Below are 115,343 nucleotides of genomic sequence, written 5' to 3'. Positions count from 1 at the left end.
CACGGTCGTTGACGAAGACGGCGCTTCGGTATATTCGGCAAGCGATACCGCCCGAGAAGAGTTCCCCGACTTGGATTTAACGATCCGCGGCGCCATTTCGATCGGGCGGCGGCTGCAGGATCCGCTTGCGGAACTCGTAAAAATCGACCCGAAATCGATCGGCGTCGGCTTGTACCAGCACGATTTAAATCAAAAGAAATTATCGGACATGCTCGATGAGGTCGTCGGTTCGGTCGTAAACAACGTCGGCGTCAATTTGAATACGGCGTCGGCTTCTCTTTTAAAATACGTGTCGGGCATAAGCGCATCGGTTGCAAAGCGCATTGTCGCCTACCGCGACGAAAAGGGAAAAATCACCAGCCGAAGCGAACTGCAAAACGTATCGGGCTTGGGACCGAAAGCCTACGAGCAGTGCGCGGGCTTTTTGAAAATCCCCGAAAGCGCGGAACCCTTGGACAACACGTGGGTGCATCCGGAAAACTACGAAGGTGCCCGCGTTATCTTCGATTTAATCCGGCGAAACGAAAACGTAACTGCCGACGTAAAAAAGAATTTACAGGATACCTACGGATTGGGCGAGCAAACGGTGCAGGATATTGTTGATGAATTGAAAAAGCCGAACCGCGATCCGCGCGACGGATACCCGAAACCCATTATGCAAAAGGGCGTCGTCTGCTTTGAAGATTTAAAAGAAGGCATGAAGGTTACGGGCAAGATAAAAAACGTCGTAGACTTCGGCGCCTTTGTAGACCTCGGCATTAAAGAAACGGCGCTTTTGCATATTTCCGAATTAAGCGATTCGTATGTATCCGACCCGATGGAAGTTGTGCGTGTCGGCGACATAAAAGAATGCACGATTATCGGCCTCGACACGGACCGGCGCCGCATCAGCCTGTCTTTAAAAAGCTCGCCCGTGCTGCATTCGGCGGCGCAAAATGCCAAAGGTTCCCCTGCCGGCGAAAATGCCGCCGCAGGCGCGAGCTCTTCCGGCTCGTCTTTTTCTTCCGGTACAAAACGGGCGGCCGTCAGAGTTGTGCGGAACGCAAACGGACATACGGCACCGCGCGAGCCTTCACGCCGCGAAAACTCGTATTCGGGACGCGGCAATGACGACGGCATGACCTACAGTCCCTTTGCGGCATTGTTAAAAAAATAAAACCTCAAAAGTTTTTAAATAGGAGGAACTATGATTTTTGATACGCTGGAAAATCTTCCGAAATATGTTGATTCGATTCCCGGACTTGAAGAAGTTATACGCTGCTTAAAAGAGGAGAATCTTGCGTCGAAGCCCGTCGGTTCATATGCAACAAACGACGCGCGCTGCCGCTACAATATTACCGAATACGAAACGAAGGAAAGTCAACCCTACGAAAAACACCGTTTCGCCACGGACGTGCAGGTTATGCTTAAAGGAAGCGAAAAAATGGGCTTTTCGACCGACGCCGAATGCGACCCCTTCGGCGAATACGACGCCCAAAAAGATATTTCTTTTTCCGCCGGAAAAGACCTCGTAACCTTAACCGCATCGGAAACGTTTTTTGTCGTATTTTTTGCCGGAGAAGCGCACCGGCCGGGCTTGCCGTTCTCGCGCCCCGAAAAAGTAAAAAAGGTGATTTTCAAACTGCACGCGGAGTAAGATCCCGCAAAAGTCCGATATTCGATTGCTCTTGACTTTGTTTGAGTGCGGGGGTATGCTCTTTGCATGAATAATACTTCGGAACTCCTCAACGCGCAAAAAGCGTACTTTAACGGCGGAGAAACGCTCGGCATTGCGTTTCGCAAAGCCCAATTAAAAAAGCTGTACCAAGCCGTAACCGACAATCAGCAGGCGATTTTCGATGCCCTGCACGCGGACTTGAATAAATCACCGTTCGAAACCTACGAAACGGAAATCGGTATTGTGCTTGAAGAAATACGCTACTTGATTGCACACCTTTCAAAGTGGGCAAAGCCCAAGCGCATGTCGATGCCTCTTACGCTTTTTCCCGCAAGGGGAACCGTACATGCCGAACCGTACGGCTGTGTGCTTATCATGTCGCCGTGGAATTACCCCTTCCAGCTTGCCCTCGATCCGCTTGCGGGCGCCCTTGCAGCCGGAAACTGCGTTGTTTTAAAGCCTTCAAACTATTCTCCCGAAACGTCCAAAGTCATACGAAAAATCATCCGTTCGATATATCCGGAAAAATATGTTGCGGTTATTGAAGGCGGGCGCGATGCCAACGCCGACTTGCTCGAAAAACGTTTCGATTATATCTTTTTCACCGGCGGAACGACGGTCGGCCGGCTCGTCATGGAAAGCGCGGCAAAGCATTTAACGCCGGTAAGCCTTGAACTGGGCGGCAAAAGTCCCTGCATTGTCGACGAAAGTGCCGATATCGATTTTGCGGCACGCCGCATCGTATGGGGAAAATACTTGAACGCGGGGCAAACCTGCGTATGTCCCGATTACGTCCTCGCGCACAAAAATATAAAGCAAAAACTCATCGAGCGCATGCAATACTGGATTACCCGCCACTACGGCGAAAATCCGCTCGCCAGTCCCGATTATGCGAAAATCATCACCGAACGCCACTACGAGCGTTTGAACGCGCTGTCGGACGGGAAAAATCCCGCAAACGGAACGCTTGTGTGCGGCAAGGAACGGGACGCGCGTTTGTGTAAAATAGCGCCGGTCATTTTGGATTCTCCGCAAGCCGATTCTCCCGTTATGAGCGAAGAGATTTTCGGCCCGATTATGCCCGTGCTTGAATTTACCGATTTGGGAAAAGCGCGCGACTTTGTCATCGAAAGGCCGCGTCCGCTTGCGCTCTATTTTTTCTCGTCGTCAAAAAAGAATATCGACTTTATCGTCAAGCGCATTTCTTACGGCGGCGGCTGCATAAACGACACGATTATTCACTTGGCGACTTCGAAAATGCCCTTCGGCGGCGTCGGCAACAGCGGCATGGGGCGCTACCACGGCAAATACAGCTTCGACACCTTCAGTCACTTAAAGTCCGTACTGACGCGCGGTATCCGGCCGGATGTGAGCGTGCGCTACCCGCCCTACGGCGAAAAGCTCGGCTTGCTGAAAAAACTGTTGAAATAACGCGGGCGCGTTAAGCGAAGCAAAAAGTCAGCGCAAATACACCATCAAAAGCATAAGGTCGGAATTGCGGATGCCGGAAATGCGGGCGGCTTGCCCCAGCGTGCGCGGGCGTACTTTTTCAAGCTTTTGGCGCGTTTCCGCCGACAGGGCGGGAATCGAAGCGTAATCGAAATCGTCCGGAATGAGCGCGCCTTCCATGCGGTGCATTTTTTCGACGCGCCTATCCTGTTTTTCTATATAGTACTTGTACTTGTAATCGATGCATGCGTTTTGCCACGCGCTTTGTTCAAAACCGTTTTCGGCAAGCGGAAGTGCCGCCGACGAGGGATGTTTTTCCAAATACGCAAGAATCTCGTTGCGCATGCGTATTTTTTCGTTTACTTTTTCCATTTGCGCATCGGTTTTAAGGCCGGCTTTAAAACCCTTTTCGGTCAAACGCTCGTCGGCCGTATCATGGCGCAGTTTTAAGCGGTATTCGGCACGCGCGGTAAACATGCGGTAGGGCTCTTTTGTTCCTAAAGTTACCAAATCGTCGATTAAAACGCCGATATACGCTTCGTCGCGGCGGAGCACAAGGCTTTCGTAGGGCGGAATATCGCCGATGCGATCGGGATGTCCCTCGACGCTTTCGCCGCACACTTTTTTGTGAGAAGCCGCATAGTTTCCCGCATTGATTCCGGCGACGAGTCCCTGCCCCGCCGCTTCTTCATAGCCGGACGTTCCGTTTATTTGGCCTGCGGTAAAAAGGCCGGCAACGAGTTTTGTTTCGAGTGCGGCGGTCAACTGCGTCGGATCGATAAAGTCGTATTCGACCGCATAGCCGGGGCGCGTCATTACCGCATGGGCAAAGCCGTCTATCGTGCGCAAATAGGTGTCCTGCACCGATTCGGGAAGCGAAGACGAAAGTCCGTTCAAATACATTTCGTCCGTTTCCAAGCCTTCCGGCTCGACAAAAAGCTGGTGGCGCTCACGGTCGGCAAACCGCATTACCTTATCTTCTATGGACGGGCAATAGCGCGGCCCGATCCCGTTGATTTTTCCGCTGTACAGCGGCGAAAGCCCGATGTTTTCGCGGATAATGCGGTGCGTTTCGGCATTCGTGTAGGCAAGATAACAGGGCACCATGGGACGCTCTATTTTTTCCGTATCGAACGAAAAGGGTAGAACTTCATCGTCGCCGTATTGAATTTCCAAGCGCGAAAAATCGATGGAAGAACGCAAAAGGCGCGGCGGCGTTCCGGTTTTTAAGCGGCCGACGCTAAAGCCCGAACTTTTAAGCGAATCGGTTAAACCGAAGGCGCCCGTTTCGCCCAAGCGGCCGCAGGGTTCGTCGTAATCGCCGATAAAGATTTTTCCGCCCAAAAAGGTACCCGTCGTAAGGACGGCGGTACGCACGGGAATGCGCCTTCCGCGTTGCGTAACAAGGGCGCGCAGCTTTCGGCGTTTGTGCGGCGTTTCAACCGTTTCCAGTTTTACAACGGTATCCTGCAATAAATACAGGTTCGGCTCGCGCTCCAACACGCGGCGCGCGAGGGAGGAATACAGCTGTTTGTCCGCCTGCGTGCGGGGCGCTTGAACCGCCGGTCCCTTACTGCGGTTGAGCAGACGGAACTGAATCATGGTTCGGTCGGCCAAGCGTGCCATTTCGCCGCCGAGCGCGTCTATTTCGCGGACGATATTGCCTTTGGAAATGCCGCCGATTGACGGGTTGCACGAAAGACGGCAAATCGCGTCGATCGATTGGGTTATGACGAGCGTTTGAAAACCGCGGCGCGCCAAGGCGAGCGCCGCTTCAAGTCCCGCATGCCCCGCTCCGACCACGGCCGCGTCAAAAGAAAAATTGTATCCGGAATAAGCTGTGGGTATCGCGTTCATAAAAGGAAATACTACCGATATTTTTACGGTAAATCAAGATCTTATGATAGTTCGTATGACAGTTCGGTGCCGCTTTTTATTCTTTAATAGCGCCGGCTGTCATCCCTTCTATAAAATATTTTTGCATAAACATGAACAAAATAATGAGCGGTAATGCGGTAAGCGTCGTGCCGGCCAAGATTTCTCCGTGATTGATTGTCGATTTCATCTGTATTTGCGAAAGTCCGACGGGAAGTACAAACAGCGCTTCGGTATTCGTTACAATCCGAGGCCATAAAAAACTGTTCCATGAATTCATAACGGAAAAAATAATAAGCGTTGTTGTCCCCGCCAGTGACAAAGGCAACGCGATCTTAAAAAAAATAAAAAATTCGGGACAGCCGTCTATTCTTGCCGCCTCGAATAAATCGTTCGGTAAAGACAGCATATACTGACGCATCAAAAAAACGTTAAAAATGGATACCGCATTGGGAACAATCAGCGCCCAATAGGTATCGAGCCAATGGAAAAAGTCCATAATTTTATACAGCGGAATAAGGTTCACCTGAAGGGGAATCATCATTCCGAGCAACATGATAAAGAAAATAACGTCTCGCCCCGGGAACTTCAGTTTTGCAAAAGCATACCCGGCTAAAGTCGATAAAAAAACCTGGCTCAAAGTAATCGTCAAAGTTACGATGATGCTGTTAAGAAAATACAAAGCGAAATTCGGTATGTGCAAAAATAATTTGGTGTAATTTGCAAATGTAATCGGGTTCGGCCACCACTGGGGAGGAGAAGCGAGTATGCCGCTTTCGAGCTTTAACGAAGAAGAAATCGTCCAATAGAACGGAAAAACCATAAGAACGGAAGTTGTTACAAGAAAAATAAAGGCGGCTCGAGAGGAATTTCTATTAGTCATTTTTTTTCTCCCCTTTGTTCAACATACCACTGGATAAATGATATTAAAACAAGAATGCAAAAAAGCACGTAAGCGATCGCGGACGCGTACCCGAGTTCCAGCCGTCTGAACTTTGAAAACAACATGTACACCAGTGTTATATAAGACAAGCCCGGGTTCGGAGTCGACTGCATAAGCGCATACGGAAGATCGAAAACCTGAAAGCTGCCGATAAGTCCTACGCAATAGACGAAGAAAAAAACGGGATGCAATGCCGGAAACGTGATTACGCGGAATTGGGTAAAAGCGGATGCTCCGTCAATAGTAGCGGCTTCATAATGTTCGCGGGGAATATTTTGCAGCGCGGCTAAAAAAACGACGGTTTCAAAACCGAATCCTTGCCAAATACTGGCAGATGTTATCGAATAAAGAACGATTTTAGGATTCGAAAGCCAGCCGACGGGTTGACCGTCCAAGCAGGTAATAATAAAATTGAAGACACCGTTTTCATTGTACAAAAGTCGCCAAATCATTGCGACAACGATTGTCGATGTCATAACAGGCAAAAAATAAGCCGTACGGAACAGCGTTTGCCCGCGTATCTTTGTATTCAAAAATAAAGCCGTAATAAGCCCGCACAGCGGCCCGATAAGCATTCCGAAAAAAACGTAAACCGTTGTATTCCGGAGCGCCCACAAAAACGCTGTGTCCGAAAACAAGGCCACATAATTTTTTAAGCCGACGAATGCAGGCTTTGAAACTCCGTTAAAATCGGTAAAACTCCAATAAAGAGAAATAATCATGGGAACAAATAAAAAGATAATGCTGGACAAAAGCAGCGGTGCGATAAAAATATAGCCCAATATATACATTCTGTATTTTGTGTGTTTTAATAATGCCAATCGCATCGCTGCCGCTCCCGTTTTTCTTTTTATTCTTTTTGTAAAATAGCGTTCACTTTTTCCGCAGCGGTATTTAAGGCTTCGTCGACCGTCTTGTAACCGCCGAGTATTTGCAGCGTCGCATCCGAGATTTCAAAATCCACGGAATCCCAATCCCGAATTCGCGGGAAAGGAATCGCATGTATGAGCGCATCTTTAAAAAGCGGCAAAGGCGCTTCGTTGCTGAAGTACGGATCCGGAACTAAAAAATCGGGATCATCCAAACTCGACAATACGGCCGGCCCCGCACTTGCTTGCTTGTATACCAAAGCCGCGTTTTTCGGTTTCAAAAGAAATTCAATAAATTTCCATGCGGCTTCTTTATTTTTTGAACCTTCCGGAATCACAAGAGCTGTCCCGCCCAAATATGAGCCTGCTTTTTTCGAAATCGGGTGCGGCGCAACAGCCCACTTACCGGACTGTTCCGGTGCGATTTCCTTCATTTGTGCCATTCTGTACGGCCCGTCGGCAAACATGGCGATCCGCTCATCTTTAAGTCCCTGCAAAAGATCACCGTGCCCGTCAGTCCAGTGCATTGCTACCTTTTCTTTGTTTACAAGATCGCTGTAAAATTGAAAAGCTTCTTTCGCTTCCGGTGCGGTAAAAGCCGCTGCCGTATTATCTTTATTAAGGATTTGCCCGTCGTTTTCATAGATAAGCTGTGCAATATGGTAGGCATTCGATTGCGCGGCATATTTATATTTATCTCCTTGTACAATAGCTTTTCCGACCGCAACCAAATCATCCCATGTTTTCGGCGCTTTAAGACCTTTTGCATCAAGCAAATCTTTCCGGTAGTAAAGACAATACGCATCAAAATCATACAGCGCGCCGATCAGTTTACCGCCGTATGTTAGAGCATCCAAATTCGAAGGCGCCCACGTATTCTCAAAGGTTTCGCCGTTAACCGAATTACCGGAAATTTGCCTGAGATCGGCAAAAACATTGAGAGAGCCGTAAACAGGCATCCATGTTAAATCGGCGGTAACCACGTCGGGAACATTGCTGCTCGATAAAATAACATTCAGCTTTGTATTCATGGTATCCCAATCAAGGTCCTGCCGCATAACTTTAATATCGGGATTCTCTTTTTCGAACTCTTCAACAAGAACCGCCAAGGGGGATACTTCTTTACCGTAATAATCCCAAACGGTTAGTGTCTTTTTGCCGTCCGCTTTTTTGTTTCCTCCCGAACAGCCGGCAACACACAGCAACAGCGATACCGTCAGTGCCGCTGCAAAAAACTTTTTCATACTACGACCTCCTTTTAACCAATCAGGTATTCCATTCAAGAACAATCCCGTCCCACCCTTTTATCGATAAAGACCATTTGCCGTCTTTATGCGTCAACGTGCCTTGTTCCGAAGCGGATCCGACAACCGACAGGTTTTTTATTCCGAATCCGATATCAAGCGTTGCGTTTTTTTCATTAAAAGATCTGTTCACGGCGATGAGATATCCGCGTTTTCCGCTTCCGAGAACGCCGATTTCCACAGACGGACATGAAGAACGCGCGCTTAAGGTTATGCCGGCTTCCTTTGCCAGCGCTTCATAAATAAGGTGCGAAATTTCGACATTTTCGGGATTTTCAAATGCAGCCGGCGTTTGTGCCAAATAGCTTTCAATCGGGTATGTACACATCAGCGTCATTCCCTTGCCGAGTCTGTTTAAAATCAATGCGGGGCGTCCTTTTTCGTCTTCGGCAATAACGGTACCGCCTTCAAGGCAAACCGTTACCGGCCAATGTTCCGGTTTTTCCGCAATTTTATACGCAAGCGTTTGCCCTTTTTTCAAACCGCCGAAGTCGCGTAAAAACGTAATTTTTACGCTTTCAACAGGCTCGTGATCCGCAAGCCGCGCGCCGAACAATTTTTCCATTTCGGGAATGGCCGCATCCGCACAAAACGAAGCGTATAAAACACCGCCGTTTTTTACATACGATTCGGCTCGTTCCCAAAAATCCGTATGAAGGTGGGTAAGATTTCTGTCCGTAGCCGTTAAGGGCGAGGGTAATACAACCACAGGATAGGACATCCAATCGTTTTGCTCCCTGGGCATATCGACTTGCATGCCTGCGCGTTTTGCCAGTATATAGGCCGACAGCAGCGAACCGGTAAGCCAAAGGTTTTCTTCGTAGTCGCTCTCAGGCGTGCGGTGAACATCCTGCACTGAAGTATACGGTATCGAATTGGATTCATTTAATCCGAGGGCGCCCAAATCACCGTGAACCTTTGCCCATTCGAACGGAACGATAAGCGCCGCATCGCCTTTTTTCGGTTCGACCGATTCCAAATCGAGAGCGGCAAGAACTTTCGCAAAATTCCGTACCTCCCGTCCGGCGGGGCGGTCTTTACGATCCCATGCGGTAATACCGAATTGCGTTTCGTGAGGCGCCCGCAAATACGGGAGCCTTTTGCATGTTTCGGGGGACGCATCCGTAAAACACCACGGCATAAAACCCATAACGCCGTTTGCCAAGCCTGAATACATAAGAACGCGGTCGTACAAACCGATTCGTTCGGGATCATATTGGGCGGAAGATGCACCGTACTCGTGAATCATAAGCGGGCGCCCCGCACCGCGTGAAAGAGCGGCTTGAAAACTGCCGCAATAGCTGCTCCGTTCCGACAGCAGCGGATCGGCAAATCTGTCTAATGTATAAATGGGATACGGGTGGGATGACAAAAAGTCCGCCTCTTCGGCAACAGTGTCGGGGCGAAAGGGGCCGTGATCCAAATCTTCCATACTGGTTCCCACGCACAGCAATGAGTCCGGATCCTGACGACGAATCGCCCAGCTTAAAAGCCGTGTCCAATTTACGGCCATAGCGTCGGTTGTTTTTCCCCACACAATCCAAAACGGAGGTTCATCGGTTAAATCCCACGCCAAAATCGCCGTTTCGCCGCGGTATTTTTTTGTAAAATAAGAAACATGATTCGTTTGGAGCCGCAGCATCTCTGGGTCTTCGTGCGGGTGCCGTCCTTGTCGCCACGGAACATCCCAAAAAGCTTCCCCCACTTCACCGCCGATAAAAAAGGTCGGATGAAGATAAATTTCGTACATGTGAGCAAGTTCTATTAAATAATCAAGCTGAGCGCAAGCTTGCGGATTATAACAGCCCGGGTGTGGTTCGAACCACGCCCAAAAAAGATCGAAGCGGACGACATTAAAACCGAGATCCTTCATTTTTATAAAATCTTTTTTTATATCTTCCGGATCCCAATCCTTCGTCCATTGCAAAGCCGCTTTTGCCGGAACCCAGTGCGCGCCTATAGGAATAAACCGCTTTCCGTTTTTCGCAAGATAATTTCCGTTAAGAGTTATACGTCCCAGCTTCATTATGCTATCCTTTTGTTGCGTTTGATAAATACTTACAAGGATATTATATCCGTCTTTTTTGCGCTGTCAAGTATAAAATATCCATATTTTATAAATTTTGGATATATAATCCTTTACAAAATACTTTTTTGGATATATAATCCATTTTATGATGAAGACGAAAAACGGCGCCGTCATCGGATTCGACCTCGGCGGAACGCAGATGCGTTGCGCCCTCGTTGAAGGATGTGCCGTTAAAAGCAGAATCTTCCGTTGCTCCACGCAGCGCGATCGTCCTCCCGCGGATATAATCGGCGACATGATATCTTTGATTCGGACCGCGGAAAAAGAAACGGGACAAGAAAAAGTTTCCATCGGTGTGGGCGTCCCCACATCGATTACCGACGGCTGCCTCGATCCGTGCGAAAATTTGCCGACGATGCCGAATTATCCGTTGGCAAAAGAGCTTTCGCAGCGCTTGGACAGACCCGTTTTTTTGGAAAACGATGCGGCCTGCTTTGCCTTGGGAGAATACGCACTGCTGGACGATTCGGCACAAAGTACGCTGCTCGGCTTTACGCTCGGAACAAGCATCGGACTGGGAATTATCATAAACGGAAAACTTTTCAAAGGCGCGCGAGGCCAAGCGGGTGAAATTTGGCGTTCACCGGTATCGATAGTCGACTGCGAAAACGGTGATTTTACGCAAAACGGCCGCAGCGTCGATGCCTGTCTTGCCGGCCGTTTTTTGGGAACCTTGTATGAAAAATTTTCCGGCCGGGAGATTTCCGGTGCACAGCTGCACGAAAAAGCGATACAAAACGATCCCGCCGCCCTTCAATGTTTTACCGAATACGGGCGCAGGCTCGGAGCTCTTTTATGCCAAAGCGTCAATATGCTCGATCCGCATGCAATTGTTTTAGGCGGCTCGGTTTCATCCGATTACGCTTTTTTTGCGCCGGAGTTTTCGAAGTTCCCCGTCTTAAGCGGAATTCACATATATAAAACGAAAGCACCGGATACGTCCGCTCTTTTGGGAGCCGCATGGTCGGTAAAAAATTAAACAGACGGCCGAAACGGCACGTTCTGCGGCAATAGTTATATAGAGGTAGATTTTATGAGCAAATTTTATGAGGAAATTTTACAAATACCGGAAGCGCTTCATCACGCCGTCGATTATTATCGCTCGGAAGGCCTCCAAACGCTTAAAGATTGGCAAAAACTTGCCCGTGAACATTCGGTTCTGGCTTTTTTGGGAATGGGCACTTCCGAATTTTCAATTTACAGTGCGCTGCCGAAATTCGAACAAAGCGGGTTCGCGGTTTCCGTCCGCGATGCCGGCGAATACCTGTATTACGGCCCGGAAAAACGGCACGAAAAAACGTTACCGATTTTAACCAGTCAGTCGGGCGAAAGCGTCGAAATACGCAAATTGCTCGAAGCAGGGCGCATCGCATCGCCTATGGTCGGAATCACAAACGACGCCGGCAGCATTTTGGGTAAAAGCGCCCGCCTCGTGTTTCCTCTGCTCGGCGGCGAAGAAGCGAGCATCTCGGCTAAAACATATACGAATACGCTTGCCGTATTAAACCTTATGGGCGAAACCCTCGTAAAAAAAGAAGTACCGCCGGCAAGCTTTTTCGACATGCTCGATAAAGCGGCCGATTCTCTGCTTTCGGTTCCGGACGAAGAAATTCAAAAAGCGGTAACCCATTTATTGCCGGGAGATGCGATCGCCTTTGTGGGACGCGGCCCGGCATACACTTGCGCAAGACAGTCCGCGCTGACTTTTATGGAAGGAACCCATTGTTTAAGTTCTCCCTTTACGGGAGGCGCTTTCCGCCACGGCCCGTTCGAATCGGTCGGAAAACTGTTTTCCGTCGTGATTTATTGCGCAAAAGGAAAAACGAGCGAATTTTCATGGAAACTTGCCTTCGATTCGGCATCTCACGGTGCAAAAGTTTTGGTTATAACCGATGATACGCCGCCTGCAGCGCATAAGTCCGTTCACGTGTTGAAAGTAAAGTCTCCGCTTTCCGCAGACGAAACCTTTTTCCCCTTGGCCGTTTCGGGCATTCACCCCCGAATCATTCACTTTTTGGCCGCCAAGCGCGGATTCGAAGCGGGTATTTTCAATTACGGCGGAAAAATCACCGTTACGGAATAAATCGGAACAAATATGAAAGAACCTTCGATTTTGAACGATATCCGCTCAATGCTTTCCGGCTTCAGTGAAACGGAACGAAAATTTGCCGAATACGTTTTGCGGGAAAAAGATCTTATTTATAAGTCAATAACGATGGCAACCGAAGAAAGCGAAGTGGGATACGGAACGATTATCCGCTTTTGCCAAAAACTTAAATGTAAAGGGTTTCAGGACTTTAAAATAAAACTTGCCCTTGAGCAATCGCAAAAAGAACCGGAAATACCGCGGGGCGAAGATACGTTCCTTTTAACCGTTTGCAAAGATATCCGGACGGTCAATGCGGCGATAGATCCGGCCTTATTCGACAAAGCGGCAAAGCTTTTGGTACCTGCCAAAAAAATACTTGTCATCGGAAGCGGCGGGTCCTATGCCCAAGCATGGGATTTGTGTTACCGGCTGACGCGCATCGGTTTCGACGCCGCAGCCGAAGCCGACGCCCATATGCAAGCCATACGCGCCGCGACGCTCGGAAGCGGCGACATTTTAATTGCGGTTTCTTTTTCCGGAAGCACAAAGAATATTTTACATGCCGTTAAGCAGGGAAAAAGAGTTAAAGCTGCCGTTATTGCGATTACGAATTACGAACCCTCGCCGTTGAGCGCGGCGGCCGATTTGACTTTTTGTCTGAAGCTGCGTTCCCAAGTTCTCGATGCGGAAATCGGAAGTAAAATTCCGGTATCGTTTCTAATAGAACTATTGTGCAACAAATTATTTAAAAGCGCGCCGAACGCCGTAGACGCATTAAGCTTGACCGCACACAGCGTGTCGGACGAATTATTTTAAGTTTTACGCAAATTCGTAGGGCGTTTCCTGGTACACGTAATAATTCAGCCAGTTCGAATAAAAGAGGTGCGCGTGGCTCCTCCATGTCGAAAGCGGCGGATTTTCGGGTTTGCCGCCGGGGAAATAATTAACCGGAAGGTCTATGTTTTCGCCCTTGTTTTTATCGCGCAGATATTCGGCGGCAAGAGTGTCCGTGTCGTATTCCAAATGACCGGTCATAAAAATCTGGCGGTTGTTTTTCGATTTCACGAGCAAAACGCCCGCCTCCTCCGATGCGGCCAAAACGGTCAGTTTTTTGCACAAAGCGATATCCTCGGCACGCACTTCCGTGTGCCTCGACTGCGGAGCGGGAAACACATCGTCAAAGCCCCGCAGCAAGGGTTCGCCCGCAGTAAGCCGCTTGTTGTAAAATACACCGAACAGTTTTTTGTCCAAATCGTATTTTTGAATGCCGTAATGATAATACAAGCCGGCTTGTGCGCCCCAGCAAATATACAAAGTACAAAAAACGTTTTGCGCAGCATAATCCATAATCTTTTTTAAATCGGCCCAATAATCGACCTGTTCAAACGGTAGCTGCTCCACCGGCGCACCGGTTATAATCATGCCGTCGAATTTGCGGCTGAGCGCTTCCCGCGATGTAATATAAAAGCGTTCCAAATGATCGGCGCGCGTATGTTTCGTTTTGTGATTTTCCATATGCACAAGGGAAATTTCCACCTGCAAAGGCGTGTTTCCCAAAAGCCGCAGTATCTGCGTTTCGGTTGCAATCTTCGTAGGCATAAGATTTACAAGCGCAATTTTGAGCGGACGGATGTCCTGCGTCTTTGCGCGCTGTTCGGTCATCACAAAGATGTTTTCTTTTTCCAGCACGCTCCGCGCCGGTAAATCGGACTGAATCTTAATCGGCATAGGGTCGGAGTATAGCAAATTTCCGTATTTTTTGCTATGCTTTGTTGTTATGATGCGCGCGGATATCAAAAAAGCAGTTAAAAAAATTCAGTGTCTGATTTTTCAGCCCTCCGACGACGTGGAAAAATTCCGGCAAAGATTAAACGCCGAATTTACCGTTCCGATTTTGCCGAACCGCGTTGAACGGGAAAAGCGCACTGTCGAAGGCGTGGAATGCGACGTTTTTACGCCCGAAGTTTATTCGGCAAACCGCGCGATCCTGTACGTGCACGGCGGCTCCTTTGTCGGCGGTTCGTGCGCCGCGTGGGGAAGTTTTTGCGCTTCGCTTGCGAACACCTCGTGCACAAAACTCATTTTGCCCGAAATTCACCTTGCGCCGCAATATCCGTTTCCCGCCGCCTTGGAAGACTTAAAACCCGTTATAAAAAAGCTGTATGCCGAAACCGATCACATCATCGTTGCAGGCGACGGTTCCGGTGCGGCGATCGCGGTCGCACTGGTGCTGTCAATTAAAGAAAAATTCCGCGGAAAAATCGACGAGCTTGTGTTGTTTTCGCCCTGGTTCGACATATCGGCGGACTCCGAAGCGATAAAAACACCGAGTAAGCGCAACACCGATAAGATTCTTTCTCCGGCGGCGCTGCACGCTGCGGCGGAATTGTACACGTATTCGTCAAACCGAACAAATCCGCTTGTGTCTCCGATGTTCGCAAGTCCCGAAATGCTTGCGGGCCTGCCCGACGTGTTCATTCAAATGGCCGAAGGCGAATTGCTTTATAAAGATGTTTTGTGTTTTCAGGATAAACTGCGCAAAGCCGACGTTCCCTGCGTTCTCGACTTATGGAAAGAACAAATCCACCTTTTTCAAATGGCGGACGAATTCCTTCCGCAAGCGCATTTGGCGGTCGAAAAAGCGGGCAGGCACATACGGGACAGGCAGGCTCAATAGTGGAACTCGTGTCTCCGGCAGGCAATCTTGAAAAGCTGCGCTACGCATACGCGTACGGAGCCGATGCCGCATACATCGGATTAAAGCGTTTTTCGCTGCGCGTAAAAGCCGATAATTTTTACGAAAACGAATACGAAACCGTACGCACACTCAAAGCGCGCTATCCGCATAAAAAGCTCTTTTGCGCGCTGAACATCAGCTTTCACAACGACGACATTGACCGCTTTTTGCAGGATATCGATTATTTTAAAGCCTATCCCTTCGACGCCTTTATCATTCAGGATATGGGCATGGTGCGTATTCTTCAAAAATACTTTCCGAACGCGGCCCTGCATTTAAGTACGCAGGCGAACTGCATTAACCGCGAAGCCGTTAAAATGTACCGCGATTCGGGTTTCCGCAGAGTGGTACTCGGGCGGGAAGCTTCTTTAGCGGAAATTGCCGAAATAAAGGACGCGGTGCCCGATATGGAACTGGAAGTATTCGTGCACGGGGCCATGTGTATCGCCTATTCGGGACGCTGCCTTATGAGCGCTTATATGAACGGACGGAGCGCGAACGCGGGCTTTTGTTCCCACTCGTGCCGCTGGGAATACCGCCTTTTGCAAGCCGGCGGCGCACAAGAAACCGCACAAAGCGGACTTTTCGCTTTGGAAGAAAAAAAACGGCCGGGCGAATATTTTCCGGTTTTCGAAGGCGATGATTTTACGGCCGTTCTTTCGTCAAAAGATTTATGCATGATCGACCGCTTGGACGATTTAAAAAAAGCGGGAGCCGACAGCTTAAAGATTGAAGGACGCATGAAAAGCTTGTACTATACCGCCGTCGTAACCCGCGCGTACCGAAAAGCCGTAGATCTTGCCGAAGGGCGCATTACCCGAGAAGAAGCGCAGCCCTTTATCGACGACCTATACAAAACCAGCCACCGCGCGTTCGGTACCGGCTTTTTTTACGGAAAAGACGATGCAAACGAAACCGTAAGCGGCGAAAGCGCCGGCGAATACGATATGGCAGGTATAATCGAAGACATTGTTCCCGACGAACAAGCCGAACGTATCTTTACCGCGGCATTAAACACGGGCGCGGCCTTTGAGCGCTCGCTCGAAAACCTGCACCCCAAAGCGCGCGAAGCACGGCAAAATGATTTTGCGCTGCACCCCGAAAAAGTTCCGCAGGTTTTGATTGAGCGCGCGCACTGCAAACTGTACGCGTTCCGCCCCTTAAATCAAATCGATTCGCAAACCGAACTTGAAGCCGTTTCTCCCGACTGCGCGCACCTGCATATCGCGCCGGCCGACTATTGTTTCGTCGATCCCGAAACGGGAAAACGCTTGCGCTCCGTGAGCCACAACACAAGCTGCCTTTTATACACGTCGGCCGCACTCGCCACCGATTGGATTCTGCGGCAAAAGTGCGCACGAAGTTCCGAAAACACGGATGGATTATACGGGTGAAAACACACAAGAAGAATGAAGAAACAAATGCTGAACGGAATTGTAATTAATAGTATACTTGCTTTTTGTTGTTTTGCTGTAGTTCTTTTATTATGTTTTAAAACAATCATGAAAAATATCAAAAACGATTTGTCTATAAAGTGGGAAAGCGTACAAATTGTCGACATACGGGAACAAATATTTACCGAGCATTTCCCGTCAAAAAACCAAGGTTATACAACTCAAATAAAATATGTGTATAACATAAAATATGTTATCGATGATAAGCTGCAAAACATGACGCTTGTCTTGTTCAATACAAAGTTGAATCCGATTGATTTAAGAATTGAACCGCACACCCGTAAAATATATGTAAGACGAAATCTGGAAACATGGGATTATACAGTCAGACTGTTTGCTTTATTCATTGCATCTTTGTTTGGTTTGATTTTTATTCAGGAAATAATTAAAAAATAAAAGAACCCGACAGATAAAAAAGCCGAACCGGCAACGAGACTCGCACAAAAAAATACTATACTTGTTGTGCGGTATGTTAACAATCGGGTTCCTTATCTTTCCTCGTTTTTGGGGACGGTCTTTTGGGGAGATTTTACAACACTTGAAGTTTGCAAGGGAATATCTTTCCACATAACCTGAACGGTGCGTTCGGCTATGTTCGCAATACGACTGAAGTTTTTGCAGTCGGCGCGGTGGACAATGATGCCGCGTCCGCGCGATACGTAGCCGACAATCGGGTCGCCGTATTTCGGCCGGCAGCACTTTGCCGTCGACGCCAAAAAGTTTGCCGTATCCCCGATGCGGATTTTAACGGGGACGCCGCCTTCGGTGTCCTGCAGGGGAACTTCTCCCGCGGCGGGAGCGCCGCTTTTTGTACCGATCTTTACGGCGGGGTCGGTGCCGCTTTTAGCGGCAGCCGATTCAAGTTTGGGTTCCGGCTCTGCAAGCGGTTTCGCTGCGGACTTTGCGGACGGCTTTACCGCCTCTTTTACGGACGCATCGGGTGCATTATTTTGGGCAAGCCATGCGCGTATTTTGGAGCGCGCACGAGCGGTTTTTACCATCCTCAGCTGATTTTCCGTCGGGTGCGCCTGCGGGTTCGTCAAAATTTCGATAATCTGCGTATTCTTTAAAGGCTTTGAAAGCGGAATGATATGACCGTCCGCCTTTGCGCCGACGAGGGTTTCTCCGATGCGGCTGTGGATCGCGTAGGCAAAATCGATTGCGGTGGAACCTATCGGTAATTTTTTTACTTCGCCTTTGGGCGTAAACACGAAAATCGAATCGCCCAAAAGTTCGCTTTTGATTTCGTTAAAAAATTCGCCGTCATTCAAATGGTCTTTTCGCAGTTCTTTTAATTGATTGATAATCGCAAGACTGTCGATGTCGACCAAATCCTTGCTCATGCCTTTTTTGTACAGCCAGTGGCTTGCGACTCCGTGTTCGGCGACCGCATGCATTTCGTGCGTCCGTATTTGAATTTCCAAAGGACGAGTGCCGCACAAAACGGTCGTGTGTATGCTCCGGTACCCGTTTGCCTTGGGCATCGCGATATAATCTTTAAATCTTCCTTCGAGCGGCTTCCACAGGTTATGCACGAGCCCGACCATGATGTAACAATCGGCGGTCGTTTTGCATAAAATTCGTATGGCGAGCAAATCCAAAAGTTCTTCGGCGGTGCGGTTCTTTTTGCGCATTTTTTGATAAATCGAATAAAAATGTTTCGCCCTGCCGTACACGGAAACTTCAATACCCGCTTTTACCGCGGCTTTGTAAATTTCTTTTTGCGCTTTTTCGATATATTCGGTGCGCTCGCTTTTTTTCAGCGAAACGATTTTTTTCAGCTGTGCGAATACGTCGGGATTGGAAAATTTCAAGCTTAAATCTTCCATTTCGATTTTTACCGCGGCCATACCTAAGCGGTTTGCAAGCGGCGCCCAAATTTCGATAATTTCGGACGGAAGACTTTTTTGTTCTTCGCTTTCAAGAAATGAGATACTGCGGATGCGGTCGAGCCGGTCGGCCATTTTTACCAAAATAACGCGGATGTCGTCGGTCATCGCAAACAGCATTTTGCGGAAGGAATCGGCCTGTTCGAGCGTTTTGCTTTTCATATTGAGGCCCGTAATGCGCTGCGAACAGCGGATAATATTTATGACGGCCGGCCCGAACTGCCGTTCGATTTTTTCGGGATCGACGTCTTCAAATTTCAAAATATTGTGCAAAAAGCCGGCAACGATACATTCGCCGTCCAACTTGTTTTCCGCCAAAATACAGGCGACGCGCATAGGGTGCAGAATGTACGGCTCGCCGCCGGGACGCTGTTTGTCTCCCGCTTGAGCGCACAGGAATTTCCAGCCGGATTGTATAAAATCTTTGTCTTTTCCGGCATAATCGGGATATTCGCGGAAAAAAGTTTCCATAAGAAGCTGAGGATCGGTTATTGTTCTGTTTAACTGAAAGTCGCTCATTTGGCCTTTACTCCGCGCGTTACACGGGGAAGTCCTCCAAAATCGTTATACGTTACTATATCGATAAAGCCGGACTTTGTCATGAGGCTCCGCGTTTCGCCCGCGTTGTATTCTCCCGTTTCGACTAAAAAGACACCGCCTTTTTTTAAAGCCGTGAACGCTTGCGGCACAAGCCGACGGATTATGTCCAAGCCGTCTTTGCCGCCGTCCAAGGCTAAAAGCGGTTCGCTTCTTCCGTCCTCCAAAAGTTCGGCGGCGGTCTTTGACGGTACATAGGGCGGGTTGCTCACAATTATATCATAGCGGTTTTCGCTTACACTGCCTGCCGGAGGGCTGAAGCCGAGTAAGTCCGCACAAAAAAAACGCGGTTTTTCGATTGCCGAAGAATTCAATAAACGGTCGGCGTTTTTTCGCGCAACCCTCAGCGCTTTTTCGGAAATGTCCGATGCATGGCAAACGAGCCGGATGTTTTTACAGAGTTCCGAATGCTTTTGCTCAAGCGTTTTGAGAGTCGATAAAATAACGCAGCCCGAGCCCGTACACACATCGGCAATATAAAGCTGCGCTTTACCGCCGTGCGCGCTTTCTTTTAATGCGACTGCGCGTTTTTCAAATTCGCCAAGGGCAAGTTCTACCAGCAATTCCGTGTCGCTTTTGGGAATCAAAACCGCAGGCGATACGCAAAAATCAAAACCGAAAAATTCTTTGTGTCCGACGATGTAGGCGACGGGAAGTCCCGTTTGCCGCTTTTCAACGGCTTTACAAAACGCTTTATACTGCGAGGGGCTAAGGCTTTGTTCGTCGTGCGCCAAAAGAGCACTGCGGTTTGTGTGCAAAACGGCGCACAAAAGACAGTCGACATCCAAAGCGGACGTCGGAGATACCTGTTTTGAAAGAGCGCTCGATTCGAGCAATCCGATTGCCGAACGGCGCGCTTCACGGATAGTCATAACGTAAGTATAACGATATCATAAAAAAGCGCAAGGTGAATAAGAAACTCCTTGGCAAGACGATTGCAGCCTGTTCGCCGTTTTTAAGATAACGGATTGCTCTGCGTAATATGCGATTGTCGAATATATATTTATCGTTTTTCTGTTTTATATCCCATTATCTTATAATACTCTTCTTTCCAGATTTTTTTATTGCATCCTTTTTTATCGCTCGTATAATTTGTACAAGCCAAAAAATAATTATTTGACTTGCCTGATTTTGCGATTAGATAACCGTCACAATCAGGGCATTTCATGATGGCCAATTTCCCGGCATCCAACTTATTTGTCATAAAATCGCAGATTTCCGGTTCATTCGTACAAATCCATAAGCGTAAACCGTAGGCTGTTTTATATTTATATTGAAGCGGGTAACCGCATATAGGACAGGATTTTTTAAATTTGTTTTGATTGGAGGCGGCTTCATTCCATTCACCCTTAAGAACTACATTTTTATAATCGTGTTTTATTTCCAATAGAAATTCCGAAGGATTTTCTATCGGCGCAATAAAGTAAACTCTGTCTTTCGTTCTTGTCATTGCAACATAAAAAAGTCGGCGTTCTTCAGCTGCATCAATTGAAGTGTCCTGTTTTATTACATAATTAAGGACAGGATCGGTTTCTATCTTTGATGGGAATCCGTAGGTTTCATTTTTGCCGTTTATGACAATTACATTATCATATCCAAGACCTTTTGAAGCATGCGCTGTCATAAAAGTGATATTTAATTTTGGATGTTTTATACATTTAATTTTATTTCCAAAATCTTTGTATTCAAACAATCCGGAACGCTCCAGATTTTTTCCATCGAAACCAAATCGGCCAAGTAATAAAATTGAAGAGGATTTCTTCCCGGATTGTTTGTCATATGCAAGGATCTGTTCTATTGCCGTTTCTACGGCTTTTGCTAAATTATACGTAGTTCCGTTTCTAGCCAGAGCTCCGCGTTCTTTCGGTTTCGAATTATACGTATAAATGATAACCGGATCTGTAATGGTTTTCGGTGATTTTAATGTCTTACGAATTTGAAAGGTGTTTCTTTGGATAAAATTCCCCGCTATGTCAATGATTTCTTGAGAATTTCGATAGGTTTGTGTAATGGATAGTAGCTCTGCATACCCCATAATTTGAGAAAACTTAGTGAACAAGGTAATATCCGAACCACTGAACGCATAAATAGATTGCCAGTCATCCCCGACTGCAATAATTTTTGCTTGCGAATTTGTGTGTAATGCTTCAACTAGATTAAATCTCTGCCTTGAAATATCCTGATATTCGTCAACAATTATATATTTAAATGTAATCTGACTTCTTACCGCTTCAGAGTCCTTTAGTAAAATCGCCGACTTATTAATCATATCGGAAAAATCTATTGCATTGTGTTTATTTAAGTAACGTTCATACTCCAAATAACATTCTTTACAAATTTTAAGGAAAAGTTTTGTTCTGACGTTATTTGCCGTCAATTGCCATTCATCGAATTGTCGAACTGAATATCCGTTTGTTTTAAAATTCTCAATAAACCGATCTACAAGATTAATAAGCTTTCTCACATAGCGACTCCCTTTTTGATCGGAAATCTTTCTCATAATTTCTTTGTTATCTTTGGGATTTAAAATAAAACCGAATTCTTTCAACTTTTCTTTAAGGTGTTCTATCAGTTCTCGGTCATCATTGTATTTTGAACATGTACAGATCAGGGATGTACCGTGTTTCTGGTGAATTGCAATCTTGTCTCGCATTGCTTTGTTATATTTCTCCAATTCACCATGGGTATATCTGTTGTTATAACCTTTTTCGGTGATACCGAAATGTTCGATGTAAGCTTCTTTATCATTCTGTCGAATTATAAAATCCGGCGTATACGGTTTTTTTGACCCGGGGATATTGAATTTATATTTCGGTTCGTATTCATAATCGATGTTGTTGAGGTATAGAAAATTTGCAATTTGAACTTCTTCATTCGAACGAAGCTGTTCATTTTGAATTGTTACATATTTTTTATCTCCGGAAGGAATGATTCTTTTTTCATATTCTCCTAATTCACTTTTCAAAGTAGTAAATGAAGATACAGCGATCTTATTGAATAAAATCGTCTTATCAACTATCTCGCCCGCAGGAGCATCACAATAAGAAGCAAAGAAGGTAATTAAATCATCAACCACCCCTTCGTTCATCAGTACAGATTCATTAAAATAATCTTCGAGTATAAAATAAAGCTTTTCATTTTGTATTATGTTGGGTTTTTCATTATTTTGTTTGTGAAGAATTGCATTTCCGGATGCATGAAATGTTGTTATAGGACAATCTATATGAAGCTTTTTTTGAATTTTATCTTTAAGTTCGTCAACTGCTTTATTTGTAAAAGAAACAACAAGAATTTCTTCAGGTTTTATATTTCGTTTTTCAACAAGATATTTTACTTTAGCGGCTATAGTTGTCGTTTTTCCCGCTCCGGCTCCTGCAATGACAAGACAATAATCTTCATCGGTAAGAACGACTCTCCTTTGGTCGGCATCAAGTCGGATCGCGGGATCAACTTTGTTAAGAATATTATCTAAATAATCTTTTTCAGATACCATTTTGCCATTTATAAAGTCTCTGTTATGTTGCGCAACTAAATCTTTTATAGCACCGATATCGTTTATTAATTTCTTTACGGTGAAAACTTTTAATCCGTTTTGCTTGCAATAACTTTCAAGTAAATTATCGTTTTGTAAATTCCTCAGATATTCGATGTCCTTTGATTTCTGGTCGATAAGTTTATTATAATTGCTTCGTGCTATGTATGAATCCGAGGATAATAAATTCGCTATAAAATTTTCAAGGTTGTCGACAAAATTTCTTTGAGGAGAATCGTTTGGCTGAGAATTATGATTTTTTTTCGTATCGAATAATTTTTCGAAAACAAACATAAGCCTGAACTCTTACTTTATTATAGCATATGTGCATAATTAATGTGAGCCCTTACGCGATGATTTTTTATTTGATGTCGTATAAATAGAATAAGGCTCGGCCATGAGCACACCTTTTTTTGTCTTGTTGAACCGTCTCTGACAGTTACAACTGACAAGTTTAAGATATCTCACGCCAAGCCTTACTTGATTAGGATTGGCAGTGCCGTAAACCTTTGTAACACAAGGGTTTACAATTTAGCAGGAGTAGGACTTGAACCTACGACCTCCGGGTTATGAGCCCGACGAGCTGCCAGCTGCTCTATCCTGCGTCGTGTCCAAACACTATAACAGTATACTAAACCTTTGTCAAGTGTTTTATTGACAGTTGTATCGCACAAGGCAGCTTTGCAATTTTAAAAAATTGCGTTATATTTAAATACTGAAAAGTAAAAAGTAAGCAACAGATAATTGCGCGTATCGATTTCTGCCGTAAACTTGCTGAAAAACGTAACGGAGGTATGCCATGGCTGATGAGCACGGCGTCCAATCCATTGAACGGGCATTGGATATCATCGAAGCGGTAGCGGCAAATAAAAATTCCGCCGTACTGACGAAAATCGCCGAAAAAGTAGGTCTGCATAAAAGTACGGCATACCGCATTATTTCGACGCTGCTCAAGCGCGGTTATTTAAAAAAGGATGAAGACGGTACATATAAAATCGGATTGAAGCTTATTGAAGCGGTGAGCTATTATATCGACAGTTTGGAGCTGCAAACGGAAGTGCGTCCGTACATCGCACAGATTACGGCAAAGTTCGGGCTTACGTCGCATTTGGGCATTTTGGAAGGCGATAAAGTAGTTTATATCGAAAAGATGGATATATTTTCGAATATCAAATTGTATTCGCAAATCGGACTGCGTATGCATGCATACTGTTCTTCGCTCGGCAAGTGCCTTTTGGCAAATTATTCCAACACACAGCTCCGATCGATTATGGGAAGAACCGAATTCACGCGTTTTACTCCGAATACGATTACGACGATTGAAGCGCTGCAAAAAGAAATCGATTCGGTCAGGCAGCGGGGCTGGGCGATCGATGACGAAGAATTCGAAATCGGACACCGCTGTATCGGCGCGCCGGTATACGATTACAGGGGCGATATAATCGCGGCAATAAGCGCAAGCGGCAGCACGACCATACTCACCGACGAGCGGATTCCCGAAATAGTCGAATACCTAAAACAAACCGCCGCGGAGATTTCTCAAAATATGGGCTACGTGCCGTAAGACGGCGTTCATAAAAAAGGCGCTCGCGGATTTTATCCGAAAGCGCCTTTCAGAATTTTTATAAGCTGTTTTATTTTACGCTTCAATAATATTTTTCAGCACGACGGTTTTTATCTTCGTCATTTCGTTGAACGTGGACATGACGCCTTCAGTGCCGATGCCGCTGTGCTTCCACCCGCCGAAGGGCATTTCAAACGAGCGATAAAAACTCGCTCCGTTGATAACCGCTTCGCCCGCTTCCATCGCGTTCGCGATTTTAAACGCACGTTTTTGATCGCGTGAAAATACACAGCTTGATAAACCGAACACGGAATTGTTCGCGATTTCGATCGCTTCTTCGTCGGTGTCGAATCCGATAATCGGTACGACAGGACCGAATATTTCCATGTCTTTTGCGACATCGGCCGTTTTCGGAACATCCGTGATGACCGTCGGTTCGTAAAAAGCGCCGTTGCGTTTTCCGCCCAAAACGATTTTGCCGCCCTGTTCGACGGTTTTTTGCACTTGCTTTTCAACCTGTATCGCCGCTTTTTCGCTGATAAGGCAGGCGATTTTCGTATCTTCGTCGGCAGGATCGCCGAATTTCAGCTGCTTTATTCTTGCAACGGTTTTTTTCGCGAATTCGTCTTTCAGCGAATTGTGAATGATAAAGCGCTTACTTGCGCAGCATACCTGTCCGGTATTGTACATGCGCCCCCACACGAGCTCTTCGACCGCCAAATCGACGTCTCCGTCGTCCAGCACGATGAACGCGTCGTTTCCGCCCAATTCAAGTGCCGTGTGCGTAAGGTTTGCAGCCGCCTTTATCGCCGAATCGATTCCGACTTCGGTGCTTCCCGTCAGCGTAACCAAGCCGACCCGCTTGTCGGAAACGGCGTAACTTTTGACGGAGCCGGGAGCCGTAACGCACTGGATCGCACCGTCGGGTACGCCCGCTTCGACGAGCAGTTCCGTCAGCCGCATCAATGTCAACGGATTGTCGGATGAAGGCAGGACGAGCGCGGAGTTGCCCATCATCAAAGCCGGAGCGACTTTTTGGTCGAACAGATCGCACGGAAAATTGAACGGAATGATACACACGACGACACCGACCGGTTCTCTGAGCACCAGCTGCATCGTTGTCTGCTGTCCCGCTTCCGTTCCCTGCGGAATAATCGTGCCGTAAAAGTGTTTTGCCCGCTCGATAAATCCGCTGAAGCCGATCGTAACGTTTCCGATTTCGGCACGCGCTTCGGTTATTGGTTTGCCGTTTTCGCTCGACAAAAGCCGAGCCAAATCTTCGTGCGATTTTTGCACCAAGCTCAAGAACTTATACAACACTTCGGCGCGTTTAAAAACAGGCACTTTTACCCATTCTTTTTGTCCGCGTACGGCCGCCGCAATCGCCGCATCCAAATCTTTTTCGTTTGCGCGCGGGACACTGTCGATCACTTTGCCGGTCGCAGGCGCGATTACGTCAAAGGTTTGACCGCTTGCGCTGTCGGTCTTTTTTCCGTTGATAATCATCTTCATAATTGTACCTCTCGTTAACTCACTTTGCGCCGAATGCCGTAAAGGACAGCATAAGGCCGCCGCAGGTATTGCGTCCGTCGTCTTCGTAACCGTATTCGCCGAACGTAAATTCGACGATAAACGGAATCGTTCCCGCCTCTTTTTTAATCGCTGCGGTCAATTCGTTTATCCGCTCTCCGATTCCGATCCGTCTGCCGCCGCAGTGAACCAAATGGAAACCGGCTATCGGCCCTTTCATTTTCGCCTTTAAGTCGGCAAGAGCCGCACTCACGGCTTTTATTAAACCGTCCGTATCGCTTTCGAGGAGGGCTATCGCCGTTCCGACCGCAAGATTGTTTCCTACTGCGATTGAACCGTCGGCGTTACCGTTCATCGGGTGACGTACCGCGATCAAATCGCCTAAGGGATCTTTTACGCCGAGCGGATTCGTAATGGAACGTACGAGCAGATTGCCGCCTTCCGTATCTTTTGCGTTCGCACCCGTCCATTCGCGGTATTGCTCAAGCGCCGGTTTTCCGTTGATTTCCACGAGGGTACGCTCTTTTGCGATTTTGGTGATAACGCCGTATTTACCGGTTTCACTGTAGCCGCCGGTATATTTATTCGCAAAAGCGGCTTTCGTATAGAAAAAAGCAACTGCCGCACCGTCGCCGGTTATCGTTTTGTCGGCAAACAGCTTCCATTCGCCTGCGAGCGTATTGTCCGCCGCGCTGCCGCCGAAAAGCGGTACTCTTCCCACAACGTCGGAAATACCTTTCAGATAGTATTCTTCTTCGCCGGGAGGCGCGACCATATACATATAGGCGGGCGCTTCCTTTTTACCGGCAGCGGCCAGAGCGCTTTCCGCTAATTTTCGTCCCGTTTCCCGCGCGCTTCCGCTTTTCGCCGCAGCCGCCGTTCCGACCGTCAAGTCGGCATCGGACAGCGCCATAATTCCGACATAGCCTTTTTCGCCGGTAATAAAACCGTCTTGCGTAACGATACCGGAAAACGATGTGTTTCCGATCAACGGCACACCGGGAAGTTCTTCGCCGATCGCTTTCAACAAAGCCTGTTGGTCATACGATACACCGCTGTATACAAACACAAGCTTCGAATCATGCAGTGTGTCTTTTATTTTGCGCGCGCATTCCTTTCCCGCCAGAGCCGCATCCGCGTTGTTGCTGCTCGCAGTCCGTATCTTTAACATAGCAACCTCCTGTAAAAACTTTTTATAAATCTTTTGATTTTATGATAGGAGGTGAATTTTCAGCTGTCAATGGAAATAAAAATAAGCGGTTCTGTATATCAAAAACCGGGTTTTACGATACGAAACAGCATTTTTTAATTACCTGCAGCCTTTTGACAACATGCCCTCTTGACAATAGTTTGATATAAAACTATTATAAACTATAAGGAAGGGCTATGAACACGAATTCAAAACATTCAAACCGGTTAAGAAAAATCGGCAAAGCGGCAGCGGGCTCGATTTCCGCTGCGGTTATCTCCGCGCTTTTTTTACTGATCTCCTGTTCCGAACAGGCGCCGGCGCGGCAAAGCATCGCCGTCTTTGTCCCCGGCGTGGTTGCCGGCAATCCCGTTTATGAAATGCTTACCGAAGGCGTTTCGCAGGCCGTCAAAGATTATAATGCGAAAAAAAGCGACGAACCTAAGGCTACTCTGAGTATTATCGAAGCCGGAACGAATCAAGCCGAATGGAGTACAAAGCTCATCGCGATTTCGGCGATCGGCGATTACGACCTTATCATTTCGTCCAATCCGTCGTTGCCCGATCTTGCTTCTCCGCTTACGAGCCGCTTTCCCAAACAAAAATATCTTATTCTCGACGGATATCTTGAAGGTAATGCGAACATTGCGACCGTCCGCTACAATCAGCGCGAGCAGGCCTATCTTACCGGCTATGCGGCCGCCTTGGTTACCGAGGCGCCTGCTTCGCAAATGAAATACGCGAATAAGCAAAAGAAAATTGCGCTTGTCGCCGCGCAGGAATATCCGGTTATGAACAACGTGATTTTGCCCTCTTATATTGAAGGCGCTCAGGCGGTTGATAAAGATATCGACGTCGAATTCCGCATTGTGGGAAATTGGTACGATGCGGCAAAGGGCGCCGATATCGCGCGTACGTTGTACGCCGAAGGCGTAGACGTTATATTGCCCATAGCCGGCGGTGCTTCACAGGGCGTTATAGCGGCGGCGAAAGAACTGGGCTTTTACATCGCGTGGTTCGACGATAACGGTTTTTCGAAGGCGCCCGGCTATGTTATTTCGAGTTCGGTTATGGAACAGAAAAAAACGGCATACGAACAAACGCTCGCATACTTGGAAAACAAACTCGAATTCGGTACGGCGAAAACGCTCGGTATAAAAGACGGTTATGTGGACTTCGTTTTGGATGATCCGGCTTTTATAGAGTCCGTTCCGGAAAACATACGGACGGCTTTGCAGGAAGCCTACGACAGCATCCGCAGCGGCGCGCTCGTTTTGCCCGTTCAAAATTGACGGTTTTACCGACTTTTTTTCGCCGCTTTTTATCGATAATTTTTGATGAAACCGATTGTGCAGCGCAGCGCAAAATGCTTGAGCGTTTCGAATGTATGTAAAAGCTACGGAAATAAAACCGTATTAAAAAATATAACGTGCGATTTTCCTGCAGGGAATTTTTTTGCTCTTTTGGGAGAAAACGGTGCCGGAAAATCGACGCTTGCCTCTTTAATTTGCAGCGAAAAATCGGCCGATTCGGGAACCATCCTTTTTACGGGAATTAAAACCTGCACCCTTGTTCACCAGCGTCCGCTTTTGGCGGACAGTTTAACCGTCGGCGATAATATCATGTTGGGATCGGAACCGGTGTGTTCCCTTCCTTTTTTGAAAAACGTGAAAACGGACTTTATCGATTTTTCGGCGGCGCATAAAAAAATAGAAGACGTACTGCACTTGTGGAATATCGACGCGGACATCGGGGTAAAGGCGTCTTCGCTGAGCGCGGCGGAACGCTTTTACGCAGCCTTCGCCGCTTCGGCATATAAGAATCCGGACGTTTTTATTTTGGATGAACCGGGTTCCGTTTTGAACGAAACGCAAAAGCATGCGCTGTATCCGGCTTTACGGAATTTTGCCCGAAGCGGCCGCATTGTCATACTCATAACGCACCAAATGAGCGACGCGCTCGAATATGCCGATTCTCTCGTTCTTTTGCGCGCGGGAAAAGAGGCCGTCTGCATGAGTGTCGGCAATAAGGAAAAGACGGGAAAGGCCGTGCAGGATGTTTTATACGGCGGAAAAACCGAAGTGCAAACGAAGGCCGCCCCGCCGTTTGCCGGTACACCGGTTAAAGCGGCGCAAAACGAAGACGAAGATGAAAACAAAAACACGGGCGCGCCGGTTCGGCAAAATCCGGATTGCGCTCAAGCCGTGCTGAGTGTCGAACATCTAAGCTGCGCTCCCTCGCAGGGAGGTGCACTGAACGATATCGGTTTTAAAGTATATGCGCGAAAAATTACCTGCATTTACGGGCACCGCGCAAACGGGCTCGAAACGCTCGAAAACCTTATAACGGGAATGAAAAATTACGCGTATACCGGAACCGTCGCCGTAAACGGAAAGGCCGTCAAACTTTCGCCGCGCCTGTTGCGCGATGCAGGCTGCGGCATTGTACCTTTTAACAGAACGTTCAGAGGCTCCGATCCGGAACTCAGCGTCGAACAAATACTGACCGTTCATTTAAAGCCCGCCGACAAGATAAAAAACGCCGATTACGCCCGATGCTTGATTGAGCGTGCGGGAATTACGATCGGTACGGACGAAAAAGCGTCCGCATTGTCGGGAGGAATGCTGCAGCGGCTCATTATAGAGCGCGAAACGGCCGAAAACAGGAAATTGCTGATTTTATCGGAACCGGAACGGGGACTGGACAGCCGCGCCGTTCAAGCGCTTTCCGAGCGGCTTCGTTCTTTAGCGGAAAGCGGAACGGCCGTTTTGCTTTTTATCAGCGCGGGCAACCCCGACGTTTTCCCCGGCGATTACCGCTTTTTTTTGCGCGGAGGCCGCTTGTATGAAGCGTAAACAAACCGATTTTCTGTTTGCGGCGCCCGCCGCAGGCTTGCTGACCGCATTATGCATTATACTGCTTACGTCGCGCCATCCTTTTTCCGCGGCGGCGGCTTTTTTTACGGCGCCCTTCGGCTCGATATATTATTTCGGCTCGTGGCTTAATACGGCTTTATTTTTAATTATCGCGGGTACGGGAGCCGCCTTTGCCGTACAATCAGGCAATATGAATTTAGGCGGCGAAGGCCAAATTTACGCGGGAGGTTTTGCCGCCGCCGCGACGATGAACGTCCTTCTTCCCGCAACCTCGGTGCAGTCAGTACAATCAATGCAAAACGCCGCTTTTGCGGCCCCCTCCGCTATGTCGATCGCGCTCGTATCCTGCGCGGCATTGGCCGCTTCCGTAACGGTTTCGGCCGCTGCGGCATTTATTCCGGCCGTTTTAAAACTCAAACGGGGAATAAGCGAGCTTATATCGTCGTTTTTGCTCAGCGCGGCCGTCATCCCGCTTATCGATTATGCCGTTTCGGGGCCTTTGCGGGATCAGTCAAAAAATCTTTTGGCGCTGCCGCTCATTCACGAAAGCCTGCGCTTTAAGCCGCTTTTGGAGCCTTCTCCGCTGAATATGTCGGTGCTTTTCGTCGTTCCCGCAGTGCTGTGTTCCGCTCTTTTTTTATATAAAACGCGATCGGGGCAAAGGTTCCGCATTTGCGGATCCGCTCCGGAGTTCGCCCTGTACTGCGCTTATCCGGTACGGACGGTAAGTGCGGCGGGAATGGCCGTTTCCGGCGCCCTTCACGGGCTTGCGGGATACGCCGCCGTTGCCGGCACCTATTACACGTGCCACAGCGGATTTTATGCGGGTATGGGCTGGAATGCGCTGGCTGCGGCGCTCATTGCGCGGTCGAATCCGCTTTTGCTTGTGCCGGTTTCGCTTTTTTTAGCGTATATTTTTACGGGAACAAGTTCGCCGTCGGTTGCGGCGCAAACCTCGTATGATTTGGCCTTTTTGGTGCAAGCCGCGGTTATGCTTTTTATTTCGGCATCTTTTATTCCGAAAGCCGCAAAACGGGAGAAAGCGGTATGAGCGGTTTTTTTGCTTCGATTTTTATGTCGGCTTCTCCGCTGATTTTAATTACCGCGGGGGCGCTCGTAAGCGAATATGCGGGCATTACGGCGGTTTTTGCCGACGGAATTATCAATTTGACGGCGTTTTTATTTTTTGCCTTTGCCGTTTTTACGAAAAATCTTGTGCTTGCCGCCGCGGCAGCCGTAAGCGTATCCGTCCTTCTTATGCACGGCGTCGCCGTATTTACGCATAAAACAAAGGCAAACCCGTTTTTAACGGGACTGTCGGTCAACCTTTTTGCGTCCGGCGCTTCGTCGCTTTTGTCGTACACGTGGTTCGGAACGCGCGGCGTTGCGGCCGAATACATTACGGGAACGTCTGTTTTTTCCGAAGCGTCGATACGGTTTTCGCGCTTTCCGGCCGCGCTTTTATGCTGGGCATGCGCCGCGCTTGTCGCCGTTTTTTTGTACAAAACGGTACGCGGCATGCACATACGGATTACGGGAGACGCTCCCGACGTGCTCCGCGCGCGGCGCATAAGCGTCGAACGCTGCAAAACGTCGGCATGGCGCATAAGCGCGCTGTGCGCAGGCGGCGCCGGAATCGTATATTGTTTAAAATTATCGGCCTTTGTTCCGAACATAAGCGCGGGTAAGGGATGGCTCGCTCTTGCCGCCGTCTTTTTGGGACGCAAAAGCCTGTGGGGCAGCTGTGCCGCCGTTATCGTATTTTCGGCGGCCGAATACGCGGCAAACAGGCTGCAAATATTTTCGGGAAAGTTTCCGCCTTCCGTCCTTATATCGCTGCCGTATATTGCCGCGCTTTTGCTGTTTGCCGTGCTGCCTTCCGTTTCCGGAAAGCGGCGCACATAAAATTCAGCATGGAATTTCAGTATGATATTACGCGGCGTTCAAAATAGCCTTGCGGATGAGCGCACACGGGGCATTTTTCGGGCGCCTTGTCGCCGAAGTGAATGTGCCCGCAGTTTGTGCAAATCCAAAAGGTTTTTTCGCCGTCTTTGTACAAAGAACCGTCTTTTAAGCGTTCAAGCAGTTTTCGGTAGCGATCTTCGTGTTCTTTTTCAATCTTTCCGACCATTTCGAACAATGCCGCAATGCGGGTAAAGCCTTCTTCTTTTGCGGTTTTTGCAAACTCGGCGTACATATCCGTCCATTCATAATGTTCGCCGGCGGCCGCGTCAAGGAGGTTTTCGGCCGTTGCGGGAACTGCGCCTCCGTGCAGTTCTTTGAACCAGATTTCGGCATGTTCTTTTTCGTTGCCGGCCGTTTCTTCAAAGAAGCGGGCTATTTGCATATAGCCTTCTTTTTTTGCCTTCGACGCGTAGAACGTGTACTTGGTGCGCGCTTGACTTTCTCCCGCAAACGCGGTCATCAGATTTTGTTCGGTTTTCGAACCCTTTAATTCAGCCATAATAAGCCTCCATTGGTGTGGTATATAAAACGCCGGCAAGCCTCGTCCGCTTACGCCGGTATTTTTTACAGTTTTGCTATTGCCGACCGTACGAGCGTTCGGTCAAGGATGCCCGATAAAACGGGACGCTCAGCAGTAGGGAGCCAGCAGCGCTTCCAGTTTTTCCCGTCCGATAAGTTTTATAAAGCCTGCAAGGCGCGGTCCCTGCGTCTTGCCGATGAGTACGCGGTACACCGCTTCGAACATCGCTTTCGGCTCCACGCCCGATTCCGACGCTATGTCGTACAGCATTTGCGACAAGGGTTTTTCTTCCGTTTCGTCCAATTTGGAAAGAATGTGCGTGCGGATTTTTTGTATGCAGCTTAATTCGCCGTCGGTTAAATTCTCTTTTACACATTCGGCCGGATTTTTCAGTTTAAAGCGGAACTCTTCGGGCGCGCATTCGGTAATCCAATACCATGCGCACGTACAGCGGCGGCGGAAGCGTTCAAGCTGTTCGCTCTTTATGTCGGGCAGGGAAGCGATAACGGCGTCTATATCGCCCGAAGCCGTTTGCAGCATATTGCACAAATGGCGGAAGGGCACTTGGTACGCGATCGATTCGGGCATGCCTTCTTTTACTTGTGAAAGCTCGTAAATGCGTTTTTCCTTTTCGAACACTTCGTCATTTTTGGCTTTGTCGACGCCCCAAGCAATGCGTTCGGTTTTATCGTAGTCTTCGTAAGTTTTGATAACATCCAAATCGAAGCTGATTGAAAATTCCGTGTTCGGCCGGGTGCCCGCAAACAAATAGCGCGCGATTTCGGGCTGGTATACGTTTAAAACGTCCGGCAAGCTGATAACCTTTCCTTTCGACGACGACATTTTTCCGGGCAAGCCTTTTATACCGATAAAATCGTAGCGGAAGCTCACGGGAGCAGGCCAGTTGTAAATTTCGTCCGCAACAAGGCGCGCCGTGTCGAAAGAACCGCCCTGACTGTGATGGTCCTTCCCTGCAGGCTCGAAAACCGTTTTTTCAAACTGCCAGCGCATCGGCCAATCGACCCGCCAGCCGAGTTTTAATTCCTTTGAAGTGCGCAAGTCGGCTTTTTCGTGCCGGCCGCAGCTTGTGCAGCGGTACTCCACTCCGTATTCGCCGTCGTAAGAAAGAATGTCGGTGGTGTCTTTATTGCAATTGCAGCAAAAAGCCGCAACGGGCCAGTATTCTTCTTCGGCGGGAATTTTATGTTCGTCGTCGCGGTAGCGGTTCAAGCAATCTTTTATTTTGTCGCGGTTTTGCAGCGCTTTTTTCATCCCTTCGGCATACATGCCGCTGCGGTAGCGCTCCGCCTGATATAAAAATTCGGGATGAATACCGACCAGGGGCAGCACTTGTTCCACGTCGACTTCGTGGTGGCGCGCATAAGAAGAGTCGCGGCCGGTCGTATCGGGCACCATCGTTATCGGATAACGCAGGTAGTTTTGCAGCGTTTCTTTTCCCGGCATGTTTTCCGGCACTTTGCGGAATACGTCGTAGTCGTCCCACGAATAAATAAAGCGCACCTTTTTGCCGCGGCTGCGCAGGGCACGCACAACCAAATCGACCGATATGATTTCACGGAAGTTTCCGATGTGAACCGTTCCCGACGGCGTAATGCCCGAAGCGCAGGTGTAAGAATCCAAATCGCCGCGCTCGCGGATTATTTTTTCCGCACATTGATCCGCCCAGTGAACCAATTTAGCCGCGGATGCCCCATGTTCGTTTGTGTTACTCATAAGCGCAAGTATAACAAAAAAGCAAAGGGTATACAACACAATTAATCATCGTAATGACCGCGGCAGGAAATAAGTAAGACAGAGTTTTCTTCTATCGCGTATACCAACCTGTGTTCTTTATCAATTCTACGACTCCAAAATCCTGTTAAACTGCCTGTTAACGGCTCTGGTTTTCCTATGCCCTCAAAGGGATTACGGCTGATGTCCTTAATAAGCTGATTTATCCGTTTAAGGGTTTTCTTGTCCTGTGTCTGCCAGTAAATATAATCGTCCCAGGCATCCAAGTCCCACCGGATTGTTTTATTTTGCATAAGCTCAATCCTCTATTAGCTCATGCTCAGTAAACTGAAGTTTCCCCGCTTTATAATCCGCCATTTTCTTTTCAAGGTAACGCGTATTACTTGCGGAATAAAACGGATCTACGGCTATTTCAAACGGTATTTTTTGTTTTCTGACTGCGGTTTTTGCAAATACGCAAAATGCCGTTGTCATAGTCATCCCGATATCGGAACAAAACGCTTCGAACTGTTTTTTTAAATCTTCGTCCATACGGATATTGATATTTGTCTGTGCCATAATCTGTGCTCCTTTACGCTTTATTGTAAATATATTTATTGACAATGTCAATACAAAAAGGTGTGTTGCGGCTGAACGATTTTTCAGGTATGATACAAGACGCGGGAGGTGCACTCATGATTGCCGCGATTCTGTTCGGACTGCTTGCAACGGTTACCGGACTATTGTTTTGGATATTCATCATTTTGCTCATAGTGAAAGCGGTAAAAAAACAGCCGAAAAAGAAAATCGTAATAAGTTTCGCTGTTTCCGCATTGTTGTGGATTGTCTTTTTTTCATGCGCGATAGTTATCGGAACAAAAGCTTTGATAAACGGCGATCCGCTCGCGGATAAAATCGCCGAAAGCGCCGGAGAAGCGACGGCAAATATTGCGGAGCATTCATACGAAGGCATAAAAAAAGGCTGGAATAAGGCGCTGCTCAACAAAATAAACCGGCTTTCCGTTTCCTTCGTTTCCATACGGGAAATCGATAAAGACGAACGGGATACCTTCGATTTTGCGGATACGAACGGGAAAAAAATATTTGAAATACTGTTGTCGATTGACAATCCGTTGGATGCTTCAAAGAAAATTCCGTACCGAAAGATAAATAAAGAGCAGCTGATTTTCGGAAAAGACGTAAACGGAAACTACATACCCGTGTTTATCATCGACGATTCGGGGCTTTCAACTATTCCGTGGATTTTTACGTTTTTCCTTCCGACCTACAGAAAAGACGGCGCTTCGATGAATATTCCGACGGGTAAATCCGAACTGCGGCTCAGACTCGACGCGGCCGAAAAAGATTCGATAGAAAAAATCATATTCGGCAACACGGAAATTCCGATTCCAAAAGATCGTTCCTCTCAAGCGGCGTAAACAAATAATATCGAGGTGTTTTGCAGTATTAAAACCTGTGCATGGAGGATGGGTATAAAAGTATGGAATTCAGAAAATTGACGGGCGCGGACTTGGAATCGCTGATCGATTTGTATGCACAACTCGACGCCGACATGCGCAAAGCGGATCCCGACAAAATCAAAGCCGCATGGAACGAAATCGAACGGGATGACAAAATCGTGTATTTCGGTGCGGTCGATAACGGAAAGGTTGTTGGCGCATGTTGCGCCGTTATCGTCCCGAACATTACAAGCTTTGCCCGTCCGCTGTGCCTTATCGAAAACGTCGTAACCGACGAGCAGTACCGTAATCGCGGCCTCGGAAAAGAAGTTATCGGCATGGCCGTGCGCAAAGCAAAAGAGAGCGGCTGCTACAAAGTAATGCTCCAAAGCGGCATAAAACGAACGGGCGCCCATGCGTTTTACGAAAAAATCGGCTTCGACGGCGGCACAAAAAAAGCCTTCGATATGCGGCTGGAATAAAAGGACTGCCTTACAAAAGTCAATTACGGGGAGTCATTAGATGAAAACCAAGTTGCCGTATGAGAAACAAAGAAAAATGGCAAAATTCTTTTTGTTGCTGTTGTTCAATTTAATTTTAATCGGCTGCGTAAAACCGCATACGGCACAAACAGCCGAATCCGGCACAGAGCCGTCTCCTGTACAAGAGAATTCGGAATCTTCTATATCTATAGAGGATTTAATAAACAATAATGAATTTTCATTTCATTTGTTGAATAAAAACGGCTCGTATGGCGGTTCCGTAGCTAACGAATACGGTAAATGGACTTGCAATTTTGGACGGTCGTATATATTTTTTCAATATGATTCACATAGAATAGAAAGAGATATTGTGTATGTTTCATATGTAACCTGCGGATTCAATTTGTATGGGACTCCTTCTTTTAGAGGTTATGAATATCCTAAAAAAGAAACCGTTTCAATCACAAAAAAACAAATAGAAGAAAGACTAAAAGACGAGACGAAAAACGAAATAACTAAAAAAGTAATATCCGAACAGGCAAGCTGCCGTGCGCTTGTAATAACCGATAATTTGCGGGTACGGGAAGCGCCGAACGCAAAACCTGAAACAAAAATAATAGGAAAACTTAATAAATTTGATGATATTTATCTTATTGACTGTACCGATAAAAAAGATTCAATAGAAAATCTTCAATTTCCATGGTATAAAACCAGATTGGAAGACGGAAATGAAGGCTGGGTATTCGGCGGTTTTGTAAAGATTTATTTTTTTGATGAAGATATACAGATGTTAAAAGAAGCCTTTGAAAAGGACGGCAGTGAATATACAAATCAATTTGTAACACCGGATGACGACCGGCCGCCGAAGAACCAAGTTTGAAACTAAGTTTTATCTTGGAAGGTGTTAATTCCAAACTTCGCAAATTGCATTTAGTGATATTTTTTTACCGATCCCGGATATCGGGAGGAGCGTCGGGTATTTTTAGTAAGATTTTTTTGACCTTTTGTTCGGATGCCCGTTTGGCTCTTTCGTGTAAATAGTTTTCGGTTTCCAATGCTGCTATTTTTTCTCCGACGGCCGAGGCAATAAACTGATTTATTGAAATATTATCTGTCTTGGATATTTCTTTTACTTTCCCGTGAATTGAATCGGGAATTCTAATGCTTAAAGTACTCATATAATAATACATTTGTATCAAGCACTATTAGCCTGTCGTCCATTATAATATTATATGTAATACCGTTTGTTCCGTCAAGTTTTATAACTCCTGACAAATTATGTTTTTCGCCGGGGACGCATGAATAATCCCCCGTGTTTTAATCTTTATTTACGCATCTTGCAAACCGGGAAAGACCGTGCTATCCTTGAATGGGTGTATCGATAAGGAGTGTTTGTATGAAACTAAAACAAATCTGTATATTCTGTATATGTTTATCGGCATCGTTCCTGTATGCGGAGAATGTATGGTTTTTCCCTCCTTCTACATATTTTCAGTATCAACATCGCTATAAACAACCGTATTTATTTTCTACCGAAAAGGATCTATATTCTATTGACGGAACGACAGGAGAGTTCACTTCTTTTCCGTGTTTTGTTGGTGACGATAAGTATATCTATGTTGTATATGAAGTAATAAGCTATAGATTAGATAGAAAAGATATACATATAAATACTGATTTGTATCAAAGAGTGGATTTTGATAAAACATATGGCATAGTTATTGAGGGAGGAGGATTTTTTACCAGTCAAAACAATTTTATCATAACCTCAGAAAAAATAAATAAAGAATTTATCGAGCTTCGAAAAGATTTACTTAAAGATAGCTACGATTCGTTTTCAGATAGATATTCCGATTTGCTCGATTATACGTGGATAATGCCGAATGTGGTTAAGAGTGTTAAGATGTCCGCTCCGTTTTTAGCGGAAATGGTTAAGGGACAACGAGTAGTGTATGATGATGATATGCTGCGGTTCCGTTGGTTTCTCATGTGTATAGATAAATCTTCAGATGTTTCGGCATTCTTTATAAACGATTCTACTCCCATGGTAGAAGGGGCTGAGGGGAACGGAAAGGGTTTGGTATTGGATATAGATTTTCATATTCCCTCGGATAATCTGGTGGTTTTAAACGGATTTGTAGATACGGATAGGCCGCATCTGTATAAAATGAACGCGCGAATGAAAACGGTACGGGTGCAAGGCGACGGTTTCGATTTTGAATATACTTTTAAAGATTATGTGCATTTTGCACAGATTGATTTTCCCAAACAGGTAACGAAAGTAAAACTGACGGTTACGGATGTGTACGACGGAGAAAAATGGGAAGATATGGCTATATCGGGACTGTGGGTAAACCCCGACATATTAAAAACGGCAAACACCGACCTTGCACGGGAGTATCTTAAATATGCCGAAGAAGGGATGACGGAAAGAATATTGTACGGCTGGCAAATTGAACGTGATAAGAAAAAACAGGAAGAGCGGGACAGAACAAAAAAGCAAAATGTGCAAGAGTAAATATTTTACACAGCAGAAGAGTAAATATATCAGCCAAGGTATCTAAGATATGCAGAGTGTCCGCGAGTTTTTTGCATACGCAAAAAACTCGGTAAGCACCGTTTTCGACAGAAAACGGTGCGACCGGACAAGCGTGCCGCGAGAGAGTAAATATCATACATGAAGGTGTGCGGCAAGCCGTGTTTACCGATTCGTATAGTTTTGCTCGAGCCAGTTGCGGTACGAGCCGGTTTTAACGCTGCGGATCCATGCGGGATTTTCGATGTACCACGCGACCGTCTTTTTTAAGCCTTCCTCAAAACCGACGGAGCGCTGCCAGCCCAATTCTTTTTTGATTTTTGAACAATCGATGGCGTAGCGGCGGTCGTGGCCGGGACGGTCGGCGACAAAGCGGATCGTTTTTTCGATGTCGGCGGCGGATACGGGGGTTCCCTTTTCCTGCAACTTTTCGGCGGTCAGCTCAATCAGCTTGCGCAAAAGGCGGATGTTTTCCCATTCGTTTTCTCCGCCGATATTGTAGGTTTGTCCGGCTCTACCCTTGTTTAAAATGAGCCACACGGCGCTGTTGTGGTCTTCGACAAAAAGCCAATCGCGGATGTTTTTGCCGTCGCCGTAGACGGGAAGCTCTTTTTTTTCCCGAATGTTTAAAATCATAAGCGGAATGAGCTTTTCGGGGAATTGGTAGGGGCCGTAATTGTTCGAGCAGTTCGAAAGCGTTACGGGAAGTCCGTAGGTGCTGTGCCAGGCGAGCGCCAAATGGTCGGAGGCCGCCTTGCTTGCCGAATACGGACTGCGCGGCGCATAGGCTGTCGTTTCGGTAAAATAGCCGTCTTGTCCCAAAGAGCCGAACACTTCGTCGGTGCTTATATGATGAAAAAGCACGTCGGAGCGCATGGAACCGTCTTTGAGCGTCCAGCGGCGTCGCGCGCATTCGAGCAGGGTAAAAGTTCCTTCAACGTTTGTGCGCACAAAGGCTTGCGGGCCGGCAATCGAACGGTCTACGTGACTTTCGGCCGCAAAATGCACGACCGTATCTATATCGTAATCGGCGAACAATTTATCCTGCACAGAGGCATCGCAAATGTCGGCTTTGCAAAACACATAGCGTCCTTTTTCGTCGGTTCCGTTCGAACCGAAGCGGCGCTCTATGTCGGCAAGGTTTTCAAGGTTGCCGCAGTAAGTAAGGCTGTCGGCATTGACGATTCTGCCCGTAAAAGGCGTTTTATCGAACAGGTAGTGAATAAAATTGCTGCCGATAAACCCCGCGCCGCCGGTAACCAAAATATTGCGTAAACGTCTTTCCATGCGATCGAGTATAACACAACAAATACGCCGGAACAAGCGCAGGTTTTGAAATTCCGCGCTTGTCCGATGCCGCCTTTTGGATTATACTGAACCGTACAGCTCAACAAACGGGAGGAATCTGCGGTGGAACAGCTCATGCAAAACGAAGAAAATTCTCAATCGCCCAAGCCGGCCGAATTTGTGCATTTGCATGTGCATTCCGACTATTCGCTTTTGGACGCGGCATCCCGTATTCCCGTTTTAATAAAACGTGCAAAGGAACTGGGCTTTCAGGCTTTGGCGCTTACCGACCACGGCAATATGTTCGGTTCATTGCGTTTCGAGCAGGAATGCCATAAAGCGGGCATAAAACCGCTTGTCGGCTGCGAATTCTACGTTGCAGGCGGCAGCCGGCACGAGCGCACGGGTACCGAGCAGGGCAATAAATACTATCACCTGATCCTCATCGCAAAAGACGTGGAAGGCTATAAAAATCTGTGCATGCTCAATTCGCGCGCCTTTACCGAAGGTTTTTACTACAAACCGCGCATCGACGTCGAGCTGCTCAAACGCTATTCAAGAGGTTTGGTGTGTACGTCGGCATGTTTGGCCGGGCAGCTTCCGCGCCTTTTGCTTGCGGGGCAAAACAAAGAAGCCGAAGAAATGATTGTGCTGTATCAAAGCATATTCGGCAAAGAAAACTTTTTTATTGAATTGCAAAACCACGGCTTGGAAGATCAAAAGCGCGTCGCGCCGCTGCTCATGGCCATTGCCGAGCACATGAATGTTCCGATGGTTGTAACGAACGACGTTCACTATGTGTACCCCGAAGACTGGGTTGCACAGGACGTGCTTTTATGCATCGGTACCAAAAAGCTGCGCAGCGACACAAACCGCATGCGCTACGAAGGCCACCAATTCTATATGAAAAGCGAAGAGCAAATGCGCGGCCTGTTTCCCGATCATCCCGAACTGATTGCGAACACAAAGCGCATTGCGGATATGGTAGACCTTACGATTCCCCAGTACAAAACCGAACAACTGAAAGACTGCCTGCCCGTATACCGAATTCCGGACGAATTTAAAACGCAGGAAGATTACGTGCGCCACCTCGTATACGAGGGCTTAAAAAAACGCTACGGAAATATAACCGACGAAATTACCGAACGCGCCGAACACGAGCTGAAGGTTATTTTCGAAATGGGCTTTGCCGGCTATTTTTTGATTGTGTGGGATTTTATCGCATGGGCAAAACAACACAACGTTCCGGTCGGCCCCGGCCGCGGTTCGGGAGCGGGCTCTCTCGTCGCGTACGCGATGACCATTACCGACATAGACCCCTTCCGCTACAAGCTTATCTTCGAACGCTTTTTGAACCCCGAACGCGTGAGTATGCCCGACTTTGATATAGACCTGTGCTTCGAAGGCAGGCAGGACGTTATCGAGTATACGCGGCAAAAATACGGCGATCCGCAGGTCGGGCACATCGTTACCTTCGGTACGCTCAAAGCGAAGGCCGTCATAAAAGATGTCGGGCGCGTGTTGAATATTCCGCTCAGCGAAGTGAATATGCTGACAAAGCTTATTCCCGAAGGCCCCAAAGTACACCTTTCCGACGCGTTCAATCCTCCTACCGAAAAATACCCCGACGGCGGTCAGCTCGCCCAATACCGCGAAGATCCGCGCTACAAAGAACTGTTCGATTTGTGTTTTAAGCTGGAAGATATAAACCGCAACACGAGCTTGCACGCATCGGGCATCGTTATCGGCAAAAGCGAACTGCCGGAATGGGCGCCGGTGTACAAGGACGGCAAAACGGGCAAGGTTGCCGTTCAATACACGATGGATATTATCGAGCCGTGCGGCTTGGTTAAGATGGATTATTTGGGCTTAAAAACGCTCACCCTTATAAAATACGCTGAGCGTATTATTCAAAAACGACCGGGCTTCGAAAATTTCAGCGCCGAGCACGTAAGCGAAACGGATCAAAAAACCTTCGACCTGTTTTGTGCGGGGCAAACTGCTGCGGTGTTCCAGTTTGAAAGTGCCGGTATGCAAAAGGTTTTAAAACTTGCAAAACCGCGCCGCATCGAAGATCTTATCGCGTTGAATGCCCTGTACCGTCCCGGCCCCATGGCGTACATCGACGACTTTGTCGCCGGCAAATTCGATTCGTCCACCATCCATTATCCGGATCCGTGCTTAAAGGATATTCTCGAAGAAACCTACGGCGTTATCGTGTATCAGGAACAGGTTATGCAGGTTGCTCAGCGCATAGCCGGCTACAGTTTGGGCGAAGCCGATATTTTGCGCCGCGCCATGGGAAAGAAAAAACAGGAAGTTATGGTAAAAGAGCGCTCCAAATTCGTTGCGGGCGCCGTAAAAAACGGATTTTCCGAAGCTCATGCCGGAGAAATCTTCGATATTCTGGTTCCCTTTGCCGGCTACGGATTCAACAAAAGCCATGCGGCGGCCTATTCGGTCGTTGCATACCGCACGGCCTATCTTAAAGCGAATTTTCCCGCCGAATTTATTGCGGCCAACCTGACGAACGAAATTTCGAGTACCGACAAGCTTCCCGTATACATTGCCGAAGGCCGCTCGATGGGCCTTGCCATAGATCCGCCGGACGTAAACCGCTCGGATAAGGTTTTCGACGTTGTGGACGGACGCATCGTCTACGGGCTTTTGGGCATAAAGGGCTTGGGAGATGCAGCAGCCGACGAGATTTTGTTGCAGCGCAAAAACGACGGCCCGTTTAAAAGTTTTATCGATTTTTTGGAGCGGGTCGACTTGCACACCGTAAACAAGCGCGCGCTTGAAGTGTTGATTCAAACCGGCTGCTTCGATAACTTGGGCATAAACCGTCCCACCCTGCTGCAAAATGCGGAGCGCGCCGTTGCCTATTGCGAAAACAAAAAAGCGGACGGAAAATTCGGTCAGGTAAGCTTATTCGAAGATTCCGGCGTGCAGGAATTTGCCGACTTTACCTTTGAAAACTCGGAAGATTATCCCTTTTTGGAAAAGCTGCGCATCGAAAAAGAACTTATCGGCTTTTATATTTCCGGGCATCCGCTCGATCCGTACCGCAAAACAATCGAACGTTCCGTAACGCTCACAACCGACGCGGCTCCGCAGGCTCAAGGTCAAAAAACCTACAGCATGCTCGGCATCGTAAAAGAACTGCGCACGATTATGACCAAAAAAGGGCAGCCTATGTCCTTTGCCAAACTTGAAGATTTGGCCGGTTCGGTCGACCTTACTTTTTTCCCGAAAGTATGGGAGCGCTGCCGGGAAAGGGTAACCGAAGACGCGATTATCGCCGTGAGCGGCAAAATGGATTTTTCGCGCGAACCGCCCTCGTTCCTCGTCGACGAACTTTTGGACATCGACAATTTAAAAGAAAAATCCGTAAAAGAAATTCACATAAAGCTTTCTTCGCCGCTCATAAATCAGCAGCAGCTGAACAAATTTCAGGATGCGATTATCGGCTCGGACGGTCCCTGTTCCGTCTTTTTCCATATGGAAACGGCGCACAAAAAATACACGGTAAAAGCGAGCGCTTTAACCGGCGTTTCTTCCGGCGACGATTTTATCCGTGAATTGGAAAGCTACGCCTTTGTTGAAAGCGTGTGGAAAGAATAGAACCGTTAAATTAAGAACGAACGAAAGAGCCTCTTCCATAAAAGCCGCATTTCGGATTATAATCGGCTTTATGAAAACTTCGCAAACCATGATTTCCACGCTCAGAGAGGTTCCGTCGGAAGCGGTTATCGCAAGCCATCAGCTTATGCTGCGCGCCGGTCTTATGCGCAAATTGGGCAACGGCCTGTTCTTTTATCTTCCGCTGGGAACGCGCTGTTTCCGCAAAGTCGAACAGATTATTCGGGAAGAAATGGACCGCATCGGCGGGCTCGAATGCAAACCGCCGGTTGTCGTTCCGGGAGAATTGTGGCGCGCGTCCGGCCGCTGGGATTCCATGGGAGCAGGTTTGCTGAGGGCGAAAAACCGCTTGGATCAGGAACTCGTCATAAGCCCGACCGCCGAAGAAGCGTTTACCGCGATTGTAAAAGACGAACTGTCTTCATATAAACAATTACCGCTTATTTTGTACCAAATAAACACCAAATTCCGGGACGAAATTCGTCCCCGCTACGGCGTTATGCGCGGCAGAGAATTCACGATGAAAGACGCGTATTCGTTCCATACGGACGAGGAAAGTCTCGACGCCGTATACAACGACTTTGCTCTTGCCTACCGGCGGATTTTTAAACGGCTGGGCTTAACCGTCATTCCCGTACGCGCCGATTCGGGGCTTATCGGGGGAACGGGGTCGGAAGAATTCATGGTCGAAAGCGAAGTCGGCGACGACACGCTCATGCTGTGCCCTAAATGTTCGTATGCGGCAAATACGGAAAAAGCGTCGTGTGCGCCCGATTACGGCGCGATAAATGAAGAAGACTGCACTCAAGCGCCTTTGCCGGCCGAAGAAGTGCAAACGCCGAATGTTAAAACCATAGAAGAACTGACGGCCTTTTTGAACACGGATCCGAAAAAATTCATAAAAACGCTTATTTACCGCGTCGATAATTCCGAAACGGACATGAGCGGCGCGCCGGGCGCTCAAAAGGGCGCAACCTTTTTCGTTGCCGTATGTATACGCGGCGATTTGGACGTAAACGAAGCGAAGCTCGCTTCGCTTTTAAAAGCCGGAAGCGTCGAACTTGCATCCAACGGCGAGGTCGAGCGCATAACCGGCGCGCCGGTAGGTTTTGCAGGGCCCGTCGGCTTAAACACGGTTCCCGTCATTGCCGATGAAACCGTCATGCACATGCACGACGCGGTCGTCGGTGCCTTAAAAACCGACGTTCACTTCCGCCATGTGGAACCCGTCCGCGATTTTATTCCCTTTATCCGAGCCGACGTGCGCACGGTAAAAGAAGGCGACCTATGCCCGAACTGCGGTGCCGTCCTGTATTCAAAAAAAGGCAACGAACTGGGCCATATTTTCAAACTCGGCGATAAATACAGCAAATCCTTAAACGCCGTCTTTTTGGACGAAAACGGTAAACAGCGCCTCCCGCTTATGGGCTGCTACGGCATCGGCGTTGACCGCGCGCTGGCTTCGATTATCGAAGAACACCACGACGATAACGGAATCGTATGGCCGATGACGGCCGCGCCTTATCAGGTTGCCGTCGTACCCGTGCGCTACGAAGACGATATGAAAACGGCGGCCGACCTTTTGTACGAAGCCCTGCAGCAAAAAGGCTTGGAAACGCTTTTGGACGACCGCAATGAACGCCCCGGCGTCAAATTCAAAGACATGGATCTTTTGGGCATTCCGCTGCAGATTGTCGTCGGCGGCAAAAACCTGCCGAAAGTCGAAGTCAAACAGCGAAAAACGGGAGAAAGTGTTTTAATGACGCCGCAGGAAGCGGCGGATTTTGCCGCAACGTTCGTAAAAGAAGCATTGCAAAGGCTGAACGATTGTTCCGATATCCGCATATGAAAAAAATCCCGCTTTTTCTGTGCGCGGCTCTTTTGCTTTCAGCGCAGGTTCTTTCGGCGCTGCCCGGCGTTGCGGACTTTTTGCCGACCGAATCGGGGCGGTACGTCTATTATCGCGATAGCGCGAATGCAGCCGGTGCATACATCGGTTTTTTGCAGTACGACGAAGGCACCTACGCGATCCGCTTTTATTCGCCCCGCGCCGAACGCGGTTCAAAAGAACTTAACGTATTCATATCGCTCGACACAAATAAAGATTACGTTTCGATGACGGGCGAAAAGGTTTTGGAAACGCTTAAGCCCGAAGACGCCGATACGCTCAATTACCTGCACGATTTGTTTTACGAATTCGCTTCACGCCGCAAAAAGCTCGATAAGGCCGAATTCGGCGCAAAGGCTGCGCGCATGGAGCGCTGTACAAAAACCGAAGAGGCGGCGCTTTTCGGCGGAAAATGTACCTTTATCTATGATTTTGCCGTGCCGATTTTTAACCTGTGCGAAATCAAAAACGAAAGCGGCAAAACCATCTTCGGCGCCGTAACGGTCGGCGCCCTTTCTTCTTCGTCGGACACCGCTTTTTCGGCATTTAAGGGACTGCCCGAAAACGCCGATTCCGTCAAGCCGGTCGACGCATTTTCTTCCGGTTCCGAAACCCTTGTGCAAACGGAGCGCGAAACGATGGACGGTCTTTTGCGTCAAATTACCGACAATTTTTGGTTTTGGGAAAGCGAAGCGCTCATGTATACGGATTTTTTGCAAACGGAAGAAAACGCCTTTGACGAAAAAGCTTACGGCCCCTTCCACCTCTTTGCCGCACGGCTTTCCGGAGCGGGAAACGACACCCTTGTCTGTTTTGAAAAACAAAGCCGTGTTTTTTCGGGGGCGGGACTTTTTTTGGCAAACTGCATTTACGACCAAGCCTCGCATCGCTTTGTGTACGACATTCAAATCATCAAAAAGAAAGAGCGTACGGTTTTCGAAATAACCGGATTTAAAATATTCGCCGAATATTATTCGGCACACAAAACTTATTTTAACCGGCTTATGAACGAAACCTTCGCCGCGCCGTAAGGTTCGACTCGTTTAACGTCCGCCGTTATTGAAAGTTGCGCCTATTTAAAGTTGTAACGCGCCAGCGGCGTTCCGATCCACACGCCTTCGCTGCCCAAGTATTCGTTCTTTTCTCCGTCAATTAAAAACTGCACATTGTCGATCGTACCGAAGGCCGTCGCGGTGTAGACCACTTGCATGAGCTGCCCCAAATAGCCCTGTTCGCCGTATTTGTTAAAGGCGAATTCCTGGCTGAAGTTGATGTACGCCGTTTTGTTTTGTACCGATGCGGACAAAAGTTTTGTGCCGGCGGGAATGAGCGATATGTAGCCCTTTTCGAGTTCGGGAATCCCCGGCCCTTCAAGAAGAGCGGTAAGCGCCGCCGTAAGCGGCGTGTTCGTTTTGGGAACCGCGCGGTTCACCTCTTTGCGCTCCACAAAACCGTCGGCGCCTATGGCGATAAAGCACAAATATTGATTCATTTTCGCAGGTGCGGCGGGCTTCGCTTCGGAAGCGGCTGCCTGAGAAGCTGCGGGTTTCGCTGCCGATGAAGCGGCGCTTTTGTCCTTTGTACCGGAAGCGGTCTTTTCTGCGGAAGGGGTTTTTGCGGCGCCGGACTTTGCGGAGCCTGCAGCCGGCGAAGAAACCGGAGCGGATGAATTTGCCGCGGCGGAAGACGGAACGCCCGCTGCCGAACCTGACCGTTCCGCGCCTGCCGATGAAGCGCGGTCGCTCGGCAAAAGATTTCCCGGAGCGCCGGAAGAAGCGCCCTGCGCTTGCTCCTTTTGTGTCTGCGCCTGCTCTTTTTGCGGTTGTTCTTTTTCGAGAACGATGGTTTCGCCCGACTGCATGTCGTCCGTTTTATTCTGTGAAGAAGTTTCGTGGCGGGCGATAAAATCCGGTTCCCGGCCGAATACGTGTTCGAAAAAGGCGGTTTCTTTTAAAACGCCGATAATGTGGTCCTGCTTTACCAAAAAGGCAATCACCAGAGCTACCGCAACCGCAATCCAAAAGGCGGCTGCAATTCCGTTATGCTTTTTGCCCGACGAATCTTTCATGCCCATGAGTATAATCCAAGCACCCTTTTTTGTACAGACCGCCGTATTTCGTAGACACAGAACTCAGTATTTTTAGATCTTTTCCACTTCCTGCTTGGAAAGACCGGTGGCCTGAGTGATAATATCGATTGCAACACCAAGATGTTTTAGATTACCTGCATCTTGTAAGGCTTTCTGGCGCGACCCATCGGAAAAGCCTTGTGCAACACCTTCGCTTCTACCCTTACGTATACCGGCAACAACGCCCTTTTCAAAGCCGATTTTCTCGCCTATAAGGGAACCTTGCCTGATTAAATCATCTTTATGAATATTCAATGACATATACAAGCTCCTGAACCTTTCGTTGTTTTTTGTACTCTCAACAAGTGCATCGATATTCTGCGTAAAATGACTTGTTGCCTGTTTTTTGCAAAGATAGCGCAGCAATGCATGTAATTCATCGTCTTTTTCTTTGCCGTATGCACTCACATTATAGAACACTTTTGTTGTTCTGTCATCAAGGAAAAGACCGCCGTCTTCTCTGCATGTATTTTCAAAGGTGTATACGGCGAGACCCTTGCCGAACGGATCCTGCGTGCAGATAAAGATAACATAACTGTCTTTGAGTTCTGTATAACTTTGACCGCGCAGCAAGTTATCGACGTCCATAAGACTTTGGTAATAACGTGTGCGTTTGGGCAGGTCTGGCGGAATTGATGTTTGAATTTCAATATCGAAAACACGGGAAGTTTCGGCAACATAGACGTCGAGGCGAATACCTTTGCTTTCGTAAAACGGGGCGATTGTCTTTTGCAAAGACGGATATTCAATTTTGCCGACTTTGATATGCAGTAAGCGCTCAAGAATCCCTTTACAGATAGGTTTGTTTTTCATAATAGTACCGAACATAAAGTCATCGGTAAAGGTCAGCTCCTCTACACTTTTGTGACGGGGAAGATAGTCCATACGCGCCTCCTTGGAACATAGATGAGCAAATAATTGCTCACCTATGTTATAGGCGCAGAGAATGAAAAAAACGGAGTTTTTCTCTTAATCAATATTTTTTATTGAATCTCTGTTGTCTTCCGACCATTTGACAGCGCGCCCAATGCCTGTTATATTTTACGAATGAACACGCTTCAAGGAATTTCCGCTTCGGGCGGCTTTGTAAAGGGCACGGCCTATGTCCTTTCGGTCCGCGTCCGGCATCAGATACAACGAATTCCGATCGCAGCGAGTGAAATTCCGCAGGATTGGCAGCGATTTGAAAACGCCCGCACTAAAACGCTGGATTACTTCAATTCGCTTATCGACAAAACCAACACGCGCCAAGCCGCCATTTTTCAAACGTACGTACTCATGCTTTCCGACCCCGATTTTATCGCGCAAATAAAAAAAGAACATGACGAAGCGGCCGAAAACGCCGAATGGATCGTTGAAAAAAAAGTTGCCGAATACGCCGACAAACTGCGCGCATCCGGCGACAGTTACCTGATAGAACGCGCGGAAGATATTATCGACGTATACGGAAAGCTGATCGACAACCTTTTAGGAAACGATCCGCTTCAAGCCGACGATATTCCGCCCAAAGCCGTCCTGTGCGCGGAATTTTTAAGTCCCTCGGATGCGGTGTTGCTTTCGAAAAAAGACTTGTCGGCAATCGTTTTGCATAAGGGTGCGCAAAACAGCCATTTGGCCATTTTGGCGCGCACCTACGGCATTCCGATGATATTCGGCATCGAAGACATTGCGCATCTCGCCCGCACCGGCGACGAAATCATTGTGGACGGCAACAGCGGCAAAATCTTCATTCAACCTGACGAAAGCACGCGCACCGAATACGAACGGAAAATTATTGAAGAAAAAGCGCGCGCCGAAAAACGTGCCGCGTTTTCCGGAAAAAGCGCGTGCACAAAGGACGGATTCGCGATCAAATTATACGCAAACATCGGTTCGGCAAAAGAAGCCGAAATCGCCCTCGAAGAAGGAGCGGACGGCATCGGTTTGTTCCGCACGGAATTTTTGTTTATGGGCGCGTCCGATACGGGTGAAGAAGCTCAGTTCGATGAATACTGCACCGTGCTTGAATTGATGAAAGACAAGCCGGTGGTTATCCGCACCTTGGATGCGGGCGGCGACAAAATCATCGACGACAAAAATCTTCCGTCCGCCGGCGAAAAAAACCCGCTGCTCGGCCGGCGCGCAATCCGTTTGTGCCTTGCCGAAACCGAATTATTTAAAACGCAGCTTCGCGCCCTTTTGCGCGCGGGCGTATACGGCAACCTCAAAATCATGCTTCCGCTTTTGACCGACATAAGCGAACTGCACCGAACACAAAAACTCATCGAAGAAGTAAAGGCCGAATTGAGCGCTTCGGCGGTGCCGTTCAACAAAGACGTTCCGCTCGGACTTATGATAGAAACGCCGGCTGCCGCCCTTACGGCCGACACATTGGCAAACGAAGCCGCTTTTTTTTCGATCGGGTCGAACGACCTTACCCAATATACGCTGTGCGTCGACCGAGAAAACGAACTGGTCGCGCCGATGTTCGACGAACTCCACCCGGCCGTGCGGCGCCTGATTGCATCGGCGGTACGCGCGGCGCACGAACGCGGCATTCCCGTTTCGGTATGCGGCGAAATGGCGGCAAACGGTGCGAACATGCTGCTTTTAATGTCGATGGGAATAAAAAGCTTCAGCGTTTCGCCGAAAAAAATAAGCGATTTAAAAGAGGTTCTGTCCCGCTTTACGCTCGAACAAATCGAATCGCTTAAAGAATGGGCGGACTCTCCGAAAGAAGGCCGCTTAATAAAAGAAAAACTTCAATCGTTTTTTTAAGGGGAGGTACGGTATGGAACACGATACGCAAAATGCGGCGTCTTATCGGAATCATCCGCTCGTCGTTATTGCCGGCCGCCCGAATACGGGAAAATCCACCTTATTCAACCGCTTTTTGCATAAACGGCGCGTTATTACCGACCCGACGCCGGGCGTTACGCGCGATCCCGTTGAAGAAACCGCGCTCATACGCGGCAATCCGGTACGCCTTATGGACACGGGCGGCTTTAAGCTCACGCGGACGACGGGCAGCCCCGAAGCGGTTTTGGACGATTTGGTTACCGAAAAAACGCTCGACGCTTTAAAAAAAGCCGACCTCATCCTCCTGCTGCTCGACGCCGAAGCGGTTACCCCCGAAGACGAAGAATTCATCGCGCTTTTACGGCCGCATTGGGACCGTGTTGTCGCGGCGGTAAACAAAACCGAAGGCGGACGCTTGGAAAGCGAAGCGCAGGAGTTTTACCGATTCGGCTTTAAAGACCTTATCTGCATTTCCGCCGAACACGGAGACCGCATTCCCGAACTTATCGATTTACTGCTTTCCAAGCTGGACTTTTCCGGCGCCTGCCGAGTTGAAGAAAAACCGGCGATAAAACTTGCCGTTTTGGGCAAGCCGAACACGGGAAAATCCACCCTGTGCAACTGCCTTACCGGCACGGACTTGTCGATTGTCAGCGATTACGCCGGAACGACACGCGACGTGGTTGAAGGAAGCTTTTCTTTTAAAGGCAAAATCTTCCGCGTATTGGACACGGCCGGCATAAGGCGCAAGGCGAAGGTTAAAGAAGACGTGGAATATTATTCGGTAAACCGCGCCATAAAAACCCTTGAGCGCTGCGACATCGTGCTGTATCTTATAGACGCCGGCGAAGGTTTAACCGAACAGGATAAAAAAATCATCAAACTTGCGCACGATAAGGGGCGCGGCATCATCTTTGTTTTAAACAAGTGGGACACACAGGAACAGGATAAAAAAACGGCGCGCAAAGCCGAAGAAAACATACGCATTATGTTCGGCCACATGGCATACGCGCCGATCGTCGAAATTTCGGCAAAAGAAAAAACGGGCATAAAGCCGCTTTTAAATACCGCCTGCGAAGTGTTCAATCAACTGAACCGCCAAACCGATACGGGGCCTTTAAACGCCGCTTTAAAAGACTGGCTTACCGCCTACCGGCCGCCGGCTTCGTTCAGCGCGCGCTTCCGCATCCGCTATGGGGTGCAGACAAAGGTAAACCCGGTGAGCTTTTTGTTTTTTGCAACCAAGCCCGAATCGGTTCCGCAATCGTATATCGCCTATTTGAAAAATAAAATCCGCGAAGATTTGGGCTATACGAAAATTCCGATAAACCTCGACATTCAGGCGAGCCGCAAAAAATGGGAAGAGAGGGATAAGCCGTGACGGGATTTTCGATAGGCGATGTTGAGCGGATCACTTCGGTTAAAGCCCACGTGCTCCGTTATTGGGAAGAAGTCATCCCCTCTCTCGCCCCCGTAAAAGATATCGGCGGAAGGCGCACGTATTCCAAACGCGACGTGCAAACCGTTTTGCGTCTTAAATATCTTATTCAGGAAAAAAAATACACGATAGAAGGTGCGCGCGCCGAATTGCTGCAAGAAGCCGCGGCAGCCGGTTCGCAAAGCGGGGCAGATACGCTTATTCCGCAGCTGAACCGCATCCGCTTCGAACTTTTGGATTTGTACCGCATGCTTCACCATAGCGAAAAAGAAGAGCCGCAATGAACGTATTCGCTTCCCCTCCCGAAGACGCCCGCCGTATTTTGGACAATTTCGACGGCATAATCCGCACAAACCTTCCGCTTTCGTCAAAACAGCTTTTGCTTTTGCCCCGCAACATCAAAGAGCTTTCGCACTGCCTTACCGACGAGCGCTCGAAGCGCAGGCTCGGCTACATGAACGACAACGTTATGCTTTCGGCTTACGCGTATTATTTTTTATGGTGGAATTTATTCCGATTGACGTCGGTTTTCTCCGCCCTCGATGAAAACGTTTTTTCATTTTTGCACGACGAAAGCGTTTGCCTCGATATAGGTTCGGGTCCGTTGAGCGTTCCGTTGGCCCTGTACCTTGCCCGGCCGGAACTGCGCGCCGTAAAGCTTACGTGGTACTGTATGGACACAAGCCAAAACGCCCTCGCCTTGGGCGAAAACCTGTTTTTGTCGTGCGCCGCCCGCTTACAAAATGCGCAACATGCGCAAAGCGCACAGGACGCGGACAGCACGCAAAGCGCCAAAAGCGTGGAAGGCGCGGGCAATACACAATGCGCGGACGGTTTTTGCTGGCGCATCGTACGCGTAAAAGGAGAAATCGGCACGCAGATAAAACAAAAAGCGTCGTTTATAACCTGCGCAAATATGTTCAACGAATTGTATTGGAACACATCGCAGTCGCTTGAAGCCGAAGCAAAAAAATACGCCGCGCGGCTTTTTTCGTACGGCGCACAAAAACCGGACGGAAAGAGCGAATGCGCTTTTTTCGTTGCCGAACCGGGTATTCCCCGCGCGGCGCGCTTTATCAGTTTATTGCGGGCGGCAATGCTTCGGAAAAACATGAGCTGCGTATCTCCCTGCCCGCACGAAAACGAATGCCCGATGGACGGCAAAAAAGGCGGCAAATGGTGCCACTTTATACTGAATACCGAAACGGCGCCTTTCGCGCTCAAAAAGCTGTCGGAAAAGGCGAGTCTTGCAAAAGAGCGCGCAGCCATAAGCTTTATTTTCACCCGCCCCGAAGCGCTCTCCCGCAACCCGAAAGCCGAACATGCGGAAAAACGCGGCGCGGACGGTAAAACCGCTGCGGCCGATAAAATACCGTATCGCATGCGCATATGCTCGGATCCGATCGCGCTTCCCGAACACAAAACGGGACGCTATGCATGCGCGCCGTGGGGCCTTACGCTGGTAATTGAAAAAAATGCGCGGGAAAAGAGGCTTGCTTCCGGCGATCTCACGGAAGCCCCGCTCAAAGCGGCCGACATTCAAAACCTGAGCATCGACCGCAAAAGCGGTGCAAAGATTGTCAGACTGTAAATACGAAAATCATATAAACGCGGATTTGTACAATATTTTATTTTACACTGCCATAATGTGTCCACAGCCGGACAATTTTAACGATACCTTCATATTCAATTTCATTAATAACAATTTTTTCCGAATAGACCTGATATACACATCTATGCTGAATATTGATACGTCGTGAATATAATCCAGAAAGGTTCCCGATTAATTTTTCGTATGGTGGAGGGTTTTGAAACGGATTCTTCCGTATAATTTCAATAAGTGCTTTTGCTTTAAAATCAAGCCGAACCGCTTTTAAATTTTTTATATCTTTTAATGCCTGTCTCGCATAGACGATTTTATACATTTCGTCTTACCATTTGACATCGGCCTCATCAATACATTCCGCCAACGAAGCATCTCTTCCTCTTATTAAAGATTCAGTCATTTCGGGAACTGAATTCAAATAGAGGGTTTCTTGAATAGCATGCCAATCGTCTTCTCCGATAAGGACGGCATTTTTGCCCTCACTATTCGTAAGCGTAACAGGTGTTGCCGTTTCATTGACCAAATCTATAACTTTAAAAAGATCCGTTCTTGCCTGTACGGCATTAATTGACGTCATATCGTACCTCCGTTTAAATATAACCGAGGTTCACATATCCGTCAAGGCGCGACGGTTTGCCCGTAACGGTAGCTGCCGTTTTCGTAAAAAAACACCGTCGGAAAAAGCAATTGTTTTTCCGACGGTTTGTGTGCTTATTAAATACACGCTAACGCTTTACAACGCCCGCCGCACTCTTGCAACAAGCGCGCTCAGATAGCCGTGTTTAAAAACTTCACTCAGGTTTAAACGAAGCCCAATCGATAGTGAACTCGGCTTTATACTCTGTAGCAAATCCCGGCTCAAACCAAAAATGCCCGGCAGCGGGATTTTTACCATCACAGAACTGTACGCCGTACACATCGGAATTGATATAAATCCATAAATAGTAAACGGAGGCAGCTTTACTTACAGGAAACGTCATTGAAGTAACATAGCGGACACCTGTTGTATGAGCCGGATCAGTACGGGGCGGGGTCGCCGTATCGTTTTCGGGGCTTATGGTGTAGTTTATTACGTTCTGTTTGACTCCGTTCATATCGTAATAGCCCGGCCGGGAATTACGCAGATCGATAAAGATATTTGATTCTTTATTTTTCATTATTGTCAAAGATGCTTTTCTGAACTTTGCGACAAGCGTTGCATTGCCGGATTCATCAACGGTAATGTATGCATCTTCCAGCAAAGGGGCACCGAAATCGCGCTTCATTCGAGGCATAAGACAACTTAATTTGGTCTTTCCCTTATATGTTTTATTGGGAATGAAAGAACCGTCGTCTTTGGTCCATTTGAAAGTTACCACTGCCTTTATAGCGGAAGTACCGACTTTCACCCTTGCCGTAGGACTGCCGTCGGCGATAGTACCGCCTTCAACTTCACCGCCGGTAATCGTCCATTTATCGACACTATAGCCCTCATTCGGTTTTGCAGTAATCTCAATCGTTTTATTCTCGGCAGCCTTCCCGGCGGAAGTTATATCTTCCCCCTCAGAGATTACGGTAAACGTACCGTTTCCTGAAACAGCCGTAAGACTTAAGTCGTGTGTAATCTCGTCAAATACGACTTCGATAGTTACCGGTTTACCGATAACGGCTTGTGCGGGAGCGGCGACAGAGGTTTCGGTAATATGCCCTCCGGATTTGAATGTAAGAAGATCACCCGTTGCGGTATCTCTAAGCGCATAACTTTTTACTTTCCAGTGCGCATCGGGAACCGCTGAAAACTCAACCGTTTTACCGTTTTCGACTTCGTTTCCGCTGACAATCGCATCGCCGCCCTGAATTTTCGCCGTAAGCGTTCCGCTGCCGAAAGAGGCGAACGACACCGCATGCCGTCCCGATGCCGCCGCTTTAAAGCTCACCTTTACCGTTGTATCGGCGCTTACTTTTACGGATGCCGAGTCGCTGTTGGGTGCTCCCGTGCCGCTTTCAAACGACGCGCCTTCTATCGTCCACGTATCGGCGACATAACCCGTTTTCGGCTTTGCCGTAAAGGTAACGATTTTGCCTTCGGCAATCTTTGCGGAAGATGTTATGATTTTTCCGTCCGACTTTGCGATCAACTCACCGTTTTCATCGGCGGCGTTGAACGCAACGGTATGCTCTTTTACCTGCGGTACCGGATCGGGTCTATTCTGCGCCGCGTTGGGGCAGCCCGTAAAACCGATAAAAACGGCCGTAAAAGCCGCCAAAACAAGCAATATTTTTTTCATAAAATACTCCTAAAACAAGCTTTAAAAAAAGGCTTCCCCGTTTTCTAAAGCTCAGAATTATACCTGATAATTTTCCTCCGATTCAAAAAATGCCCGCGCAAAAAAGCACCTGCTTTTCCGCGCGGGCTTATACATATGATACAAATGCGGAAACGCCCGCCGCTCCGCCATGTACTCACGGCGCCCGTTAGCGACGGTACAGCGAACGTATTCCCTACATCTTATTCTTCCGTAAGCGTAGACCAGTCTACGGTAAATTTTCCTGCATATTTTGAGTGTTCATTCGGTTCGTTCGGACCTGCAGTTCCTTTGCCGTCACCGGACTGTGCGCCCATAACAGAGGAGTTGAGATAAAGCCACAAAAAGTATTCTGTTTTGTCTTTGCTCACGGGAAAGCTCATCGAAGTGACGTAGTGGACTTTTTCCCCCTCAGGATCGTCCGCAGTATCATCCGTGCTTACAGTGTACGGAGCATCCTGTTTAATTCCGTCCATATCGTAATAACCGGGCTTTGAATTACGCGGATCTATAAATGTGTTCGATACAAGGCCCTTGACATTTACATACGACTTTCTGAATTTTACGGTAATCATCCTTTTTCCGTCGCCGTCAACGGTAACTTGGCAACCTTCCACTATAGGTTTAAACTTTTCTCCCTTATCCGGCTGTCCCTTAGCTAAATCAAGATTCATTAGGGGAGCATAAACACTCAGCGTAGCGTCGACTTTATGCAGCTTTAAGAAGCTTACTTTGACCGTCACATCGGAAGTAACTTTGACCTTTGCCGTTGTACTGCCGTATGTTCCCGTACCGGCTTCAAATGCGCCGCCGGTAATAGTCCACGTCGCAGTATAGTTCGCCTTCGGTTCGGCAGTAAACACAACCGTTTTGCCTTCCGTTACCTTTGTGCCGGATGTTATCGTCTCTCCGTTCGCTTTTGTGCTAAGCGTACCGTTCGTATCATTGTCGATGCTGAAAGTGACGGTATATTCAGCGGGAGCATTGTGGGCCGGATTGGGGCAGCCCGTCAGAGCGATAAGGACGGCCGCCAACACAGCCGCCACAACCATACATTTTTTCATAAAACACTCCTATTTCTGCTTCTCAACGAAGCTTGTATATTTTTTCAAACGGAAAATCCGTTCATGTGCCTGTAAATACTTGAACAACGGGAAACGGCATTATTCCCGGCTTAAACGAAGTACGCAACGTAAGAGTCGGTGTCCCCCCCTCATCTTTAAGCATACCGCGAACCGACAGCTGCATTAATTTAATAGTTTTTCCATCGGCTTTAAGGGCAGGAATTCCTCCGCCTTCTTCGGGCGGAAGTTCTTTTTTGGGCGAGTCGTACTTAAAATAATATATGTCGTCTTTCTTTTGCACTTTAACGCCGGGAATTGTGATCGGTTCAATAGTCATATTGGAATCGTATGCAAAACGGGGCAGTATAAGTTTTACCGTATGCGTACCGTCTGCGGCAATGCGGGCGGTCGGGGTTATCTCGTTACCGTGGGCATCCTTCCCGCTCGATCCCGATCCGCTTTGTATAACCTTGCCTTTTTGTTTAACCAAATACTTGAACGTACCCGTGTAGATTTTTTCCGCACTCCACTCGGTATCCGCGGCCGTTTCGGGAATCACAATAGCTATATCTTCAGTATCATCAATCTTTATTTCCGGTGCAGTCAATTTACGTACAATTCCAATCTGCCGCGCCATGGGTACACGCGTATTCGACATCGCGCCGATTCCGGTAAGGCCGTCGCCCGTAAGCAAAATGATAATCCCGTTCGTACTGTTTATGCCGATTTGAACGGTCATTACGGCGTCAGCCTCGATTTTTGACCTTGCAGAATTCTTGTCCGAACCGACAAACCAATGCAGGGTATAATTATTTTTTGATTTTTTTTCGGCATAATACCAAAATTGAGTATCAATCATACCGTTGACGCTCATATTCCAATCGAGCCGTTCGCCGTTATAAATCGTAAGCGAAGGTGTCAGCGTGCTGCCGCTCGAAGACGTAATGTTTCCGTAATACGTGTATCCGTAAATGTCGGAAATATCGTGATTTTCAAGCGCTTCGTCTTTAAACGCATTAAGCAGTTCCGTGCAGGAAACCGTCAATAAAGCAAAAACCGTCAATGCGGCAATGCCCATGCCCGAAAAAAAACGCCGTGCACTCTTTTTTATAACTTCTTTTTCCATAAAAACTCCTGCTTAAAAAGTGTATTTGCCGCCGATGCGGAGCGTAATGCCTTCGGCAAGCCCGTAATAAAATGCCTGCGTTTCGTTGTTGCTGCCTTTTATAAAGTGGATATTGTTGAGCATGTTGTCCAAACCGGCGTACACTTCCAGTTTTTCATCTAAAAATTTCTTCGACGCGTTAAAGCCGACCATAAAATAATCGGGTGTATAGTAGCCGCTTTTTGCCGTTAAAAGCTGGGGCGAATTCCACTGAACGTTCAATGACACTTCGGTTTCGGCGGAAGGGATACGATATGAAACGTTCGCCGTTACCCGATGCGCCACACGCAGCGCAAGGTCTTCCCAGCGCGACGTCCCCGCATCATAAAACTTTGCTCCCGTATACGCGTAACCTGCTTTCGCCTTAAATCGGTCGATCTCGGTTCCCGCCGAAATATCGCCGCCGAAGGTGATCGCTTTATCCACGTTTTGATATTTCCGTATTTGCGGTGAAGAAACGCCGTCGGTAACAACATGGTCGATTAAATCGAGAATATAATTAAAATAGCCTCCGGCCGAAACCGTAAAAAGATTTGCCACGTTTTGCTCGATTCCGACGTTAAAGCTGTGCGATTTTTCGGGAACAAGATTCGGATTTCCGTACAGAATAAAATTACCCGCTCCGGGCGCATAGCTGTGTTTGAAAATCCAATATTTTTGTTTCAACGTAGGGATTTTATAACCCATACCGTAACCGAACCGGAGCGCCGTTTTTTCGCTCGGATTGTATTTAACGCCGAATTTCGGCGTCGCCATAAAGCACACGGTACTTCCCTGAACGCTCGGTGCAAAGTCAAAGCGAACTCCGGGAACGAGCGTCAGTTTTTTATCGAAAAGCGAAACGCTGTCCTGTGCAAACAATGCCGTTTCCAAAGCGTATTTTCTTTTTTCAAAAGATGTACCCGCCATCGATTCAAGGCCGGCGTTTATACCGAAGATAACATCGTTGATTGTGTTCGGCGTCCAGTGGGCACGAACATCGATTTCCGTATCGAAGGAATTGGAATGTGTTCCCGTTTTAGAGGAATGCATGCCGGCTTTTACATGCCGAACGGTATCCATAAAATACAGTTTGCCTGCGGCAAAACCGTCGACATACAGCGTTTCGCCGAACATATATTTTCCCGTAACGCCCAGCTCGCCGCGGTGCGCGGTGTATACCATATCGGTTCCTTTATCGAAACCGGTTTTCGCATAATTACTTACTTGGTGCGAACCGCTGTATACGCCGTACGCGCCGACCGAGCCCCACGTATCGCTCCACGTAAAGGTGTTTCGGAAAAAGCCCAATATTTTTTTTGTGCCTTTATAATAGCGGATCCAGCCGGCAAGGGAGTCTTCGGTCATTTGTTCCCGGCCGGGATTAAAATCGAAGCTGCCGATCAGCGTATTCGTAATATGTTTTCCCGAAACGATAAGATTGGCGGCCGTATAGTTTTTCCAACCGAGTATCAGCGGCATAAAGCCGACTTCTTCGGTAACGCTGCCGGCAACTTTAAGCTTTGTTTTTTCCGTACTTTGCGGGCTGAGGGGCGAAGCATCTGCTGCGCCGCGTTTTGTTATAATATTGATAATGCCGCCCATTGCGCTGCTTCCGTACAAAACGGCATCGGCACCCTTTATAACCTCGATACGCTCGATGTTTTCTACGGGAATCTGAAAAATCGGTGCCGCGCCCGACATATCGGTCGAAACGCTTACGCCGTCTATCATGATTTTTACATACCCGTTCCCAAGTCCCTGCATCGTAACCGATTCGTTGGCATTGCCCGCCGTAGCGGCGCTCACCGCAACATCCGGCAGGGTTTTTAAAGCGTCGCCGACGTTTTTCGCGCCGGATTTTCGTATATCGTCATTCGTAATCGTGCGTTTTTGTTCGGTCGACTCGTCGATTTTCTGCTCGATTTTTTCCGCATCCACAACGATAACGTCGTCTTCGGCTTCCTGCAAAAATAAAAATGTCGCCGAAAACAGCATCATACAACAAATTATGTATCGTCTCACCTCAAAGGTCCTTTGGTGTTCAGCCGCTTTACCGTAAATTAGTTAGTAATGGCTAACTTGGGATGTTTATATAAGTAAAAGATTTTTGTTTTTTTTGCAACAACATTCCGCTTTATTGAGAAAAAATATCGATAACGTCGTGCATTCGAATAGCGCGCAGACGGAAACGGAACGTCCTGCCGCCCGAATCAGTGCAGCGAAAAATCCATAACGAACGAAACGGTCAGGACACCCATACCGGCGCTCATTTTTTTAAACGGTGCGGCTTTTTTAATTGCGGCAAGACATGCCGTGTTTAAAAGCTCGTATTCGCACGGCGTCAAAATCACGGCATCGGCAAGCGTTCCGTCGGGGTTGATGACTGCCCGCGCACGCACTTTGCCTTCCAACCCGTTTGACCGCGCCGCATACGGATACGTTTTTTTTGACGCAATACGTCCGAGCACATAAGACTTATACGTTGCGGCCGCTTTTGCATCGTGCGTATGCGAAAACGAATCCGTAACGTCGCCCGCATTCGCCGCGTCGCTTGCCGTACTTTCGCCCGCAGCTACATACGAAGTTTCATCGACCGCTTCGGCCGCTTGTTCAAACGGTTTTTCCGGCGCTTCGGCGGAGGTTTCCTCCGCCTGCTCCGGCTTTTCTTCCGGTTTCGGGAGGGGAATCGTTTCGGCGGGTTTTGTCGGGACAGCGGGAATACTTTCGTTTTGTACGGGTTGCACGACCGCCGGCGTTTGTTTCGGCGCGCGTTTTACGATGCGAACATTCGACACCGTCGTATCGGAAACAATCGACGCAGGAGAAGAAGAGGAACTCCGTATGCCCCAAAACGGCAGGCAAAACAGCACGGCGACAAGAGCGGCCGTACACAGAGCGGAGCTAATCCAGCGGCTCATGCACAATCCCGATGCGGCTGATTCCGGCAGCCTGTATTTTGGTCAATATCCGTACAATCCGTTCAAATTCGACCGTCCGTTCGCACTCAAGAGAAAGCGCAAGTTCCGGCTCCCGCGCATAAAGGGCTGCCAGCGCATCCTGCAGTGCTTCAAGCGTTACGGCATTGCCGTCCAGTTCCATTCCGTCGGCGGTAACGGCGAGCACCTTTGTCGTATTGTGTTCCTGCGTCGTATCTTCGCTTCGCGGCAAATCGAGCGGCAGCGAACTTCTTTTAAACTGGGTCGACACCATAAAAAAAATGAGCAAAATAAAAATAACGTCGATAAGCGATGTGATGTTTACGACAAGCTCTTCGTCATAACGGGATACAAAGCCGGGCTTGATCATCATATATCTCCTGTACTTACCCCTGCATTTGCCCCGCCGCTTTCCCGCATTCTTGGCCGTACAAATCCATGAGCATCATACGTTTTTCGATAATGCGTTTAAACGTCCGGTAACACAAGAGCGCAGGAATCGAAATTATCATACCGAACGCGGTAGTGAGCATCGCCTCCCAAATACCGCCGGACAAATCCTGAATGTTCACCGCCGCTCCCACTTCCGCCATTTTGGAAAACGAACCGATAAGACCGGTAACCGTGCCGAGCAAACCGATTGACGGCGACACTGCGCTGATAAAATTGAGCAGCCACAGCCCGCGGTTCATTTCATAATACAAAAGAGTGCTTTCTTTAACGAACTCTTTTTGCCGTACCTCTTCCGGCAAAGCCGCAAACGGTGCGGTTTTTTCCTGCAAGCGTTTAAGCACGTCGTTTTTCGAGCCCTTACGCGTTTGAAAAAAATATATGCCGCGCTCAAGGCACTGACAAAAACAAAAACACAGTATCGCCGCAAGCACCCAGTTAAGAGGCCCGCCTAAATTAATAAATTCAATCAATCTCATAGTCAATTTGTTTGTCTATACTAACATAAAACCGATAAAAAAACCATTGTATTGTGTCGGTGCTTATTGATATTTTTTCTCAATAACGGTTAAAGTTGTCCGTTTTCGGGTGTACACCGCCTGCAATATCGCCCGCGTTCATTGACCGTTTATAAAAGTTAGTATATTATAACTTTGTGGTTTTTATTCGATACCGTTTTACACTCTTATGACTTATTTTAACGAAATATTGAATTCTTTCAGAAAAAACGGAATGCGCGTAACCGAACAGCGCAAGCGGCTGCTCTCGATCATCTTGCAAAATTCCGATTTATCGCCGAAAGAATTGTTTTATATCGCACATAAAGAGGATGATTCGATCGGTCGGGCAACCGTATATCGGACGGTGCGTTTACTTCAGGAACTCGGCTATATCCGCCGGCAGTACGTTACGATAGTAAAAAAACGGCAGACGGACACTGTATAAAAGCCGATTTTCCGTCTTTACCGGAACAGCGCGTGCAGCTCTTTCGCGTACAGTTCGGGAATTTTAAAGCGCATAATTTCCTGCTTCGCCGACAATTCGACGCCGGGTTCAAACGCTTTTGCAAGCAGCGCAAACGCGTTTATGCGTTCAAACAGCTTAAAGCCGTTTTTCCCGTTCACCAAAGACGCCAACTCGGCATCGAACAGTTTTTTAACTTCGGCGTTGCGCAAAAGTTTTTCGTAGCTGTCGTACGCAATGCCCTTTTCGGCGGCAAACGCTTTCACTTCTTCTTCGGAAGGGACGATGAGGGCCGCAAGATATTTTTGATCCTGCCCGACAACCACCGATTGGAACACAAAGCGCGATTCGTTGATTTTCATTTCGATCGGCAGCGGCTCGACGTTTTCACCGCCGCGGAGCACAATCGTGTCTTTTATGCGGCCGCGCAGTACGAGCTCGTTGTCTATCGTAAGCATTCCCAAATCGCCGGTATTGAACCAGCCGTCCTTATCGATAACCTTGGCCGTCAAATCGGGCTTTTTGTAATACCCTTTCATAACGATTGCGCCGCGTATTTGAACGACGCCCTTATGCCCGGCCGGAAGCGTTTCGCCGTGCTCGCCGACAATACGCGCTTCAACGCCGCGTATGGGAGAACCGACCGTACCGAAAATCGGCCGGTAAAAAGGTCGTACCGAAACAACGGGAGCGGTTTCGGTCAATCCGTACCCTTCCACAAGCTTTATGCCGACGGCGGCAAAAAAATCGTCTACAACGGGAGGAAGCGCACCTCCTCCGGAAACGGCGCCGCGGAACGCGTTGCCCAACTTTATACGGATTTTTTTAAAGATAATCAGGCCGCCGAGCAGTTTAAGCGGATACAGCAAAAGCCACGGCAGTACAAGCAAAATCCATTTGGGCGCTTGCGGCGTTTTTTTGAACCGGGCGTTTTTGTTGAATAAGATTCGATCGATGTGCGTGTGCAAAACCGCAACGTCCGTAAAAAAACCGAACAGTATAAAAACGATTCCGCCGGCTTTGCGCATCGCGCGGCATATGCCTTCATACAGCGCTTCAAAAACGCGCGGAACCGCCGGAATAACCTGCGGATTTAATGCCTGAAAATCGGCAAGCATGATGCTTCCGATGGGCTTCGAATAGCAAAGAGCCGCGCCCTGAATAAGAATGATATACTCGCAGGCGCGCTCGAATGCGTGCCATACGGGCAGTACGCACAAGGCGCGTTCTCCCGGGTTCAAATTGATGCGCTCGGGAAGTTCATCCAGCTGCGCCATAAAATTGCGGTGACACAACATAACGCCCTTAGGCTCGCCGGTTGTGCCGGATGTAAAAATAATACAGGCGATATCCTCGGCCGTGCCTTTTTCAAGCTCGGCTTCGACCTTTCCCGGATGCTTTGCGCGGTAGTCGACTCCCAAAGCCGTAACGTCGCCGAAAAACAAAAGATCCGTTTTAGCCTTTTTGCATTGCCGCGCAACATCTTCGCCGACCGATTCAAAACAGATGAGGCGCTTTAATGCCGGCAGCGATTCTTTTATGCCGATTATTTTAAGCACTTGGGCGGCATTTTCGGCGATAACCGTTTTGCAGTCCGCAAACGCCAAAATATACGCAAGGTCTTTTTCCGACGCATCGCAGCCGCGCGGAACATCCGCCGCACCGATCGCCATAATTCCCAAAGAGGACTGGAGCCATTCATAGCGGTTGTCGGAAATCAAGCCGACGTTTTCTTCGCGCTTGATACCGAGCGACAAAAGACCGGCCCCGAAATCGAGGACTTTTTCGAGCAGCTCTTTGTACGTAAAAAATGAAAAAGTTCCCGCCGTGTTTTTAAAATATTGTGCCGGAATTTCGGGCCATTTCCCGGCGGAATCTTTAAGCATTTTCGGAACGGTCTGCTCCATACGCTCCTCCTTTTACAAAAAAACAAAATCTCAAAATTTGTCATTTTGACGTATACAGATATACTATAGCGCACATCTGTAAAAAAATCAAGCTCGGCAGAGACAACGCGGCAAAGAAAACAATATTCGGATAAAACGGGATGCGCTCCAAACATTTGTCAATATTCGACAAATGTCCACACAAAATGTCACTTGTCGTCTTTTTAAATTAGTCCATACTTTTTCGATATTGTCCATTTCAAAGAAAGTCGGCTTGCGTTATGCTTAAATCGGAATGACATATTTTAAGCATAACTTTTTTTTATATTTTTGTATGCTCGCAATTATCGCCGCGTTTTCGCTCCTTTCCGTTATGTCCGGCGCCGTCAAAATTCCCTTCGGCGATGTCGTCAGCGTCCTTTCGGGAAACGCGGAAGCCGTGCAAAACAAATCTTTTTCGTACATTATTTTCAATCTGCGGATTCCGAGAACCGTTTTGGCGATAACGGTCGGATCGGCGCTTGCGCTCAGCGGCGTCGTGATTCAGGCGCTCGTGCGCACAACCCTGTCGGAACCGTATTTGTTGGGCGTTTCGTCGGGAGCGTATTTGGGTGCCGGTATTTATTTTATTTTTGCGGTAGGCTCCGGTGCGCTCGGCAATGTCGGACTGTCCGCTTTCGCCTTTGCCGGTTCGCTTTTATCGATTGTACTCGTGCTTGTTATGTCGTCGATTAACGGAAAAGCGTCGATGACAAAATTGATTTTGTCCGGCACGATTATTAACGCGTTTTTTATATCGATTGCAAACTTTATATTGACGCTTTACGGCACGGCGGACGGAATCACGGGCATCAAATTTTGGACTATGGGATCGCTCGCGCAGGCAAATTGGGAAAACATACGAATTCCCGCGGGAACGACGCTTATCTGCACGATCTTTTTTATTTTGACTGCGCGCAGCCTCAACGTGTTCGTTCAGGGCGATAAGGCGGCGCAAAGTTTGGGCTTAAACACCGACCGCTTGCGCGCACTTCTTCTGATCATCGTAGCGATATTGACCTCGGTTATCGTAAGCGTATCCGGCATCATCGGCTTTGCAGGCCTTATCGTTCCGCACGTTTGCAGAATGTTGTTCGGTACCGACCATAGAAAACTGATTCCCGTATCGGTATTGACGGGCGCTTTCTTTTTGCTTGCCTGCGATACGGTTGCCCGCACAATTATACCGAACGCGGAAATTCCCATCGGCATAATCACGGCAATCATCGGCGCGCCGATTTTCGCCGTTGCGCTCATACAAAGTAAATACGGGCAGAGGGAAGGATAACTTTTTGAGAACAACTTCGCATGGGAGCAAAGACGTGAAAGACACGGCTGAAACGGCGGCATTCGAAATAAAAGATTTGGAAATTACGCTGGGCGGCAAGCGGATTCTCAAAGGCATAACGCTCGATATTTTAAACGGAAACAATTACTGCCTCGTCGGCCCCAACGGGAGCGGCAAATCGACGATGCTGAATATTTTAACCCAGCACCTTTCCAAATACGGCGGCACCGTACTGTATGCGGGAAAAGATTTAAAAAAATATTCAAAAAAAGAGTTGGCGCAAACGCTTGCATACGTTCCTCAATTCGACGCCGGCGCATTCGATTTTACGGTATACGAATACGTCATGCTCGGACGAAATCCACATAAGGGCTTATTCGACAAAGACACCGAAGAAGACGACCGCATTGTATCGCATATTTTGCAAAAAACGAACCTTGCCGATTTGGAGAACCGAAGCATCCTGACGCTTTCCGGCGGAGAAAAACAGCGGGCAATCCTTGCACGAGCCTTGGTGCAGGAACCGGACGTCCTCATATTGGACGAGCCGAGCAATCATTTGGACATAACGAACCAAATCAAGCTGATGAACCTGATTGTTTCGCAGCAAATCACGACAGTGACGGCTTTGCATGACCTCAATTTGGCGTCGCAGTTTTTCGGCAAACTGATTGTGCTTAAGGAAGGACTCATTTATGCGCACGGCAACACCGCCGACATTATTAATCCGCACATGATCCGCGATGTGTATCATTTAAATTCCGAAATCGAATTTAACCGGAAAACCGGTCATATTGATATAAGCTTTTATAATCAGGAGGACATATGAAAGCAAAAAAACTTTTTGCGATAACGGCTGCAGCGCTGCTGTTATCTTCGCTTTTAACCGCGGCCGAAACCTTGTACCCGCTGACGGTTACGATATTCGACGCAAGCGGCAAAGAAATGCGGCAAACCGTTTCCAAGCGGCCGACAAGGGTCGTTACGTCAAACGTATCTTCCACCGAAATCCTGCTTAAATTGGGATTAAAAGATACGATAATCGGCATTCTAAAGCCCGACAACAAAATTACGAACGAATACGCCGCGGATTTCGCCTCGTTTAAAGTAATCGGCGACAAAAAAAGCTTGTCGAAAGAAGCGGTTTTGGCCGCCCGGCCGGACATAATCGTCGGACGCGATAAGCTGTTCAACGCAAAAGCGCTCGGAACCGTCGCCGAATTGAATGCAGCCGGCATCGCGGCCGTGCCGCAAAAGGCGAGCGTTACCGGCATAAATCCCGTTCTTGAAACGGTGCTCGAAGACATACAAACCTACGGAAAAATCTTCAACGCTCAAGACAAAGCCGCCGAACTGACGGCGCAGCTTGCCGCACGCATTAAAGAAACCGACGCGCTGGTGCGCTCGAAAGCAAAGGGCACGCAAAAGGTTTTGGCAATGACGAATTTTAACGGCAACGTTTTCGGTTCCTTCGATGTTTCAACGGGGCTGCAGGGCAACGTTTTGGCACGGCTCAAGCTCGTTCCGGCCTTGGACAAGCCGGCAAACGAATTGGGTCTTGAAAACCTTGTAAGCATGAACCCCGACATTATCTTTTACATTACGGCCGACCGAAACGCCAAAAACGATCCCACCGCCATACAAAACCTGCGTATAAACGGTGCTTTGGCAAACGTCACGGCGATAAAAAACAACGCCATTATAGCGATCGCTTACGACGATTTTATGGATTACGGCGTCAGAACGATAGAGATTTATTCGAAACTTGCAAAAGCGTTGTATGGTAATTGAAACTATACAAAACGGTACTAAGCCGACAAGCCTTTGCGTTTTGGACCGGTATATTTTTGAAAAATACTTGGGACAGGATCAAAGGCTTGCGGATTTTACCGTGCGGGGAATAGACTTTGAAAACCGCGCCGACGAATTGAGCCCGTGGCCAGCACAGAGCACATTGTGCAAACACAATGTAACGGTCTTTTCCGGGCACGCGGGTGCAACATATGAACTGTTACAAAATCGGTATGACGGCTCCTTTGCACACACGGTTTTTGCCGGCTATTCCCTTTCCGCCCTTTTTTTGCTGTACGCGCTCACGCTGCAAACAAAGCAAAAATGCGCCGGATACATTCTCATATCGCCTTCGGTATGGTACGAAAGGTTCGACTCGTATTTTTTAGAGCGTGTTGCAGCCGGCGCCGTAAAAAACGAAAAGCTTCTTTTTATCTGGGGTAAAAACGAAGGAAAGAACAAAGAACTTTTGCAGGATCTTCCCCGCAAGGCCGAAAAAATCGCCGGCGCTTTAAAAGCCGGTAACGATGTAACTTCAACAATATTCGAAGGCGACCACCACGACTATATAAAAGAAAAAATCGGCTGCGCGCTCGACTGGTTCGTCCGCAGTTACTGAAAATCCCGCGCCGGAAAATCAGGTTTTGCGCAGTTCGTTCGGCGAATACCCGATCTTCGATTTAAACAGCCTGCTGAAATACAAGGGATCGTTAAAGCCGACTTCCAATGCGGCTTTTTTTATCGAATAATTATTATGGGCGATCAAATCGATTGCTTTTTTTAATCTGAGTTCTATAATGCGGTTTTTTATCGTTTCGTTGCGGTATTTTTTATATAAATACGAAATGGAATTTGCACTTACGTGCAGGGCAGAAGCGATATCGCCGAGCGAAATGGCTTCACTGAAATTCTCGCTTAAATAATGCTCCGCCTTCTCGATAATTCCGAATTGCCGAAAATCGGTAAAATCTTCAAGTTCAAACAGCTTTTTAAATACGGAAGAAAGAAAGCGTTCGCGTATAAAATATTCCCGCAATTCGTCGGCCGACGTTTCGGCAAGGTAGGTTTGAATGTCGTGAATGTACGCACCGTAGTTGCTCAAGGAGACGCAAAAATTTTTATCATACACGTCGTTGTGATAGATGTTAAAATATACAAAGTCCTCGGCGCTTTTTACTTTAAATCCGATTTTATGGCCGGACGTTGCGTAAATCAGTGTTCCTTCCGAAGCCGCAAACCGCTGATTGTCCAAACAAATGTCGGCCCTGCCCCGCAGCGGGAACATAAAAGCGTTGAGTACGGTTTGGTAGGCTTCTTCGTTTCTGTCTTTTGAGCGGGTAAACAAGCGAATATTTTTAACCCGCAACTTGCCGCTGCAATAAAAATACCGCAGCTTGATTAAGTCTTGGCTGTCCATACCTCTCTCGTATTTTAGTCTTTACTAACTTATACAAAGTCTAAAATATCGCCTCGGTTTTGTCAATAAAACGCCGCATAAAATCCCGCCCTTGCCCAAGCGTTCATTGTAATGTTGAAGTTCAAACTTGTGTCGACATCGGAACTTCCAGTACCGCATCGGACATTGCAAAACTGGAACATGGATGAATATAATTAAATTCTATGTCCGCAGCACGGCGCCCGTCGGTTTTTAGGGGAACATATACATTACCCGAAAGAAGCTTTGAACGACACCACCCGCACTCACCGCTACGGCAACGTGCCGGAGCAATAATACCGGCTCGCTCGATCGCCACAAGCAGAGGTTCATCGGCAGAAGCGGAAATATTATATTCTTTACCGCATTGGATAACTGTGAGATTAAAAACTTTCCGGCGTATTTCCATAGGATAACCCGGTTGATTCCAAGGATCTTTTATCATTCCGAACAGTTCTCTTCGAACAAGTTTTTTGCGTAAAGAAAGCTTTTCAAGTTCTTTATCGAGAAAGTTATACATAGCCTGTGGGCCGCACATGAACACGCTGAATGCATTTCCGCCGTATTTTTTTATTAAATCCGCTGTTATAAAACCGTGTTCAAAGCCTTGTTTATCCTCGTCGGATAGCACATAAATTACTTTTACTTTATCGCAGACGGCACATACTTCATCAAGCTCTTTTCTATAAGTAATATCTTCTTCCTTTCGTGAACCATATAGAATAATCAGCTCGAAATCCTCAAGCTTATCCCTTAGTGCATAAGCCATTCCTATGAAAGGCGTTATCCCGGAGCCGCCGGCCAGAGCTACAACTTTTTTTTCATCTCGAGGTCTTTCATAATACAGATGGCCTTGCGGACCTGAAATAATGAGTTTTTGGCCGACTTTCCATTTGTCGTGAATATACAAACTGGCAAAGCCCGCATCGTTGCGCTTAACCATTATGTGATATTCACCGTGTTTTGCATCGAGGGGGGAAGAGCAAAGCGAATAAGGACGGGTTGTCGTAACTCCGCCGATAGAAAGTGATACGCTGATATACTGGCCGGCACGAAAAGATGCAAGCGGTTCGTTATGTTCGGTTTTTAATATGATTATTTTTGTGTCAACCCCACAATTACGAATTTCGGAAATAACAACATGTTGTTTTTCGGGATGACGTTGTTTTGCTTTTTCATTCGTAATAAAACTCTTCGGCAGAGGAGTTGCAGGAGCAGCTTCGATCGCAGCTTCACGGAACTTCGGCATATTCTTAAACCGGAGCATATCCAGTGCGCCTATTACATTAATCTTATAGTTACACTTTTTTGTCATATTTTTAAACCTCCTCTGCCTTCATTTCCGCAAGAGTCTTTTTTGCAAGCGTATCCCCGCTGAATATCGCGGAATTGTATCCGTCTCCTCGAATACTTGCCGCACCGACAAACTTCAGCCCCTTAATAGGAAATTCACTGCCCATCATCATCATACGCGGCATCATGCTATCCCAATCTTTTAACTCAAAACCATAAGCAGCACCCTGTGGCGTGTTTACATAGTTACACATTGTCCAAGGAGTTGCTATCTCTATTTCTTCAATATATGGCTTTATTATATAACCCGTACGTTCTTCAAAAAGGTTAATAAGTTTTTCTGCAAAAGCAGTCTTGGTGTTTACATAATCATCCTGCTCCACATTTGCCCAGTCGTCATCCATAAATGCGCTGGTTAGAGAAATAACACAAGTGCCCTGAGGAGAGAAATTCGGATTAATTACATTATAACAAACCATAACCTGATTACAATTAGTTTCTCTGCGTTTCCCGGCCTCATATTCTTTTACCGTATCGGCAGAAGTCGGAAGGAAAATAGTATAGTCATGAATACCGAGCTCCTCTGCACTTACATCAAGCCCCAAATAGACGATAAACATGCGGGCTGAATAAGTTCTGGCATTACCGAGTTTGACCATGCGTTCCGGGACAACCTCGGGAGGACACATTGTTGCATAGACCATATTTTGATTCATATTGCATAAAATATAGCGTGTATTCACTGTCCCGCAAGTAGTCTCAACACCTCGTACAGCCTTATTATCATCAAAAAGAATCCGTGTCGCAGTACAGTTCATCCAAACTTCCCCTCCAAATTTACGGAAGCATTCAAGCATTCCCGTGGTCAGTTCGTTACTGGTCTTGTCGGGGATCCAAGCACCGTGAGTAACATATAGCCAAAGCATATTTACATACTGCAAAAAAGACAAATGATCGGCATCTACGCCTAAATATCCCCAGTATGTATTCATAATATCTTGAGCAAGCTTCGGCATTTTCATAGCTTTAAAAACACGATTTACACTGTAGCTCCCGAGGCGTAAAAAATTCGGAAAATGTTTTTTCATATACACGGGGTCTGTCTTGCCGGCAACGCTCAATGAATAATCACCGGCCGCATGAAATTCCGTGCCGAGATCAAAGAGGTTCTGTATGGATTCACGACACCCCGGTACAAGCCGCTCCATCTCATTTACAAAATTTTCTATACCGCAAGGTAATGTTGCATCGATATGTGTCTTTCCGTCACTTGCGGTTGTAATCACACGGAAATTGTCAGGAATTCGGTGCCAAATAATATTCAGCCCGAAATCATTCACAACCGTTTTTCTGCAACCGCCCGGATTCTCGGCAGTTCCCCATTCGCATATTTCATGTAAAGCCGTTTCAAATTCAAAACGCCCTCTGCGAAAGCTTGAAGCACAACCTCCCGGAAGATTATGACGCTCAACAAGAAGAGTCTTTTTCCCTGCCAAAGCCATTCGACAGGCGGCTGCCAAGCCTCCGTTACCGGCACCGATTACGACAGCATCATATTTCGGCATAGAACGCCCCCTTTAGTTATGTTATCATTACTAATTATATCAGTCTTTACTCATACGTCAAGTTTTTGTCTTACCGATTTTTCCCTCTTCAGATAATTTTAAATATCGACATAAAATCCGCACATAAAATCCCGCCCTTGCCCAAGCGTTCATTGTAGTGTATGATTTTACGCGTGAAAACGCAACAGAATTTCAGTTTGATATATGAAGATGACGACCTTGTCGTACTGAATAAAAAAGCGGGATTGGCGGTTGCCGCCGACCGTTACGATCCGGAGGCTCCGCGTTTGGATCTCGAAGCCGAAAAGGAACTGGGGCCTTTGTATGCGGTTCACAGAATCGACAAGGACACGTCGGGGCTGATTTTATACGCCCGCACCGAAAACGCTCAAAAAAAACTTTCGCAGGCTTTTGAAAAACGCCTTGTGCAAAAAACATACCACGCGCTTGTATACGGCAGACCGCTTTGGGAAACGCTGCGAGCCGACATGCCCCTGCTGCCCGATGCGGATTTACGCCACCGTACCGCGGTCAACCGCAAATCGGGAAAACCCTCCGTTACGGATTTTACCTTTTTAGGACAGTGCGGGCCTTTTTCGTGGATGGAAGCAAAGCCGCTGACAGGGCGCACACACCAAATACGGGTGCATGTAACCGAATGCGGTTTTCCGATCGTGTGCGATCCCCTATACGGGCCGGCGGGACAAAAGAGCGTGCGCCTGTCGGAACTAAAGCGTTCGTGGCGCGGCGATCCTTTTGAAGAAAGGCCGCTTTTATCGCGGCTCGCCCTTCACGCGTTCCGGCTCGCCTTCGACCATCCCGTAACCGGTAAACCGCTTGTCTTCGCCGCGCCCTACCCGAAAGATTTGGAAGCCGTGCGCAAACAGCTTGCCAAATTGTACAAAACCGACCCACTTGCACACTATGAAAACTGAACGTCTTTTTTTTGCGCGCACGCGCCTATGCATACTTTTTCTACTGTGTGTTTTTGCGCACGGCGCTTTCGCGCAAAGCGATGCGGGCGCAAAACTGAATCCGTGGTTTTCGCAGCTCGACCTTTCTTTTGCGAGCGGCGGCACATATGCAAATATAAAAGAATTCGTGTATAAAAAGAATTCGGCGGGCAAATATGCGCTTTTAAGCCGCCTCGATTGGAAAGACATTTTCATGTGGACGGTCGGCGCAAAACTCGGCTGCGATATAAACCGCTGGCGTTTTGTCTTCGATTTTTCGACGGCTTTGCCCGTTCCCGGCCCTTCGTCCATGCAGGACCGCGATTGGAAAACGCTCGATTCGGCCCTTACCGATTATTCCGAACACCCGATGCGTCTCGATTCTTTTTTCGGTACGGGAGCAAGCCTTGCTTACCGTTTTTTTGATACGGAAGTTCTTATCTTGGGCGCCGGCGCAGGCTTTGCCTATACGGCGACAAACCTGACCGCCTACGACGGAAGCGCTTTCCTGCCCTCGCAAAAAAACTACAGCGGGGACGTCGTTTCGTATTCGCAGCGGATATATGAACCGCGCATTATGCTCTACGGCGAATGGAAACCCTTCAGCCTGTTTGAAACACACGCACGTCTTTTCGTATCCCCTTTCACCTTTATTCGCGCAACGGATACGCACTACGCAATAGTCGATGCTTCGGGCGCATCTCTGGCACCGGCAATCGGCAAGCAATATTCCGACCGCCCGTTCGGCCCGGCATCATTTAAAGCGGAACTCGCCCTGCGTTTTAATCTGCCGCAAAAAAAATCCGCGGGCGAAACGGAAAGCGAAAAACGGACACATCCGGCTTCGGTGCGCCATGCCATTGCATTGCAGGCTGATGCCGCCTTTGTACCGGAATTAAAAGGGGCTTCATATTCTCGTTCGTCAAAATCGCTACCATTCGCAAAAACGGGAGACAAAGCCGGATCTTCTTATTTTTCTTTCGGAATTTCTCTTGCATATTGTATGCGGATACGCTGAATGCGCCGCCTGCGCTGTTCTTCAACCGTAAACAAAAGGCCGAATCGCAAAACATGTTCGGACGTTTCGGGCAAATAACCGAACTGTTCCAAAAGCCAGCCGGCGATCGTATCGTATTCCTCGGATGCAAGCTGCAAACCGAAGATGTTATTCACGTCGCTTAAAAGCATGTCGCCGGGAACGATAAATTCCGAAGAACTTATCACCGCGATACGGTCTTCGGGTGCTTTATCGGAACCGTTATATTCGTCGATTATGCGGCCGAAAACGGCTTTAAGAATATCGTCCATCGTTACGATGCCGAAGTTGCTTCCGTGTTCGTCGACGACAACGGCAAAATTCCTCTTTTCGGTTTTAAACGTGTGCAAAAGCGACAAAGCCGTCTGCGTTTCCGGAACGAACAAAACGCGGTGCATGATGTCGCCGAGCGAAAAATCCTTTTTGCTGCCGGCGTAAAATAAAATATCTTTAAAATGAATAAGCCCTTCGATTTCGTCGAACGAAGATGCGCAAACCGGCAAGCGCGAATAGCCCGACTCGGAAACCGCCTGCACGACTTCCTTGTACGAAGCGTCGGCACGGACCGTTTTTACGAGTGTACGTGGACGCGCAATATCGCGAAGGCGCAAATCGGTAAATTCGAAAATCCGGTGCAGCAGCTCTTTTTCGCCGCTTTGCAGCGTTCCCTCTTGGCCGCCCACATCGAAAAGCGTTTTCAGTTCGCCTTCGGTAAGCCGCCCCGATTCGGGATGTCGGTTTTTATTCAAAAGCGACGTCAGGGCTTGGACGATTTTAAGAAAAATCCACACAAGCGGCGAAAGCGCGCGCCGAACAACGGTTAAAAAATCGGCAAAGCGGGCGGCGGTTCGCACTCCGTTCGATGCAGCGATCGTTTTGGGAAGCACTTCGCCGAATACAATGATAATAAAAGTCATACATGCCGCGGCAGCGGCATTCCCCTTACCGCCGAGAAGACTCACGGCCAAAGCCGCCGCAAGCGACGAAGAAAGCGAATTGACAAAATTATTGCCGATAAGAATCGCCGTTAAAACTTCAGGCATATTTTTTTTCAAATATGCAATGCGCTGCGCCTTCGGTTCCTTTTTTTTAAGCATTTGACGCAGCTGAATATTCGAAACCGAAAGCAGCGCCGTTTCGGACGATGAAAAAACGGCGGAAAAAGCGATAAGCACAATCAGCACAATAACGGAAACCAAAACGTTCACCGTTCGACCTCCGCCTTTATGTGCACTTGTCTGATTCGTCTGCCCGACATCAAATTGACGGTAAAACGCCAGCCGTCGAACACAATAGAATCGCCCGGCTGCGGCACGGCGTCCAGTTTTTCCATAATAAAACCGGCAACCGTTTCGTTAAAGTCGGAATGCAGCGGTATTCCCAGTTTTTCGGACAAATCGATAAGACGCGTTTTGCCGCTGACGAGCGCTTCATTTTCGCTGATTTTTACTTCTTTTTCGCTTTCGGGAAAATAATATTCGTCGTTTACGGTTCCGAAAATCTCTTCGGCAATATCGTCCTTAGTAAGAATTCCCGCCGTACCCGAATATTCGTCCAGCACAACAGCAATCGTTTGATTGTTTTCGTACAGCGCTTGCTGAATATCGGTCATGTTTTTCGTTTCGAGAATGAAAAGCGGCGGCCGCATAATTTTTTTTACCGAAAAGTCCTTTTTGCTGCCCGAATACGGCAGCAGGTCTTTAACGTACAGCACGCCGATAATATCGTCTATGTCCCTTCCCCTCACGGGAAAAAGCGAAAGGCGCGATTTTTGTGCAAGCTCGAGTATTTCGGTATAGCCGGTGTTTTGCGCAATGCTGACGATTTCCGTACGCGGCACCATAATATCCTGCGCTTCAAGATCGGTAAAGGTAAACACATTGCGCATCATTTTTTCGCCGGCCGAGTGAATAAGTCCTTCTTCGCCGCCGACTTCGATAAAGGTTTTGATTTCCTCTTCGGTAAACGACACCGTCGGCGAAGCAACCTTAATGCCGAAAAGCGCGATAAGGCGCGAGCACAACAGGGTAAAAAAGCGCACGAGCGGATTGAACACATACGAAAAAAAAGTTATGGGACCTGCAAGCGTAAAGGCAACGCTTTCCGGCCGGGCGGCCGCTGCGGTTTTGGGAAGAATTTCGCCGAAAATCAACAGCAAAAGGGTTGCACTCACGGACGCGAGCGCAACGCCTAAAGACTGCCCTCTCGAGCCGAACAAGGTAAGCGCGAGGGACGTAAACAAAACCGATAAACCTATGTTTACGATATTGTTGCCGACAAGCACCGTGTTTAAAAGGCGTTCTTTGTTATCCAAAAGTTTTCCGGCTTTCAGCGCACCCTTGTGTTTTTTATCGCGCAAAAACCGCAGCCGCAGTTTGTTTATCGAAAAAAACGCGGTTTCGGCTGCCGAAAACATCATCGAAAAAAAGATAAGAATAAGGGTTCCCGACACTATCAGCGCGGTCAACATATCGCAACCCGGCCTTTTTATTGAGCCTGCGCTTTTTGTGCATTCGGAATATTCGAAAACGAATCGATAAGCGACAACAAATCGGCGCTCATCGAGCTGTCCGGCGCGGCGTTATACGCTTGCTGTAGATAGGTTTTTACGTCTTCTTTCGACACCTTTGTGCTTTGCATGGCGTAATAAGCGGCGGCATAATACAGTTCCTGAATTTGAGTTTTCGTTAAAAGATCCGATTCGCCGAGCAGCACCAAAAACGTATTCACCGCACCGTCGTAATCGCCGGATGCCGCCAGTCTTGCTCCGTCGAACGCCGCTTTACGCACCTTGTATTTTCCCAAAAGGCCGCTTTTATTTTCAGGATCGGAAGCGACGATATCGGTAAACAGATCCATGAGCGTCATATGAAAACGCTCGGGAATGGCTTCTATATATGCATCCGTCGCTTTTACTTTGGCAGTCCCCGACGCTTTTTGCATTTTTGCATACAGCGCATTGACTTTTCTTTCGTTGCCGCGCTCCGCGCGGATAAGTTTTAAAACATCGGCAGGCGTCTTTGTCGAAGTCGTCATCGGCAAAAACGCGAAAGGCTGCCCGGCTTTGGTAACGAGCAGGGCTGAAGGAGCCGCTATTACCCCCATAGTCGTTGCAAGGCGGTAATTTTTGCTGCTTTGGCCGGCCGAAGGAGAAGTAATATATTCGATATCGATTCGCAACAGCACGTAGTTTTTGCCCGCCGCTTTTTTGAATTCTTCCGTATCGAAAATATCGACTTGAAGCTCTTCACTTACGGTATCCCACTTTAACCCCGTAAACAGTAAAAAAATATCTTTATTTTCCGCCTGTGCGGCCGAAAGGGCGGTGTTAAAGTCGTCGTACCATACGGGTGAATCCGTATAGCAGCCGGTAAAAAAAATCGGTAAAAAAAGTGCGAAAAGCACGGCCGTCATTATGGCGGCACAAACGCGTTTGCGAAAATTCATACGGTTTTACTTCCTTTTGCTTTGTCCCGGAACATACATCAATGCGGAATTTTATGCGGTGCGCAAGGCCGCGCGGGTATCCACAATACGGCGCATATCGACTATATTGTTGACGATGATATAGCTGTCGTACACTTCTATTTTGCGCTTTTCGACAAAGCGGTTCACCTCTTCGCGGACGGCGTCCACGGGCAAACCGGCCCAGTGCGAAATATCCTGAATCGTCAGATTGAAGCGCATGGTGCGTTCGTTCGGATCCGCCGGCGTCTGCATTTCGGCAAACATAAGGAAAACATCGGCAATGCGGGCTTGCGTGTCTTCGATAACCAAAATTCTGAAGCGGCGCTTTTGATCGTAAATACGCTTGCAAAACAATTTAAGCAGTATAAGCGCAATCTGGGGATTGCCGGTAATTAAAAGTTCGAAGTTTTCTTTATTGAATTCCAGCACTTCAACCTTGTCCACCGCAACGGCCGTTGCCGAACGGGGAGAATTTTCCAATATGGCCATTTCACCGAAAAATTCGGACGGGCGCAAAATATCCAAATTCTTCTTTGCGCCTTTTACGCATTTTACAAGCTGCACCGAGCCGGATTGAATCAGATAAAAACTGTCGCCCGGTTCGTATTCGGCGATAATAACGGAGCCCGGCTCGAATGTTTTGGCAAAGCGCGAAAAGGCCGGAAGCGAAAACTGCTTTAAAGCGCCGGCTCCGGTACCTGCGGCTTCTTTTTCCGATTCTTCAGCCGCAGCTTGTTGGCGCTGGTTGCCGCCACGCTGTTTTTGCATATCAAGCTTGCGCTTCGTATTCGTATACAGCCGGGCCGCTTCTTCCTTATTTGCCGCATTCGGAAATCGCGACAAGAGCTTCATGCACACGTCGCAGCAGGCTTTATACTGTTCGTCCTCGAGAAAGCTTTGCGCAACCGACAACATGCCCGTCGGTTGGTCAACGTCGGCGTTGCTGTTTAAGATGGATTCCGTTTTACGGTGAATGGCGCGCAGCTGATTCGAAAACACGCGCAGCATTTTCATAATGATCGCTTTATTTTCGCTGAACATTTTTTCGAATTCGGCGACGTTAAGCGCTATAACCAGACTATCGGCAACAACCGTTGCGGTTTCTTCGCGCGGGAAATGTCCCAAAGCCGACTTTACGCCGAAAAATTCGCCGCGCTTTATATGCTCCGTTTGCGGTACGCCGGTTTCGATATCGGTACTTGTTAAAACAATAAGTCCCTGCTGCAAAATAAATATTCTTTCGTCGCGATCACCCGAGAAGTAAATAATCGAACCTTTTGTGTACTGCATTGCCTTAGGCATGACTGTTCCTCTGACTGTCTGAGATACGGCGAGTTCCGAAATCGACACCGATAGCACGCCGGCAAAACAAATCGGCGCATCCCGGAATTCCGTACGTTTATTATAACATAAAACATAAAAATATGCTATTGTTTTTTTTGCAGCTTTTTTTTGCGACGCAGCGAAGAAAGTCCGTTTTTTTCGCCGTCGACGCCTATTATAATGTATATGAAGATTATGAGTTTTTCGCCTTTCGGCTATGAAGGCGCTTTGGTCACGATCGAAGTGGATTTGAGACGCGGCATTCCCGCAGTCGACATGGTAGGTCTTGCCGACAACGCGGTGCGCGAATCGCGGGAGCGCATGAGAGCCGCCATACGGAACTCAGGTTTCGAGTTTCCCGTTGAACGGGTACTGATCAGCTTGTCGCCGGCGGATGTAAAAAAAGAGGGTGCCGGCTTCGATTTGGCAATCGCGCTTGCCGTGCTGCACAAAAAAGAGCATCCGGAATACGGGATCGCAAAAGATGCGGCGCTCGTTATGGGGGAATTGGAACTTTCAGGCCGCATACGGGCGGTACGCGGCGTTCATGCGGCGCTTTCGACCGCACGGGAATACGGCATACGCAACTGTATAATTCCCGCGGAAAATACCGCCGAGGCGGGCGTTTTTTCGTCGATGAAGGTCTTCCCCGTGCGATTTTTAACGGACGCCTTTGAACTGTTTTCAAAACTTGCGTCCGAAAGCGAACAAAAAGATGCAGACGTCGGCACGGACTGCGGCTTTACCGAATCTTTCGATACGGACACAGGTGCGCACGATCGTACCGCGGAATTGCCCGCCGCACGCTCAAGCGAATGCGCAAACATAAAGGACGAGCCGGTTGTTTTTTCCGATTTTCCGCCGCAAGCGGATTACCGCGAAATAAGCGGACAAGGTTTTTTAATCGAAGCGCTGCAAATAGCGGCTGCGGGAAGACATAACCTTATCGCATACGGCCCGCCCGGCTGCGGAAAAACGCTTGCACTGAGCCGCTTTTATACGCTTTTGCCGCGCCTGACGCACGAAGAGGCCTTAACCGTAACGCGCATTTACAGCATCGCCGGTCTTTTAACGTCCGGTACGCGGATATTGCAGGATCCGCCCTTCCGAATGCCGCACCAAAGTTCAACCGCGGAAGGGATTATCGGCGGCGGCATGCACTGCCGCCCCGGAGAAATATCGCTTGCACACAACGGCGTGCTGTTTTTGGACGAAGCGGCCGACTTCCGCATATCGGTTTTACAGGCTTTGCGCGTGCCGCTCGAAGAAGGGAAAATCACGTTAAGCAGAGCGGGACGCAGCACCGAATACCCGGCTCACTTTCAGCTGCTTTTGGCGGCAAATCCGTGCCCCTGCGGCAATTTCGGCAGTACGGATAAAATTTGTCTGTGCCGGCCTCAGGCGGTCGAACAGTATTGGAGACGTTTTTCGGCACCCTTACTCGACCGAATCGACATCCGCGTTGCGCTTATCGGTCCGGGCGAGACGGTAAAAACACGCGAAGGGGATGCGGACGGTTTTTTTTCGGCCGAACAAAGGCTGTCCACCGCGCAGCTGCGTGAGGCGATCGCCGATGCGACGGCCATACAACGCAAGCGGCAGGGCAAACCGAACGCCCGGCTCGAAGCGGCCGAAATTCGGCAATTTTGTCCGCTCGGCGAAGAGGCCGAGCGCTTTTTAACCGAGAGCGCCCGGCGATTCGCTTTTTCGGCGCGCGGTATACACAGCTGCATAAAACTTGCGCGTACCTGCGCCGATACGGAAAAAAGCGCGCGCATTCAAAAACATCATATGGAAAAAGCGGTGCTTTTCCACCGGAACGCCGGCGGCATCCATATGATGTTTTAAACCGTGCTTAAGGCTGATACTGTATGTTTGAAATAAGCCAGCACAGCTTTTTGCCCGCTTCGTTCAGCGTGCCGAGGTTTTCCGTTATGGGAACGTAATCGTCGTTTTTTTGCCGGAAATTCGGGAAAAAGAGGTCGTACTGACCGGGCACATACAAGGCGCCCGCATCAAACCCGGCCGGCTTTGCCATATCGTCGCCCTGATAGATGCGGGAAGTAAAGGTTTTGCTCGTTTTATGCGCTTCTTCCCGGAACACTTCAATGATGTTCCGTTTACCTTTACGCATATCGTACAAAACGCTGTCGTCTTGGAAGTATACGGTCACTTTTTGACTTTGTTCGATGACCGTTCCCGTGTAAGTTATACCGTTCACATTCTTCGATACGGCAGTCTTTGACGTTTTAACCGCTCCGTAAATTTCCTTTACTTTACCGAAATCGTTTGAAGGCAAAAGCACAATATCGGCGCCGTCCAAACCGGAAAGCAGCAAGCCGAGCGTTCCGCTGTCGCGGACAAAGCGGACGTCCAAACTGTCGGGCCCCATCGTCGAAGAGGCTACCGCGGTTTGCAGTGCTTTTCTGACACGCGCTTCACCCGGATAGCTTGAATTCGTTCCGCCGTAGACGATAACCAGTTTAAGCGTCAATTTTGCGCTTACGTCGGCAAGCTCTTTCGTAACCGAGCCGGGAATGATTTTTTCGGCTTGGGCATAGGCCTTTTTCGCCTGACGGAAGGCCGTATAATTTGCAAGTTTTACCTTCGCATCGCCTTCTTCCGCATACAGACCGGCGGCTTTTTGTTTAAGGAGAGCACTTTTTTCGGCGCTGCCTTTATAACCGCTTTGCCACGAATCCGCCTGAGCGTAATATTCGGAAGCTTTTAAAAGCGTGTCGGGGTTTTTGGATTGCGCAAACGATTCGGCCGCATCATAACAAAGCAACGCACCCAGCTCGTTTACTTTTTCGTTCGGCTGTGTGCCGTATTTTTTAGCACGCTTTAAAAACGGCAGCGCATCCAAGGCCGACGCGGGAGAACGGGCGGTCTTATATATGCCGAGCGCCTTCGCATATAAAGCCTCGGCGGCCTTTTCTCCGGCATCTTTTTGAAGCTGCGTATAATCCACAGGTTCAAAGCGGACGATTTCCCTTTTTCCGGCTAAACCGTTCGGATACTGCTTTTGCAAAAGTTCCACGCGGCTGTACAGCACAATCCAACCGGGAATTGAATCGGCAATGTCGGCATACACAAGCTGATCGACTTGGGCACGCTTGATCATGTCGGCAATGAAAAGCTCCGCCTTATCCATTTCGTTTTTATACACTTTTATGTACGAATCGGACGTTTTGCCGTCGATAAGAAGCGCGGCGGCGGAAACGGCTCTGTCTACGGGATTTTTTCCCGAAACCTGCATACTTGCGCAGCCGACCGCAACAAAAACACAGGCGGCCAACACGCAATAAATCGGTTTGATTTTCATATAGTTTTTCATACGTCCAATATAATAAAAAAAGCGATTTCCGTACAGGGGTAGATTTTAAAGCCAACCCGATATTTTTTTTCACATCAGAAATTCCGTAGTCCGCAAAAGCCGCAAATACCGGTCCGATATTTGATTCTTGCTGCTCTAAACTCTTTTCAAGTAAAACTACTACTTGTTGAGCTATTGTTCTGTTTTCATTTTTTGCAATATATGAAATTTTTCTGTAAATATCTACAGTACAATGATTGCGATATAATTGAAGACATTTCCGTTGCCGTTATAGCAGTTTAACGAAATTTTTGTTATTATAGGTTTATCTGCCGCATTCCCGGTACTCTCTTGACCTTAAAAAAGGATAACGCAGCATATATTTGGGAGACTATAAAAATGAACAAACCGATTTGTTGTTTGCTGTTTATTGTGAGTTCACTCGGCTTGTATGCACAAAAGTACATCGCCGTAGATTACGACAAGAGCTGGGATCATTATGTCATAGATAACAAAGTGAATGTCCGCTCGACGCCGAGCCTTTCCGGTGAAAAACTGTTTCAGCTGAATGCAGGCGATGCGGTTCGTATTATCAAATGGAATAAAGATTGGGAATGGCTTTTAGAGGAAGGCTATTATGCACCGTGGTACAAAATCTCCTGCGCCCAAGGGACGGGTTATATCTGCGGTCGATATATTTCCTGCAAAGAGGCTGTAGGGGATCTCGATAACGACGGGGAAGATGAGATTTTTGCATGTCTTTGCATTACCGAACGTAAAGGAGGGGCGGTTTCCGATGTCCATCCAAGTTTTTATAATGTAAATAAAAATCATGTGCTGATAAAAAAATCACATATTGAACATATTGATTTAGAAAAATTTTACAAAAAACCCATTGCGGAAGATACGTCTTATTCGATAGTCAAATGCGAAGACTTGGTACCGAATGTATCGTTTCTTGTTGCAATAAGCGGCTTCGGCGATTCAAGCGTTGGAGGCGACGGCTGGTCTAAAGCACGATATTTTTATTTTGTAAACGGGACGTTAAAATATTTTGCGACGCTTTCCAACAGTTGGTCTGAAACGCACCATGAAACAGTCGAAAAATTTGAATTTAACGGAGACAGGATAGAACATATCAATACTTATATAAGATGGGAAAACGGCAAGGAATCGGCTCCCAGAATCAAGCGCATATCTTACCGGTGGGATGGGAAAGATTTTATAAAAATTGAAGATTAGAAGTACAGATCAAAAAAATTCGGTTTTTCAAATCTTATGGGCGATTATGAAGAAACCGGAGCGGGACATTGCAATAAAGGTTTGCATTTTTTCTTCTCGGTTTGTGCAAGGGGATGCCGCGGAGGTTTAATGAACTTACGACGGCTATTAAAGAGTTTTATGCACGAATCGGATATGAAAACGGCTTGGATGAATTTATATTTAGAGAACGATTCGGCAATTTGTAAAGCAGATACGATAAAAAACGCCGTCCGAAATATCGCCGTCACTTTTCGGAACTTTTTGCCGGTGCGGAAATCTACCCGGGCGGATACGGAATTATTCGGAACGACCAACCGGATTTGTCATGCGACAAACTGTATGAAAACAAAAGCACTGAAAAGGGAATACGACCTGTCTCCGGTCGACATCAAACAGCCCCGATAGTCCGGGGCTCTCCCTCATTACCGCAGTTCGGTGAGCTCCACTTCAAACACGAGGTACGCATTGCCCGGAATGACGCCGGGGATGCCGTTCGCTCCGTACGCCATATTCGGCGGCAACACGATTGTGCGTTTTTCGTGCAGTTTCATGTCCTGTACCATAACGTCAAAGCCGGGAATCATTTGTCCGGCACCGGTCGTAAAGCGCAGCGGAGAACGTCCCTGCGAAGAGTCGAACACCTGTCCGTTCAAAAGAGAACCCGTGTAATGCACGGCGGCTTGCCGGCCCTTGCCCGCCTTGTTGCCGCTTCCGTCTTTTTTTACAAGGTAATAAATACCGTTCGCGTCTTTTTTCGCGCCGGGGAATTTCGCTTCGATTTCTTTAAAGACCTTTTCACCGGCTTCTTTTTTTAAGCGGTTAAAGTCCGCTTGGGTCGCCGTAAACTTTTTCGCTTCGCTTCCGTTGCGGATAATCGTTACCTTTTTTATCACATCGTTTACAAGCATCGAATTGACAACGTCCTGTCCGGCGACAACACGGCCGAACACGGTATGCTTTCCGTCGAGCCACGGCGTTGGCACAATTGTAATAAAAAACTGACTGCCGTTCGTGCCCGCACCGGCGTTCGCCATCGAAAGAATGCCCGCCTTATTGTGGCGCAGATCGGAAACGATTTCGTCCGGGAAAACATAGCCCGGCCCGCCGCGGCCGGTTCCCTGAGGATCGCCGCCTTGAATCATAAAATCCTGCTCATCACCGTTTTTTTTGCTTATAACGCGGTGGAATTTCAAGCCGTCGTAAAAGGGCTTTCCCTTCGCCGCATCGAGCGCTCCTTCGGCCAAACCGACGAAATTCGTAACGGTTAAGGGAGTTTGCTTATAATACAGTTCAAGTACGATATCTCCGCGCGTCGTTTCCATAACGGCAAAAACGCCGTCCTTATCTTTTATGCTGTCCGTTGCTTTACTCATTTGAGCATACCCTCCGAATAAAATTGCCGCAAAAATCGCCGTAACGGCCGTTTTTTTAAAATTTTTATGCACATCAATCTCCCGTTTTTAAGGCTGTCCGACTTTTATACTCGGACAAACACCAATTATATACGGCGTCCGCTCTGGAACCGTAGGATTTGGCGAGCCTGTCCGACACAAAAGGAATTTTCGCCGCATCCGCCTGTATTAAGATATAACACACAATGGAATCTTCGGTTTCAACGGCGTTAAAACTTAAAACCAAATTGCCCGGCTTTACGATGTTAAACCCCTTGTAAACAAGCTTTTCCGTATTTACCGCACGAAAAGCGGTTTCGCCCGAGTCTTCCGCATACGAAAACCGGTATACGCAGCCGTTCAGCGAGCGGTCTTTTTGGTACACGTACGAAACAAGTCCGTCCGTTTTTCGGTCGACGGGGTCGGGAATCGTTTTGCGCTCTTCGGGATTGTTTACCGTATGCACGTCGGTATATAAGGTTTCCCATCTGTTGCGGGAATTCGAATAATACTGAATGCCGGTCATAGTCGATAAATTGCGCAAAACGGCCGAAACTTCATCGATGCCGCCGCCCGTTTTCGGAATAAGATACAGCGATTCGACGATGAATACCGGCTCGTTTTCTTTATCCCACGAAAAAGCGGCTTTTTTGCACAATTCCGTGTCGGGGCAAAGACCGAGCGTAACGTTCTTTTCGCCGTAAAATGAACGCTGAATACGTCCTTTTTGCAAAAGTTCGGCCACCGTTTCGGCAGGCAAAAGACTTTGCAGCGCCGGAGCGGCGCTTTCGCGGCCGGAAGTACTTTCGCCTTCGCCCGCAAGCGCGCACAAAAAAGCGCACGCAAAGGCAAAAAAAAGCGCGCACACTACAGCCTGTGCTTTCGGTTTATTAACGAACACCTTTATATAAAACCCTCACTTGTTTATATAAACCTTCACCCTCGCTTTTGGTTTCAATGTCGCCGATATCATTTAAAGTCGTGTGGATAAGGCGGCGCTCAAAAGGATTCATCGGCTCGAGCAAAACGGACGAACGGCTTGTTCTTACGCGGTCTGCCGTCGTGTATGCGAGGCGCACTAAGGATTCTTCGCGCCGTATGCGGTAATTTTCCGTATCGAGGACAATCTTCGTATCCGGATTGTCGAGGCGGCCCGCATACACGTTCGCCAAAAGCTGGAGCGCGTCAAGCGTTTTACCCTTGCGACCGATCAAAACCGACGAATTCGGCGACGAAAGCTTTATACCGATTTTATACTCTTCGCGGAACATCACTTCGGCCGTGCATTCGTAGCCCATTTTACGCACAACCGAACAGATAAAATCGATAAGTTTTTTTTCAAATTCATCCTTGGGCAGGGGATCCGCAAAAAGCGAATCGCGCGATGCGGCGGCGTTTTCACGCCTTTCTTTTCCCGCGTGTACATCGTCGGTGTGCACGCGGATTTTTACGTGGCCTTTTTTAAACAACCCGTTTTTTTGCGTTTCGATAATTTCAACGTCAAACTGGTCTTGTTCCAAACCGAGATCGGCGGCCGCAGCTTCAATAGCGTCCCGTTCGGTTTTTCCTTCATATTCATATACCATAGCGTACCTCGCCTAATTAAAATCCGTTTAATTTCCGCCGCGCGCTTACTTTTTCCGCTTTTTTAAAACCGGCTTTTTATTTTCTTCGGCCAGTCCCATTTCAACGCGTTTGGCGTGCATCATTTTGTTTATAAACATTTGCTGAATAAGCTGCAAAAAGTTGCTGACCGTCCAATAAAGCAAAAGTCCGGCAGGCGCGCTGTAAAACATAAAGAAGAAAAACAGCGGCATACCGTACATCATAAGCTTCATGGAATTGCCGCCGGCAGCGTTCGCCGAAGCGGTTTGCGTAATCTTGGTAAACAAAAGCTGCGAAGCGACATAAATAATCGGCAAAAGCCTAAGCGCCGATCCTCCGATAAGCGGAATCGTCGACGGGAAAATATAAATACTGTCGCCGACCGACAAATCGGGAATCCAGCCGGGAATAAACATGGCACCGCGGAATTCAAAATAGTTGTTGAACAAATTGAACATTGCAAAAATAAGCGGAAACTGAATGAGCAGCGGCAAACAGCCCGAAAGCGGATTATAACCCGCTTCTTTGTAGAACTTGCCCATTTCCGCATTCATTTTTTCCGGATTATTTTTGTATTTATCCTGAATTTCCTTAATGCGCGGCTGCAGTTCCTGCATTTTCAGCGTCGAAACCGAACTTTTTTTCGTCAAAGGGAACATGGCGACTTTCAGCAAAATCGTCATTAAAATAATCGAAACGCCCCAGTTCGGAATAAGTTTGTAAAAGAATTCCATAAGGAATTTCAAAAAGGTTTCGAGCCAGCTCAGCCAGCCGGAACCGAGCGCTTCATCGAGTTTTAGATTCGAAAGCTTCCAATTGTTTTCGGCGGCATTATTGTATATGCCCAGATTTTTTTCGACCTTGGGGCCCATGTACACATAGTACGAATCCTGCGCAAAAGAGCCGGAAACGGGCGCGCGGACTAAAAGGAGTTGCGCGTCCTGAAAGTTGTCCACTTCGTTTTTGGTCGAATACGAGGCCGACTGAATCGCCGATGAAGTTAAAGGAATTACCTGTTGCACAAAGTATTTTCCGGCGACGCCTGCCCAGTTGAAGCCTTTATCGTACACTTTAACCTGCCCGTTCGACAAGTTAAGCTTTTTTACTTTTTCCTTTGTGTAAAATATAAAGGTCCGGCGCTCGTAGCGGTCAACCTTGGGGTTGTAATACGGCCCGATTTGCGGCGAACTGCGCAGCGTGTATGCGGCATCGCCGAACGCAAGACCGTTCATGTTTTTTGCGCCGTCGATCGTAATATCCAGTTTAAAAACGTATTCTTCGGGATCGAAGGTATACTGCTTTACGAGCGTAAACGAATCTTGACCGCCGGTCGAATTGGTAACGCTGAATTTTTTATAAAAGCCGATCGTTCTGTCGTCGATGATTTTTGCGTTGAACAAATCGTTTACAATCGCGTTTGCCGAACCGCCGAAGGCAAGCGCAAAAGCGCGGTTCGTCGGGCTGATGTTTTTTGCCATTTGAACGGGCTTTCCGCCGTCCGAATGGTCTTTTAATTCATAACCGATAATATCCCCGCCGCGGTTTGTAAAGCGCACTTTAATCGTCTTCGTTTCAATAACGTATTCCCGTTCTTCAAGAACCTCTTCGCCGGCCGCATCTTCGTCTTCAACCGGCTCTTCCGCGGAATCGGCTGCGGAAAGGCGCATCGAATCGGAACCCTGCGCCGCATTTACTGCGGAGGGAGTGTTCGCCGTGTTTTGCAAAGTTTGACTTTGCACCTCGGTATTTTCGGCCGGCTGCGGCTTCGAAAAAAATTTGCTTTGAATAAAAAACGACGCAAATAAAACAAGCGAAGAAAGGACTATAGCCCAAATTGTATTTTTATCCATTTTTTCTCCTGATAAAATAGTAGCCGGCTTTTTTACGGAACGGGATCGTAGCCTCCCCGGCAATAAGGATTGCACCGCAGTATGCGTTTACATGCCAAAAAAGAACCTTTAAACGCTCCGTATTTGCGTACCGCATCGAGCGCATATTCGGAACAAGTCGGATAAAACCTGCACGACGGCGGAAAAAGAGGCGATATGCATATTTGATAAAAACGGATCAAGCCGATACAAAAAAAGGTTAGCGGTTTTTTAAAAAAAATCGGTATTTTCATACAAACAGCCCGGCTTTTCCGCACAAATCCCGCATTTCGGCGCATCTTTTTTCAAGCGAATCGCTTCCCGGATATACCAATAAAACCATATCGTAGCCGGCGCGCATATCCGCCCGCAACAGACGGTATGCTTCGCGGCTTAACCGCTTGCTCCGGTTGCGCTGAACGGCGTTTCCGAAACCTCTCGGAAGGGCAAAGGCGATTCGGTTTGCGTCCGTGCCGGTAAACAAAAAAAACAGTTTGGCGCCGGCCGTATGAACCCTTTTCCCTTTTTTAAACAAACGCTGGATGTCGCCGCTCTTTTTTATACGTTCGTTGGCGCCGAACGATCCGGTTTTACGCGGTTTTATTTCCATTTATGCCGGATATCAATACGGTTTTTTTTCGTCGGATACGGTCAGTTTATAGCGTCCTTTTGCTCTGCGCCTTTTAAGCACCAAACGTCCGCCGCGTGTTTTCATACGGGCTCTAAAACCGAATTTTCTGTTTCTTTTAACTTTGCTGGGTTGATATGTCCGTTTCATGGAACACTCCTCTTATATACAAGAGCTTCACAAAGCGGAAGCCCCCGAATTTTAATAACGGTTTGTTAGAATAACATGTTTTGAAGAGCTTGGTCAATAGGCGGATTCGGCTCAGTCCTCAAATCGGTCGGGAAAGAAATCCCGGGACGCTTTTATGCGGACGAGGGACACAAAGCCGCCGCGATATTTTTTTGCAAATTCGTCGATTGTGTATTCTTCCCCTTTTTCGAATACCGAAAGCTGAAAGCGCCCCTGCGAATCGAACCACGGGAAAAAGGCGGCGGTGCCCGTAAAAACCTGCCGCTCGACCGTACCGGCTTGGGTTTGCGGCAAGCTTTGGCGCACCGCACCCAAAAAGAAACGGTCGGCTTCGGTAACGGCAAGCACGTAAAACAGCGGCTTTAAAAGTTCGACCGGATAGCCCGAATTGAACGCGTAGCCGGTTTTTTTGGGTACGCCGTCGGCATCGATATAATACGCAAAAGCGTCGGTTTTTACGTCGGCTCCGGAAGTGTTCCGGTCGTACACGATGTCGGTACGTGCCGAAATTGCGGCGGCCGCCAAGGTTCTGATGTTTTCGAGCGATTTCGCATCCGTTTGTTCTTCTTCGAGGCGCACGGTGCCGCCCGTAAGCGGTTTTACAAGCCCGTCGACAATCCATTTTACGAAGTTTAACGATGCACCCTCGCCAGAGATTTTCCCGCTTTTGTGCAGCGAAGGAAGTAAAAAACGCACAAGGCCGATCATTTGCTTTACGCCGTCATAGGAATACGAAAAAACCTTTGTATAATTCCACGGCAGCGTATAGCGCGTTAAACGCGAAAGATCCTCGAGCGTCGCGGTATAAAAACGGTCGAAGCCGACGGGAACGGGAACCCCGCCTGCGGCAACGGCGCCGAATACGACAAAATCGGCAAGGCATTTTTCTTTACCGGGGAAAAAATCGGCGTACACCTCACCGTCGGGCACAATATAATAACGGATGTGCAACGGTTTTCCCGTCAGTGCGTCGCGGTATAAAACCCAGCTGCCCGGCGCGGTTTCGGGCCATGTTTCAATCCATATTTCTTTTGCCGTGTTTTCGTTTTCCGGCGGAAGGGCGGACGGAACGTTTTTTTCCTCGGCGGACTTTTCGGAAACGGCGGCCGGAGCGGAAGCCTTGCCCGCATTCGAAGGAATCACCGTTACGGGCTGAACTCCCGTCTGCAAATCGTCGGCCGGTTCGCCGACGGAAGGTGCGGCCGGATTTTCCGAAGACATTTCAAGATTGTTTACGGCCATAAGCACTTTTTGCCGTACCAGCGGCGCAACGATAATGCGCATTTGGCCGTCTTCTTCTTCCTGCCGGACAAGAAAATAATCGCCGACCCTGTTTTGCATCAATTGCGGTTCGGCCGTGCGAACGATTTCGGGATCCTGCATAAACCACGTTTCAATCAATTCTTTGCGGCACGAAGCGGATTCGGGAATTTCGCGGACGGGAGGCGCCTTTGTTTTTTGCGCAGCCTGTGCGTACAAAAACGGAACGCCCGCACACAGAAAAACCGCACAGGTAAAAAAACGAAAAGAACGCAACAAATTTTTTTTACGCGCAAAGCTATGCGTGAGCCGTCTTTTTTTCATCGGGGTGCCTTCCTTCGGGGGCGTTTGCCAACAGCAGCTTTAAGCGGTTAAGCTGATTGACTTCGCTGGAACCCGGATCATAGTCTATTGCGGCGATGTTCGCGTCGGGGTAGCGCGTGCGCAATTCCTTAATCATTCCTTTGCCGGTAACGTGATTCGGCAAGCACGCAAAGGGCTGAACGCAGGCTATATTCGGCACGCCTTCTTCGATGAGTTCAACCATTTCGGCGGTTAAAAACCAGCCTTCGCCGGTGATGTTGCCCAGCTGAACGATGTCGTCGACGCCGCGCATCAAATCGTAGATCGACGAAGGCGGATCGAAGCGCCGGCTTTTTTTCAGTTCTTTTTTTATCGTCTTTCGGAACAATTCCAAAGCCCACACCAAAAGCCGCGCATTGCGTTCGGTCTTTTTCGAAAACGCGAGTTTTCTGTGGCGGAAAATACCGTTTGAAAACGAATAAAACAAAAAGTCGGCCAAGTCGGGCACAACGCATTCGGCGCCTTCGCGTTCGATTGTCGAAAAGATGTCGTTGTTCGCCGTCGGGTGGAATTTGACGAGGATTTCTCCGACAACGCCGATGCGCGGTTTGCGCTGCGGCAACAGCGGCAGTTCGTCGAATTCGCGCACGATATTTTTTACAAGCCGGTTGTATTTAAACACCGACAGCGACTTTAAAGTTTTTTGCGCTTTTTCGTTCCACTTTTCGTAAAGTGCATTCGCCGAACCGCTGACCGCCTCGTAGGGGCGGGTACGGTACAGCACGCGCATGAGCAGGTCGCCGATCATAACCGAGCGCAGCGCCCGTATAAGGAGCGGAATCGTTATTTTAAAGCCGGGGTTTTTTTCAAATCCCTGAGCGCTCAGCGAGATGACGGGTATGTGCGCCCAGCCCGCGTCGGCCAAAGCGCGGCGGATAAATCCGATGTAGTTTGTCGCGCGGCAGCCGCCCCCCGTTTGCGAAATGAGCAGGCTCACGTGATTCAAATCGTACAAGCCCGATTTGAGCGCGGCAATCATTTGCCCCGCAACCAGAATCGACGGATAACAAGCGTCGTTGTTTACGAATTGCAGCCCCGTATCGACGGCCGCCGCATCGACTTCCGGCAAGATGACGAATTTGAATCCCGAATACAAAAACGCCTGCTGTACCAAGCGGAAATGAATCGGAGACATTTGCGGCGCCAAAATCGTATGCGTAATCTTCATTTCTTTTGTGAAAACGGGGCGGCTGTAAGAAGCGCTTCGCACAACGACTTCGGTATGGCGCCGTGCGCGCTCTTTTACGGCGGCAATAAGGCTTCGTATGCGGATGCGCACGGCGCCCAAGTTTGAACCTTCATCGATTTTTATGAGGGTAAACATGCGCCCCCGTGCGTTCAGGATTTCTTCAACCTGATCGGCCGTTACCGCGTCCAAACCGCAACCGAAACTCGTAAGCTGCACAAGTTCCAAATTCGGCATGCCGGACGCAAAAGAGGCGGCGCGGTACAAACGGTTGTGATAAGTCCACTGGTCCACAACGCGCAGAGGCCGTTCAATGGAACCCAAGTGCGCAACGCTGTCTTCGGTTAAAACGCCCAAACCCAGCCCGGCAATCAATTCGGGAATGCCGTGGTTGATTTCCGGATCCAAGTGGTAGGGACGCCCCGAAAGAATAATGCCGCCCGCTCCGCGCCGAATAAGTTCTTCGAGGGCTTGTTCGCCCTGCTCGTGAACTTCGCTGCGGAATTTTTCCTGTTCGTCCCAGCCGGCTTCGACGGCATCCTTTACTTCTTTAAATGTTAAATCGGGAAATTTTACGCTCAATTCTTCATACAGGCGTTCGCCGAGCCGCTTTTTGTCGTATATGGGCAAAAAGGGGTTCATAAAGGTAATCGAAGGATCGCGGCGCAACTCGTCCACGTTGTTGCGCAAAACTTCCGGATAGCTGGTAACGATCGGGCAATTGTAGTGATTGCCCGCCAAGGGGTCTTCCTGCATTTCGTACGGAGCGCAGGGATAAAATATGAATTTAACGCCGGCTTTCAATAATGAAGCGACATGGCCGTGGCTTATTTTTCCCGGATAGCACACCGATTCGGACGGAATGGTTTCGAGCCCCTGTTCGTAAATTGCGCGGGTTGAACGCGGCGACAAGCGCACGCGGAAGCCCAATTTTGTAAAAACGGTAAACCACAAAGGATAATTTTCGTACATGTTCAAAACGCGCAAAAGCCCCACGTCTCCGCGCGGAGCCTTATCAGGCGTTAAGGGCACATACGAAAAAAGCCGTTTGTACTTCCATGCGAAAAGGTTCGGCAGGGGGCCGTCTTTTCCGGCTCCGGCCGTATTCGTATTGCGTGCGTTCGACGCATCGACGACGTTTTCCGATCCTTCGATTTCGGCGCCGCGCTCACAGCGGTTGCCCGTAATAAAGGTTCTGCTTTTTCCGCCCGTGCTGAACGTATTTATCGTTAAAAGACAATTATTGGAACATTTTCCGCAGCGGCGCAAATCCAGCTTCACGTTAAAAGATTCAAGCTGTTTAAGATTCGCAATGCCCGAATGAATTTGCCCCGTACTGACTTTTCGTGCAAAGGCTTCGGCTTCTTCGGTCGTTGCGCCGGCAGGCATAGCCGTCAAATCCTTCCACTGATCCATGGCGATTAAAGCCGCGCCGTAGGCGCCCATGAGGCCTGCAACGTCGGGACGGAACACGTTTACGCCGGAAATCTTTTCAAAAGCGCGCAGCACCGCGTCGTTGTTAAAGGTTCCGCCCTGTACGACGACCTTTGTGCCGATGTCGCTCGCTTTACGCAGTTTAATGACTTTAAACAGCGCGTTTTTTATAACCGAATACGAAAGTCCGGCGGAAATATCGGCAACGGTCGCGCCTTCTTTTTGCGCCTGCTTTACGCGGCTGTTCATAAAAACGGTACAGCGGCTGCCCAAGTCCACGGGGTTTTCGGCCAAAAGCGCCTTTTTGCTGAAGGTGCGCACGTCCATGCCGAGCGAGCGCGCAAAGTTGTCCAAAAAGCTGCCGCAGCCGGACGAACAGGCTTCGTTCAGCTGTATCGAAGTGATTGCGCCGTCTTTCATGCGCAGGCACTTCATATCCTGACCGCCTATGTCCAAGAGGAATTCGACGCCGGGAACAAAAAAATCGGCGGCACGGTAATGGGCGATCGTTTCGACTTCGCCCGCATCAACGTTCAGCGCCGCCTGAAACAGCGCTTCGCCGTAGCCGGTCGAAACCGCGCGCGCAATGTATACCGATTTCGGCAAAAGCTTGTATAAATCTTTTAAAACGCGCACGGCAAGTTCAACGGGATTTCCCGCATTTACGTCGTAAAAACGCCACAAAATGCGTCCGTCGCAATCCGTCAAAACGGCCTTGGTCGTCGTCGAACCGGAGTCCAAGCCCAAAAAAACCGGACCGCTTATATCGGCAAGTTCGGCCGTAGCCGCCATTTCGGCCGCATGGCGCTTGTGAAATTCTTCAAGTTCTTCTTCGTTTTTAAACAGAGGCTGCAAACGCTGAACTTCTTTCATTTCGGCGCCGACAAGCGTTTTAAGCGATTCGCGCAATTCGGCAACCGTCGGAAACTTGTTTTTTTCGCCGCTTTGCACACAACTGTACGCGCGTTCAGCCGACAAAGCCGCTCCTTCGGCGACAAAAAGCTGGGAGTTTTCCGGAACGATGGCGGCCTTCCCTTCAAGTTTTAAGGTAACGATAAAACGCTCGCGCAACTGATCCAAAAAGTGCAGGGGGCCGCCCAAAAAGGCGACGTTCCCGCGTATGGGCTTTCCGCACGCAAGGCCGGATATGGTTTGGCTTACGACAGCCTGAAAAATACTGACGGCGATATCTTCGCGGCGGGCGCCCTCGTTGATAAGCGGCTGAATGTCGGTTTTGGCGAATACGCCGCAGCGCGCCGCAATGGGATAAATCGTCGAAAAGCCGCGCGCAAGCTCGTTCAAGCCGGGCGCATCGGTTTCCAGCAAGGCCGCCATTTGGTCTATAAAGGCGCCCGTTCCGCCGGCGCAGGTACCGTTCATGCGCTGCTCCATGCCGCCGGTCATATACGTAATCTTGGCGTCTTCGCCGCCCAATTCGATAACGACGTCGGCTTCGGGAATGCGCTTTTTTACCGCCGTCGTCGAGGCGACGACTTCCTGTATAAAAGGAACGGAAAGCCAATGCGACACGGCAAGCCCGCCCGACCCGGTTACGCGGATGCTCAAGCGCTGCGTTTCCTTTGCGGGGTACTTCTTTTCAATGCTGTCCAATGCGTTGCCGACTACGGTTATAATCGTAGAGCGGATATCGGCGCGATGGCGCTCGTATTGGCTGAATACGATTTCGGAATCCGCATCCAATGCGACGACCTTTACGGTCGTAGAGCCTATATCTATACCTAAACGAACCGGCTCGGAAGCCGGTTTGAATAAAAGCTGTTCCACAATATCGATATTCTACAGGGATTGTCATAAAGAGGCAATAGCGGTATGCTGTTGCAATGAAGCGGTCCTTACTTTCTTCGGGTATAAAACTGTCGCTGTTGACTTTTGTATCGCGCATACTGGGCCTTGTGCGGGAAATGACAAAGGCCGCTTTTTTGGGAACTTCGGCGCTTGCCGACGCGTTCGGCGTAGCCTTTATGATTCCCAACCTGTTCCGCCGCCTGTTCGCCGAAAACAGCATATCGGTTGCGTTCATTCCGACATTCAAATCGTATCTTGAAGATTCCCGCCGCGGCGAAACCAAAGCCGACGTGCAGGCTTTTTTGAACGCCGTATTTACCGTTGTAAGCTTTACGACGGCTCTGACGGTGATTGCCGGCGTTATGGCGGCGCCGTACATAGCGCCGCGCTTTTTAAAAAACGCCGATTCGTCGGTTGTTCCCGAATTGATTTTTTTAACGCGCCTTATGTTCCCGTATTTGTTCGTCATATCGGTTGCGGCCTTTTTTCAGGGAATTCTAAACAGCGTAAACGTGTTTGCGCCGTCGGGCTTTACGCCGATTTTATTCAACATCGCCGTTATTTCGGCAGCCTACGCGCTTTCTTCCAAAACGGCCAACCCCGCGCGCGCAATGGCTTACGGCGTCGTAGCCGGCGGCACGATTCAAGCGCTGTTCCAACTGCCCTTTGTAATAAAACAAGGCTTTAAGCCGGCCTTTACCGGCATACGGCGCGCGTTTTCCGATCCGGGAACACGGAGAGTGCTCACGCTTATCGCGCCGACCGTCGTCGGCATGGCGGCTTACCAGCTCAACGACGTTATCTCTACCGCCCTCGCCGGACACGCCGGAACGGGAATCGTATCGAGCCTTCAGTATTCGCTGCGCTTGCAGGAACTGATTCTAGGCATTTTCGCCGTTTCCGTCGGTACCGTTATTTTGCCGGATTTGTCTTCGCTTGCAAAGAAAAAAGAATGGCAGTCGTTCGAGCGCATGCTCGTTCAAGCCGTGCGCATCATCGCGCTCACGACGATTCCCGTAAGTTTTTTCGCTTTTTTGTTCGGCGAACACATTATCGTTCTCGTATACAAAACGCAGCGTTTTTCGGACGAATCGGTTGCGCTCACCTTGCAGGCTTTCCGCTTTCATATTGCGGGTTTGTTTTTTATCGCGCTGAACCGCGTCATTGCGCCGGCTTTTTACGCGCAAAGCAACACAAAGGCGCCGACCCTTGCGGGTATAGGCGGCTTTGCCGTAAACATCGCGATTGCAGCCCTGCTCATACGGCCGATGAAGGGCGGCGGCATTGCGCTCGCCCTTTCGCTTGCAAGCTTTGCAAACACCGCCTTTTTGTTCGCGCTTTTGTCGCGCAGCAAAACGATACGTGCGCGAAAACTTTTGGCGACGGCTTCGGTTTACGCGCTAAAACTCGCGCTTTTTTCGTGCATAGCCGTCCTCGCGCCCTATTTTCTCAAAGAGCGGATTTTCGCGCCCTTCGCTTCGATGCACCGCTTTTTTGCACAGGGGATTCCGCTGTGCATAAGCGCGCTTATGTTCGCCCTTGCCGGCGCGATACTTCTTTTTGTTACAAAAGACCCTCTGCTTAAATCGCTTATGAAAAAAAGGACTTCGCATACCGAACATTTTACGGAGGCACCATGAAAATTACGGCGCTATGTATGAGTTCGACAATTCAAAGAACCGCGGTGTTTGAGCGTTTATGTGTAGACGAAGTGAACCGTTCGGTGCGCTACCGCCTCGACGCTTCGGGGAAAGCGGTCAATGCGGCGCGCGTGCTCAATCAGCTGGAAAAAGGCTGCGTTACGCTTGTTTGTCCGGCCGGAAAAGAAAACAAAGCCGAATTTTCCGCAATGGCAAAAAAAGACGGCTTAAAGCCTGTTATAATCGCCGTTCCCGGCCGCGTACGCGAATGCTGTACACTGCTGGACAGGGAAAGCGGGCGCACAACCGAATTGGTTATGGACGAGCCCGACCTTGCAGGCGAAGCCGACAAAAAAGCGGTGCTCAAAGCCGAAAAGCGATTGATAAGCGCGGTACAAAAAGCGCTCAAAACCTCCGATGCGCTGCTGTTCGCGGGAACTTCGCCCAAAATATGGGCACCGGACTTAAAAACGCGCATATGCAAAACCGCATGCGACAAGGGCCGCGTTCTGCTCGTAGACTTTTGGGGCAAAGAGCTTTTAAACGTACTCGGCGTGTGCACTCCCGCCGTTATTAAAATAAATGCAAAGGAATTTTGCGGCACCTTCGGCCTTTCGGCCTCGTGCAGCGACACGGAACTGACGGACGCCGTATGCGCAAAAAGCCGCGAACTGCAAAACTGCATTGTCATAACGCGCGGAAAAGACGGCACAATCGCGTCCTTTTGCGGCGAAGCGTTCAGTCATCCGGTCGAGCGGGTTAAAGCGGTGAATCCCATCGGCTGCGGCGATTCGTTTTCTTCGGGCTTTTTATACGAGTATCTTAAAACTTCTTTTTCGCACGGCGGAAAGCCGGATATTGCCGCAGCCCTTGCAAAAGGAACGTATTGCGCCGCTCGCAATGCCGAATGCGAAAAAGTCGGTACCTTATATGAGGTTTAACTTCGGCCGCTGAAATAGCGCGGCCTTGTTAAACGCCGAGTTTCGGCAAGCCGAAACATCGCGGATTATCGTGCGCTTACGCGCACGAATGCAGCGTCTTTCGAAAATCGATATTTTCTCAGCCGCTACATTTTAAAGAAGATTAAGTCAGGCTTCGAGCGTTACGGTTCCGTCTTCCGCTACCGAAACGGTCATGCCCGTTTGCACGGTTTGCAAAAACTCGTCGCCGAGACTGTCCACAACCGGCATGTTTGCGTCCGTCCACACATCCGCCAAAATGGCGCCGGCGGCGGCAAGCGAGTCTATCGGTTTTGAAAACAGCATGCATGCCGGCTGGCGGCCGAAAGAGGCTGCCGTAAACAGCACCATGCCGCCGGTCGTAGAGCCGATTGTCTGCGGCAGGCACAGGGCCGAACCGGCGAGTTCTTTTCCGTATACGTCGGGATTGTTTTGGTCGGAACACGTACCTTTTTTATCGCCGAACATAAGGCTCTTTTGGTAGCTTGCCAGCGTATTGAATCCGTTCCGTGAAACAAGCGCTTTCGCCTTTGCACTGCCCCTTGCAATAACTCGTCCTTTAAATGTTTTCATTGTGCTTCTCCCGTCGTAATGTAGGTAAAGATTTCGTCATCGGTATAATAGCGGGCGCTTGTGTACGTGCGCAGTTTGTTCGAATTCGTGATAACCGGCATTTTTCCGCACAGAGGATTGTTCATATACATAAGCGGGCAAATACTGCTGAGTATGACTCCCGTTTTTTTGAGCTTTTCGGCATACGGGGTTTTTGCAAATTCTTTTTCAACGCCGGGCGCACATGTCATAATGACGGGCACCTTCAATTTGCCGCCGAATTTTTCCAAGCGCTCGGTCCACGATTTAAGCTGTGCAAGCGACAAGTGCGGACAGCCGATAAAGCAAAGTTTCGGCTTTGCATCCGGATTTTTCCAAATGCACGGATACGACGCTCTTACGCGTTCGAGTTCCGCATCGTCTATAATATATTCTTGGGCGTTTTTTTGAAGCAGCGTCTGGCCGAGCTCGACGGCTTCGGGCGTCAATCCTTCAACATGATACAAACCGACCGCTCCGTTCGAGGCCGCTGCGGCTCCCATGTCTTTCAAAAAGGCCGTTGCCGACTCGTTCAATTCGCTTCCGAGCCATGAATCGAGTCCGACGATATAAGGCACGTCTTCAACGACCTTCATGCCGATCGCACTGCCTAAAATTTGCGCTTCGGGTTTTTTCGTCGTTTTTACGACCACCTTCCACGTCGCCTTGCGGCCTTCTTCGGTTAGAAGCCCGAAATACGGAACATAGCCTGCGATGCTGCCGAACAATTCTATGATGCCGCTGTTACGGTTGCAGCGGGCGCCCAAAACGCTGTTTGCATACACAACGGCGCTGCTTTCGGCCCAGCTGAGTATATCGCCCTTATTCGGCTTGTTGCCGACTTCGCTCATGTAGCACGCGCAGGTAAAAGCATCGTCGCTCATCATGCCGAGCTTTTTAAGCTGCTGTTCGTAATCGCTTTGCTTCGAGTACATGACTTTGAACAAAAGATTTTGCAAAAAGTTTACCGGAATTTCGGGTGCCAGCGGGCGCGGGTCGGCCGAAAAAGGCTGAGAGCTGACAGCCCCGCTTTCTATAAGTTTATCCATGAGCGCGTACACCGGCTTCATAACGCCCAAGCCGAAACTTGTTACCAAGTGTCCGCACCGGCCGGTAACCGGCACCATTTTTTCGGCGCCGAACGCTTCTCCGTACGCGACAAGGGTTTTCATAACCTTTGCAAGCGTTTCACCTTTCGCGCCGTCGAGAATTCCCCTTTGCGCGGAATCCAAATTCATATTGCGAGCCTCCGATATATAGAATCATGCCTTTTGCATGCAGGCATTCCTGCTTCGTCCGCAAAGCATGCACACACAGCTTATACCTACAAAGAAGGCTCGTCAATAGAGATGTCAATATTCAAGTACAATCATCTGGTGGCAGTCGATCTCGGGCACAATAAAAGTCAGATTGTCTTTCGCATACTCGAACGGAAGTGCGGTATGCTGCGGTTCCAGCATGACGTTTTTTATTCGGTGCGGAAGACGAACTTCCGTCGTTATATTATACAACGGAACAATATCTTCAATGACTTCTATGTTCTTAAATTCCTGCGCGTTTCCCGAAAGCGTTCCGCGGTTTGTCGTATGCGCGAACAGTTCGTGTACAATGTAGCGCTTGCGCTTTTTTTGCTCCGTGAGCGTTACAACTGCCTTATCGGGAAGCGAAACGCGAATTGTTTTATCGGCGTCCAAAAGCCGGTCGAGCGCATACATGACGATTTTTTTGTGATGAAGCGAACCCGTTTTTCCGTAATCCGAAAAGATATTCCAGCTTATATACACCGTATTTTTTGTAAAAACGGCCGCTTCTTCCAAACGGGCGTCGGGGTTATTCGGAGTATGCCGGTGCGAACAAAAACTGTACGTATCTCTGTTAAAATACGAAGGCTGCCGATACAGGGGGCACTTTCCTTTCAGCCGTTTTATGTCGAAGCCTTGCGTATACATGACGTGCGCCGTTTCGCCGATGCCGACTTCTTTGTCCGCTATGACATAGTCGGGACAGGTTTTTGCAGGACCGCGGTATGCGGCGCCCACATCCAAACAAAAGGTATCCGAGTCACTTGCCAGAGCGCTTTGACCGGAGGCCAAAATCTTTCCGCCCTTGCTTATATAATCGGCAAGCCGCTTTGCCGTCTTTTTATCGAGGCGAACGGTATCCGGCAATATAATAACCTTGTAGGACGTAAAGTCGGATTGCAAATCCAAAAAGCGGTACAGATACTTTCCTTCCATGAGGATTTTATTTGCACCGATATCGCCGTTGTAGATTGTGTCCCTGTTTGCAATTTTCGTATGTACGGCTTCTTCGCTCAAAACACCCACGTCGGCAATGTTGTAAGCGTCTTCGCACCACGGCTCTTTTTTTTCAACTTCGGAATAAGCGGCACCGATAAGACGGTATGTGTCTTCATTCATTTCTCCGGAGGGATGCAACTGATCTCCTATCGAACACTTTGCCCCGTACGCAATCGACAAGGCCGTTTCATAACGGAGTGCGTTCGGGTGTTTAAAGCCGCCGAATTCACCCCACGTACTGTGAAATTTTCCCGTCATGCCCAAATACTCTTTGTTCAACTGCATAACGTACGATGCGGAAAGCGGAAAGTGATTATAGCCCCAGCCGCCGGTAGGCAGACTTTCAAGTTCCAAATGCGTGTCGTTTTGCGCAATGTCGCGCCGCCCCTTGGGAATATGGCCGCCGTTATGAAAAATCGTACAGGTTTTGCTGTATGCGCGGATCGTTTTTTCAACCCGCTGCGCGTAGCGCTTGTACACCAACTCGGCTTGTTCCATAGCCGCATCAATGTTGCGAGGGTCTTTTCCGCGCTTGAGAATCTCGTTCCGGCAGGATGCGCAATAACACGGCTGAATCGATACGATATCCAAAAAAATACCGCACGGATCGTATTTTTGCATAACTTCTTCTATTTGTTTTTCGAGTAAGTCCATGTAGCCGGTGTTAAAACACAGTACGTGAAAATACGGCTCACCGGTAAAATCCGCAGCCCAACTCAATGATTCATCCGCTCGGCGAAACAGCCATTCAGGGTGCCGCACCGCTTCTTTTTCGTCCAAGCCGGCGGATATATATACCGGAGCGCGCACGCCGATTTCTTTGCATGCGTCCAACTGAGCTTGCAGCAAATCGAACTTTAAATGCGGATGCATTTCGTTTACCTTTGTCGGATGATACGACCAGCCGTGATGGCATTTTGAAAATACGGTTATCGAATTGACATGGCCTGCTTTCAAAGCATCCTGAAATTGTTTTTTATCGAATTTTTCTCCGATTCCGGGTATTAAACCGGAAGTATGAAAATCCAAATGGACTTGTCTGAATGCCAACATACTAACTCCTTATAATTTTAACCTTTTACGGCGCCGGCCGTCATTCCGTCTATGACGTACTTTTGTCCGAACAAATATAAAATCGTAACGGGAAGCGCTACCAGCACAAGGTTTGCAAATACATAATTCCAATAGTTAAAGTATCTGCCGAAAAAGTTATACACAGTCAGCGGCAGCGTCCAACACTTTGCCGTATTGAAAAAATACAGCGGGATTTGAAAATCGTTCCAAATAAATATGGCAAGCATAACAACGGTTGTAACGACGATAGGTTTAAGCAAAGGAAATATAATTGAGAAAAACACTTTCATCGGCGGATAGCCGTCAATAAAAGCCGCTTCATCCAATTCCCGCGGAACGGTTCCGATAAAACCGGTAAACATAAAAACACCCCACGACATTTGTATGGCGGCAAAAACCAAAATAACACCGACATAAGTTCCGTTTAAATGCAGAAGCTGCAGTAAGCCGAAGGTTGTGATAATCTGAACGGGCGCGATGAGGCCTGCAAGAAAATATGTGTTCAAAAATTTCGTAAAACGATTGATTTTTCGTGCCGCCAAAAAAGATACCATCGCCGAACAAAAAATACAGATTGCAACGGCAAAAAAGGTTACGACGATGCTGTTCATTGCCGCACGGAATATATTCGCTTTTTTTATAACATACGCATAATTCGAAAACAGCATTTCCGTCGGAAAAGCCAACGAAAACTGGGCTGCGCGGGCGGCGGTTTTAAGAGAGCCGAAAATCATAATCAACAGCGGAATAATAATCAACAGCGACAGCAAAATCATACATATTTCCAGTATGAGCAGTGAAATATGTTTTTTATGCCCGGGTTTTGTTTTCATGCTTCCACCTCCTTTCGTTTAAGCAGGGTATTAACGGTGTAAGAAACGGCAAAAACCAAAAGGAAAAGTATCAAACCCATTGCCGTCGACCGACCGAAGCGTCCCTGCGCAAAGGCCGTAAAGATATAGGTTCCCAATACTTGAGAAGCAAAACCCGGTCCTCCCGCCGTAATAACAAATACCTGTTCGAAAACTTTCAAGCCGCCTATCGTATGCATAACAATCGTAATGGTTAAAGCCGGCCGTAAAAGGGGCAGCGTAATATAAAGAAATCGCTGCCAGGAAGATGCACCGTCTATTTGTGCGGATTCGTAATAATCGGCGGAGATGTTTTGCAAGCCCGCAATAAGGATTGCCATCGTAAAGCCGCTCCACCGCCATATTTCAACCACAATGGTGGTAAACAGCGCGGTTTTGGGATTGCCGATCCAGTCCGTAGCCCAGCGTTCCAAGCCGATTGCCGTTAAAAACGTATTTAAAAATCCGTTGCTTTTAAACAATGCCTGAAACAACACGCCCGCAATTACGATACTCAATACCGCCGGCAGATAAAAAATCGTACGTAGTATATTTTTTGTTTTCAGCGGCTTTACCAAGGCGAGAGCAAGCAATAAGCCGAACAGAACTTTAAATACCATGGTAAAAAATGCGAAGATAAACGTATTCTTTAATGCCAAAATAAAATTCGTGTCTTTAAATAAATAAATAAAATTTTCAAATCCGATAAAATTCGGAGAAAACAAGCGCATGATATGCCAATCCGTAAAAGACAGCACAAAGGCGGCCAAAATCGGCATAACAAAAAAAACGGTATAGATAATCAATGCGGGAAAAGCAAAATAGTTCGGATACAAAGAATCGATTCGCTGTTTCTGCACAAAAACCTCCTCTTACTGAAACTGACAAAACTGCACGCATAAAATCAAGGGTGCTGCCCAAAAACTTCGGTTTTGGGGCAGCACCTGCAAAATCTTTAATGTTCCTGAAACTTAAAACCCGCTCTCTTTACGTGCCTTCATATAATCGGTATATAAAACATCCCATGCTTTAAGTACCTGTTCGGGTGTTTTCATTCCGGCCGTCATTTCAACGTAATACTTCCACAATTCGGACAATATAGGAGAAGCGACATTCATTGTTGCATTCATTTCATACACATATTTGCCGGTTTTTATATATGTATCAACAATATTCTGAACGGCGGGAGGAACGTTCCCTCCGTTAACATCGGACAAACCGGGAAATCCGGGAAATGCCGCAAAAAGCATATTTTGGTACTTCGGGCGCGACCAGATTTCAAGAAATTTCCGAGCCTCTGCGGAATTACCTTTTTTCGGGACAAAGAAACCGCCGACATAGTTACCGGTGGCTATCAGGTCACAATTATCGGTAAAGGGTATATTCCAGCATCCGATTTCCGCATTAGGCCATTTCGCAAGGATATCAATGATAACCCATTCGCCGTTGATCATCATTGCGGCTTCTCCCGATGCTACAGCTTCTTTTGCCATATCATAGGTAAAAGACAAGTGATCTTTATTTACCAGCCCTTCCTTGAACAGTGTATTATAACGGTCGAGAATGGTTTTAAATTCGGGAATCTGGGACCATTTGATTTTATTCGTAAGCAGCTGATTCCAAATCTGAGGCTTGTCGGCAATCGAAATGGGAAAGCCCAAGGTCATAAAAATTTGCGTTGTCCAGCTTTCTTTTTCGGAACAAGCGACGGGGACAATTCCGGTTCCGCTTTGTTTAATCTTTCTCAAGATATTAAGCAATTCATCCCACGTTGTCGGTTGTTTATCCGGAATCCCCAGCTTTTTAAGTACGGCTTTGTTATAGTAAATGCCGCCGAAAAAAGTTGACGATTCTATGGGCAGGGCGAAGATTTTGCCGCTTTGCGGATCTTTTAAAATATTCGGATTTACCAAACGCGATATCCACGGCTCGTTGCTCAAATCCACCATCGTTTCATTCGCGTTCATTTCGGTATTGTTCGTAGGAACATTATACTTAACGATATCGGGGACTTCGCCTGTTGCAAGTTTTGTTTGGAGCAACGGATAAAATTGATCTGCGGGTATTACCTGAAATTCTACCGAATAGCCGGTATCCGCTTTTACTGCAGCAGCCATATCCGCATACACATCACGCCAGCTGCTTTGCGGCATCATTAAAGACAGTTCAATCGTTCCCGCTCTACCCTCGCTTTCTTTTTGGCCGTTTGCAAACAACCAACCGAATACCAGAAAAAAAACACACAGTCCTACCGCAATCTTTTTCATAGTACCTCCATACATAATACGAATTTGCAACGTAAGCTCGGCATAAAGAGCTTCGACATTTTGTCAGTCGACGCTCTTTACCGCTGCTTTTTTTACTTTTTAAAACCCGCTTTCTTTACGCGCCTTCATATAATCGCTGTATAAAACATCCCAGGCTTTAAGCACTTGTTCCGGAGTTTTTATTCCGGCTGTCATTTCAACGTAATACTTCCACAATTCCGGTAAAATCGGAGAGGCCACGTTTACCATCGCGTTCATCTCGTACACGTACTTACCCGTTTTGATATACGTATCCACAATATCCTGCACACACTGAGGAACGGGACCGCCTTTCACATCGTTCAAACCGGAAAATCCGGGGTGCGCGGTAAAATACATATTTTGATACTTCGGCCGCGACCAAATTTCAAGAAATTTTACCCCTTCTTTTGCGTTGCCTTTTTTCGGAACAAAAAAGCCGCCGACATAGCTTCCCGTAGCAATGATATCGCAGTTATCCGTAAACGGGATATTCCAATAACCGATTTCAACGCCGGGCCATTTGGCCATCATATCCGAAACGACCCATTCGCCGTTGATCATCATTGCGGCCTTCCCTGTTGCAACGGCTTCCTTTGCCATGTCGTACGAAAAAGATAAGTGGTTGTCGTTTACCAGTCCTTCTTTGAATAACATGGTATAGCGATCAAGGATAGTTTTAAATTCGGGAACTTGCGACCATTTGATTTTATTCGTAAGCAGCTGATTCCAAACCTGCGGCTTTTTCGCAACGGCAACGGGAAAACCCAGTGTCGTAAACACCTGCGTTGTCCAGCTGTCTTTTTCGGAACAGACAACGGGGATGATTCCCGTTCCGCTTTGCTTAATTTTTCTTAAAACATTGAGCAGGTCGTTCCATGTTGCGGGTTGTTTTTCCGAAATTCCCAACTTTTTAAGCACGGCTTTGTTATAGTAAATACCGCCGAAAAAACTGGACGATTCTATGGGCAAAGCAAAGATTTTACCGCTTTGCGGATCCTTTAAAATATTCGGGTTTACCAAGCGCGATACCCACGGCTCGTTGCTCAAGTCCACCATTGTTTGGTTCGCACTCATTTCGGTGTTGTTTGTGGGTATGTTATGTTTTACCAAATCGGGAACTTCACCCGTAGCCAATTTGGTCTGAAGCAGCGGATAAAATTGGTCATCGGGTATCACTTGAAATTCTACCGAATAGCCGGTATCCGCTTTAACCGCTGCAGCCATATCCGCATACACATCGCGCCAACTTCCCTGCGGAATCATCATGGACAATTCCACCGTTTTCGTTTTGCCGCCGCCTTCTTTTTCTCCGTTCGCGAACGGTAAACCGAATGCCAGGCAAAACACACATAATCCCAACGCAATTTTCTTCATAAAACCTCCTTTATTTTTTAGAAGTACCGATTGGCCGACAGACGGATTAACCGGTACTTCTTTTTTGCTTTTTAAAAACCGGGTTCTTTACGTGCCTTCATATAATCGCTGTATAAAACATCCCATGCTTTAAGCACTTGTTCGGGTGTTTTCATCCCGGCCGTCATTTCAACGTAATACTTCCATAATTCCGGTTGAATCGGTGCGGTTATGGGAACCATATCGTTCATTTGATATGCGTACTTTCCCGTTAAAATATAGGTTTTTACCAGCGTATCGACTGCCTTGGGCACGGCACCGCCGTCAACATCTTTGAAACCCGGGAATCCCGGATGAGCCGCCCAATACAAAGCCTGATACTTCGGTTGCGCCCATATTTCCAATAATTTTTTTGCAGCTGCGACATTGCCGCGTTTCGGAATAAACAGCCCCTGCACATAAGCGCCTGTTCCCATAAGATTTTTATCCATAAAAGGAATAATCCATGCGCCCATATCCGCATCGGGATATTTGCTCTCTATATCCGATAAAGCCCATTCGCCGTTAAACAGCATCGCCGCGCGGCCTTCAGCCACGGCTTCTTTTGCCATGTCATATGTGGCGGAAAGATGGTCGGCATTAACCAAGCCTTCGTTGTATATTTTCATAAAATCGTTAAGTATCGTGCGGAATTCGGGAACGTCGCTCCATTTTATTTTATTTTGGAGTAATTTATTCCATACCTCTTTTTTATCCGACAAGGCGACGCCGAAGCCCAAAGTCGTAAAAACCTGCGTAGTCCACGAATCTTTTTCACACATGTAAACGGGAATAACGCCATTTCCTTGTTTTTTGATCTTTCGCAAAACGTTAAGAAACTCTTCGTATGTTTTCGGTTGCGTTTCGGAAATATTGAGCCGGCGGAACACTTTTTTGTTGTAATATACGGGACCGAAAAAACTTGAAGATTCAAACGGCATTGCATAAATCTTTCCGTCGATGGGATCTTTTAAAATGTTCGGGTTTGAAAGCCTCGAAACCCATGGTTCATTTCCGAGATCAACGGTATTATTTACCGTATTCAAATCGACATTGTTCATTGGAACGTTGTACATAAAAACATCGGGAACTTCGCCTGTCGTGAGTTTCGTTTTTAAAAGCGGATAATACTGGTCATCCGGTACAACTTGAAATTCAATAACATACCCCGTGTCTTTTTTTATTTGTTCGGCCATATCGGTAAAGACATCTTTCCATTTTGCCTGCGACAACATAAAAGAAATCTCGACGTTTTTCGTTTTGCCGCCGCCTTCTTTTTCGCCGTTCGCAAACGGCAAACCGAACGCCATGCAAAACACACATAATCCCAACGCAATTTTCTTCATAAAACCTCCATAAAAAGTTTTCAATACAAAATCGTTTGATTTATTCTAAAACGACTTTTCCGAATTCGGAATGTACAAATTGACATATTTATATGGAAAAATCGAACTTTTTTGCCGCCCTGTCGCGAAAAAATATGCTATACTGCAACCGTGAAAAAAATAAAACTGCGCAAAAAAATATTCATTCTCTATACGGTACTGTTATGCTGTTCGGCCGCGCTCGTGTTTGCCCTACTCTACAGATATACCGTACGAATTTTGACGAACAAATATACCGACAGCGTTGCCGATATCGTCCGGCGTACAACGCGACAAACGGAAACCCTGCTGCTCGATCTCGACCGCACGGCGCTTTTTTGCGTAACCAATCCCGTTATTACCGGGTTTCTCTCCCACACGCTGAGCTATGATCAGTTAAACGCGGCCGAGCAAAATCTTTTAAATAAAACGCTTATAACTATTGTGCTGCCGGCATCGCGTCCGCTGCTTCGGACGAGTCTTTACAATGACAAGGGCAAATATCTTTCGTTCGGGATTCCCGACGATATCGATACCGTTAAACGTAATTTCGCTTCGAATTTTTTTGCAAAAAACATAACCGGAAAAATCTTTTTGGACAAAGCAAACATATCGCTGCCTCATCCGGATTTTTGGGGTAAAAATCGGGACAGACTTTTTATCAGCATTTCCAGAATTATCATGGATGTATACGGATTTAAAGAATCGGGGATTGTCGAAATTCAGCTTCCGTTTGAAGAGATCATAAAAATTTTAGACAGTCCGACGACCGCGGATGTCGAAAAACTCATCTTTAACGATAATTTTTTAACGGTATATTCCGAGCATAAAAACGATGAAGGTTTTTATAAAAAAATAATCGGACATATTTCCTCTTGCGCCGAACAGAGCGGCATGTTTAAAACAAAAAACGGGCACGCTTCTTATATCGTTTTTTTTGCCAAAGCGCCGTCGGTCGGCTGGACAACGGTTTTTATAGACGATACGTCCGTGCTGAAAAAACTTATACGTCATATAAGCTTTACCTTTTTAGTGCTTACGGTAATGCTTATTGTTATTTTCGCTTACATTACTTTTTTTACCGCAAAAAAATTAACGCAGCCGCTTGAACTCGCCATAAAGAAAATCGGCGACACGACCACGGCTCTTTCGGAACCGGCTGCTTTTACGGATTTAAAAGCGGAAGATGACGAATCAAGTTTTATATCGTCGACCTTTAACCGCCTGTTCGAAAAATTACAGGACTCCATAAGCGAAAAAAACACGGCAAAAACCGAAGAGCTGAAAGCGCATTTTATCGCATTGCAATCGCAAATCGATCCGCATTTTTTATACAATATGCTTGCGGTTATAAGCGCGTGCAGCAGGGAAAAAAACAATGCGCTTGTTATAAAAATCTGCAGCGAGCTTTCGGCAATGTTCCGGTACATCACCGTTTTTAACAAACCGATCGTTGCTTTGCAGGATGAAATCCGGCATACCGAAAACTATCTTTCACTTATGAAAATACGGTTCGGGGAACAAGTCGATATCCGCATCGACACGGAAGAAGGAATGGAAAGCGAAAAGATTAAAGTTCCGCGGCTCATACTGCAGCCCTTGGTCGAAAACTGCTTTGCGCACGCTTTTAAAAGAACCGAACCGCCGTGGAAAGTATACATTCGTTTGTACCGTACCGGCGATTTTTGGCACTGCACCGTCGAAGACAACGGCTGCGGCATCGAAGAAAAAAAACTGTTTGAGATTTTTTATACCATCAGCGAATTTCTCATTGACCCGGCGCAGCATATAGAAGAAGTGCGCATCGGCGGCATGGGCTTGATAAATACGGGAGTACGGCTTAAAATGTTTGTCGGAATGCAGGCCGTTTTCGAAATACATAAAAGCGTTTTAGGCGGCACCGAAGTTCATATCGGAGGGACGGTACATGATCCGCGTATTTGTTGCTGAAGACGAACCGCTTATTTTACGCGACATATCGGATCTTATACCGAAACTGAACAAGAATTTTTCGGTTGCAAAAAGTTGCACGAACGGTAAACAAGTGCTGCAAGCGCTGAATGACGAAATTCCCGATGTGCTTATTACCGATATTCAAATGCCCCTTATTACGGGACTTGAACTGATTGAGCACATTGTAGCCGAAAAACTGCCGATAATCTGCGTTATTTTAACGAGTTATAAAGAATTCGACTACGCGCAAAAAGCCGTCGGCCTCAGTGTATACCGCTATTTACTCAAGCCCGTTGACGAAGGCGAACTTTCCGCCGTTTTGCATGAAATCGAAAAAGAAACCGCCTCGATCGAATATAAAAACCGGCGGCGCGAATGTCTTTCTTTGCAAAAAGGCAAAGGCGAATACGCAAACAAAAAACTTATTTACGCTATCGAAAAGTACATTCTCGAACATCTGCACGAAAACATCAATCAGCAATCGCTCGCGGACAACTTCAAATACACGGCTGCCTATATCAGCCGCGTGTTTAAAAAACACACGGGATTGTCTCCGACGCAGTATCTTATCCGCGCACGGATAGACAAGATGAAAGTCTTACTGAAACAAAACCCGTCCCTGTCCGTTAAAACGATTACCTCACTCATCGGCATTGAAGACCCGCTGTACGTGAGCAAACTTTTCAAAAAAGAAACGGGAATGTCCGTAAGCGAATATAAGAATACATGCAAAATATAGTCGGCTGACTGTTCGAGCAGCCGACATTCGAATTAATCACAAAAAGGGAGAAAAATAATACATGGCTAAAGGAAACAAAAACAATACGGCGACTATCGGTTTCGAACAACAGATTTGGGCTGCTGCCGATATTTTGCGCGGCAATATGGATGCGGGACTCTATAAGCATGTCGTTCTCGGGCTCATCTTTTTGAAATTCATCTCGGATAAATTCGATGCACGGCGGCAAGAGTTGCTTGCGGCCGACGACGATGCGGAAGATAAAGACGCCTACACCGAGGTGAACGTATTCTTCGTGCCGCCGTCGGCACGCTGGAGCGTTATTTCCGAAACGGCACATAAAGAGGAAATCGGCACGGTTATTGATGATGCAATGCGAGCAATTGAAAAAGAAAACAAACGGCTGAAAGATATCCTTCCCAAAAATTATGCCCGCAGCGAATTGGATAAGCGGCGTTTGGGAAACGTGGTAGACTTGTTCACCAATGTTCAAATGGCCGAACACGGCACCGATAAAGATATTTTAGGCCGTACCTATGAATATTGCCTTGCAAAATTCGCCGAGCAGGAAGGTAAACGAGCGGGGGAATTTTACACGCCGGCTTGTGTAGTACGGACACTCGTTGAAGTGTTGCAGCCGTTTAAAGGACGCGTATACGATCCGTGTTGCGGTTCCGGCGGGATGTTCGTACAGTCCGCCGATTTTGTAAAACATCACTCCGGTAATATCAACAACCTCTCAATCTTCGGACAGGACGCCAATCCGACTACGCGCAAAATGGCATTGATGAATCTCGCTATCCGAGGAATCGAAGCCGACCTCGGCGATTACAATGCCGATACATTCCACCACGACTTGCATAAGACGCTTAAAGCGGATTTTATCCTCGCCAATCCGCCTTTCAATCTTTCGGATTGGAACGACGGCAGTTTAAACGATGATCCGCGCTGGAAGTTCGGTTTGCCGCCTTCCGGAAACGCCAATTTCGCGTGGCTCCAGCATATGATTTCACATCTTTCACCGAACGGAAAAATCGGCATGGTGCTTGCCAACGGTTCGCTTTCTTCCCAAACAGGCGGGGAAGGTGAGATTCGCAAAAGAATAATTGAAGACGATCTCGTAGAGGGCATTATTGCTATGCCTACACAACTGTTTTATACGACGCAGATTCCGGTATCGCTTTGGTTTATCAACCGTAACAAAAAACAAAAAGGAAAGACACTGTTCATCGACGCTCGCAAAATGGGAACGATGGTCAGCCGGCGTCTGCGCGAATTAACCGCTGAAGATATCGGCAGGATAAACGCTGCCTTTCAAGCTTTTAATGCCGGGACACTTGAAAATGTACAAGGTTTTTGTTCCGCCGTCACTACTGCCGAAATAGCTAATCAGAATTATATCCTTACCCCGGGACGCTATGTAGGTATCGAAGCCCAAGAAGATGACGGCGAGCCGTTTGAAGAAAAGATGACACGATTGACCGGTGAGCTCTCGGAGTTGTTCAAACGTTCAGGCGAATTGGAAGATGAAATCCGTAAAAAACTGGGAGCGCTCGGGTATGAAATATAAACTTTCCGATATTTGTACTTTTACTGATGAGCGAATTGTTGTCACCGATTTGGATTTAAATAATTATATTTCTACGGAAAATATGCTTCAGAATAAAGAAGGCGTTATTCGTTCGGCCCGATTACCGACCGTCAATCAAATACAAGCCTATCAACCGGGAGACGTGCTGATTTCCAATATCAGACCATATTTTAAAAAGATATGGTATGCCGACCGCAGCGGCGGATGTTCAAATGACATACTGATATTGCGGGCAAAGGAAAATACGTATCCCGGATTTCTTTATTATTTACTTTCGGATAATGCTTTTTTTAATTACGCTACAGCCACGGCAAAGGGAACAAAAATGCCGCGCGGCGATAAAGATGCAATAATGAAGTATGAAGTTCCCAATCTACCGATTGGTATACAAATTAAAATTGCGGATATACTATCCGCATTGGATGCTCAAATTTCCAACAATAAAGCGATAAACAATCATTTAGAGCAGATAGCGCAGGCGATTTTTAAATCGTGGTTTGTGGATAATGCCTCCAATAACTGGAAAAGCGTTAAGCTCGGTACTGTTATCCAAGAAATCCGAACAAAGGTCAAGAATCAATATTTGCCAGTATTATCTGCGGTAAGAACAGGTAATCTTGTGCTTTCAGAAGAGTTCTTTACGAAACAGGTTTATAGTAAAGATATTGGCAGATATATTGTTGTCGAGCCTAATGACTTTGCTTACAATCCCGCCCGCGTCAATATCGGATCGATTGGGATAAACACCTTTGGTTTTGCAGGGTGCGTTAGCCCTGTTTATATTGTTTTCCGTTCTGAACCTGAATACCACAATTTTTTTCGATTCTTCTTAAAATTGCCAAATTTTCAAGAAGAATTACGTATACGAGCATCCGGGTCAGTTAGACAATCATTGAGCTATGATAATTTTGCACTTATTCAAATATCATATCCTCCAATTGATTTTGTGCGAAAGTTTAATTGTTACTACACGGATATACAGACAACGCTCGGACAGCTTAAACTTGAAACCGCCTGTCTCGCAGCAATTCGCGATACTCTCTTACCCCGTCTAATGTCCGGTAAATTATCGGTAACCGACCTCGAGGATGCTAAATGATTGTTTATCGCGGTGTTATTTTCAATCTTATCGTCCAGAGCGCCAAGTATGCGAGCAATTATCCGCTGTTCCGCTATATCAGACGGTACGGAAACGGTTATATCTTTCATTACAGAACCGGAAACTTCTTTGAAGGTCGTACCACTTCCCATATTTTCTATTCTGTTGCGATTATGGACAAGAAGATAATACAGAAACAGATAATCTGTGTTAGCATTCGGTATAATGCTCTTAAAGCCCTGATTGGTACATACTTCATTTCCCGTGATCGCCACATATCCGATAGGAGCTCGTGATGTAAATAGGATGCTATGTTTCGGCATAAGCCGCGCCGAACAACTGTTTAAACCTTCTCTTGTAATGTTACGCATTCCATGATGAATAAATCGCCCTTGAAGCGTCGATAAATCCTTCGGTGTTATCCAAACTATATCACCACCGTAATAGTTTTTATTCGTTGTAGATGGGGTCGCACCTCCGATAATTTCGCCGAGATCTGCAAGTATGCAATCTTTCCACTTTCTCATATCATTCCTCTCCTCAGCCGATAAATTTTCTATGCGAATTTTTTACATTCGCCTGATTGACCATTGCATAGGTCATTGTCGTATCTATTTTCACATGGCCGAGTAAACGTTGTACTTGTTCAATGGGCATGCCTTTATCGATTGCCCGCGTGGCAAGGGTGCGCCGGAATTTGTGCGGATGAACCTTTTGTATATCCGCACGCTTACCGATTTCGCGAAGCCTTGTCTCTACACCGCCTATTAATAACCGCTTATACGGCAGGGCAAGCGATACAAAAAGAGCAGGATTGTTGTCGGTACGGCAATCGAGGTAGTTTTGCAGATGAATCTTTGTCCGTGCATCGAAGTAGACCAATCGTTCAGTTTTGCCTTTGCCGAACACGACGCATTCCCTTTCATGAAAACTGATGTCTTCCCGATTCAAACCGACCAACTCGCCGACACGCATCCCCGTAGAAGCAAGCAAGTCGATCATTGCCAAATCGCGGACGTCGTCACAGGCATCACGAAGCAGTTCCAATCCTTCGTCGGAAAAAGTATCTTTGATTATTTTATCCGCCTTTATCTTATGGATTCGACGGACGGGGCTTTTGAGGATATAATCCTCGTCCTCCAACCATCCGAAAAAGCTGCTGAAAATCCGCCGCATATTGTCTATTGTTACTTTACTTGATTTTCGTTCTTTTTGATAGTCGGCAAGGTAAACCCGTAAATCGTCGGTAGTAATCTCCCGTACGGGTTTTTTGACGCTGTTTTGCATCTGTCGTATAGTTGAATCATAATATTTCAATGATTTTTCCGAACAGCCCTCTACCCCCTTTGCCGCAATAAACATTTCAAGCAACCCTTCTTTTTCCTGTTGATCGGAAGCTTGCCGCTCAATAACATCCACATCGTGAAAGTAGTATGCCAGCACCCGCTGCAGTTCCGCCTGCTGTGCTGTGTCGAGCAGCGGTGCCATACGCATTTGTATCGCCGTAATCAGTTTGTCCTTCATTATTCCCCCTGTCTTTCGGTAAGTAATTGATTTATAATGACAGCAAGGGGAAAGATAAACAATCATTTAGAGCAGATAGCGCAAGCGATTTTTAAATCGTGGTTTGTGGATTTTGAGCCTTTTGGCGGAAAGATGCCGAAGGATTGGCGAGAAGGCATTCTCTCTGATATTGCTACCGTTATGATGGGGCAGTCACCCGCAGGAACGACTTTCAATACAGACGGCATTGGAACGGTATTTTATCAAGGACGTGCCGAGTTTGGTTTTCGCTTTCCTTCACGTCGCCTATTCACCACACAATCTAAACGTATGGCGATGAAAGGTGATGTACTTGTGAGCATCCGAGCTCCTGTAGGGGATTTGAATGTTGCTTTTGAGCCTTGTTGTCTCGGTCGCGGTCTAGCGGCGATCCAAAGTAATAATTGTCAATCTTTTACTCTCTATACGATGTTTGTTTTAAAACGAGTTTTAAATATATACAATGGCGAAGGTACTGTTTTTGGATCCATTAATAAGGATGATATGATGAATCTTCCTATACTTATCCCTTCCAGTCAGATACTTCAGCGGTTTGAGGTACTAGTCAATCCCATAGATGCAGCTATCGAAACAAATTATGTGGAAAATTGTCATCTTCAAAATCTCCGAGACGCTTTATTTCCCCGCCTTATGTCGGGAGAAATTGATGTTTCACATCTCAAAACGGACTAAGACGCAGCAAAACGGATAAAACTAATTTCACCAAGATCTCACTTGTGTTATCATTACAATGTGCTTGCAAAAACACTTTTTTATAGTATAATACTATAACAGAGGTTGACTATGGCAAGCACTTTGGTTCAAATCCGTGTTGATGAAAAACTGAAAGACGATGCGGCTGCCGTCTATGAAAATCTGGGGCTTGATTTATCGACAGCGGTACGTATTTTTTTTAAGCGCAGCGTTGCCGAAAACGGTATTCCTTTTAGTATGAAATTAGGAAACTATGATCGGGATGCCGTAAGAGCACGGATTCCGCAAAACGTACTATCGGCAATGCAGGCAATGGCACAAAGCGCAGCTTCAAACGGCATTTCCGACATGAGCCTTGAAGAAATCAATACCGAAATCGATGCTGCTCGCAAGCGATAACGGGATGCTTTTGTACGCCGTCATTGATACGAATGTTCTTGTTTCCGCATTCTTAAAAGAAAATTCCGTTCCCCGTTATATTATTGACTATATGTACGCCGGAAAAATTATCCCTGTCTACAATGAGGAAATCATTGCCGAATATTCCGCCGTGTTGCATCGTTCGAAATTTTGCTTTCCGACGGAATCGGTCGATATTGCAGTGGATGCGATACAAGAAATAGGCTTAAAATTTGACAGCATAAGTATAACAGAGCCGATACCCGATCCGAAAGATATTGTTTTTTATGCAGTTACATTGAATGCACGGAAGCAGTTTGAAACCTATTTGATTACGGGTAATATAAAACATTTTCCTGCAAATCCTTTTGTCGTAACGCCGCGTCAATTTTTGGATATACTCACACAATAAGCCGATAAATGATTGTTTACTTCTTGAGGGGTTTCGATATAGAATATAAAAGAAAGGGGTATTTCTATGTCGTACACAGAGGCAGACTATGAAAAGGCGG

Annotated in this window: 99 protein-coding genes, 1 tRNA gene and 1 pseudogene (1 of these 101 only partly in view); 44 read left to right on the top strand and 57 right to left on the bottom strand. The window is 47.7% G+C overall.

All coding sequences use genetic code 11. The features are described from left to right. The 3 genes from HMPREF9194_RS00585 to HMPREF9194_RS00575 all read left to right on the top strand — a co-directional run. A protein-coding gene (locus tag HMPREF9194_RS00585) for a helix-hairpin-helix domain-containing protein (RefSeq protein WP_016524421.1) crosses the window boundary here: on the top strand, positions 1–1,156 show its end. It extends 1,238 nt beyond the left edge of the window; the window shows 1,156 of its 2,394 coding nt (coding positions 1,239–2,394); its start codon lies off the left edge, out of view; its stop codon occupies positions 1,154–1,156. 30 nt (positions 1,157–1,186) lie between these two features. Next, positions 1,187–1,636, top strand: coding sequence for a NanQ anomerase/TabA/YiaL family protein (locus tag HMPREF9194_RS00580; RefSeq protein ID WP_016524420.1), 450 nt, complete (start codon positions 1,187–1,189; stop codon positions 1,634–1,636). Positions 1,637–1,702: 66 nt separating this feature from the next. Then, complete coding sequence (locus tag HMPREF9194_RS00575) at positions 1,703–3,088, top strand: aldehyde dehydrogenase (RefSeq protein WP_016524419.1); 1,386 nt, start codon at positions 1,703–1,705, stop codon at positions 3,086–3,088. A gap of 27 nt (positions 3,089–3,115) precedes the next feature. Here the strand turns inward: HMPREF9194_RS00575 and mnmG are convergent, their stop codons facing one another. The 5 genes from mnmG to HMPREF9194_RS00550 all read right to left on the bottom strand — a co-directional run bounded on the left by mnmG (position 3,116) and on the right by HMPREF9194_RS00550 (position 10,123). Beyond that, positions 3,116–4,963 carry a tRNA uridine-5-carboxymethylaminomethyl(34) synthesis enzyme MnmG gene (gene mnmG / locus HMPREF9194_RS00570; RefSeq protein ID WP_016524418.1) on the bottom strand — a complete coding sequence of 616 codons (1,848 nt, stop codon included), beginning with the start codon at positions 4,961–4,963 and terminating at the stop codon, positions 3,116–3,118. A 76-nt stretch (positions 4,964–5,039) separates the two neighbouring features. After that, positions 5,040–5,864 (bottom strand): carbohydrate ABC transporter permease, encoded by an 825-nt coding sequence (locus HMPREF9194_RS00565; protein ID WP_016524417.1) that lies wholly within the window; start codon positions 5,862–5,864, stop codon positions 5,040–5,042. Further along, entirely contained in the window at positions 5,861–6,751 is an 891-nt protein-coding gene (locus tag HMPREF9194_RS00560) for a carbohydrate ABC transporter permease (RefSeq protein ID WP_016524416.1), read from the bottom strand. The genes HMPREF9194_RS00565 and HMPREF9194_RS00560 overlap by 4 nt, the downstream gene beginning before the upstream one ends. 23 nt (positions 6,752–6,774) lie before the next feature. After that, positions 6,775–8,037, bottom strand: a complete 1,263-nt coding sequence (locus HMPREF9194_RS00555; protein ID WP_016524415.1) for an ABC transporter substrate-binding protein — start codon at positions 8,035–8,037, stop codon at positions 6,775–6,777. 22 nt (positions 8,038–8,059) lie between these two features. After that, positions 8,060–10,123: a beta-galactosidase trimerization domain-containing protein gene (locus tag HMPREF9194_RS00550; protein WP_016524414.1), complete on the bottom strand. Its 2,064-nt coding sequence runs from the start codon at positions 10,121–10,123 to the stop codon at positions 8,060–8,062. Positions 10,124–10,271: 148 nt separating this feature from the next. On the opposite strand from HMPREF9194_RS00550, the gene HMPREF9194_RS00545 reads away from it, so the two are divergent. From HMPREF9194_RS00545 to HMPREF9194_RS00535, 3 genes are read left to right on the top strand one after another with little or no spacing between them, the layout of a single operon-like run. After that, positions 10,272–11,165 carry an ROK family protein gene (locus HMPREF9194_RS00545; protein WP_016524413.1) on the top strand — a complete coding sequence of 298 codons (894 nt, stop codon included), beginning with the start codon at positions 10,272–10,274 and terminating at the stop codon, positions 11,163–11,165. 54 nt (positions 11,166–11,219) lie between these two features. After that, the gene (locus HMPREF9194_RS11710) at positions 11,220–12,269 is read left to right on the top strand and encodes an SIS domain-containing protein (RefSeq protein ID WP_016524412.1); all 1,050 of its coding nucleotides are present in this window, start codon (positions 11,220–11,222) and stop codon (positions 12,267–12,269) included. A gap of 12 nt (positions 12,270–12,281) precedes the next feature. After that, entirely contained in the window at positions 12,282–13,091 is an 810-nt protein-coding gene (locus HMPREF9194_RS00535; protein WP_016524411.1) for a MurR/RpiR family transcriptional regulator, read from the top strand. A 3-nt stretch (positions 13,092–13,094) separates the two neighbouring features. Here the strand turns inward: HMPREF9194_RS00535 and metA are convergent, their stop codons facing one another. Beyond that, a complete protein-coding gene (gene metA, locus HMPREF9194_RS00530) occupies positions 13,095–14,003 on the bottom strand; it encodes a homoserine O-acetyltransferase MetA (protein ID WP_016524410.1) in 909 nt (302 codons plus the stop codon). Positions 14,004–14,052: 49 nt separating this feature from the next. On the opposite strand from metA, the gene HMPREF9194_RS00525 reads away from it, so the two are divergent. Genes HMPREF9194_RS00525 through HMPREF9194_RS00515 form a run of 3 tightly spaced genes read left to right on the top strand, consistent with a single transcriptional unit; the run spans position 14,053 to position 16,862 of the window. Next, positions 14,053–14,952 carry an alpha/beta hydrolase fold domain-containing protein gene (locus HMPREF9194_RS00525; protein WP_016524409.1) on the top strand — a complete coding sequence of 300 codons (900 nt, stop codon included), beginning with the start codon at positions 14,053–14,055 and terminating at the stop codon, positions 14,950–14,952. Next, positions 14,952–16,406, top strand: coding sequence for a peptidase U32 family protein (locus HMPREF9194_RS00520; protein WP_016524408.1), 1,455 nt, complete (start codon positions 14,952–14,954; stop codon positions 16,404–16,406). Before HMPREF9194_RS00525 ends, HMPREF9194_RS00520 begins: the two co-directional genes overlap by 1 nt. A gap of 15 nt (positions 16,407–16,421) precedes the next feature. Continuing rightward, the gene (locus tag HMPREF9194_RS00515; protein ID WP_040846089.1) at positions 16,422–16,862 is read left to right on the top strand and encodes a hypothetical protein; all 441 of its coding nucleotides are present in this window, start codon (positions 16,422–16,424) and stop codon (positions 16,860–16,862) included. A 92-nt stretch (positions 16,863–16,954) separates the two neighbouring features. On the opposite strand, the gene HMPREF9194_RS00510 is transcribed toward HMPREF9194_RS00515, so the two are convergent. From HMPREF9194_RS00510 to HMPREF9194_RS00495, 4 genes are all read right to left on the bottom strand, one after another. Next, positions 16,955–18,874 carry a RelA/SpoT family protein gene (locus HMPREF9194_RS00510; RefSeq protein WP_016524406.1) on the bottom strand — a complete coding sequence of 640 codons (1,920 nt, stop codon included), beginning with the start codon at positions 18,872–18,874 and terminating at the stop codon, positions 16,955–16,957. Beyond that, positions 18,871–19,824, bottom strand: a complete 954-nt coding sequence (gene prmC, locus HMPREF9194_RS00505; protein WP_016524405.1) for a peptide chain release factor N(5)-glutamine methyltransferase — start codon at positions 19,822–19,824, stop codon at positions 18,871–18,873. The genes HMPREF9194_RS00510 and prmC overlap by 4 nt, the downstream gene beginning before the upstream one ends. A 131-nt stretch (positions 19,825–19,955) precedes the next feature. Beyond that, positions 19,956–22,778 carry a UvrD-helicase domain-containing protein gene (locus tag HMPREF9194_RS00500; RefSeq protein WP_016524404.1) on the bottom strand — a complete coding sequence of 941 codons (2,823 nt, stop codon included), beginning with the start codon at positions 22,776–22,778 and terminating at the stop codon, positions 19,956–19,958. A gap of 238 nt (positions 22,779–23,016) precedes the next feature. Next, a tRNA-Met gene (locus tag HMPREF9194_RS00495) sits at positions 23,017–23,089 on the bottom strand. A 194-nt stretch (positions 23,090–23,283) separates the two neighbouring features. Between HMPREF9194_RS00495 and HMPREF9194_RS00490 the strand changes: the two genes are divergently transcribed. After that, positions 23,284–24,048, top strand: coding sequence for an IclR family transcriptional regulator (locus HMPREF9194_RS00490; RefSeq protein ID WP_016524403.1), 765 nt, complete (start codon positions 23,284–23,286; stop codon positions 24,046–24,048). A gap of 75 nt (positions 24,049–24,123) precedes the next feature. On the opposite strand, the gene HMPREF9194_RS00485 is transcribed toward HMPREF9194_RS00490, so the two are convergent. Next, the gene (locus HMPREF9194_RS00485) at positions 24,124–25,560 is read right to left on the bottom strand and encodes an aldehyde dehydrogenase family protein (RefSeq protein ID WP_016524402.1); all 1,437 of its coding nucleotides are present in this window, start codon (positions 25,558–25,560) and stop codon (positions 24,124–24,126) included. A gap of 19 nt (positions 25,561–25,579) precedes the next feature. Continuing rightward, positions 25,580–26,749: an FIST signal transduction protein gene (locus tag HMPREF9194_RS00480; protein WP_016524401.1), complete on the bottom strand. Its 1,170-nt coding sequence runs from the start codon at positions 26,747–26,749 to the stop codon at positions 25,580–25,582. Positions 26,750–26,964: 215 nt separating this feature from the next. Between HMPREF9194_RS00480 and HMPREF9194_RS00475 the strand changes: the two genes are divergently transcribed. Genes HMPREF9194_RS00475 through HMPREF9194_RS00460 form a run of 4 tightly spaced genes read left to right on the top strand, consistent with a single transcriptional unit; the run spans position 26,965 to position 31,548 of the window. Then, the gene (locus tag HMPREF9194_RS00475) at positions 26,965–28,059 is read left to right on the top strand and encodes a BMP family ABC transporter substrate-binding protein (protein WP_016524400.1); all 1,095 of its coding nucleotides are present in this window, start codon (positions 26,965–26,967) and stop codon (positions 28,057–28,059) included. A 45-nt stretch (positions 28,060–28,104) separates the two neighbouring features. Beyond that, positions 28,105–29,622, top strand: a complete 1,518-nt coding sequence (locus HMPREF9194_RS00470) for an ATP-binding cassette domain-containing protein (protein ID WP_016524399.1) — start codon at positions 28,105–28,107, stop codon at positions 29,620–29,622. Further along, positions 29,612–30,694, top strand: a complete 1,083-nt coding sequence (locus HMPREF9194_RS00465) for an ABC transporter permease (protein ID WP_016524398.1) — start codon at positions 29,612–29,614, stop codon at positions 30,692–30,694. Before HMPREF9194_RS00470 ends, HMPREF9194_RS00465 begins: the two co-directional genes overlap by 11 nt. Further along, positions 30,691–31,548 carry an ABC transporter permease subunit gene (locus tag HMPREF9194_RS00460; RefSeq protein WP_016524397.1) on the top strand — a complete coding sequence of 286 codons (858 nt, stop codon included), beginning with the start codon at positions 30,691–30,693 and terminating at the stop codon, positions 31,546–31,548. Before HMPREF9194_RS00465 ends, HMPREF9194_RS00460 begins: the two co-directional genes overlap by 4 nt. 16 nt (positions 31,549–31,564) lie before the next feature. On the opposite strand, the gene rbr is transcribed toward HMPREF9194_RS00460, so the two are convergent. The 4 genes from rbr to HMPREF9194_RS00440 form a co-directional block, all read right to left on the bottom strand. Continuing rightward, positions 31,565–32,107 carry a rubrerythrin gene (gene rbr / locus HMPREF9194_RS00455; protein WP_016524396.1) on the bottom strand — a complete coding sequence of 181 codons (543 nt, stop codon included), beginning with the start codon at positions 32,105–32,107 and terminating at the stop codon, positions 31,565–31,567. Between the two features lie 129 nt (positions 32,108–32,236). Beyond that, positions 32,237–33,862, bottom strand: coding sequence for a lysine--tRNA ligase (lysS, locus tag HMPREF9194_RS00450; protein ID WP_016524395.1), 1,626 nt, complete (start codon positions 33,860–33,862; stop codon positions 32,237–32,239). Positions 33,863–33,903: 41 nt separating this feature from the next. Beyond that, the gene (locus HMPREF9194_RS00445) at positions 33,904–34,173 is read right to left on the bottom strand and encodes a Txe/YoeB family addiction module toxin (RefSeq protein ID WP_016524394.1); all 270 of its coding nucleotides are present in this window, start codon (positions 34,171–34,173) and stop codon (positions 33,904–33,906) included. A gap of 4 nt (positions 34,174–34,177) precedes the next feature. After that, positions 34,178–34,438, bottom strand: coding sequence for a type II toxin-antitoxin system RelB/DinJ family antitoxin (locus tag HMPREF9194_RS00440; protein ID WP_016524393.1), 261 nt, complete (start codon positions 34,436–34,438; stop codon positions 34,178–34,180). 44 nt (positions 34,439–34,482) lie between these two features. On the opposite strand from HMPREF9194_RS00440, the gene HMPREF9194_RS00435 reads away from it, so the two are divergent. The 3 genes from HMPREF9194_RS00435 to HMPREF9194_RS00425 all read left to right on the top strand — a co-directional run bounded on the left by HMPREF9194_RS00435 (position 34,483) and on the right by HMPREF9194_RS00425 (position 36,681). Continuing rightward, positions 34,483–35,298, top strand: a complete 816-nt coding sequence (locus tag HMPREF9194_RS00435; RefSeq protein WP_245540711.1) for a hypothetical protein — start codon at positions 34,483–34,485, stop codon at positions 35,296–35,298. 62 nt (positions 35,299–35,360) lie between these two features. Then, positions 35,361–35,801: a GNAT family N-acetyltransferase gene (locus HMPREF9194_RS00430; RefSeq protein ID WP_016524391.1), complete on the top strand. Its 441-nt coding sequence runs from the start codon at positions 35,361–35,363 to the stop codon at positions 35,799–35,801. 40 nt (positions 35,802–35,841) lie between these two features. Next, positions 35,842–36,681: an SH3 domain-containing protein gene (locus tag HMPREF9194_RS00425; RefSeq protein ID WP_016524390.1), complete on the top strand. Its 840-nt coding sequence runs from the start codon at positions 35,842–35,844 to the stop codon at positions 36,679–36,681. A 64-nt stretch (positions 36,682–36,745) separates the two neighbouring features. On the opposite strand, the gene HMPREF9194_RS00420 is transcribed toward HMPREF9194_RS00425, so the two are convergent. Next, the gene (locus HMPREF9194_RS00420) at positions 36,746–36,979 is read right to left on the bottom strand and encodes a hypothetical protein (protein ID WP_040846399.1); all 234 of its coding nucleotides are present in this window, start codon (positions 36,977–36,979) and stop codon (positions 36,746–36,748) included. A gap of 218 nt (positions 36,980–37,197) precedes the next feature. On the opposite strand from HMPREF9194_RS00420, the gene HMPREF9194_RS11705 reads away from it, so the two are divergent. Continuing rightward, a complete protein-coding gene (locus HMPREF9194_RS11705; RefSeq protein WP_016524388.1) occupies positions 37,198–38,319 on the top strand; it encodes an NADase-type glycan-binding domain-containing protein in 1,122 nt (373 codons plus the stop codon). A 183-nt stretch (positions 38,320–38,502) separates the two neighbouring features. On the opposite strand, the gene rfbB is transcribed toward HMPREF9194_RS11705, so the two are convergent. Further along, positions 38,503–39,624 (bottom strand): dTDP-glucose 4,6-dehydratase, encoded by a 1,122-nt coding sequence (rfbB, locus tag HMPREF9194_RS00410; protein WP_016524387.1) that lies wholly within the window; start codon positions 39,622–39,624, stop codon positions 38,503–38,505. A gap of 135 nt (positions 39,625–39,759) precedes the next feature. Between rfbB and dnaE the strand changes: the two genes are divergently transcribed. The 3 genes from dnaE to HMPREF9194_RS00395 all read left to right on the top strand — a co-directional run bounded on the left by dnaE (position 39,760) and on the right by HMPREF9194_RS00395 (position 46,185). Next, positions 39,760–43,248, top strand: coding sequence for a DNA polymerase III subunit alpha (dnaE, locus tag HMPREF9194_RS00405; RefSeq protein ID WP_040846395.1), 3,489 nt, complete (start codon positions 39,760–39,762; stop codon positions 43,246–43,248). 70 nt (positions 43,249–43,318) lie between these two features. Further along, positions 43,319–45,115, top strand: coding sequence for a proline--tRNA ligase (locus HMPREF9194_RS00400; protein WP_016524385.1), 1,797 nt, complete (start codon positions 43,319–43,321; stop codon positions 45,113–45,115). Next, positions 45,112–46,185 carry a DUF7954 domain-containing protein gene (locus HMPREF9194_RS00395; protein WP_016524384.1) on the top strand — a complete coding sequence of 358 codons (1,074 nt, stop codon included), beginning with the start codon at positions 45,112–45,114 and terminating at the stop codon, positions 46,183–46,185. The genes HMPREF9194_RS00400 and HMPREF9194_RS00395 overlap by 4 nt, the downstream gene beginning before the upstream one ends. A 41-nt stretch (positions 46,186–46,226) precedes the next feature. On the opposite strand, the gene HMPREF9194_RS00390 is transcribed toward HMPREF9194_RS00395, so the two are convergent. Further along, on the bottom strand, positions 46,227–47,222 hold the full coding sequence (locus HMPREF9194_RS00390; protein ID WP_169558716.1) for a GerMN domain-containing protein: 996 nt from the start codon (positions 47,220–47,222) through the stop codon (positions 46,227–46,229). A gap of 72 nt (positions 47,223–47,294) precedes the next feature. Further along, the gene (locus HMPREF9194_RS00385) at positions 47,295–48,167 is read right to left on the bottom strand and encodes an Rpn family recombination-promoting nuclease/putative transposase (protein WP_016524382.1); all 873 of its coding nucleotides are present in this window, start codon (positions 48,165–48,167) and stop codon (positions 47,295–47,297) included. Positions 48,168–48,329: 162 nt separating this feature from the next. On the opposite strand from HMPREF9194_RS00385, the gene ptsP reads away from it, so the two are divergent. Genes ptsP through HMPREF9194_RS00365 form a run of 4 tightly spaced genes read left to right on the top strand, consistent with a single transcriptional unit; the run spans position 48,330 to position 53,089 of the window. Next, complete coding sequence (gene ptsP, locus HMPREF9194_RS00380) at positions 48,330–50,039, top strand: phosphoenolpyruvate--protein phosphotransferase (RefSeq protein ID WP_016524381.1); 1,710 nt, start codon at positions 48,330–48,332, stop codon at positions 50,037–50,039. A 13-nt stretch (positions 50,040–50,052) separates the two neighbouring features. Beyond that, positions 50,053–51,441, top strand: a complete 1,389-nt coding sequence (gene der / locus HMPREF9194_RS00375) for a ribosome biogenesis GTPase Der (protein WP_016524380.1) — start codon at positions 50,053–50,055, stop codon at positions 51,439–51,441. Further along, entirely contained in the window at positions 51,438–51,782 is a 345-nt protein-coding gene (locus HMPREF9194_RS00370) for a MerR family transcriptional regulator (RefSeq protein WP_016524379.1), read from the top strand. The genes der and HMPREF9194_RS00370 overlap by 4 nt, the downstream gene beginning before the upstream one ends. After that, positions 51,779–53,089 (top strand): small ribosomal subunit Rsm22 family protein, encoded by a 1,311-nt coding sequence (locus HMPREF9194_RS00365; protein ID WP_016524378.1) that lies wholly within the window; start codon positions 51,779–51,781, stop codon positions 53,087–53,089. Before HMPREF9194_RS00370 ends, HMPREF9194_RS00365 begins: the two co-directional genes overlap by 4 nt. 37 nt (positions 53,090–53,126) lie before the next feature. Here the strand turns inward: HMPREF9194_RS00365 and HMPREF9194_RS00360 are convergent, their stop codons facing one another. The 9 genes from HMPREF9194_RS00360 to HMPREF9194_RS00320 form a co-directional block, all read right to left on the bottom strand. Further along, positions 53,127–53,423, bottom strand: coding sequence for a Txe/YoeB family addiction module toxin (locus HMPREF9194_RS00360; RefSeq protein WP_040846087.1), 297 nt, complete (start codon positions 53,421–53,423; stop codon positions 53,127–53,129). A gap of 6 nt (positions 53,424–53,429) precedes the next feature. Then, a complete protein-coding gene (locus HMPREF9194_RS00355) occupies positions 53,430–53,681 on the bottom strand; it encodes a type II toxin-antitoxin system Phd/YefM family antitoxin (RefSeq protein ID WP_016524377.1) in 252 nt (83 codons plus the stop codon). 214 nt (positions 53,682–53,895) lie between these two features. After that, a complete protein-coding gene (locus tag HMPREF9194_RS00350) occupies positions 53,896–55,371 on the bottom strand; it encodes an InlB B-repeat-containing protein (RefSeq protein WP_016524376.1) in 1,476 nt (491 codons plus the stop codon). A 221-nt stretch (positions 55,372–55,592) separates the two neighbouring features. After that, positions 55,593–56,453, bottom strand: a complete 861-nt coding sequence (locus HMPREF9194_RS00345) for a hypothetical protein (protein WP_016524375.1) — start codon at positions 56,451–56,453, stop codon at positions 55,593–55,595. Between the two features lie 61 nt (positions 56,454–56,514). Beyond that, entirely contained in the window at positions 56,515–57,579 is a 1,065-nt protein-coding gene (locus HMPREF9194_RS00340; protein ID WP_016524374.1) for a calycin-like domain-containing protein, read from the bottom strand. Between the two features lie 12 nt (positions 57,580–57,591). Then, positions 57,592–59,598: a TonB-dependent receptor plug domain-containing protein gene (locus HMPREF9194_RS00335; protein WP_016524373.1), complete on the bottom strand. Its 2,007-nt coding sequence runs from the start codon at positions 59,596–59,598 to the stop codon at positions 57,592–57,594. A 212-nt stretch (positions 59,599–59,810) separates the two neighbouring features. Continuing rightward, positions 59,811–60,518: an energy transducer TonB gene (locus HMPREF9194_RS00330; RefSeq protein ID WP_016524372.1), complete on the bottom strand. Its 708-nt coding sequence runs from the start codon at positions 60,516–60,518 to the stop codon at positions 59,811–59,813. Further along, positions 60,502–60,909: an ExbD/TolR family protein gene (locus HMPREF9194_RS00325; protein ID WP_245540710.1), complete on the bottom strand. Its 408-nt coding sequence runs from the start codon at positions 60,907–60,909 to the stop codon at positions 60,502–60,504. Before HMPREF9194_RS00325 ends, HMPREF9194_RS00330 begins: the two co-directional genes overlap by 17 nt. A 13-nt stretch (positions 60,910–60,922) precedes the next feature. Next, complete coding sequence (locus HMPREF9194_RS00320; RefSeq protein WP_016524370.1) at positions 60,923–61,465, bottom strand: MotA/TolQ/ExbB proton channel family protein; 543 nt, start codon at positions 61,463–61,465, stop codon at positions 60,923–60,925. Between the two features lie 208 nt (positions 61,466–61,673). Between HMPREF9194_RS00320 and HMPREF9194_RS00315 the strand changes: the two genes are divergently transcribed. Next, positions 61,674–61,931: a Fur family transcriptional regulator gene (locus tag HMPREF9194_RS00315; RefSeq protein WP_016524369.1), complete on the top strand. Its 258-nt coding sequence runs from the start codon at positions 61,674–61,676 to the stop codon at positions 61,929–61,931. A 17-nt stretch (positions 61,932–61,948) separates the two neighbouring features. On the opposite strand, the gene HMPREF9194_RS00310 is transcribed toward HMPREF9194_RS00315, so the two are convergent. Further along, positions 61,949–63,856, bottom strand: a complete 1,908-nt coding sequence (locus tag HMPREF9194_RS00310; protein WP_016524368.1) for an AMP-dependent synthetase/ligase — start codon at positions 63,854–63,856, stop codon at positions 61,949–61,951. A gap of 313 nt (positions 63,857–64,169) precedes the next feature. Here HMPREF9194_RS00310 and HMPREF9194_RS00305 point away from each other — a divergent pair, with 313 nt between their 5' ends. Genes HMPREF9194_RS00305 through HMPREF9194_RS00290 form a run of 4 tightly spaced genes read left to right on the top strand, consistent with a single transcriptional unit; the run spans position 64,170 to position 67,572 of the window. Further along, the gene (locus tag HMPREF9194_RS00305; RefSeq protein WP_016524367.1) at positions 64,170–65,162 is read left to right on the top strand and encodes a FecCD family ABC transporter permease; all 993 of its coding nucleotides are present in this window, start codon (positions 64,170–64,172) and stop codon (positions 65,160–65,162) included. Positions 65,163–65,196: 34 nt separating this feature from the next. Next, complete coding sequence (locus HMPREF9194_RS00300) at positions 65,197–65,991, top strand: ABC transporter ATP-binding protein (protein WP_016524366.1); 795 nt, start codon at positions 65,197–65,199, stop codon at positions 65,989–65,991. After that, a complete protein-coding gene (locus tag HMPREF9194_RS00295; RefSeq protein WP_016524365.1) occupies positions 65,988–66,953 on the top strand; it encodes an ABC transporter substrate-binding protein in 966 nt (321 codons plus the stop codon). The genes HMPREF9194_RS00300 and HMPREF9194_RS00295 overlap by 4 nt, the downstream gene beginning before the upstream one ends. Beyond that, positions 66,943–67,572, top strand: coding sequence for an alpha/beta hydrolase (locus tag HMPREF9194_RS00290; RefSeq protein ID WP_016524364.1), 630 nt, complete (start codon positions 66,943–66,945; stop codon positions 67,570–67,572). Before HMPREF9194_RS00295 ends, HMPREF9194_RS00290 begins: the two co-directional genes overlap by 11 nt. An 18-nt stretch (positions 67,573–67,590) precedes the next feature. Here the strand turns inward: HMPREF9194_RS00290 and HMPREF9194_RS00285 are convergent, their stop codons facing one another. The 3 genes from HMPREF9194_RS00285 to HMPREF9194_RS00275 form a co-directional block, all read right to left on the bottom strand. After that, on the bottom strand, positions 67,591–68,370 hold the full coding sequence (locus HMPREF9194_RS00285) for a helix-turn-helix transcriptional regulator (protein WP_016524363.1): 780 nt from the start codon (positions 68,368–68,370) through the stop codon (positions 67,591–67,593). 121 nt (positions 68,371–68,491) lie between these two features. Then, entirely contained in the window at positions 68,492–69,703 is a 1,212-nt protein-coding gene (locus HMPREF9194_RS00280; protein ID WP_016524362.1) for an iron-sulfur cluster-binding domain-containing protein, read from the bottom strand. 4 nt (positions 69,704–69,707) lie between these two features. Then, on the bottom strand, positions 69,708–71,246 hold the full coding sequence (locus HMPREF9194_RS00275; protein ID WP_016524361.1) for a phytoene desaturase family protein: 1,539 nt from the start codon (positions 71,244–71,246) through the stop codon (positions 69,708–69,710). Between the two features lie 161 nt (positions 71,247–71,407). Here HMPREF9194_RS00275 and HMPREF9194_RS00270 point away from each other — a divergent pair, with 161 nt between their 5' ends. Then, the gene (locus HMPREF9194_RS00270) at positions 71,408–72,181 is read left to right on the top strand and encodes an RluA family pseudouridine synthase (RefSeq protein ID WP_016524360.1); all 774 of its coding nucleotides are present in this window, start codon (positions 71,408–71,410) and stop codon (positions 72,179–72,181) included. Continuing rightward, positions 72,171–73,217, top strand: a complete 1,047-nt coding sequence (locus tag HMPREF9194_RS00265; protein WP_016524359.1) for an omptin family outer membrane protease — start codon at positions 72,171–72,173, stop codon at positions 73,215–73,217. Before HMPREF9194_RS00270 ends, HMPREF9194_RS00265 begins: the two co-directional genes overlap by 11 nt. Here the strand turns inward: HMPREF9194_RS00265 and HMPREF9194_RS00260 are convergent. The 4 genes from HMPREF9194_RS00260 to HMPREF9194_RS12020 are packed head-to-tail and all read right to left on the bottom strand — an operon-like array spanning position 73,169 to position 78,005. Further along, entirely contained in the window at positions 73,169–74,443 is a 1,275-nt protein-coding gene (locus HMPREF9194_RS00260; RefSeq protein WP_016524358.1) for a hemolysin family protein, read from the bottom strand. The genes HMPREF9194_RS00265 and HMPREF9194_RS00260 overlap by 49 nt on opposite strands. Continuing rightward, complete coding sequence (locus tag HMPREF9194_RS00255; protein WP_016524357.1) at positions 74,440–75,705, bottom strand: hemolysin family protein; 1,266 nt, start codon at positions 75,703–75,705, stop codon at positions 74,440–74,442. The genes HMPREF9194_RS00260 and HMPREF9194_RS00255 overlap by 4 nt, the downstream gene beginning before the upstream one ends. 17 nt (positions 75,706–75,722) lie before the next feature. Continuing rightward, positions 75,723–76,682 (bottom strand): thioredoxin family protein, encoded by a 960-nt coding sequence (locus HMPREF9194_RS11700; protein ID WP_016524356.1) that lies wholly within the window; start codon positions 76,680–76,682, stop codon positions 75,723–75,725. Between the two features lie 51 nt (positions 76,683–76,733). Beyond that, complete coding sequence (locus HMPREF9194_RS12020) at positions 76,734–78,005, bottom strand: Crp/Fnr family transcriptional regulator (protein WP_016524355.1); 1,272 nt, start codon at positions 78,003–78,005, stop codon at positions 76,734–76,736. A gap of 207 nt (positions 78,006–78,212) precedes the next feature. On the opposite strand from HMPREF9194_RS12020, the gene HMPREF9194_RS00240 reads away from it, so the two are divergent. Then, the gene (locus tag HMPREF9194_RS00240; RefSeq protein ID WP_040846385.1) at positions 78,213–79,874 is read left to right on the top strand and encodes a YifB family Mg chelatase-like AAA ATPase; all 1,662 of its coding nucleotides are present in this window, start codon (positions 78,213–78,215) and stop codon (positions 79,872–79,874) included. Between the two features lie 7 nt (positions 79,875–79,881). Here the strand turns inward: HMPREF9194_RS00240 and HMPREF9194_RS00235 are convergent, their stop codons facing one another. Then, positions 79,882–81,363: a hypothetical protein gene (locus HMPREF9194_RS00235; protein WP_040846083.1), complete on the bottom strand. Its 1,482-nt coding sequence runs from the start codon at positions 81,361–81,363 to the stop codon at positions 79,882–79,884. A 378-nt stretch (positions 81,364–81,741) separates the two neighbouring features. On the opposite strand from HMPREF9194_RS00235, the gene HMPREF9194_RS00230 reads away from it, so the two are divergent. Beyond that, complete coding sequence (locus tag HMPREF9194_RS00230; RefSeq protein WP_016524352.1) at positions 81,742–82,584, top strand: SH3 domain-containing protein; 843 nt, start codon at positions 81,742–81,744, stop codon at positions 82,582–82,584. A 36-nt stretch (positions 82,585–82,620) separates the two neighbouring features. Further along, a complete protein-coding gene (locus HMPREF9194_RS00225; RefSeq protein ID WP_156827973.1) occupies positions 82,621–83,010 on the top strand; it encodes a hypothetical protein in 390 nt (129 codons plus the stop codon). A gap of 17 nt (positions 83,011–83,027) precedes the next feature. On the opposite strand, the gene HMPREF9194_RS00220 is transcribed toward HMPREF9194_RS00225, so the two are convergent. The 9 genes from HMPREF9194_RS00220 to HMPREF9194_RS00180 form a co-directional block, all read right to left on the bottom strand. After that, complete coding sequence (locus HMPREF9194_RS00220; RefSeq protein WP_016524350.1) at positions 83,028–83,978, bottom strand: peptidylprolyl isomerase; 951 nt, start codon at positions 83,976–83,978, stop codon at positions 83,028–83,030. 73 nt (positions 83,979–84,051) lie between these two features. Then, positions 84,052–84,897, bottom strand: coding sequence for a DUF6675 family protein (locus HMPREF9194_RS00215; protein WP_016524349.1), 846 nt, complete (start codon positions 84,895–84,897; stop codon positions 84,052–84,054). Next, complete coding sequence (gene jag / locus HMPREF9194_RS00210; RefSeq protein ID WP_016524348.1) at positions 84,887–85,582, bottom strand: RNA-binding cell elongation regulator Jag/EloR; 696 nt, start codon at positions 85,580–85,582, stop codon at positions 84,887–84,889. The genes HMPREF9194_RS00215 and jag overlap by 11 nt, the downstream gene beginning before the upstream one ends. Positions 85,583–85,627: 45 nt before the next feature. Continuing rightward, positions 85,628–87,451: a membrane protein insertase YidC gene (yidC, locus tag HMPREF9194_RS00205; protein WP_016524347.1), complete on the bottom strand. Its 1,824-nt coding sequence runs from the start codon at positions 87,449–87,451 to the stop codon at positions 85,628–85,630. A 32-nt stretch (positions 87,452–87,483) separates the two neighbouring features. Continuing rightward, positions 87,484–87,723, bottom strand: a complete 240-nt coding sequence (gene yidD / locus HMPREF9194_RS00200) for a membrane protein insertion efficiency factor YidD (protein WP_051127814.1) — start codon at positions 87,721–87,723, stop codon at positions 87,484–87,486. Further along, positions 87,720–88,079 carry a ribonuclease P protein component gene (rnpA, locus tag HMPREF9194_RS00195; protein ID WP_016524346.1) on the bottom strand — a complete coding sequence of 120 codons (360 nt, stop codon included), beginning with the start codon at positions 88,077–88,079 and terminating at the stop codon, positions 87,720–87,722. The genes yidD and rnpA overlap by 4 nt, the downstream gene beginning before the upstream one ends. Before the next feature lie 12 nt (positions 88,080–88,091). After that, complete coding sequence (gene rpmH / locus HMPREF9194_RS00190; protein ID WP_016524345.1) at positions 88,092–88,247, bottom strand: 50S ribosomal protein L34; 156 nt, start codon at positions 88,245–88,247, stop codon at positions 88,092–88,094. Positions 88,248–88,358: 111 nt separating this feature from the next. Beyond that, positions 88,359–89,870 carry a hypothetical protein gene (locus HMPREF9194_RS00185; protein WP_016524344.1) on the bottom strand — a complete coding sequence of 504 codons (1,512 nt, stop codon included), beginning with the start codon at positions 89,868–89,870 and terminating at the stop codon, positions 88,359–88,361. Further along, the gene (locus tag HMPREF9194_RS00180) at positions 89,845–94,314 is read right to left on the bottom strand and encodes a 2-hydroxyacyl-CoA dehydratase (RefSeq protein ID WP_016524343.1); all 4,470 of its coding nucleotides are present in this window, start codon (positions 94,312–94,314) and stop codon (positions 89,845–89,847) included. The genes HMPREF9194_RS00185 and HMPREF9194_RS00180 overlap by 26 nt, the downstream gene beginning before the upstream one ends. Positions 94,315–94,370: 56 nt before the next feature. Between HMPREF9194_RS00180 and murJ the strand changes: the two genes are divergently transcribed. Together murJ and HMPREF9194_RS00170 are read left to right on the top strand one after the other, a co-directional pair. Then, positions 94,371–95,975 carry a murein biosynthesis integral membrane protein MurJ gene (gene murJ, locus HMPREF9194_RS00175; protein ID WP_016524342.1) on the top strand — a complete coding sequence of 535 codons (1,605 nt, stop codon included), beginning with the start codon at positions 94,371–94,373 and terminating at the stop codon, positions 95,973–95,975. Next, positions 95,972–96,916 (top strand): PfkB family carbohydrate kinase, encoded by a 945-nt coding sequence (locus HMPREF9194_RS00170; protein ID WP_016524341.1) that lies wholly within the window; start codon positions 95,972–95,974, stop codon positions 96,914–96,916. Before murJ ends, HMPREF9194_RS00170 begins: the two co-directional genes overlap by 4 nt. A gap of 147 nt (positions 96,917–97,063) precedes the next feature. Here the strand turns inward: HMPREF9194_RS00170 and HMPREF9194_RS00165 are convergent, their stop codons facing one another. The 8 genes from HMPREF9194_RS00165 to HMPREF9194_RS00130 all read right to left on the bottom strand — a co-directional run bounded on the left by HMPREF9194_RS00165 (position 97,064) and on the right by HMPREF9194_RS00130 (position 106,776). Then, positions 97,064–97,507: an aconitase X swivel domain-containing protein gene (locus tag HMPREF9194_RS00165; RefSeq protein ID WP_016524340.1), complete on the bottom strand. Its 444-nt coding sequence runs from the start codon at positions 97,505–97,507 to the stop codon at positions 97,064–97,066. Further along, on the bottom strand, positions 97,504–98,763 hold the full coding sequence (locus HMPREF9194_RS00160) for an aconitase X (protein WP_016524339.1): 1,260 nt from the start codon (positions 98,761–98,763) through the stop codon (positions 97,504–97,506). The genes HMPREF9194_RS00165 and HMPREF9194_RS00160 overlap by 4 nt, the downstream gene beginning before the upstream one ends. Positions 98,764–98,877: 114 nt before the next feature. Next, positions 98,878–100,878 carry an alpha-amylase family protein gene (locus tag HMPREF9194_RS00155; protein WP_016524338.1) on the bottom strand — a complete coding sequence of 667 codons (2,001 nt, stop codon included), beginning with the start codon at positions 100,876–100,878 and terminating at the stop codon, positions 98,878–98,880. A gap of 17 nt (positions 100,879–100,895) precedes the next feature. After that, complete coding sequence (locus HMPREF9194_RS00150; protein WP_016524337.1) at positions 100,896–101,732, bottom strand: carbohydrate ABC transporter permease; 837 nt, start codon at positions 101,730–101,732, stop codon at positions 100,896–100,898. Continuing rightward, entirely contained in the window at positions 101,729–102,610 is an 882-nt protein-coding gene (locus tag HMPREF9194_RS00145) for a carbohydrate ABC transporter permease (protein WP_016524336.1), read from the bottom strand. Before HMPREF9194_RS00145 ends, HMPREF9194_RS00150 begins: the two co-directional genes overlap by 4 nt. Positions 102,611–102,721: 111 nt before the next feature. Further along, positions 102,722–104,017 carry an ABC transporter substrate-binding protein gene (locus tag HMPREF9194_RS00140; protein WP_016524335.1) on the bottom strand — a complete coding sequence of 432 codons (1,296 nt, stop codon included), beginning with the start codon at positions 104,015–104,017 and terminating at the stop codon, positions 102,722–102,724. A 99-nt stretch (positions 104,018–104,116) separates the two neighbouring features. Then, positions 104,117–105,412: an ABC transporter substrate-binding protein gene (locus HMPREF9194_RS00135; protein ID WP_016524334.1), complete on the bottom strand. Its 1,296-nt coding sequence runs from the start codon at positions 105,410–105,412 to the stop codon at positions 104,117–104,119. A gap of 71 nt (positions 105,413–105,483) precedes the next feature. Further along, complete coding sequence (locus tag HMPREF9194_RS00130) at positions 105,484–106,776, bottom strand: ABC transporter substrate-binding protein (protein ID WP_016524333.1); 1,293 nt, start codon at positions 106,774–106,776, stop codon at positions 105,484–105,486. A gap of 150 nt (positions 106,777–106,926) precedes the next feature. On the opposite strand from HMPREF9194_RS00130, the gene HMPREF9194_RS00125 reads away from it, so the two are divergent. The 4 genes from HMPREF9194_RS00125 to HMPREF9194_RS12205 all read left to right on the top strand — a co-directional run bounded on the left by HMPREF9194_RS00125 (position 106,927) and on the right by HMPREF9194_RS12205 (position 112,176). Then, positions 106,927–108,744 carry a sensor histidine kinase gene (locus HMPREF9194_RS00125; protein ID WP_156827971.1) on the top strand — a complete coding sequence of 606 codons (1,818 nt, stop codon included), beginning with the start codon at positions 106,927–106,929 and terminating at the stop codon, positions 108,742–108,744. Then, positions 108,722–109,486, top strand: coding sequence for a response regulator transcription factor (locus HMPREF9194_RS00120; RefSeq protein ID WP_016524331.1), 765 nt, complete (start codon positions 108,722–108,724; stop codon positions 109,484–109,486). Before HMPREF9194_RS00125 ends, HMPREF9194_RS00120 begins: the two co-directional genes overlap by 23 nt. 61 nt (positions 109,487–109,547) lie before the next feature. Next, a complete protein-coding gene (locus HMPREF9194_RS00115) occupies positions 109,548–111,056 on the top strand; it encodes a type I restriction-modification system subunit M (protein ID WP_016524330.1) in 1,509 nt (502 codons plus the stop codon). Then, positions 111,046–112,176: a restriction endonuclease subunit S gene (locus tag HMPREF9194_RS12205; protein WP_016524329.1), complete on the top strand. Its 1,131-nt coding sequence runs from the start codon at positions 111,046–111,048 to the stop codon at positions 112,174–112,176. The genes HMPREF9194_RS00115 and HMPREF9194_RS12205 overlap by 11 nt, the downstream gene beginning before the upstream one ends. Positions 112,177–112,229: 53 nt before the next feature. Here HMPREF9194_RS12205 and HMPREF9194_RS12585 read toward each other — a convergent pair. Then, positions 112,230–112,703, bottom strand: a pseudogene (locus tag HMPREF9194_RS12585) (restriction endonuclease subunit S); the annotation flags it as partial. Between the two features lie 13 nt (positions 112,704–112,716). Next, a complete protein-coding gene (gene xerA, locus HMPREF9194_RS00095; protein WP_016524327.1) occupies positions 112,717–113,700 on the bottom strand; it encodes a site-specific tyrosine recombinase/integron integrase in 984 nt (327 codons plus the stop codon). 36 nt (positions 113,701–113,736) lie between these two features. Between xerA and HMPREF9194_RS00090 the strand changes: the two genes are divergently transcribed. The 3 genes from HMPREF9194_RS00090 to HMPREF9194_RS00080 all read left to right on the top strand — a co-directional run bounded on the left by HMPREF9194_RS00090 (position 113,737) and on the right by HMPREF9194_RS00080 (position 115,243). After that, entirely contained in the window at positions 113,737–114,411 is a 675-nt protein-coding gene (locus HMPREF9194_RS00090) for a restriction endonuclease subunit S (RefSeq protein ID WP_211209545.1), read from the top strand. A 111-nt stretch (positions 114,412–114,522) separates the two neighbouring features. Beyond that, positions 114,523–114,831: a type II toxin-antitoxin system RelB/DinJ family antitoxin gene (locus tag HMPREF9194_RS00085; RefSeq protein WP_016524325.1), complete on the top strand. Its 309-nt coding sequence runs from the start codon at positions 114,523–114,525 to the stop codon at positions 114,829–114,831. Further along, positions 114,812–115,243, top strand: coding sequence for a putative toxin-antitoxin system toxin component, PIN family (locus HMPREF9194_RS00080; RefSeq protein ID WP_016524324.1), 432 nt, complete (start codon positions 114,812–114,814; stop codon positions 115,241–115,243). The genes HMPREF9194_RS00085 and HMPREF9194_RS00080 overlap by 20 nt, the downstream gene beginning before the upstream one ends. The last annotated feature ends 100 nt before the right edge of the window (positions 115,244–115,343 follow it).

Source organism: Treponema maltophilum ATCC 51939 (genome assembly GCF_000413055.1).
Classification (GTDB): Bacteria; Spirochaetota; Spirochaetia; order Treponematales; family Treponemataceae; genus Treponema_C; species Treponema_C maltophilum.
Note: the sequence above shows the minus strand (reverse complement) of the source record. Positions and strands in the feature narration are given on the sequence as shown.

Coding starts and splice junctions, on each gene's coding strand:
- HMPREF9194_RS00580 (WP_016524420.1), top strand. CDS start 1,187: ATGATTTTTGATACGCTGGAAAATCTTCCGAAATATGTTGATTCGATT.
- HMPREF9194_RS00575 (WP_016524419.1), top strand. CDS start 1,703: ATGAATAATACTTCGGAACTCCTCAACGCGCAAAAAGCGTACTTTAAC.
- mnmG (WP_016524418.1), bottom strand. CDS start 4,963: ATGAACGCGATACCCACAGCTTATTCCGGATACAATTTTTCTTTTGAC.
- HMPREF9194_RS00565 (WP_016524417.1), bottom strand. CDS start 5,864: ATGACTAATAGAAATTCCTCTCGAGCCGCCTTTATTTTTCTTGTAACA.
- HMPREF9194_RS00560 (WP_016524416.1), bottom strand. CDS start 6,751: ATGCGATTGGCATTATTAAAACACACAAAATACAGAATGTATATATTG.
- HMPREF9194_RS00555 (WP_016524415.1), bottom strand. CDS start 8,037: ATGAAAAAGTTTTTTGCAGCGGCACTGACGGTATCGCTGTTGCTGTGT.
- HMPREF9194_RS00550 (WP_016524414.1), bottom strand. CDS start 10,123: ATGAAGCTGGGACGTATAACTCTTAACGGAAATTATCTTGCGAAAAAC.
- HMPREF9194_RS00545 (WP_016524413.1), top strand. CDS start 10,272: ATGATGAAGACGAAAAACGGCGCCGTCATCGGATTCGACCTCGGCGGA.
- HMPREF9194_RS11710 (WP_016524412.1), top strand. CDS start 11,220: ATGAGCAAATTTTATGAGGAAATTTTACAAATACCGGAAGCGCTTCAT.
- HMPREF9194_RS00535 (WP_016524411.1), top strand. CDS start 12,282: ATGAAAGAACCTTCGATTTTGAACGATATCCGCTCAATGCTTTCCGGC.
- metA (WP_016524410.1), bottom strand. CDS start 14,003: ATGCCGATTAAGATTCAGTCCGATTTACCGGCGCGGAGCGTGCTGGAA.
- HMPREF9194_RS00525 (WP_016524409.1), top strand. CDS start 14,053: ATGATGCGCGCGGATATCAAAAAAGCAGTTAAAAAAATTCAGTGTCTG.
- HMPREF9194_RS00515 (WP_040846089.1), top strand. CDS start 16,422: ATGAAGAAACAAATGCTGAACGGAATTGTAATTAATAGTATACTTGCT.
- HMPREF9194_RS00510 (WP_016524406.1), bottom strand. CDS start 18,874: ATGAGCGACTTTCAGTTAAACAGAACAATAACCGATCCTCAGCTTCTT.
- prmC (WP_016524405.1), bottom strand. CDS start 19,824: ATGACTATCCGTGAAGCGCGCCGTTCGGCAATCGGATTGCTCGAATCG.
- HMPREF9194_RS00500 (WP_016524404.1), bottom strand. CDS start 22,778: ATGTTTGTTTTCGAAAAATTATTCGATACGAAAAAAAATCATAATTCT.
- HMPREF9194_RS00490 (WP_016524403.1), top strand. CDS start 23,284: ATGGCTGATGAGCACGGCGTCCAATCCATTGAACGGGCATTGGATATC.
- HMPREF9194_RS00485 (WP_016524402.1), bottom strand. CDS start 25,560: ATGAAGATGATTATCAACGGAAAAAAGACCGACAGCGCAAGCGGTCAA.
- HMPREF9194_RS00480 (WP_016524401.1), bottom strand. CDS start 26,749: ATGTTAAAGATACGGACTGCGAGCAGCAACAACGCGGATGCGGCTCTG.
- HMPREF9194_RS00475 (WP_016524400.1), top strand. CDS start 26,965: ATGAACACGAATTCAAAACATTCAAACCGGTTAAGAAAAATCGGCAAA.
- HMPREF9194_RS00470 (WP_016524399.1), top strand. CDS start 28,105: ATGAAACCGATTGTGCAGCGCAGCGCAAAATGCTTGAGCGTTTCGAAT.
- HMPREF9194_RS00465 (WP_016524398.1), top strand. CDS start 29,612: ATGAAGCGTAAACAAACCGATTTTCTGTTTGCGGCGCCCGCCGCAGGC.
- HMPREF9194_RS00460 (WP_016524397.1), top strand. CDS start 30,691: ATGAGCGGTTTTTTTGCTTCGATTTTTATGTCGGCTTCTCCGCTGATT.
- rbr (WP_016524396.1), bottom strand. CDS start 32,107: ATGGCTGAATTAAAGGGTTCGAAAACCGAACAAAATCTGATGACCGCG.
- lysS (WP_016524395.1), bottom strand. CDS start 33,862: ATGAGTAACACAAACGAACATGGGGCATCCGCGGCTAAATTGGTTCAC.
- HMPREF9194_RS00445 (WP_016524394.1), bottom strand. CDS start 34,173: ATGCAAAATAAAACAATCCGGTGGGACTTGGATGCCTGGGACGATTAT.
- HMPREF9194_RS00440 (WP_016524393.1), bottom strand. CDS start 34,438: ATGGCACAGACAAATATCAATATCCGTATGGACGAAGATTTAAAAAAA.
- HMPREF9194_RS00435 (WP_245540711.1), top strand. CDS start 34,483: ATGTCAATACAAAAAGGTGTGTTGCGGCTGAACGATTTTTCAGGTATG.
- HMPREF9194_RS00430 (WP_016524391.1), top strand. CDS start 35,361: ATGGAATTCAGAAAATTGACGGGCGCGGACTTGGAATCGCTGATCGAT.
- HMPREF9194_RS00425 (WP_016524390.1), top strand. CDS start 35,842: ATGAAAACCAAGTTGCCGTATGAGAAACAAAGAAAAATGGCAAAATTC.
- HMPREF9194_RS00420 (WP_040846399.1), bottom strand. CDS start 36,979: ATGAGTACTTTAAGCATTAGAATTCCCGATTCAATTCACGGGAAAGTA.
- HMPREF9194_RS11705 (WP_016524388.1), top strand. CDS start 37,198: ATGAAACTAAAACAAATCTGTATATTCTGTATATGTTTATCGGCATCG.
- rfbB (WP_016524387.1), bottom strand. CDS start 39,624: ATGGAAAGACGTTTACGCAATATTTTGGTTACCGGCGGCGCGGGGTTT.
- dnaE (WP_040846395.1), top strand. CDS start 39,760: ATGCAAAACGAAGAAAATTCTCAATCGCCCAAGCCGGCCGAATTTGTG.
- HMPREF9194_RS00400 (WP_016524385.1), top strand. CDS start 43,319: ATGAAAACTTCGCAAACCATGATTTCCACGCTCAGAGAGGTTCCGTCG.
- HMPREF9194_RS00395 (WP_016524384.1), top strand. CDS start 45,112: ATGAAAAAAATCCCGCTTTTTCTGTGCGCGGCTCTTTTGCTTTCAGCG.
- HMPREF9194_RS00390 (WP_169558716.1), bottom strand. CDS start 47,222: ATGAAAGATTCGTCGGGCAAAAAGCATAACGGAATTGCAGCCGCCTTT.
- HMPREF9194_RS00385 (WP_016524382.1), bottom strand. CDS start 48,167: ATGGACTATCTTCCCCGTCACAAAAGTGTAGAGGAGCTGACCTTTACC.
- ptsP (WP_016524381.1), top strand. CDS start 48,330: ATGAACACGCTTCAAGGAATTTCCGCTTCGGGCGGCTTTGTAAAGGGC.
- der (WP_016524380.1), top strand. CDS start 50,053: ATGGAACACGATACGCAAAATGCGGCGTCTTATCGGAATCATCCGCTC.
- HMPREF9194_RS00365 (WP_016524378.1), top strand. CDS start 51,779: ATGAACGTATTCGCTTCCCCTCCCGAAGACGCCCGCCGTATTTTGGAC.
- HMPREF9194_RS00360 (WP_040846087.1), bottom strand. CDS start 53,423: ATGTATAAAATCGTCTATGCGAGACAGGCATTAAAAGATATAAAAAAT.
- HMPREF9194_RS00355 (WP_016524377.1), bottom strand. CDS start 53,681: ATGACGTCAATTAATGCCGTACAGGCAAGAACGGATCTTTTTAAAGTT.
- HMPREF9194_RS00350 (WP_016524376.1), bottom strand. CDS start 55,371: ATGAAAAAAATATTGCTTGTTTTGGCGGCTTTTACGGCCGTTTTTATC.
- HMPREF9194_RS00345 (WP_016524375.1), bottom strand. CDS start 56,453: ATGAAAAAATGTATGGTTGTGGCGGCTGTGTTGGCGGCCGTCCTTATC.
- HMPREF9194_RS00340 (WP_016524374.1), bottom strand. CDS start 57,579: ATGGAAAAAGAAGTTATAAAAAAGAGTGCACGGCGTTTTTTTTCGGGC.
- HMPREF9194_RS00335 (WP_016524373.1), bottom strand. CDS start 59,598: ATGATGCTGTTTTCGGCGACATTTTTATTTTTGCAGGAAGCCGAAGAC.
- HMPREF9194_RS00330 (WP_016524372.1), bottom strand. CDS start 60,518: ATGAGCCGCTGGATTAGCTCCGCTCTGTGTACGGCCGCTCTTGTCGCC.
- HMPREF9194_RS00325 (WP_245540710.1), bottom strand. CDS start 60,909: ATGATGATCAAGCCCGGCTTTGTATCCCGTTATGACGAAGAGCTTGTC.
- HMPREF9194_RS00320 (WP_016524370.1), bottom strand. CDS start 61,465: ATGAGATTGATTGAATTTATTAATTTAGGCGGGCCTCTTAACTGGGTG.
- HMPREF9194_RS00315 (WP_016524369.1), top strand. CDS start 61,674: ATGACTTATTTTAACGAAATATTGAATTCTTTCAGAAAAAACGGAATG.
- HMPREF9194_RS00310 (WP_016524368.1), bottom strand. CDS start 63,856: ATGGAGCAGACCGTTCCGAAAATGCTTAAAGATTCCGCCGGGAAATGG.
- HMPREF9194_RS00305 (WP_016524367.1), top strand. CDS start 64,170: ATGCTCGCAATTATCGCCGCGTTTTCGCTCCTTTCCGTTATGTCCGGC.
- HMPREF9194_RS00295 (WP_016524365.1), top strand. CDS start 65,988: ATGAAAGCAAAAAAACTTTTTGCGATAACGGCTGCAGCGCTGCTGTTA.
- HMPREF9194_RS00290 (WP_016524364.1), top strand. CDS start 66,943: ATGGTAATTGAAACTATACAAAACGGTACTAAGCCGACAAGCCTTTGC.
- HMPREF9194_RS00285 (WP_016524363.1), bottom strand. CDS start 68,370: ATGGACAGCCAAGACTTAATCAAGCTGCGGTATTTTTATTGCAGCGGC.
- HMPREF9194_RS00280 (WP_016524362.1), bottom strand. CDS start 69,703: ATGACAAAAAAGTGTAACTATAAGATTAATGTAATAGGCGCACTGGAT.
- HMPREF9194_RS00275 (WP_016524361.1), bottom strand. CDS start 71,246: ATGCCGAAATATGATGCTGTCGTAATCGGTGCCGGTAACGGAGGCTTG.
- HMPREF9194_RS00270 (WP_016524360.1), top strand. CDS start 71,408: ATGATTTTACGCGTGAAAACGCAACAGAATTTCAGTTTGATATATGAA.
- HMPREF9194_RS00265 (WP_016524359.1), top strand. CDS start 72,171: ATGAAAACTGAACGTCTTTTTTTTGCGCGCACGCGCCTATGCATACTT.
- HMPREF9194_RS00255 (WP_016524357.1), bottom strand. CDS start 75,705: ATGTTGACCGCGCTGATAGTGTCGGGAACCCTTATTCTTATCTTTTTT.
- HMPREF9194_RS11700 (WP_016524356.1), bottom strand. CDS start 76,682: ATGAATTTTCGCAAACGCGTTTGTGCCGCCATAATGACGGCCGTGCTT.
- HMPREF9194_RS12020 (WP_016524355.1), bottom strand. CDS start 78,005: ATGCCTAAGGCAATGCAGTACACAAAAGGTTCGATTATTTACTTCTCG.
- HMPREF9194_RS00240 (WP_040846385.1), top strand. CDS start 78,213: ATGAAGATTATGAGTTTTTCGCCTTTCGGCTATGAAGGCGCTTTGGTC.
- HMPREF9194_RS00235 (WP_040846083.1), bottom strand. CDS start 81,363: ATGAAAAACTATATGAAAATCAAACCGATTTATTGCGTGTTGGCCGCC.
- HMPREF9194_RS00230 (WP_016524352.1), top strand. CDS start 81,742: ATGAACAAACCGATTTGTTGTTTGCTGTTTATTGTGAGTTCACTCGGC.
- HMPREF9194_RS00225 (WP_156827973.1), top strand. CDS start 82,621: ATGGGCGATTATGAAGAAACCGGAGCGGGACATTGCAATAAAGGTTTG.
- HMPREF9194_RS00220 (WP_016524350.1), bottom strand. CDS start 83,978: ATGAGTAAAGCAACGGACAGCATAAAAGATAAGGACGGCGTTTTTGCC.
- jag (WP_016524348.1), bottom strand. CDS start 85,582: ATGGTATATGAATATGAAGGAAAAACCGAACGGGACGCTATTGAAGCT.
- yidC (WP_016524347.1), bottom strand. CDS start 87,451: ATGGATAAAAATACAATTTGGGCTATAGTCCTTTCTTCGCTTGTTTTA.
- yidD (WP_051127814.1), bottom strand. CDS start 87,723: ATGAAAATACCGATTTTTTTTAAAAAACCGCTAACCTTTTTTTGTATC.
- rnpA (WP_016524346.1), bottom strand. CDS start 88,079: ATGGAAATAAAACCGCGTAAAACCGGATCGTTCGGCGCCAACGAACGT.
- rpmH (WP_016524345.1), bottom strand. CDS start 88,247: ATGAAACGGACATATCAACCCAGCAAAGTTAAAAGAAACAGAAAATTC.
- HMPREF9194_RS00185 (WP_016524344.1), bottom strand. CDS start 89,870: ATGAAAAAAAGACGGCTCACGCATAGCTTTGCGCGTAAAAAAAATTTG.
- murJ (WP_016524342.1), top strand. CDS start 94,371: ATGAAGCGGTCCTTACTTTCTTCGGGTATAAAACTGTCGCTGTTGACT.
- HMPREF9194_RS00170 (WP_016524341.1), top strand. CDS start 95,972: ATGAAAATTACGGCGCTATGTATGAGTTCGACAATTCAAAGAACCGCG.
- HMPREF9194_RS00165 (WP_016524340.1), bottom strand. CDS start 97,507: ATGAAAACATTTAAAGGACGAGTTATTGCAAGGGGCAGTGCAAAGGCG.
- HMPREF9194_RS00160 (WP_016524339.1), bottom strand. CDS start 98,763: ATGAATTTGGATTCCGCGCAAAGGGGAATTCTCGACGGCGCGAAAGGT.
- HMPREF9194_RS00155 (WP_016524338.1), bottom strand. CDS start 100,878: ATGTTGGCATTCAGACAAGTCCATTTGGATTTTCATACTTCCGGTTTA.
- HMPREF9194_RS00150 (WP_016524337.1), bottom strand. CDS start 101,732: ATGAAAACAAAACCCGGGCATAAAAAACATATTTCACTGCTCATACTG.
- HMPREF9194_RS00140 (WP_016524335.1), bottom strand. CDS start 104,017: ATGAAAAAGATTGCGGTAGGACTGTGTGTTTTTTTTCTGGTATTCGGT.
- HMPREF9194_RS00135 (WP_016524334.1), bottom strand. CDS start 105,412: ATGAAGAAAATTGCGTTGGGATTATGTGTGTTTTGCCTGGCATTCGGT.
- HMPREF9194_RS00130 (WP_016524333.1), bottom strand. CDS start 106,776: ATGAAGAAAATTGCGTTGGGATTATGTGTGTTTTGCATGGCGTTCGGT.
- HMPREF9194_RS00120 (WP_016524331.1), top strand. CDS start 108,722: ATGATCCGCGTATTTGTTGCTGAAGACGAACCGCTTATTTTACGCGAC.
- HMPREF9194_RS00115 (WP_016524330.1), top strand. CDS start 109,548: ATGGCTAAAGGAAACAAAAACAATACGGCGACTATCGGTTTCGAACAA.
- HMPREF9194_RS12205 (WP_016524329.1), top strand. CDS start 111,046: ATGAAATATAAACTTTCCGATATTTGTACTTTTACTGATGAGCGAATT.
- xerA (WP_016524327.1), bottom strand. CDS start 113,700: ATGAAGGACAAACTGATTACGGCGATACAAATGCGTATGGCACCGCTG.
- HMPREF9194_RS00090 (WP_211209545.1), top strand. CDS start 113,737: ATGACAGCAAGGGGAAAGATAAACAATCATTTAGAGCAGATAGCGCAA.
- HMPREF9194_RS00085 (WP_016524325.1), top strand. CDS start 114,523: ATGGCAAGCACTTTGGTTCAAATCCGTGTTGATGAAAAACTGAAAGAC.
- HMPREF9194_RS00080 (WP_016524324.1), top strand. CDS start 114,812: ATGCTGCTCGCAAGCGATAACGGGATGCTTTTGTACGCCGTCATTGAT.